This window comes from Thioclava marina, from assembly GCF_002020135.1.
Taxonomy (GTDB): domain Bacteria; phylum Pseudomonadota; class Alphaproteobacteria; order Rhodobacterales; family Rhodobacteraceae; genus Thioclava; species Thioclava marina.
In genome coordinates this window covers 733062-845767 of the sequence record NZ_MPZS01000002.1, presented here as the reverse complement: position 1 = coordinate 845767, position 112706 = coordinate 733062, and the positions used below count along the sequence as shown (strand labels likewise).

General features: G+C 64.3%; 108 protein-coding genes (2 of these 108 cut by a window edge). 52 read left to right on the top strand and 56 right to left on the bottom strand.

Annotated elements, in window-relative coordinates; all coding sequences use genetic code 11:
- Together BMG00_RS14220 and BMG00_RS14215 are read right to left on the bottom strand one after the other, a co-directional pair.
- Window positions 1–730, bottom strand: the 5' portion of a protein-coding gene (locus BMG00_RS14220; protein ID WP_425444013.1) for a TRAP transporter permease. 1346 nt of this gene lie to the left of the window's left edge; 730 of the gene's 2076 nt are visible here — the first part of the coding sequence; it begins with the start codon at window positions 728–730; its stop codon lies off the left edge, out of view.
- 79 nt (window positions 731–809) lie between these two features.
- The gene (locus BMG00_RS14215) at window positions 810–1760 is read right to left on the bottom strand and encodes a TAXI family TRAP transporter solute-binding subunit (protein ID WP_078529082.1); all 951 of its coding nucleotides are present in this window, start codon (window positions 1758–1760) and stop codon (window positions 810–812) included.
- A 298-nt stretch (window positions 1761–2058) separates the two neighbouring features.
- On the opposite strand from BMG00_RS14215, the gene BMG00_RS14210 reads away from it, so the two are divergent.
- The gene (locus BMG00_RS14210) at window positions 2059–3147 is read left to right on the top strand and encodes an AbrB family transcriptional regulator (RefSeq protein WP_078574774.1); all 1089 of its coding nucleotides are present in this window, start codon (window positions 2059–2061) and stop codon (window positions 3145–3147) included.
- 8 nt (window positions 3148–3155) lie between these two features.
- Here BMG00_RS14210 and BMG00_RS14205 read toward each other — a convergent pair whose 3' ends face one another.
- From BMG00_RS14205 to BMG00_RS14185, 5 genes are all read right to left on the bottom strand, one after another.
- On the bottom strand, window positions 3156–3791 hold the full coding sequence (locus BMG00_RS14205; RefSeq protein ID WP_245795041.1) for a hypothetical protein: 636 nt from the start codon (window positions 3789–3791) through the stop codon (window positions 3156–3158).
- Between the two features lie 51 nt (window positions 3792–3842).
- Complete coding sequence (locus BMG00_RS14200) at window positions 3843–3977, bottom strand: aa3-type cytochrome c oxidase subunit IV (RefSeq protein ID WP_078529086.1); 135 nt, start codon at window positions 3975–3977, stop codon at window positions 3843–3845.
- A gap of 62 nt (window positions 3978–4039) precedes the next feature.
- On the bottom strand, window positions 4040–4522 hold the full coding sequence (locus tag BMG00_RS14195) for a DUF6173 family protein (RefSeq protein ID WP_078529088.1): 483 nt from the start codon (window positions 4520–4522) through the stop codon (window positions 4040–4042).
- The gene (locus BMG00_RS14190) at window positions 4519–5556 is read right to left on the bottom strand and encodes an MBL fold metallo-hydrolase (RefSeq protein ID WP_078529090.1); all 1038 of its coding nucleotides are present in this window, start codon (window positions 5554–5556) and stop codon (window positions 4519–4521) included. The genes BMG00_RS14195 and BMG00_RS14190 overlap by 4 nt, the downstream gene beginning before the upstream one ends.
- Window positions 5553–7244, bottom strand: a complete 1692-nt coding sequence (locus tag BMG00_RS14185) for an acyl-CoA dehydrogenase (protein WP_078574773.1) — start codon at window positions 7242–7244, stop codon at window positions 5553–5555. Before BMG00_RS14185 ends, BMG00_RS14190 begins: the two co-directional genes overlap by 4 nt.
- A gap of 114 nt (window positions 7245–7358) precedes the next feature.
- Between BMG00_RS14185 and BMG00_RS14180 the strand changes: the two genes are divergently transcribed.
- The gene (locus tag BMG00_RS14180) at window positions 7359–8321 is read left to right on the top strand and encodes an L-threonylcarbamoyladenylate synthase (protein WP_078574772.1); all 963 of its coding nucleotides are present in this window, start codon (window positions 7359–7361) and stop codon (window positions 8319–8321) included.
- Window positions 8322–8327: 6 nt separating this feature from the next.
- Here the strand turns inward: BMG00_RS14180 and BMG00_RS14175 are convergent, their stop codons facing one another.
- From BMG00_RS14175 to BMG00_RS14165, 3 genes are all read right to left on the bottom strand, one after another.
- Window positions 8328–9434 carry an aldo/keto reductase gene (locus BMG00_RS14175; protein WP_211274140.1) on the bottom strand — a complete coding sequence of 369 codons (1107 nt, stop codon included), beginning with the start codon at window positions 9432–9434 and terminating at the stop codon, window positions 8328–8330.
- 133 nt (window positions 9435–9567) lie between these two features.
- Entirely contained in the window at window positions 9568–10497 is a 930-nt protein-coding gene (locus BMG00_RS14170) for an aldose epimerase family protein (RefSeq protein ID WP_158521741.1), read from the bottom strand.
- Between the two features lie 455 nt (window positions 10498–10952).
- Complete coding sequence (locus tag BMG00_RS14165) at window positions 10953–11849, bottom strand: hydrogen peroxide-inducible genes activator (protein WP_078574770.1); 897 nt, start codon at window positions 11847–11849, stop codon at window positions 10953–10955.
- Between the two features lie 118 nt (window positions 11850–11967).
- On the opposite strand from BMG00_RS14165, the gene BMG00_RS14160 reads away from it, so the two are divergent.
- The 8 genes from BMG00_RS14160 (at window position 11968) to BMG00_RS14125 (ending at window position 20494) form a co-directional block, all read left to right on the top strand.
- On the top strand, window positions 11968–12612 hold the full coding sequence (locus tag BMG00_RS14160) for a peroxiredoxin (protein ID WP_078529100.1): 645 nt from the start codon (window positions 11968–11970) through the stop codon (window positions 12610–12612).
- 57 nt (window positions 12613–12669) lie between these two features.
- A complete protein-coding gene (locus BMG00_RS14155) occupies window positions 12670–13107 on the top strand; it encodes a Dps family protein (protein ID WP_078574769.1) in 438 nt (145 codons plus the stop codon).
- A gap of 192 nt (window positions 13108–13299) precedes the next feature.
- The gene (gene glpD, locus BMG00_RS14150) at window positions 13300–14868 is read left to right on the top strand and encodes a glycerol-3-phosphate dehydrogenase (RefSeq protein ID WP_078574768.1); all 1569 of its coding nucleotides are present in this window, start codon (window positions 13300–13302) and stop codon (window positions 14866–14868) included.
- 21 nt (window positions 14869–14889) lie between these two features.
- Window positions 14890–16377, top strand: a complete 1488-nt coding sequence (gene glpK / locus BMG00_RS14145; RefSeq protein WP_078529106.1) for a glycerol kinase GlpK — start codon at window positions 14890–14892, stop codon at window positions 16375–16377.
- Between the two features lie 84 nt (window positions 16378–16461).
- On the top strand, window positions 16462–17877 hold the full coding sequence (gene puuE / locus BMG00_RS14140) for an allantoinase PuuE (RefSeq protein ID WP_078574767.1): 1416 nt from the start codon (window positions 16462–16464) through the stop codon (window positions 17875–17877).
- Window positions 17874–18710, top strand: a complete 837-nt coding sequence (locus BMG00_RS14135; RefSeq protein ID WP_245795050.1) for a bifunctional allantoicase/(S)-ureidoglycine aminohydrolase — start codon at window positions 17874–17876, stop codon at window positions 18708–18710. Before puuE ends, BMG00_RS14135 begins: the two co-directional genes overlap by 4 nt.
- A gap of 90 nt (window positions 18711–18800) precedes the next feature.
- A complete protein-coding gene (locus BMG00_RS14130) occupies window positions 18801–19289 on the top strand; it encodes an ureidoglycolate lyase (RefSeq protein WP_078574766.1) in 489 nt (162 codons plus the stop codon).
- 77 nt (window positions 19290–19366) lie between these two features.
- Window positions 19367–20494: a zinc-dependent alcohol dehydrogenase family protein gene (locus BMG00_RS14125; protein WP_078529114.1), complete on the top strand. Its 1128-nt coding sequence runs from the start codon at window positions 19367–19369 to the stop codon at window positions 20492–20494.
- Here the strand turns inward: BMG00_RS14125 and BMG00_RS14120 are convergent.
- Window positions 20491–21381 carry a LysR substrate-binding domain-containing protein gene (locus BMG00_RS14120; protein WP_078574765.1) on the bottom strand — a complete coding sequence of 297 codons (891 nt, stop codon included), beginning with the start codon at window positions 21379–21381 and terminating at the stop codon, window positions 20491–20493. The genes BMG00_RS14125 and BMG00_RS14120 overlap by 4 nt on opposite strands.
- A gap of 132 nt (window positions 21382–21513) precedes the next feature.
- On the opposite strand from BMG00_RS14120, the gene BMG00_RS14115 reads away from it, so the two are divergent.
- Both BMG00_RS14115 and BMG00_RS14110 read left to right on the top strand, forming a co-directional pair.
- Window positions 21514–22734 carry an acyl-CoA dehydrogenase gene (locus BMG00_RS14115; protein ID WP_078574764.1) on the top strand — a complete coding sequence of 407 codons (1221 nt, stop codon included), beginning with the start codon at window positions 21514–21516 and terminating at the stop codon, window positions 22732–22734.
- Window positions 22734–23852 (top strand): CaiB/BaiF CoA transferase family protein, encoded by a 1119-nt coding sequence (locus tag BMG00_RS14110; protein ID WP_078529119.1) that lies wholly within the window; start codon window positions 22734–22736, stop codon window positions 23850–23852. The genes BMG00_RS14115 and BMG00_RS14110 overlap by 1 nt, the downstream gene beginning before the upstream one ends.
- A 1-nt stretch (window position 23853) precedes the next feature.
- Here BMG00_RS14110 and BMG00_RS14105 read toward each other — a convergent pair whose 3' ends face one another.
- Entirely contained in the window at window positions 23854–25794 is a 1941-nt protein-coding gene (locus BMG00_RS14105; protein ID WP_158521740.1) for a lytic transglycosylase domain-containing protein, read from the bottom strand.
- Window positions 25795–25952: 158 nt separating this feature from the next.
- Here BMG00_RS14105 and dapA point away from each other — a divergent pair, with 158 nt between their 5' ends.
- Complete coding sequence (gene dapA, locus BMG00_RS14100) at window positions 25953–26825, top strand: 4-hydroxy-tetrahydrodipicolinate synthase (RefSeq protein WP_078529123.1); 873 nt, start codon at window positions 25953–25955, stop codon at window positions 26823–26825.
- 172 nt (window positions 26826–26997) lie between these two features.
- Window positions 26998–27378, top strand: coding sequence for a DUF805 domain-containing protein (locus BMG00_RS14095; RefSeq protein WP_078529125.1), 381 nt, complete (start codon window positions 26998–27000; stop codon window positions 27376–27378).
- A 73-nt stretch (window positions 27379–27451) separates the two neighbouring features.
- On the opposite strand, the gene ileS is transcribed toward BMG00_RS14095, so the two are convergent.
- Complete coding sequence (ileS, locus tag BMG00_RS14090) at window positions 27452–30454, bottom strand: isoleucine--tRNA ligase (RefSeq protein ID WP_078574762.1); 3003 nt, start codon at window positions 30452–30454, stop codon at window positions 27452–27454.
- 358 nt (window positions 30455–30812) lie between these two features.
- On the opposite strand from ileS, the gene BMG00_RS14085 reads away from it, so the two are divergent.
- The 16 genes from BMG00_RS14085 (at window position 30813) to BMG00_RS14010 (ending at window position 45973) form a co-directional block, all read left to right on the top strand.
- Complete coding sequence (locus BMG00_RS14085; protein ID WP_245795040.1) at window positions 30813–31529, top strand: hypothetical protein; 717 nt, start codon at window positions 30813–30815, stop codon at window positions 31527–31529.
- Complete coding sequence (ybgC, locus tag BMG00_RS14080; protein WP_078529129.1) at window positions 31519–31920, top strand: tol-pal system-associated acyl-CoA thioesterase; 402 nt, start codon at window positions 31519–31521, stop codon at window positions 31918–31920. Before BMG00_RS14085 ends, ybgC begins: the two co-directional genes overlap by 11 nt.
- Window positions 31921–32037: 117 nt before the next feature.
- Complete coding sequence (gene tolQ, locus BMG00_RS14075) at window positions 32038–32733, top strand: protein TolQ (protein ID WP_078529131.1); 696 nt, start codon at window positions 32038–32040, stop codon at window positions 32731–32733.
- A 1-nt stretch (window position 32734) separates the two neighbouring features.
- The gene (gene tolR, locus BMG00_RS14070) at window positions 32735–33214 is read left to right on the top strand and encodes a protein TolR (RefSeq protein WP_078529133.1); all 480 of its coding nucleotides are present in this window, start codon (window positions 32735–32737) and stop codon (window positions 33212–33214) included.
- Between the two features lie 20 nt (window positions 33215–33234).
- Window positions 33235–34449 (top strand): hypothetical protein, encoded by a 1215-nt coding sequence (locus tag BMG00_RS17660; RefSeq protein ID WP_078574761.1) that lies wholly within the window; start codon window positions 33235–33237, stop codon window positions 34447–34449.
- 100 nt (window positions 34450–34549) lie between these two features.
- A complete protein-coding gene (tolB, locus tag BMG00_RS14060; protein ID WP_078529137.1) occupies window positions 34550–35872 on the top strand; it encodes a Tol-Pal system beta propeller repeat protein TolB in 1323 nt (440 codons plus the stop codon).
- Window positions 35873–35943: 71 nt separating this feature from the next.
- Window positions 35944–36471 carry a peptidoglycan-associated lipoprotein Pal gene (gene pal, locus BMG00_RS14055; RefSeq protein WP_078574760.1) on the top strand — a complete coding sequence of 176 codons (528 nt, stop codon included), beginning with the start codon at window positions 35944–35946 and terminating at the stop codon, window positions 36469–36471.
- A 6-nt stretch (window positions 36472–36477) separates the two neighbouring features.
- Complete coding sequence (gene ybgF / locus BMG00_RS14050) at window positions 36478–37311, top strand: tol-pal system protein YbgF (RefSeq protein WP_093470100.1); 834 nt, start codon at window positions 36478–36480, stop codon at window positions 37309–37311.
- Complete coding sequence (tilS, locus tag BMG00_RS14045) at window positions 37302–38609, top strand: tRNA lysidine(34) synthetase TilS (protein WP_245795039.1); 1308 nt, start codon at window positions 37302–37304, stop codon at window positions 38607–38609. Before ybgF ends, tilS begins: the two co-directional genes overlap by 10 nt.
- Window positions 38610–38690: 81 nt before the next feature.
- On the top strand, window positions 38691–40604 hold the full coding sequence (ftsH, locus tag BMG00_RS14040; protein WP_078529141.1) for an ATP-dependent zinc metalloprotease FtsH: 1914 nt from the start codon (window positions 38691–38693) through the stop codon (window positions 40602–40604).
- A 17-nt stretch (window positions 40605–40621) separates the two neighbouring features.
- On the top strand, window positions 40622–41431 hold the full coding sequence (locus BMG00_RS14035) for a methyltransferase domain-containing protein (RefSeq protein WP_078529143.1): 810 nt from the start codon (window positions 40622–40624) through the stop codon (window positions 41429–41431).
- On the top strand, window positions 41431–42021 hold the full coding sequence (locus BMG00_RS14030) for an MOSC domain-containing protein (protein WP_078574759.1): 591 nt from the start codon (window positions 41431–41433) through the stop codon (window positions 42019–42021). Before BMG00_RS14035 ends, BMG00_RS14030 begins: the two co-directional genes overlap by 1 nt.
- A gap of 83 nt (window positions 42022–42104) precedes the next feature.
- Window positions 42105–43772, top strand: a complete 1668-nt coding sequence (locus BMG00_RS14025; RefSeq protein ID WP_078574758.1) for a formate--tetrahydrofolate ligase — start codon at window positions 42105–42107, stop codon at window positions 43770–43772.
- Window positions 43773–43839: 67 nt separating this feature from the next.
- Complete coding sequence (locus tag BMG00_RS14020) at window positions 43840–44145, top strand: chorismate mutase (protein ID WP_078574757.1); 306 nt, start codon at window positions 43840–43842, stop codon at window positions 44143–44145.
- A complete protein-coding gene (gene folD, locus BMG00_RS14015; protein WP_078529151.1) occupies window positions 44142–45044 on the top strand; it encodes a bifunctional methylenetetrahydrofolate dehydrogenase/methenyltetrahydrofolate cyclohydrolase FolD in 903 nt (300 codons plus the stop codon). Before BMG00_RS14020 ends, folD begins: the two co-directional genes overlap by 4 nt.
- 113 nt (window positions 45045–45157) lie before the next feature.
- Window positions 45158–45973 carry a LytTR family DNA-binding domain-containing protein gene (locus tag BMG00_RS14010; RefSeq protein ID WP_078574756.1) on the top strand — a complete coding sequence of 272 codons (816 nt, stop codon included), beginning with the start codon at window positions 45158–45160 and terminating at the stop codon, window positions 45971–45973.
- A 3-nt stretch (window positions 45974–45976) separates the two neighbouring features.
- Here BMG00_RS14010 and BMG00_RS14005 read toward each other — a convergent pair whose 3' ends face one another.
- The 13 genes from BMG00_RS14005 to BMG00_RS13945 form a co-directional block, all read right to left on the bottom strand.
- Window positions 45977–47287 carry an ATPase gene (locus BMG00_RS14005; protein WP_078574755.1) on the bottom strand — a complete coding sequence of 437 codons (1311 nt, stop codon included), beginning with the start codon at window positions 47285–47287 and terminating at the stop codon, window positions 45977–45979.
- Window positions 47288–47444: 157 nt separating this feature from the next.
- A complete protein-coding gene (locus BMG00_RS14000; protein WP_078529157.1) occupies window positions 47445–47945 on the bottom strand; it encodes a prepilin peptidase in 501 nt (166 codons plus the stop codon).
- Between the two features lie 4 nt (window positions 47946–47949).
- Window positions 47950–48822, bottom strand: coding sequence for a tetratricopeptide repeat protein (locus tag BMG00_RS13995; protein ID WP_078529159.1), 873 nt, complete (start codon window positions 48820–48822; stop codon window positions 47950–47952).
- Between the two features lie 26 nt (window positions 48823–48848).
- A complete protein-coding gene (locus tag BMG00_RS13990; protein WP_078529161.1) occupies window positions 48849–49418 on the bottom strand; it encodes a tetratricopeptide repeat protein in 570 nt (189 codons plus the stop codon).
- Window positions 49419–49422: 4 nt separating this feature from the next.
- On the bottom strand, window positions 49423–50427 hold the full coding sequence (locus BMG00_RS13985; RefSeq protein WP_078529163.1) for a type II secretion system F family protein: 1005 nt from the start codon (window positions 50425–50427) through the stop codon (window positions 49423–49425).
- Window positions 50428–50437: 10 nt separating this feature from the next.
- The gene (locus tag BMG00_RS13980; protein WP_078529165.1) at window positions 50438–51397 is read right to left on the bottom strand and encodes a type II secretion system F family protein; all 960 of its coding nucleotides are present in this window, start codon (window positions 51395–51397) and stop codon (window positions 50438–50440) included.
- 11 nt (window positions 51398–51408) lie between these two features.
- Window positions 51409–52854, bottom strand: coding sequence for a TadA family conjugal transfer-associated ATPase (locus BMG00_RS13975; protein ID WP_078529167.1), 1446 nt, complete (start codon window positions 52852–52854; stop codon window positions 51409–51411).
- Window positions 52855–52874: 20 nt separating this feature from the next.
- Window positions 52875–54134, bottom strand: a complete 1260-nt coding sequence (locus tag BMG00_RS13970) for a CpaE/TadZ family protein (RefSeq protein ID WP_078529169.1) — start codon at window positions 54132–54134, stop codon at window positions 52875–52877.
- Window positions 54135–54390: 256 nt separating this feature from the next.
- The gene (locus BMG00_RS13965) at window positions 54391–55059 is read right to left on the bottom strand and encodes an OmpA family protein (protein WP_078529171.1); all 669 of its coding nucleotides are present in this window, start codon (window positions 55057–55059) and stop codon (window positions 54391–54393) included.
- Between the two features lie 5 nt (window positions 55060–55064).
- Complete coding sequence (locus BMG00_RS13960) at window positions 55065–56489, bottom strand: type II and III secretion system protein family protein (protein WP_078574754.1); 1425 nt, start codon at window positions 56487–56489, stop codon at window positions 55065–55067.
- Window positions 56490–56702: 213 nt separating this feature from the next.
- Window positions 56703–57572 (bottom strand): Flp pilus assembly protein CpaB, encoded by an 870-nt coding sequence (gene cpaB / locus BMG00_RS13955; RefSeq protein WP_078574753.1) that lies wholly within the window; start codon window positions 57570–57572, stop codon window positions 56703–56705.
- A gap of 106 nt (window positions 57573–57678) precedes the next feature.
- The gene (locus BMG00_RS13950; RefSeq protein WP_169836814.1) at window positions 57679–57894 is read right to left on the bottom strand and encodes a hypothetical protein; all 216 of its coding nucleotides are present in this window, start codon (window positions 57892–57894) and stop codon (window positions 57679–57681) included.
- A gap of 240 nt (window positions 57895–58134) precedes the next feature.
- Window positions 58135–58356, bottom strand: a complete 222-nt coding sequence (locus tag BMG00_RS13945) for a hypothetical protein (protein WP_078574752.1) — start codon at window positions 58354–58356, stop codon at window positions 58135–58137.
- A 357-nt stretch (window positions 58357–58713) separates the two neighbouring features.
- Between BMG00_RS13945 and BMG00_RS13940 the strand changes: the two genes are divergently transcribed.
- Complete coding sequence (locus BMG00_RS13940) at window positions 58714–59571, top strand: lytic transglycosylase domain-containing protein (protein WP_078574751.1); 858 nt, start codon at window positions 58714–58716, stop codon at window positions 59569–59571.
- A gap of 48 nt (window positions 59572–59619) precedes the next feature.
- On the opposite strand, the gene BMG00_RS13935 is transcribed toward BMG00_RS13940, so the two are convergent.
- The 5 genes from BMG00_RS13935 to tldD all read right to left on the bottom strand — a co-directional run bounded on the left by BMG00_RS13935 (window position 59620) and on the right by tldD (window position 66662).
- Window positions 59620–60249, bottom strand: a complete 630-nt coding sequence (locus BMG00_RS13935; RefSeq protein WP_078529181.1) for a CoA transferase subunit B — start codon at window positions 60247–60249, stop codon at window positions 59620–59622.
- The gene (locus BMG00_RS13930) at window positions 60249–60986 is read right to left on the bottom strand and encodes a CoA transferase subunit A (protein WP_078574750.1); all 738 of its coding nucleotides are present in this window, start codon (window positions 60984–60986) and stop codon (window positions 60249–60251) included. The genes BMG00_RS13935 and BMG00_RS13930 overlap by 1 nt, the downstream gene beginning before the upstream one ends.
- A 266-nt stretch (window positions 60987–61252) precedes the next feature.
- A complete protein-coding gene (gene topA / locus BMG00_RS13925) occupies window positions 61253–63841 on the bottom strand; it encodes a type I DNA topoisomerase (protein ID WP_078574749.1) in 2589 nt (862 codons plus the stop codon).
- A 101-nt stretch (window positions 63842–63942) separates the two neighbouring features.
- Window positions 63943–65085 (bottom strand): DNA-processing protein DprA, encoded by a 1143-nt coding sequence (gene dprA, locus BMG00_RS13920; protein ID WP_078574748.1) that lies wholly within the window; start codon window positions 65083–65085, stop codon window positions 63943–63945.
- Between the two features lie 149 nt (window positions 65086–65234).
- Window positions 65235–66662 carry a metalloprotease TldD gene (gene tldD / locus BMG00_RS13915; protein ID WP_078574747.1) on the bottom strand — a complete coding sequence of 476 codons (1428 nt, stop codon included), beginning with the start codon at window positions 66660–66662 and terminating at the stop codon, window positions 65235–65237.
- A 163-nt stretch (window positions 66663–66825) separates the two neighbouring features.
- Here tldD and coxB point away from each other — a divergent pair, with 163 nt between their 5' ends.
- From coxB to BMG00_RS13870, 9 genes are all read left to right on the top strand, one after another.
- The gene (gene coxB, locus BMG00_RS13910) at window positions 66826–67704 is read left to right on the top strand and encodes a cytochrome c oxidase subunit II (RefSeq protein WP_078529189.1); all 879 of its coding nucleotides are present in this window, start codon (window positions 66826–66828) and stop codon (window positions 67702–67704) included.
- A gap of 32 nt (window positions 67705–67736) precedes the next feature.
- On the top strand, window positions 67737–68672 hold the full coding sequence (cyoE, locus tag BMG00_RS13905) for a heme o synthase (RefSeq protein ID WP_078529191.1): 936 nt from the start codon (window positions 67737–67739) through the stop codon (window positions 68670–68672).
- A gap of 3 nt (window positions 68673–68675) precedes the next feature.
- Window positions 68676–68870 (top strand): hypothetical protein, encoded by a 195-nt coding sequence (locus BMG00_RS13900; protein WP_078529192.1) that lies wholly within the window; start codon window positions 68676–68678, stop codon window positions 68868–68870.
- On the top strand, window positions 68867–69457 hold the full coding sequence (locus tag BMG00_RS13895; RefSeq protein ID WP_281251068.1) for a cytochrome c oxidase assembly protein: 591 nt from the start codon (window positions 68867–68869) through the stop codon (window positions 69455–69457). The genes BMG00_RS13900 and BMG00_RS13895 overlap by 4 nt, the downstream gene beginning before the upstream one ends.
- An 18-nt stretch (window positions 69458–69475) precedes the next feature.
- The gene (locus BMG00_RS13890) at window positions 69476–70279 is read left to right on the top strand and encodes a cytochrome c oxidase subunit 3 (RefSeq protein ID WP_078574746.1); all 804 of its coding nucleotides are present in this window, start codon (window positions 69476–69478) and stop codon (window positions 70277–70279) included.
- Between the two features lie 77 nt (window positions 70280–70356).
- On the top strand, window positions 70357–71034 hold the full coding sequence (locus BMG00_RS13885; RefSeq protein WP_078574745.1) for an SURF1 family protein: 678 nt from the start codon (window positions 70357–70359) through the stop codon (window positions 71032–71034).
- A gap of 10 nt (window positions 71035–71044) precedes the next feature.
- Window positions 71045–72442 (top strand): threonine synthase, encoded by a 1398-nt coding sequence (gene thrC, locus BMG00_RS13880; RefSeq protein WP_078574744.1) that lies wholly within the window; start codon window positions 71045–71047, stop codon window positions 72440–72442.
- Window positions 72439–73698, top strand: a complete 1260-nt coding sequence (locus BMG00_RS13875) for a M16 family metallopeptidase (protein WP_078574743.1) — start codon at window positions 72439–72441, stop codon at window positions 73696–73698. The genes thrC and BMG00_RS13875 overlap by 4 nt, the downstream gene beginning before the upstream one ends.
- Window positions 73698–74282: a GNAT family N-acetyltransferase gene (locus tag BMG00_RS13870; protein ID WP_078529202.1), complete on the top strand. Its 585-nt coding sequence runs from the start codon at window positions 73698–73700 to the stop codon at window positions 74280–74282. The genes BMG00_RS13875 and BMG00_RS13870 overlap by 1 nt, the downstream gene beginning before the upstream one ends.
- 256 nt (window positions 74283–74538) lie before the next feature.
- Here the strand turns inward: BMG00_RS13870 and metG are convergent, their stop codons facing one another.
- From metG to rplS, 3 genes are all read right to left on the bottom strand, one after another.
- Window positions 74539–76248, bottom strand: coding sequence for a methionine--tRNA ligase (gene metG / locus BMG00_RS13865; RefSeq protein WP_078574742.1), 1710 nt, complete (start codon window positions 76246–76248; stop codon window positions 74539–74541).
- Between the two features lie 201 nt (window positions 76249–76449).
- Window positions 76450–76671 (bottom strand): 50S ribosomal protein L31, encoded by a 222-nt coding sequence (gene rpmE, locus BMG00_RS13860; RefSeq protein ID WP_038074857.1) that lies wholly within the window; start codon window positions 76669–76671, stop codon window positions 76450–76452.
- Window positions 76672–76682: 11 nt separating this feature from the next.
- Window positions 76683–77060, bottom strand: a complete 378-nt coding sequence (gene rplS, locus BMG00_RS13855; RefSeq protein WP_038074852.1) for a 50S ribosomal protein L19 — start codon at window positions 77058–77060, stop codon at window positions 76683–76685.
- 347 nt (window positions 77061–77407) lie between these two features.
- Here rplS and BMG00_RS13850 point away from each other — a divergent pair, with 347 nt between their 5' ends.
- Window positions 77408–78115 (top strand): AbiV family abortive infection protein, encoded by a 708-nt coding sequence (locus tag BMG00_RS13850; RefSeq protein WP_158521739.1) that lies wholly within the window; start codon window positions 77408–77410, stop codon window positions 78113–78115.
- 58 nt (window positions 78116–78173) lie between these two features.
- Here the strand turns inward: BMG00_RS13850 and trmD are convergent, their stop codons facing one another.
- The 8 genes from trmD to BMG00_RS13810 form a co-directional block, all read right to left on the bottom strand.
- Window positions 78174–78983 carry a tRNA (guanosine(37)-N1)-methyltransferase TrmD gene (trmD, locus tag BMG00_RS13845; RefSeq protein WP_078574740.1) on the bottom strand — a complete coding sequence of 270 codons (810 nt, stop codon included), beginning with the start codon at window positions 78981–78983 and terminating at the stop codon, window positions 78174–78176.
- Window positions 78980–79816, bottom strand: coding sequence for a hypothetical protein (locus BMG00_RS13840; protein ID WP_078574739.1), 837 nt, complete (start codon window positions 79814–79816; stop codon window positions 78980–78982). The genes trmD and BMG00_RS13840 overlap by 4 nt, the downstream gene beginning before the upstream one ends.
- Window positions 79813–80322, bottom strand: coding sequence for a ribosome maturation factor RimM (gene rimM / locus BMG00_RS13835; protein ID WP_078574738.1), 510 nt, complete (start codon window positions 80320–80322; stop codon window positions 79813–79815). The genes BMG00_RS13840 and rimM overlap by 4 nt, the downstream gene beginning before the upstream one ends.
- Window positions 80323–80417: 95 nt before the next feature.
- Window positions 80418–80804, bottom strand: a complete 387-nt coding sequence (gene rpsP / locus BMG00_RS13830; protein ID WP_078529214.1) for a 30S ribosomal protein S16 — start codon at window positions 80802–80804, stop codon at window positions 80418–80420.
- A gap of 46 nt (window positions 80805–80850) precedes the next feature.
- On the bottom strand, window positions 80851–81147 hold the full coding sequence (locus BMG00_RS13825) for a chorismate mutase (protein ID WP_078529215.1): 297 nt from the start codon (window positions 81145–81147) through the stop codon (window positions 80851–80853).
- Window positions 81144–81686, bottom strand: coding sequence for a GNAT family N-acetyltransferase (locus tag BMG00_RS13820; protein ID WP_078574737.1), 543 nt, complete (start codon window positions 81684–81686; stop codon window positions 81144–81146). The genes BMG00_RS13825 and BMG00_RS13820 overlap by 4 nt, the downstream gene beginning before the upstream one ends.
- Before the next feature lie 4 nt (window positions 81687–81690).
- Window positions 81691–83187, bottom strand: a complete 1497-nt coding sequence (gene ffh, locus BMG00_RS13815) for a signal recognition particle protein (RefSeq protein WP_078529219.1) — start codon at window positions 83185–83187, stop codon at window positions 81691–81693.
- Window positions 83188–83382: 195 nt separating this feature from the next.
- Entirely contained in the window at window positions 83383–83955 is a 573-nt protein-coding gene (locus BMG00_RS13810) for an FMN-dependent NADH-azoreductase (RefSeq protein ID WP_078529221.1), read from the bottom strand.
- A 102-nt stretch (window positions 83956–84057) separates the two neighbouring features.
- Here BMG00_RS13810 and BMG00_RS13805 point away from each other — a divergent pair, with 102 nt between their 5' ends.
- Window positions 84058–84954 carry a LysR family transcriptional regulator gene (locus BMG00_RS13805; RefSeq protein ID WP_078529223.1) on the top strand — a complete coding sequence of 299 codons (897 nt, stop codon included), beginning with the start codon at window positions 84058–84060 and terminating at the stop codon, window positions 84952–84954.
- A gap of 10 nt (window positions 84955–84964) precedes the next feature.
- On the opposite strand, the gene BMG00_RS13800 is transcribed toward BMG00_RS13805, so the two are convergent.
- The 4 genes from BMG00_RS13800 to BMG00_RS13785 are packed head-to-tail and all read right to left on the bottom strand — an operon-like array spanning window position 84965 to window position 89888.
- Complete coding sequence (locus tag BMG00_RS13800) at window positions 84965–86224, bottom strand: OpgC family protein (protein ID WP_078574736.1); 1260 nt, start codon at window positions 86222–86224, stop codon at window positions 84965–84967.
- Window positions 86217–88028 (bottom strand): glucans biosynthesis glucosyltransferase MdoH, encoded by a 1812-nt coding sequence (gene mdoH, locus BMG00_RS13795; protein WP_078574735.1) that lies wholly within the window; start codon window positions 88026–88028, stop codon window positions 86217–86219. The genes BMG00_RS13800 and mdoH overlap by 8 nt, the downstream gene beginning before the upstream one ends.
- A gap of 1 nt (window position 88029) precedes the next feature.
- A complete protein-coding gene (locus BMG00_RS13790) occupies window positions 88030–88242 on the bottom strand; it encodes a hypothetical protein (protein ID WP_078529229.1) in 213 nt (70 codons plus the stop codon).
- The gene (locus tag BMG00_RS13785; RefSeq protein WP_078574733.1) at window positions 88239–89888 is read right to left on the bottom strand and encodes an OpgD/OpgG family glucan biosynthesis protein; all 1650 of its coding nucleotides are present in this window, start codon (window positions 89886–89888) and stop codon (window positions 88239–88241) included. Before BMG00_RS13785 ends, BMG00_RS13790 begins: the two co-directional genes overlap by 4 nt.
- A 417-nt stretch (window positions 89889–90305) precedes the next feature.
- On the opposite strand from BMG00_RS13785, the gene BMG00_RS13780 reads away from it, so the two are divergent.
- From BMG00_RS13780 to BMG00_RS13750, 7 genes are all read left to right on the top strand, one after another.
- Window positions 90306–93302 carry a monovalent cation/H+ antiporter subunit A gene (locus BMG00_RS13780; protein ID WP_078574732.1) on the top strand — a complete coding sequence of 999 codons (2997 nt, stop codon included), beginning with the start codon at window positions 90306–90308 and terminating at the stop codon, window positions 93300–93302.
- Window positions 93302–93640: a Na+/H+ antiporter subunit C gene (locus BMG00_RS13775; protein WP_078529235.1), complete on the top strand. Its 339-nt coding sequence runs from the start codon at window positions 93302–93304 to the stop codon at window positions 93638–93640. Before BMG00_RS13780 ends, BMG00_RS13775 begins: the two co-directional genes overlap by 1 nt.
- Window positions 93640–95298, top strand: a complete 1659-nt coding sequence (locus BMG00_RS13770) for a monovalent cation/H+ antiporter subunit D (RefSeq protein ID WP_078574731.1) — start codon at window positions 93640–93642, stop codon at window positions 95296–95298. Before BMG00_RS13775 ends, BMG00_RS13770 begins: the two co-directional genes overlap by 1 nt.
- Before the next feature lie 14 nt (window positions 95299–95312).
- Window positions 95313–95804 carry a Na+/H+ antiporter subunit E gene (locus tag BMG00_RS13765; RefSeq protein ID WP_078529237.1) on the top strand — a complete coding sequence of 164 codons (492 nt, stop codon included), beginning with the start codon at window positions 95313–95315 and terminating at the stop codon, window positions 95802–95804.
- Window positions 95801–96070: a K+/H+ antiporter subunit F gene (locus BMG00_RS13760; RefSeq protein ID WP_038074819.1), complete on the top strand. Its 270-nt coding sequence runs from the start codon at window positions 95801–95803 to the stop codon at window positions 96068–96070. The genes BMG00_RS13765 and BMG00_RS13760 overlap by 4 nt, the downstream gene beginning before the upstream one ends.
- A 7-nt stretch (window positions 96071–96077) precedes the next feature.
- Window positions 96078–96494 carry a Na+/H+ antiporter subunit G gene (locus tag BMG00_RS13755; RefSeq protein ID WP_078529239.1) on the top strand — a complete coding sequence of 139 codons (417 nt, stop codon included), beginning with the start codon at window positions 96078–96080 and terminating at the stop codon, window positions 96492–96494.
- Window positions 96495–96568: 74 nt separating this feature from the next.
- The gene (locus BMG00_RS13750) at window positions 96569–97312 is read left to right on the top strand and encodes a sterol desaturase family protein (protein ID WP_078574730.1); all 744 of its coding nucleotides are present in this window, start codon (window positions 96569–96571) and stop codon (window positions 97310–97312) included.
- Window positions 97313–97535: 223 nt separating this feature from the next.
- Here BMG00_RS13750 and BMG00_RS13745 read toward each other — a convergent pair whose 3' ends face one another.
- A complete protein-coding gene (locus BMG00_RS13745) occupies window positions 97536–98585 on the bottom strand; it encodes an NAD(P)/FAD-dependent oxidoreductase (RefSeq protein WP_078574729.1) in 1050 nt (349 codons plus the stop codon).
- A gap of 49 nt (window positions 98586–98634) precedes the next feature.
- On the opposite strand from BMG00_RS13745, the gene mnmC2 reads away from it, so the two are divergent.
- A complete protein-coding gene (gene mnmC2 / locus BMG00_RS13740; RefSeq protein WP_078574728.1) occupies window positions 98635–99309 on the top strand; it encodes a tRNA (5-methylaminomethyl-2-thiouridine)(34)-methyltransferase MnmC2 in 675 nt (224 codons plus the stop codon).
- Window positions 99302–100171: a DMT family transporter gene (locus tag BMG00_RS13735; protein ID WP_078574727.1), complete on the top strand. Its 870-nt coding sequence runs from the start codon at window positions 99302–99304 to the stop codon at window positions 100169–100171. The genes mnmC2 and BMG00_RS13735 overlap by 8 nt, the downstream gene beginning before the upstream one ends.
- A gap of 7 nt (window positions 100172–100178) precedes the next feature.
- Here the strand turns inward: BMG00_RS13735 and BMG00_RS13730 are convergent, their stop codons facing one another.
- The 9 genes from BMG00_RS13730 to BMG00_RS17750 all read right to left on the bottom strand — a co-directional run bounded on the left by BMG00_RS13730 (window position 100179) and on the right by BMG00_RS17750 (window position 111949).
- Window positions 100179–100763 (bottom strand): DUF1007 family protein, encoded by a 585-nt coding sequence (locus BMG00_RS13730; RefSeq protein WP_078574726.1) that lies wholly within the window; start codon window positions 100761–100763, stop codon window positions 100179–100181.
- A complete protein-coding gene (locus BMG00_RS13725; RefSeq protein WP_078574725.1) occupies window positions 100760–101563 on the bottom strand; it encodes a hypothetical protein in 804 nt (267 codons plus the stop codon). The genes BMG00_RS13730 and BMG00_RS13725 overlap by 4 nt, the downstream gene beginning before the upstream one ends.
- A complete protein-coding gene (locus BMG00_RS13720; protein WP_078529251.1) occupies window positions 101553–102200 on the bottom strand; it encodes a HupE/UreJ family protein in 648 nt (215 codons plus the stop codon). Before BMG00_RS13720 ends, BMG00_RS13725 begins: the two co-directional genes overlap by 11 nt.
- 136 nt (window positions 102201–102336) lie before the next feature.
- Window positions 102337–104244: a ferrous iron transporter B gene (gene feoB, locus BMG00_RS13715; RefSeq protein WP_078529252.1), complete on the bottom strand. Its 1908-nt coding sequence runs from the start codon at window positions 104242–104244 to the stop codon at window positions 102337–102339.
- Window positions 104241–104528: a FeoA family protein gene (locus tag BMG00_RS13710; protein WP_078529599.1), complete on the bottom strand. Its 288-nt coding sequence runs from the start codon at window positions 104526–104528 to the stop codon at window positions 104241–104243. Before BMG00_RS13710 ends, feoB begins: the two co-directional genes overlap by 4 nt.
- A 258-nt stretch (window positions 104529–104786) precedes the next feature.
- The gene (locus BMG00_RS13705; protein ID WP_078529254.1) at window positions 104787–106127 is read right to left on the bottom strand and encodes an HlyD family type I secretion periplasmic adaptor subunit; all 1341 of its coding nucleotides are present in this window, start codon (window positions 106125–106127) and stop codon (window positions 104787–104789) included.
- The gene (locus BMG00_RS13700; protein WP_245795038.1) at window positions 106124–107833 is read right to left on the bottom strand and encodes a type I secretion system permease/ATPase; all 1710 of its coding nucleotides are present in this window, start codon (window positions 107831–107833) and stop codon (window positions 106124–106126) included. Before BMG00_RS13700 ends, BMG00_RS13705 begins: the two co-directional genes overlap by 4 nt.
- A 329-nt stretch (window positions 107834–108162) precedes the next feature.
- The gene (locus tag BMG00_RS13695; RefSeq protein ID WP_078574723.1) at window positions 108163–110388 is read right to left on the bottom strand and encodes a hypothetical protein; all 2226 of its coding nucleotides are present in this window, start codon (window positions 110386–110388) and stop codon (window positions 108163–108165) included.
- Between the two features lie 175 nt (window positions 110389–110563).
- Window positions 110564–111949, bottom strand: coding sequence for a hypothetical protein (locus BMG00_RS17750; RefSeq protein WP_211274139.1), 1386 nt, complete (start codon window positions 111947–111949; stop codon window positions 110564–110566).
- A 682-nt stretch (window positions 111950–112631) separates the two neighbouring features.
- Here BMG00_RS17750 and BMG00_RS13685 point away from each other — a divergent pair.
- Window positions 112632–112706 carry the 5' portion of a helix-turn-helix transcriptional regulator gene (locus BMG00_RS13685; RefSeq protein ID WP_211274146.1) on the top strand. 630 nt of this gene lie beyond the right edge of the window, so only the first 75 of its 705 coding nucleotides appear in the window; the start codon lies at window positions 112632–112634; its stop codon lies off the right edge, out of view.

Genomic DNA, 112706 nt, shown 5'->3' with positions numbered 1-112706 from the left:
AGCCCGAGATCGTCCCCATCAGCCCCGAGGAGAGGACCGAGACCTTCGCCGCCCCGCCCATCTTGTGGCCGACCATGCCAAGCGAGACATCGGTGAACAGCTTGATCATCCCGGCCTTCTCGAGGAAGGCGCCGAACAGGATGAAGAGAAAGATATAGGTTGCCGACACATAGGTCGGGATGCCGTAGATCCCTTCCGTGCCATAGCTCATCTGCTCGATTACCTGCTCGAAGGCATAGCCGCGATGGTTGAGCGGAGAGGGCAGGTATTGGCCGAACATTGCGTAGAGGAAGAACGTCCCCGCGATGATCGGCAGAGCCGGGCCCATCAGCATCCATGCGGCGGTGAAGACGGTGATCAGCAGCAGCACGCCCATGACCAGATCGAGCGTGTTCGGATCGCCCGCGCGCAGCAGAAGCGGCGTGTATTCGATCCATTGATAGGCCGCGACGGCGACGCCGCCCGCAGCGAGAAGGTAGGCGAACGTGCGCCCGAGCGGGCCGAAGCCCTTCGCTATGGAGAGAAGCGGAAAACCGAGGGCCAGCAGGAAGCCCACATGGACCGCGCGGGCGATCTGGCTCGAGGGGCTGATCACATGGGCGGCGAAGGCGATCTGCCAGACCGAGAACGCCACGGCGAGCCAGAACAGAACGCGCCCCTCGCGGCTATGGGGGAAACCATCGGCCAGCGGGTCGTGCATGACGGCATCGACCTCTGCCTCCTTGCTCATGTCGGTCATTTTCTTCTCCCTCAAATATCAAGGGGCGACCCGTCGTTGCGCGTCGCCCCGGTCCCGTCTTTACGCGGGCTTATTGCAGAACGCCCATTTCCTTGTAGTAGCGCTCCGCGCCCGGATGCAGCGGGATCGGCAGACCCTTCACCGCATCCTCAAGCGAGATGCCACCGGCCGCCGAATGGGCCGCCTTGAGGGTGTCGAGATGTTCGAAGATCAACTTCGTCATCTGGTAGGCTTCTTCGTCAGAGACGCCCTCGCGGGTGACGAGGATATTGGTGATCGCCACCGTGGGCACATCGGCATCCTGGTTCGGATAGGTGCCCGCGGGGATCACGCCAGCCTTGTAGGGCGCGCCCAGTTTCTCGGCGATATCGGCGGGGATCGCGACGAAGGTCACGGCCTGCGTGGTCGAAAGATCCTTCAGCGCAGCATTGCCCAGACCCGAGGACTGGAAGGTCGCGTCGAGCTGGCGGTTCTTCATCAACTCGACCGATTCCGAGAACGGCAGGTATTCGACCTTGCCCATATCGTCATAGCTCATGCCCGCGGCGGCAAAGATCTTGCGGGCGTTGAGTTCCGTGCCCGACTTCGCCGCGCCGACCGACAGGCTCTTGCCCTTCAGATCGGTGATCGTGGTGGCTTCGGCATCCTTCAGCGCCGCGATCTGGATGAAGTTCGGATAGATCGCCGCGATCGCGCGCAGCTTGCCCAGCGGTGCCTTGAAGCCCGCTTCGGGGTTGCCTTCCCATGCGTCCTTCACCGAATCCCCCAGCGCGAAGGCCAGCTCACCCCGGCCCTGCTGGAGCAGGTTGAGGTTCTCGACCGACGCCTTGGTCGACTGCACCTGAACGCGCGCGCCTTCCATGTTCTGACCGTAGACTTCCGAAATCGCGACGCCGAGCGGATAGTAGACGCCCGAGGTGCCCCCGGTCAGGATGTTGATGAAGTTCTCTGCGTGAGCGACAGGTGCGCTGAAAGCGATGGCCCCGGCGACCAGCGCGCCGAGCTTGATGTTGTGAAACATCCGTTCCTCCCATGTAACTTGCCCGCTCGTGGCGGCGGGACTGTGCTCAAGGTGGCCATTTTACCGGATAGTTCAATTCAATTCACGGCCCCGAGACAAGAAAACCTGCATTCTCGTCGGGGTTCTCGGGCGCGGATGGCGCAGGAAGAGGCGTCAATTGCGAATGGGGGCGGTTGTGCGGTTGCAAAGGCTTGTGGACGGGCGGGCGCTTGCACACCCATCTGCGCGGTGCGGATGCTTGACGGCGCGGGCGCGATCTGCTCGTGACGATGCAGAAGTTCCGCCTGCGCGAGCCAGCATGCCCGATCCCAGACCCTTCGCCTTTGATCCCGCGCGCTGGCCGCAAACGCTGCGCTGGGCGGTGTTGCTTGCAGGATCGGTGTTTCTCGCCGCGCTTCTGGGTGCGGTCCATCTTTCCGCCGCCTTTCTGCTTGGTCCGATGGCGGTGGCGATCGCGCTCGCCTCGAGCGGCGGTTCCGTGAAGCTTCCGCGGGCCGCATTCGTGGCGGCGCAAGGGGTGGTCGGCGTGATGATCGCCTCGAAGCTGCCCGCCTCCATCCTGCCCGAGATTGTCCGTGACTGGCCGATCTTCCTGGTCGGAACACTCTCGACCGTGCTCGGCGCTTCGGCGCTGGGCTGGGCCATGGCGCGCTCGGGCAGTCTGCCGGGGACGACCGCGATCTGGGGTTCGTCGCCGGGAGCCGCGACCGTGATGACGCTGATGTCGGACGATTTCGGCGCCGATATGCGGCTGGTGGCGGTGATGCAATATACCCGCGTCGCCTGCTGCGCGATTGCCGCAACCGCCGTGGTGCGGCTCTTCGGCGTGGCACAGCCCGGAAGCGTTGCCGCAATGAGCGCCCAACCCGATGCAGGCGCGATGATCGAGGTCGCCAAGAGCCTCGCGCTGGGAATCGGCATGGCCTTTCTCGGGCTGAAACTGAAGATCCCCGGCGGCGGGCTCCTGCTCCCGCTGGCGGGCGGATTGATCTTCGGCGCGCTGGGCTTCGTCGAGATCACGCTTCCGCAGACGGTGCTCGCGCTCAGCTATGCGATTGTCGGCTGGGGGATCGGGATGCGCTTTTCCCGCGAGGTGCTGCGGCATACGGCGCGGCTGTTGCCGCTTATCGTCGGGTCGATCCTTGCGCTGATCGCGCTCTGCGCGGGCTTCGCGATGGCGCTGGTTCATTTCGCCGGGATCGAACCCGTCACCGCCTATCTCGCCACCAGTCCCGGAGGCGCGGATTCGGTGGCGATCATCGCGGCGGGCACGCAGGTCGATGTACCCTTCGTCATGGCGATGCAGATCGCGCGGTTCCTGCTGGTGTTGATTGCCGGGCCCGCCCTTGCGCGTGCGCTGTCGCGCAGGCAATTGCGGGCCCGCTGAGGCTCAGATCACTGGTTGAACGCCGTCTCGCCGTGGCGATAGGGCTCTTGCTGGATCAAAAGCACGCCCGAATTGTCGTCCGGGTCGTTGTCGTAGTGATCCTTCGTCACCGCGCCGGGCAGTTCTCCGAAGGCTTTCGACAGCTTGATCGGCGAGAAGGTGAAGGGGATCTTGTCGTGCAGCCACGGCATGTCGCGCAGCGCACTCGAGACCGAATCCGCGCACATCATCTTGTTGACCGAGCCGTTGCGCTCGACCCGCGCCATCAGCTGATCGGCCTCGGCCATGGTCAGAGGGATCGTCTGGGCGCGCACATACCAGCTCTCGCGGGCGTGGTAGTCGATATAGAATTTCCGCATCTTCTCGGTGATGCCGAAATGCACGTCGTTGCGCTCGGGCGCCCAGGGGTGATTCCACGTGCCGGCCGGATCGAAGATGATCCGTTCGCGCCCGTTGATCATGAGCGCCGAATGGCCACCCGCACCCGTATTGGTGCTGATCACCGTGTAAAGCGTCAGCGAGGGCGGCTCTTCGGAAACGTAGCGAAACTTGGCTACCTCGGCATCCGAGGCATAAATGTCGTCTGCACCACAGCCGGCCAGCAGAAGCGGCAGCATCAGGCAGACGAGAAGCAGGCGCATCATCTGCCCGATCTCCCGTTCTGAGCGTGTCTCTTTCCAGCTGCGCCGGTTGCGTCAGCCGTTCACAAGAGCGAGAAACACCAGAAAGCAGAGGATCACAATAACCGCAACTGTGACGAAGCGCACAAATCCTGCGAATGTTCTTTCCTGGACACGGATATCCATATTGCCCGGCTTGTAGTCGGCCATCGCGCGTACTCCCTGTTGCGCCATTCTCCCTGACGAAAACCTAGCCGAGCCTTGCGCGCCTGTCACCTGTCCTGTTTGCCTGAAGGCCCTTCTTCTTCCAAAGCACGTGCGAGACGGAAGCCGATCCTGCGCGGAGCCTCGTCCTCGGGCAGCTTCGGCTGGGCAATCAGCATCACGTTGAGCTGGTTCACGTGCTGGATGAGCTGCGTGCGCGCGCCATATTCGTCGGTGCCGTAGAAGGTAAGGATGTCGGGATCGAAAAAGCCGATCCCCTCGATCTGGAGCACCCCGGCCTCGCCGCCGGTCAGGCCGAGCACGACTTCCTCGTCTTCCTTGAGCTGCTCCTCGAAATTCTGAATATAGAGCAACACGCGCTCATAGGCCCATTGCGCAGGGCTCTTGTCTTCGGGCGGCTCGCGGGTGAGCTCGGGCGGGAGGGGTTTGACCTCGGCCGTCTCGGGTGCATCTGCCGCCGTATGCACCACTTTCGCACGCGGCAGGGCGGCTTCTTCCTGCGCTTCGGCGGTGGTGCGTATCTCGGTCATCTCAGGCTCCAGATCCATGCGCCGTCCTCACGCAGAGTGCGGCTGATCTCTCCTTTGTGCCAAAGATGATTGAGATGCGCCATCGCCTCGACCATCGCGAGGCCATAAGTCCCCTCGTCGATCTGGCGCTTGAAAAGCGGCGGGAAGCAGTCGCAAGCGGTGCGCGGTGCCGCGAGATGCTTGCGCAGGCGTTTGAGCGCGCCCTCGTGGTTCTCGATCATCTGGCGCAGTCGCAAGGGCAGCCCTGTGAAGGGCAATTTGTGGCCCGGCAGGACGAGGTGGCGATCCTCCGCGAGCTCGGCGAAGCGCGCGCAGGAAGTCAGCCAGTCGCTCAGCGGATCGGCCTCGGGTTCGGTCGCATAGACACCCAGATTGGCCGAGATCGAGGGCAGGAGCTGATCGCCACCCAGAACGAGATCGTCATCGAGACTCCACAGCGTCGCGTGTTCCGGCGCGTGCCCGTCGCCCATGCGCACGACCCAGCGCCGCCCGCCCAGCGTGATCTCGTCGCCCTCGCTGATCCGGGTGAAGCCGAGCGGCAGCGGGTGCACGCAATCGGCGAAGTTGAAAGGGCGCTCATTGGCGCGCTTCTCCAGCAGTGCAGGGTCCATCCCCGCCGCGCGATAATAGGCGAGCGTTTCCGCCACGGGCTGATCCTGCGGGTCGAGTTGCAGCATCCGCGCGAACAGCCAAGAGGTGCGGGTCGTGATCAACTCCGCACCCTGGGACTGAAGCCAGCCCGCAAGCCCGATATGGTCGGGATGGTAATGCGTCACCAGAACGCGGGTGACGGGCTTGCCCGCAAGCGGCCCGTCCATCGCGCTTTGCAGCGCCGCGCGGCATTTGCGCGTGTCGATGCCGGGATCGACCAGCGTCCAGCCATCGCCCTCCTCAAGCGCGAAGCAATTGACGTGATCGAGCGCCATCGGCAGCGGCAGGCGCAGCCAGAGTACGCCCGGTGCCACCTCGATCGCCTCGCCGGTCCCGGGCGGGTCCGCCCAGGGGTAGCGAATGCCGGCGCTCTCGCCCCTCATGCCTCGAGGTCTTCGACCGACAGCGCGTAGAGCCCCTCGGCCCCTTCCTTCGCCTCGGCAAGCGAGGCCGCGTAGATCGGCATCAGGCGGCGGATGTAAACGGCCGCGAGATGGCCGCGCGCGGAATTGCGGCCCTCGGCCATCGCCGCGCGGAGGTGGTAATAGCCCCCCAGCACACGCGCGAAGGCGTCGAGATAGGGCACGGCGCCCGCGAAGCGGTCCTGCATGCCTTGCCCGATCAACCATTCGGTATGCTCGCGCAGCGCCTCGGCCGCCTGCCAGACATCCTCGGCCAGAACGGGGAAGGCCTCGCGCGCGCCGCGCGCCTCGTCCTCGATCTCTTGCAGGAGGCGGAAGGCCGCCGCGCCGTCATCCATCATCTTGCGGCCCACGAGATCCATCGCCTGGATGCCGTTCGTGCCTTCGTAGATCGCGGTGATGCGCACATCGCGGGCGAACTGGGCCGCGCCCGTTTCCTCGATATAGCCCATGCCGCCGTGGATCTGGACGCCGGTGTTAGTCACCCGGATGCCCATATCGGTGCCATAGGCCTTCGCGATCGGGGTCAGGAGGGCGGCGCGCGCCTGCCAGCTCTCCTTGCCGGTTGCCCGACCCATGTCGATCGCCACGCCGCAGGCCAGCGCGATCGAGCGCGCCGCGAAGATCTCGGCCTTCATCTCGGTCAGCATCCGGCGCACGTCGGCATGTTCGACGATCGGGGTGAACTGCACGCGGTCCTTGGCGTATTCGAGCGCTTTCTGATAAGCGGCCTCGGCCACGCCGATCCCCTGTGCGCCCACGTTCAGCCGCGCATTGTTCATCATCGTGAACATCGCTGCCATGCCCTTGTGCTCGCCGCCGACCATCCAGCCGGTCGCGCCCTCATAGCTCATCACGCAGGTGGGCGAGCCGTGGATGCCCAGCTTGTGCTCGAGCGAGACCACCTTGAGCGAGTTCGCGACGCCCGGATTGCCGTTCTCGTCGGGAAGGAACTTCGGCACCATGAAGAGGCTGATCCCCTTCGTGCCCGGTGCCGCATCGGGCAGGCGCGCGAGCACCAGATGGCAGACATTGCTCACCACATCGGAATCGCCCCAGGTGATGAAAATTTTCTGCCCGGTGATCGCATAGGTGCCGTCGCCATTGGGTTCGGCTTTGGTGCGCAGCGCGCCCACATCCGAGCCCGCCTGCGGCTCGGTCAGGTTCATCGTGCCCGACCATTCGCCCGAGATCAGCTTGGGCAGGTAGAGCGCCTTGATCTCGTCGGAGGCGTGATGCTCGAGCGCCTCGATCTGGCCCTGCGACAGCAGCGGGTTGAGCTGGAGCGACAGGTTCGCCCCCGAGAGCATGTCGTTGAAGCCCACGTTGATCGCCTGCGGCAGGCCCATCCCGCCATATTCGGGATCGGCCGCGATGCCGACCCAGCCGCCCTCGGCCAGCGCCTGAAGGGCTTCCTTGAAGCCGGGCGCCGAGCGCACGACACCATTCTCGAGCTTCGTCGGCGTCAGGTCGCCGTCACGGTTCGTGGGCGCGATCACCTCGTCGCAGAGCTTGCCGCCCTCGGTCAGGATCGCCTCGACCATGTCGGGGGTCGCCTCGGCGAACATTTCGGTCTCGGCCACGGGGGCGAGCGGGACGACATGATCGAGAATGAAACGGATGTCGTTAACGGGGGAACGGTAGCTCATGGGTCTCCTCCGGGCGGCTTGGCAATTGCAGCCGACGCGTCTATGTCCTGTCAGGTTGATTTTACCCTACCGCAAGGGCAGCCCCCTTCAACTCCAACGCTGCGTCACGACTGTATGAGCACCGAAACCCTTCTCCTTGCCCCCGATACGACGGGCTTCGCCAGGGCCGCGGAGCTGCTGCGCGCAGGCGCGCTTGTCGCAATGCCGACAGAGACGGTTTACGGGCTTGCAGGCGATGCGCGCAACGATCGCGCCGTTGCCGAGATCTTTGCCGCGAAGGGTCGGCCGCGCTTCAATCCGTTGATCGTGCATCTCCCCTCGCTTGAGGCGGTCGAGGAGATCGCGGTCGTCTCGGACGCCGCGCGCGCGATCGCGGAGCGGTTCTGGCCGGGGCCGTTGACCCTGGTGCTGCCGTTGCGCGCGGATTCGGGCCTCTCGGAGCTGGTGACGGCCGGTCATGACACGGTGGCGATCCGTCTGCCCGCGCATCCGGTCGCGCGCGCGCTCCTGAAGGCGTTCGGCGGGCCGATTGCGGCGCCCTCGGCGAACCCGTCCGGCAAGATCAGCCCGACCACGGCGCAGCATGTGCTCGACGGGTTGTCGGGCAAGATCGCGGCGGTGCTCGATGGCGGGCCCTGCGAGGTAGGCGTCGAATCGACGATCCTCTCGCTCGATCCGCCCGCGCTGCTGCGGCCCGGCGGAATTGCGGCGGAGGAGCTGGAAGCGGTGCTGGGCGCGCCCTTGCCGATCGGCGGCGATGCGTCGAAGCCCAACGCGCCGGGGCAGCTGAAATCCCATTACGCGCCCGGGGCGGCGGTGCGATTGGAGGCAGTGCAGCCACGCCCGGACGAGATCTGGATCGGCTTTGGCGCGGATTGCGCGGGGGCCGACCTGAATCTCTCGCCCGCCGGCGACGTGACCGAGGCGGCGTCCAACCTCTTCGCGATGCTGCGCGAGGGCGATGCGATGGCGCGCAGGCGCGGGGCGGCCACGCTGGCCTTCGCGCCGATCCCCGAAACCGGGTTGGGGCGCGCCATCAACGATCGGCTGCGGCGTGCCGCGGCCCCGCGCGACTGAGCGGGTTCAAGCGTCGCGCAACGGCGTGACTCTTCCGCGGAACGGATAGGCCGGGTCGGCATAATTCCCCACCACCGCCCCCACAGGCACGATGCCCTCGATGAAAGTTTCGTCCTCGGCGGTGTAGTCGGTGCCGGGCCCGCTGAGATAGGCTTCAAGCTGCTCGGGCGACTTCGGCCCGATCAGCACGCTCGACACGATCCGGTTTTCCAGAACCCAGCGGACCGCGAGATCGGCGGTGCGGCGGCCGCTCGCGCGGGCATGGGCATCGACGCGCTCGGCGGCGGCGAGAAGGTCGGGGCGGAACTCTGTCTCGGTGATGCGCCGATCCCCGCGGGCCGCGCGCGAGCCTTCGGGAATGCCGCCGACATATTTGCCGGTCAGCACCCCACGCGCGAGCGGCGAATAGGGTACGACGCCGATGCCGAAATGCGCACAGGCGGGCAGGTAGTCGATCTCGGCCAGACGATAGAGCGCGTGATAATAGGGCTGCGCCGCGAGCGGACGCGCCACGCCCAACCGGTCGGCGATGCGGATCATCTCGGCGATTTTCCACGCGCGGAAATTGGAAAAGCCCCAGTGAAGGATCTTGCCGTCTTCGAGCGCCAGCCCCAGCGCCTCGATCACCTCTTCGAGCGGTGTCGTCTCGTCGTCGCGATGCAGATAGTAGAGGTCGATCGTCTCGGTGCCGAGCCGGTCGAGGCTGCGCTTGAGCCCCTCGGCGATCCAGCGCCCCGACAGCCCGCCGCTATCGGGCTGCCCGGCCAGCTTGTTGCCCACCTTGGTCGCAAGGAACCAATCGTCGCGTCGGGCTGCGATGGCACGCCCGACGATTTCTTCACTGCGCCCGTCGGCATACACATCGGCGGTGTCGATGAAACGGCCGCCGGCCTCGGCGAAGCGCGCGATCATGTCTTCGGCCATCGCGGGCTCGGTTTGCGCGCCGAACATCATCGTCCCGAGGCACAACTCGGAGACCTCGGGGCCAATGCCCAGAGAACGACGGTTGAGAGTGATCTGCGGCATGGGCTCCTCCGGGATTGATCTGTCGGCCATGTGGTTGGCCTTGCGCGCCATGTAGAGCGCAAGTGCCAGCAGGGCCAGCAAGCGCATCCAGATGGCCGTGTCATTCGCGCTCCGTGGCCAGAGCCGACGTCCCAGCCCGGGAGACGGCTGGACGAGCCTCTGCTCATCCGCCCCATGTAGGTTGTTTTTCCTTTTTCAGGAAAATTCAGAAAATAGGCGATTACTTTTCGCGCGTCGAAAACGCGAACCTCATCCGGTTCAAATAGGCCTCCCCGGGGCGAAGGATCGCATTCGGGAAATCCGGATGGTTCGGCGCGTCAGGCCAGGATTGCGGCTCGAGGCAAACACCGGACGGCATGCCGGATTGCGCATCGGTGTAGAGCTGCAAGCCGGGTTGATCGCTCGACACCCTCATCTCGCGCCCGGTTTCCGGAGCGTATAGCACCGCGACTTCGCGCAGGCTCTCGCTCGGCTCAAGGCAGAAGCAATGATCGTAACCGGTCCCCTCGCCGTGCAGCAAAGGGCGCTCTTCGCGAAAATCGAACTCTGTTCCCGAGACTGTTTGCGGTGTGCTTTCGGGAAGACGTGCGTCGTCGACCGGCAAATAATGCTGCGCAGAAATTTGCAGCAGGTGATCGCCGATCTGCCCTCCGTCCGCGAGGTTGTAGAACCCATGCGAAGTGATCGAGACCGGGCAGGCGCGCGTCACCGTCGCACGATAGGTGATGCTCAGTGTCGCCGGCGGGGTTAGCGCGAAATCGGCCTCGATGCTCAATTCACCCGGAAAGCCCTGATCGCCGTCGGGGCTTTCAAGCCGAAGCGTGAGCGCGCTCATCCAATGCGCGACAACTTCCCACTTGCGGCGGTCGAATCCGTCTGCGCCGCCATGCAGACAGTTGGGGGACTCGTTTGCACTCAACTCGTAGCGCTCACCGTCGAGCGTGAAACGCGCTTCGGTTATGCGATTGGCGAAGCGTCCGATCGTTGCACCACGAAAGCTGCGCTGTCGCTGATATGCGGCGGGATTGGGCAGGCCGACGAGCACATTTTTCAGCGTGCCCGCTCTATCGGGCACTTTGAGGCTGTGCAGTGTCGCGCCATAAGGAAGGATCTCCGCGCGAACACCGGTGGGCAGGCCGATGCACAGCATCGTCGCGTCATCGATGATCATTCCCGTTCCCCCGAAAGTCACAAGGACGTGATTGGTGCGGGGCCAGCATGACATGAGCGCGAAGCTACGCGCAGCTTTTTCGGCTCGCGCGGCACATTTTGCTGAAGGATTTTTTGAGGTTGTCGACAGACGATGGCCGCGAGGCTTTTAGACAAGTCTTTGGTTTTATGTTTGAAAATCCCGACATGGCATCCGGCTCGAAACGAGCTTTTCTGGTTCGACCTGATTGCGGGGCGCTTGCCGAGTCGAGAGAGAACCGGGGCGAGCGAGGGGAGAATCGGACGGATTTCCTCTGCCGCGGGCTGGATCGATTCGGCCCCCCCTTCTTCTGAACGATGCCGGTTTGCGGCGTTTCTCGATCGCGACCGGTGGGCGGAAATCCGTCCCTTCGCTGGAGGTTTCCGGGCCGGTTTCAACCCCGTGTCATTCTCTGATCACATCCCCGCGCGGGTACGGCGCAGCAGATCGCCCAGCTCGCGAAAGAGAGCCGCCTTGGCCGAGGTGCCGCGCCATCCGAGCACGACCCGGCGCGGGCAGGCATCGGGCAGGGGCGCAATGGCGATCTCCTGCCCGCCGATGACTCCTGCATCGAGCGCGAGATTGGGCAGCAGCGTGATGCCCAGCCCCTCGCTCACCATCGAGATCAGCGTGGCAAGCGAGGTCGCGGAGAAACTGTCATCCTGCTCGATGTCGCGATCGGGGAAGGCCGAGAGCGCGTGGCGTTGCAGACAGTGCCCCTTCTCGAGCAGCATCAGCCGCGCACCGTCAAGCTGATCGCCGCTGACGGGTGAGGGGCCGAAGCTGCCGGGTGGCGCGGCGAGGTGATAGCCGTCGTCGAACAGCTCCATCACCTCGATGCCGGGGATGTCGAAGGGTTTTGCAAAGAGGATCAGATCGAGTCGTCCGGTTTGCAGCCCGTCAAGCAGGCTCTCGGTCATCTCTTCGCGTAGAAGGAGCCGCAGATCGGGGAAGCGTTGGCGGATCTCGGGGAGCGCCCGCGGGATGAGATAAGGCCCGATCGTCGGGATCGCGCCGAGCCGCAGATCGCCGCCTTCGGGCGCGCGTTGTGTTGCCGCCAGATCCTCGATCTCGCGCGCGGCGAGCAGCACAGCGCGCGCCCGTTCGGCAATCTCGGCCCCGATCGGCGTCAGGAGGACTGACCGCTTGGTGCGCTCGGCCAGCTGCACGCCCAGCCGGTCTTCAAGCTCCTTCAGCCCGGCCGACAAGGTGGGCTGGGTCACGAAGCAGCTCTCGGCGGCACGGGAGAAATTCAGCTCGTCGGCGATGGCCGTCAGAAAGCGCAGCTGGCGCAGAGTGAGGAGCGGAAGCATTATCGAAAACCTCTATAACAGAGATCATTATAATCAATTTCAGCTATCACTGGCCATACTCTAAATCTCTCTCATCGAAACAGCGAACACGAAACGCGCAAGACAGATGGAGACGAACATGACCGAAGTGACCCAACCCAAAATGCCGCAGCTGAATGCCCCCGCACCGGCTTTCGACGCGCCCACGACCCACGGCCAGAAGACCCTCGAGGACTACAAGGGCAAGTGGCTGATCCTGTTCTCGCACCCGGCCGACTTCACACCGGTCTGCACCACCGAATTCATCGCCTTCGCGAAGAAGCAGGACGAATTCGAAGCGCGCAATACCGAGCTGCTGGGTCTCTCGATCGACAGCCACTACTCGCACATCGCCTGGATGCTCAACATCAAGGAGAAGTTCGGGACCGAGATCAAATTCCCGATCATCGCCGACCTCTCGATGACCGTGGCGCAGGCTTACGGCATGATCCAGCCGGGCGCGTCGGACACCTCGGCGGTGCGCGCAACCTTCATCATCGACCCCAACGGCGTGCTGCGCGCCATGGTCTACTACCCGATGGTCGCGGGCCGTTCGATCGACGAGATCTACCGTCTCCTGGTCGCGCTCCAGACTGCCGAAGAGCACAAATGCGCGATGCCGGAGAACTGGAAGCCGGGTGACGAAGTGATCGTCCCGACGCCGGCCACGCCGGAAGCCGCGCAAGCCCGCGCCGGTGAGGGCTACAACACGGTCGACTGGTACTTTTCGACCCGTCAGATCTGATCCGAACACCCCGGCGGTACGCCGCCGGGGTCTAGTCCGCCCAAGGAGGAGCTCGCCATGAGCCAGCAAGCCAATATCGACAGCATGACCAATATTCTGGGCCAGACCTTCGGCCTTTACGTCCAGACCCACGGCTATCACTGGAATGTCGAGGGGCCGCAATTCCGCCAGTTCCACGCGCTCTTTGAAGAGCAATATCAAAACCTCTGGGAAGCGCTCGACGAGATTGCCGAGCGGATCCGCTGCCTCGGGGCCTATGCGCCGGGCACGCTCTCGGAGCTGACGACGCTGGCCGGGGATGCCCCCGCGCGTGCCCAATCGGCCGAGGCGATGGTCGATGCGCTGATCTCGGCGCATGGCGCGCTGGCCGCGAAGTTGCGCGACGCGATCACCACCGCGCAGGAGGCGGGCGACGAGGTCTCGGCGGGCGTACTCACCGATCGGCTGGAATGGCACGAGAAGGAAATCTGGATGATGAAGGCCTCGCGCGCTTGACGCGCGACCTCTCCGGCTCCAGCGTCGAGACGAACGGCCGCCAAGGGTATGGCGGTCGTTTTCGTCGCGTGACTGTCATCGAAACGTTGCGCGAAATTCGCTCGAAAATGCGCGAAAATTTTCTATATTAGAGAAAGCGAACATTGACGAACGAGTCGCATCCCTTTGCTAGGGCATGCAGGAGACGGAAAGATGACGGCAAGAACGGACGCGGTGGACCTCTTCGTGATCGGCGGGGGCGTGAACGGTTGCGGGATCGCGCGCGACGCGGCGGGCCGCGGCTTGCGGGTGAGGCTGGCCGAGATGGGCGATCTGGCGCAGGCGACGTCCTCGGCCTCGACCAAGCTTTTCCACGGTGGGCTGCGTTATCTCGAATATCTCGAGATCAACCTTGTACGCGAGGCGCTCAGCGAGCGCGAGGTGCTGATCCGCGCAATGCCGCATATCTCCTGGCCGATGCGTTTCGTTTTGCCCTACAGCGCCAATATGCGCTTCGAGAGCGATACACCCGTATCCAAGATGCTTTCGACCGTGATGCCCTGGATGAAGGGCAAGCGCCCGTCCTGGATGATCCGCTCGGGCCTGTTTCTCTACGATCACCTGGGCGGGCAGCACCTGCTGCCGGGAACGAAACGGCTTGATCTGCGGGGCAGCCCCGAGGGCGCGCCGCTCAAGGACGAGTTCGTGCATGCGTTCGAATATTCGGATGGCTGGGTGCAGGATGCGCGGCTTGTGGTGCTAAACGCGCGCGATGCCGAGGCGCGCGGTGCCGATATTCGGGTGCGCACCAAGGTGATCGAGGCACGCCGCGACGGCGGCCACTGGATCGTCACAACCGAAGGCCCGAACGGGCGCGAGGAGCATCTCGCCCGCGCGGTGGTCAATGCGGGCGGCCCCTGGGTCGAGCAGATTTTGAAAGGTACGATGGCCAGCGCCAGCCGTGAGCATGTCCGCCTCGTGCGCGGCAGCCACATCGTGACCCGCAAGCTCTACGATCACGACAAATGCTATTTCTTCCAGGGCTCGGACGGGCGGATCATCTTTGCCATTCCCTACGAGCAGGACTTCACCCTGATCGGCACGACCGAGGCCGCGCATGAGGGCTCGCCGTTGACTGCCGAATGCACCGAAGAAGAACGCGATTACCTGTGCGATTTCGCCTCGCAATATTTCAAGGAAGAGGTCACGGCCGACGATGTCGTCTGGACCTATTCCGGCGTGCGCCCGCTCTATGAAGACGGGGCGAGTTCGGCCACGGCGGCGACGCGCGAATATGTGCTTTCGCTCGACGCGCCCGCAGGTCAGCCCGCGGCGCTGCATGTCTTCGGCGGCAAGATCACGACCTATCGGCGCCTGGCCGAGCATGCGCTTGCCAAGCTCCGTCCGCACCTGCCGGGAATGGGCGGACCGTGGACGAAAGACGCGCATCTGCCGGGCGGCGATTTCGCCCCCGAGGAGGTCGGCGCGAAGATCGCCAAGCTTTCGCAGGACTACCCCTTCGTGGATCGCAAATGGGCGGAGCGAATGATCCGCCATTACGGCACCGAGGCTTGGGCTATCCTTGGTGCGGCCAAGACCCGCGACTATCTGGGCCGAGATTTCGGCGCGACGCTGACCGAGGCCGAGCTGCGCTGGCTGGTGGACAAGGAATGGGCGCGTAAGGTCGAGGACGTGATCTGGCGGCGCACGAAGCTGGGCTTGCGGCTCGACGCCGATCAGGTCAACTCTGTCTCCGCGTGGCTGGAGGAGCACGCGGGCTGACACGGCAAGGGGGAGGAGCGCATGGGGTATATTCTGGCAATCGATCAGGGCACCACGTCCTCGCGCGCGATCGTGTTTGATGCCGCTCTGACGCCTCTCGCCTCCGCGCAACAGGAATTCACACAGCATTTCCCGCATTCCGGTTGGGTCGAACACGACGCGACCGAGATCTGGGAGAGCGTGCTGGCGACCTCGCGCGAGGCAATCGAGACGGCCGGGATCGCGGCGTCCGATATCGCCGGGATCGGCATCACCAATCAGCGCGAGACGACCGTCGTCTGGGACCGCGAGACGGGCCAGCCGATCCATAACGCCATCGTCTGGCAGGATCGACGCACCGCCAACTATTGTCGCGACCTGCGCGAAGACGGATTCGAAGAGGTGGTCACATCTCGCACCGGCCTTCTGGTCGATCCCTATTTCTCGGCCACCAAGCTGCGCTGGCTTCTGGAAAACGTCGAGGGCGCGCGTGAGGCCGCCGAGGCGGGCAAGCTCGCCTTCGGCACGATCGACAGCTGGCTGATCTGGAAGCTAACCGGCGGCAAGGCACATGCGACCGACGCCACCAACGCCGCACGCACGATGCTTTACGACATCGCCAAGGGGCGCTGGTCGACGACCATCGCGGAAAAGCTCGGCGTGCCGATTGGGATGCTGCCCGAGGTCAAGGACTGCGCCGCCGAGTTCGGTGTGACCGACCCCGGCCACTTCGGCGTCGAAATCCCGATCCTCGGCGTCGCGGGCGATCAGCAGGCCGCGACCGTGGGGCAGGCCTGTTTCAAGCCGGGGATGCTGAAATCGACCTATGGCACGGGCTGTTTCGCACTGCTCAACACGGGCGATCAGATGGTGCGCTCGGAAAACCGGCTTCTGACGACCATCGCCTATCAGCTCGACGGCAAGGTCACCTACGCGCTCGAAGGCTCGATCTTCATTGCGGGCGCGGTGGTGCAATGGTTGCGCGACGGGCTGAAGATCATCGAGTCGGCGGGCGACACGCAAAGCCTCGCGGAAGCCGCCGACCCCGAGCAGGAGGTGATCATCGTGCCCGCCTTTACCGGCCTCGGCGCGCCTTATTGGAACCCCGATTGCCGTGGAGCGGTCTTCGGCCTGACCCGCAATTCCGGCCCCGCCGAGTTTGCCCGTGCAGCGCTTGAATCGGTCGGTTTCCAGACCCGCGATTTGCTGGAGGCGATGCAGGCCGACTGGTCCGACGATGCGCGGCCAACCTTGCGTGTCGATGGCGGCATGACGGCGTCGGACTGGGCGATGCAGTTCCTGTCGGATATTCTCGGTGCGCCCGTGGATCGCCCGAAGGTTCTCGAGACAACGGCGCTCGGCGCGGCCTGGCTCGCGGGCTACAAGGCGGGTCTCTGCCCCGAACCCGACGAGTTCGCGACCTCCTGGGCGCTCGACCGTAACTTCACCCCGCAGATGGAGGAGGCCGCGCGTGAAGCGCGTTACGGTGCGTGGCAGAAGGCGGTACAGGCGACTATTGCCGCGGTTTGAGAGAGGCCGGATAGGTCAGTCCCCCTTTCCCTTTCCTGAATTTTGCTCTTTCCTGTCGATGTTCGACAGAATTGGAGCCTCCCGATGACCCGCTACCCCCGCGATCTGCGCGGCTATGGCCGCACCACTCCCGATCCGCGATGGCCCGGCGGTGCACGTGTCGCGATCTCGATGGTGCTCAATTTCGAAGAGGGCGGCGAGAATTGCGTCCTGCACGGGGATGCCGCCTCGGAGGCGTTCCTGTCGGATATTGCGGGCGCGGCGCAATGGCCCGGCCAGCGCCACTGGAACATGGAATCGATTTACGAATACGGCGCGCGCGCCGGGTTCTGGCGGCTGCACCGGCTCTTCACCGGGCTGAGCGTACCGCTGACCATCTATGGCGTCGCCACCGCGCTCGCCCGCGCCCCCGAACAGGTCGCGGCCATGAAGGAGGCGGGCTGGGAGATCGCGTCTCACGGCCTCAAATGGGTCGAGCACAAGGACATGGCCGAAGAGGACGAGCGCAGCCAGATCGTCGAGGCGATCCGCCTGCACACCGAGGTCGTCGGTGAGCGCCCACGCGGCTGGTACACCGGTCGTTGTTCTGCCAACACCGTGCGCCTGACCGCCGAAGAGGGCGGGTTCGACTGGATCTCGGACACCTATGATGACGATCTTCCCTACTGGCTCGAAGTCGGCGATCGCGACCAGCTGGTGATCCCCTACACGCTCGAAGCCAACGACATGCGTTTCGCCACGGCACCGGGCTATATCGAGGGCGAGCAGTTCTTCACTTATCTCAAGGACAGCTTCGACACACTCTATGCCGAGGGGTTGGAAGGCGCGCCGAAGATGTTCTCGGTCGGCTTGCATAATCGCCTGATCGGACGGCCCGGCAAGGTTGCAGGACTGAAACGCTTCCTCGATTACGCTCTTTCGCATGAAGGCGTCTGGTTCGCGACCCGTGGCGAGATCGCCGCGCATTGGGCCGCGACCCATCCCCACAGGCGGCGCGAACGTCCGAGCCAGATGAGCCGCGACCGTTTCGTCGAGGTCTTCGGATCAATCTACGAGCACTCTCCGTGGATCGCTCAGCGCGCCTTCGATCTCGAGCTCGGCCCGGCCCATGACGCGGTCGAGGGCATGGCCTCCGCGCTCGCGCGCGTCTTCCGCTCGGCCAGCGAGTCCGAACGTCTCGGCGTGCTTTCCGCGCATCCCGATCTCGCGGGCAAGCTCGCGCAGGCAAAACGCCTCACCGCCGAGAGCACCGCCGAGCAGGCGAGCGCGGGGCTCGATGCGCTGACCGATGAAGAACGGGCCACCTTCGAGGGTCTCAACACGGCCTACACCGAAAAATTCGGTTTCCCCTTCATCATCGCGGTAAAAGACAATACGAAGGCATCAATCCTCCACGCCTTCCGCCGCCGTCTGGATCAGGACCGCGACACGGAATTCGCCGAGGCCTGTCGCCAGGTCGAGCGGATCGCGTGGCATCGCCTGAACGCCATGGATCTTTGATGGAATACACATATTACGCTCCCACCGGAGGCCTGCCCGACCAGAACCAGCGTGCCCGTGAGCGCGCCCAGTTCAACACCTCCTATGCGGTGATTCCGCGCGGGGTTCTCTCCGATATCACCATCTCGCTGTTGCCCGGCTGGGAGAAGACCCGCGCCTGGGTGCTTGCCCGCCCGCTGTCGGGATTTGCCGAGACCTTCGCCGAGCTGATCGTTGAGGTCGCTCCGGGCGGCGGTTCGGAGGATCCCGAACCCGATCCGGACGGCGAGGGCGTGATCTTGCTGCTTGCAGGCCACATGCGCCTCGTGATCAATGGCATCGGCAACGAGTTGGAGCCGGGCGGATACGCCTATCTCGCGCCCGGTGCGAAATGGTCGGTCGCAAATGACCATGACACCCCCGCGACCTTCATCTGGGTCCGCAAGCGCTACGAGCGCGTGGCGGGTATCGACGCGCCCGACAGCTTCGTTACCGCCGATCATGAGAAGCCGCCGCAGGAAATGCCCAATACCTCGGGCTACTGGTCGACCTCGCGCTTCGTCGATCCCGATGATCTGCGCCACGACATGCATGTGAATATCGTCACCTTCATGCCGGGCGGCACGATCCCCTTCGCGGAAACCCACGTGATGGAACACGGCATCTACGTGCTGCAAGGCCGCGGCGTCTACCTGCTCAACCAGGACTGGATCGAGGTCGAAGAGGGCGATTTCATGTGGCTGCGCGCGTTTTGTCCGCAAGCCTGCTACGCCGCGGGCCGTCGGCCGTTCCGCTACCTGCTTTACAAGGATGTGAACCGCCATCCGAAGCTCGGATCGCCCTTCCCGGGCTGAGGCTTCTTCTTGACGAAAATATCCCGGGGGTGAGGGCGCAAGCCCGAGGGGGCGACGCCCCCTTGCCCCGCCCGAAACCGAAGGCACGCGATGCAGATCAAAGCAGACCCCCTCACGCTTCAGGCCTTCGCCCCCTTCGGCGATGTGCTCGACGCAACCGGTGCGCCCGACAAGATCATCAATGCCGGGCTCTGTGGGCGTTACCACGACCGGGCGTGCCTCGATTTCGGGCCCGAGACCGGGGGCCGCGCCGGGATCTCGATCTTTAAGGCCGAGCCCCGTTCGCTGCCCTATCTCTGCGATCTGCTCGAGCGCCATCCCGAGGGCTCTCAGGCCTTCATCCCGATGAGCGCCGATCCGTTTCTCGTCATTGTCGCCCCCGATGATGACGGCAAACCGGGGCAGCCTCGGGCCTTTCTCACCAATGGAGCGCAGGCGATCAACCTGCATCGCGGCACATGGCACGGTGTCCTGACCCCGCTGGCCGCACCCGGCCTCTTCGCCGTCATCGACCGGATCGGGGACACCGCGAACCTCGAGGAATACCCTCTCACCGATCCCTTTACCGTGATCGGCTGACTCTCTCCGACAGGAGGCATGGACACTTCCGGCGAACTTTCCCAAGCTGCGCGAAACCGCTTTGGGAGGAGCCGGAGATGAAGACGCGGATCGCACTCTTGCGCGAGATGGGCAAGGCGCGCCCCTATACCGACAGCAAGCCGCTGGAAATCGTGGAGGCCGAACTGGACGATCCCGGTCCGGGAGAGCTGCTGATCAAGATGGCTGCGGCGGGCCTGTGCCATTCCGATCTCTCGGTGATCAACGGCGACCGCCCGCGCGACATGCCCGTGGCGTTGGGCCATGAGGCGGCAGGCGTGGTCGAGGCGGTCGGCCCTTATGTCACCCGTTTCGCGCCCGGCGATCACGTCGTTCTGGTTTTCGCACCCTCCTGCGGCCATTGCGTACCCTGCGCTGAAGGCCGCCCCGCGCTGTGCGAGCCTGCCGCCGTCGCGGCCGGTAAAGGCGCGCTCATCACAGGATCGAAACGCATCTCGGTCGGGGGCAATCCTGTGAACCACCATATCGGCGTCTCGGCCTTTTCCGATTACGCCGTGGTGTCCGAGGCCTCCTGCGTGAAGATCGACAAATCCATCCCGCTTGATCAGGCCGCCCTTCTGGGTTGCGCGGTGCTGACGGGGGTTGGTGCTGTGCTGAACTCGGGTGGGCTCAAGACCGGGCAAAGCTGCGCGGTCGTGGGGCTGGGCGGTGTGGGCCTAGCGGGGCTCTTGGGCGCGATCGCGGCGGGAGCGCGCACGGTGGTTGCCGTCGATCTGGCCAAGGACAAGCGCGACCTCGCTCTGAAACTTGGCGCGACCCATGCCATCAACCCGACCGAAGAGGGTGCGGTGCAAAAACTGCGCGACCTCACCGGCGGTGGCGTCGATCTTGCGGTGGAACTGGCTGGTGCGGTCCCGGCGCTGCAATTCGCCTATGCGATCACCCGGCGGGGCGGCACAACCGTCACGGCGGGCCTGCCGAATCCGCAGGCCGAATTCAAGATCCCGGCCGTGTCGCTCACTGCGAACGAGCACGCGCTGAAGGGCTCTTACATGGGGTCTTGTGTGCCGGTCCGCGACATTCCGCGTTTCGCGCAGATGATGGTGCAGGGGCAGCTTCCGATCCCGGAACTGATGACCCATCGTCTGAAGCTCGAAGAAATCAACGAGGGCTTCGAGCGGCTCGCAGCGGGCGAGGCGATCCGGCAGGTCGTCATCTTCGACTAGGCGCCGATCTCGGCGCGCAGCCAATCGCGGAAGGCGCTCACATGCGGCGCCTCCCGCGCGCGCTCGGGCAGGATCAGCGCGTAGCTTTCGCCGGTCGCGAACCGGCGCGGCGTGGCCTGCACCAGTCGCCCCGAGACCAGCGCCCCTTGCGCGATGATCGCGGGCACCAGCCCGAGCCCCATCCCTGCGCTCGCCGCGTCGAGGATCATGTCGAAATGATCGAACCGCGCGCCGCGCAGGATGCGCCGGGCGTCCCGTCCGCTTTCACGAAACCAGTCGAGCCAGAGCGTCGGCCGCGTCGATTGCTGCAACAGCGGTAGGTCCAGAACGGCCTCGTCATCCAGCGCCTCGCGCCCCGCCATCAAATGCGGCGCGGCCACCACGATCAGTTCCTCGGCGACGAGACTTTCGATCTCCGCGCCAACCTGTTCATGCCTTGAACGCATGATCGCGAGGTCGAACGGGTCACGCTCGAAATCGACGGGCAGCAGGCGCGCGCTCAGATCGAGGCTTACCTGCGGCTGCGCCGCCTCGAAGCCCGCGAGCCGCGGGATCAGCCAGCTGCGCGCAAAGCTCGGCAGCACCGCCATCCGCAGCACCGCTTGCGCGCCGCCGAAGGCCATCGCCCCCATCGCCGCCGTGTCGATCCGGCCCAGAATATCCTCGGCTTGCGCCAAGAAAACCTGACCCGCAGGCGAAAGCACAAGCCGCTTGCGGACCCGGTCGAACAGCGCCACGCCCAGCCGTTCCTCGAGCGTCCCGAGCGAGCGCGACACCGCCGATTGCGTCAGGTTCAGCTCTGCCGCAGCCCGTGTCGTCGTGCCGAGCCGCGCGCAGGCGGCGAAGGCCTGCAACTCGTTGATCGTGGGGGTGTAGTTCTTGCGCATGGTCTGGGATTATCCGTCTGGTCTCAGTCAATAACATGCGCAAAACTCATCAATATCGCAAATTTAATCGTTTGCGCGGTGCGCCCCGATCCCTAAAGTCCCGCCAAAGAGTTTCAACGCCCGAGGATCGCCATGACCGACCGCCCGACCATCAAAGCCAAGGACGCCCCCGATCTGGGCAAGTTCATCTGGGATGATGCGCTGCGTCTGGAAAGCCAGCTCACCGAAGACGAGCGGATGCTGCGCGATGCGGCCCGCGCCTATGCGCAGGACAAGCTCCAGTCGCGCGTGATCGACGCCTATGCCGAGGAAAGCACCGACCCCGCGATCTTCCGCGAGATGGGCGAGATGGGCCTTTTGGGGGCGACGATCCCCGAGGAATATGGCGGGCTTGGTGCGGGCTATGTGTCCTACGGTCTGATCGCGCGCGAGATCGAGCGCGTCGACAGCGGTTACCGCTCGATGATGTCGGTGCAGTCCAGCCTCGTGATGTATCCGATCTACGCCTATGGCTCGGAAGAGCAGCGGCGGAAATACCTCCCCAAGCTGTCGACCGGCGAATGGATCGGCTGTTTCGGTCTCACCGAACCGGACGCGGGCTCGGACCCGGCGGGCATGAAGACCCGCGCCGAGAAGACCGCAACCGGCTATCGCCTCATCGGCTCGAAGATGTGGATCACCAACTCGCCGATCGCGGATGTCTTCGTGGTCTGGGCAAAATCCGAAGCCCATGGCGGCAAGATCCGTGGCTTCGTGCTGGAGAAGGGCATGAAGGGGCTAAGCGCGCCGAAGATCGGCAACAAGCTGTCCTTGCGCGCCTCGATCACCGGCGAGATCGTGATGGAGGGCGTCGAGGTCGGGGAAGACGCGCTGCTTCCGCATGTCGAAGGGCTCAAGGGCCCGTTCGGCTGCCTCAACCGCGCCCGCTACGGCATCGCCTGGGGAGTGCTGGGTTCGGCCGAGTTCTGCTGGCACGCAGCGCGCCAATACGGGCTCGACCGCAAGCAGTTCGACAAGCCGCTCGCGCAGACGCAGCTGTTCCAGAAGAAGCTCGCCGATATGCAGACCGAGATCACGCTGGGCCTGCAGGCGGCACTGCAAGTCGGCCGCCTGATGGACGCAGCCGATGCCGCCCCCGAGATGATCTCGCTCATCAAGCGCAACAATTGTGGCAAGGCGCTGGATATCGCGCGGATGTCCCGCGACATGCATGGCGGCAACGGCATCTCGGGCGAGTTTCAGGTGATCCGCCACATGGTCAACCTCGAGACGGTCAACACCTACGAGGGTACCCATGACGTCCACGCGCTGATCCTGGGCCGCGCGCAAACGGGCCTGCAGGCCTTCTTCTGATGGCCCCGCTCGAAGGTGTGAAGGTCGTCGAGCTGGCGCGGATTCTGGCTGGTCCCTGGGCCGGTCAGGTGCTCGCCGATCTCGGCGCAGAGGTGATCAAGGTCGAGGCCCCCGAAGGCGACGATACCCGCCGCTGGGGCCCACCCTTCATCGCCCGCGAGGGCGACGGGCCGGAGGGCCGGTCGGCCGCCTATTTCCACGCCACCAATCGCGGCAAGCGCTCGGTCATTGCCGACTTTCGCACCGAGGAAGGCCAGCAGATCGTGCGTGATCTGGTGAAAGACGCCGATGTGGTGATCGAGAATTTCAAGCTCGGAGGGCTCAAGAAATACGGCCTCGATTACGAGAGCCTCTCTGCGATCAATCCCCGCCTCGTCTATTGCTCGATCACCGGCTTCGGTCAGGACGGGCCCTATGCGCCCCGCGCGGGCTATGACTTCCTGATCCAGGGGATGGCGGGCTGGATGGACCTGACCGGCGATCCCGACGGCCAGCCGCAGAAGGTGGGCGTGGCCTTCGCCGATCTCTTCACCGGCCTCTATGCGGTGATCGGGATTCAGGCGGCGCTGGCGGCGCGGGCGCGCACCGAGCGCGGCCAGCTCGTCGATATGGCGCTGCTCGACTGTGCGGTGGGCGTGCTCGCCAATCAGGGGATGAACTTCCTTGCAACCGGGAACGCGCCGCGACGCCTCGGCAATGCCCATCCCAATATCGCGCCCTACGAGGTGGTCAGCGCCAAGGATGGCGATCTGATCCTTGCGGTCGGCAATGACGGTCAGTTCCAGCGGCTTTGCGAGGTGCTGGGCCTCGACCTTGCCACCAACCCCGATTTCGCGACGAATGAAGCTCGCGTGGCCAATCGCGAGGCCCTGCGCGCCGACCTCCTGCCCGCGCTCGCGCAATGGCCGCGTGCCGATCTGCTCGCCGCGCTGGAGCAAGCGACCGTCCCCGCTGGCCCGATCAACTCCGTCGATCAGGTCTTCGCCGATCCGCAGGTTCAGGCGCGCGGGATGCGGATCGAGGCCGAGGGCATCCCCGGCATCCGCACGCCGATCCGCTTTTCGGAGACGCCGCTTGCCGATCCGAGACCCGCGCCGAAACTGGGAGAGGCGGGCTAGCTCAGCCCGCCAACCCGCGCAGGATATCGGTGAATTTCACCTCCGGTTTGCCCAGTCGTGCGCGGTAGGGCGGGATCGCCTCGGCCACCCGCATTGCGTAATTGCGGGTCTCGGTGAAGGGGATCATCTCGACCCAGTCGACCACGTCGACAGTACCGATGCGCGGATCGCCCAACTCCTCGATCCAGCGGCGCGGGCGGCCCGGTCCGGCATTGTAGCCCGTCGCGACCAGCACCGCCGAGGGACCGAACTCATCGCGCAGTTGGGCCAGATAGGCCCCACCGAGCTTGAGGTTATAGGTCGCGTCCGTCGTCAGCCGAGCATAGTCGTAGGGCAGGCCGGTCTTCGTCGCCATCATCTTTGCCGTGCCGGGCATCAGCTGCATCAGGCCTTGTGCGCCGACATGGCTGCCGACCCCGATCGCGAACTGGCTTTCGCGCCGGGCCACGGCGAGAACCAACTCCTCGGGGACGCCCAGTTCATGGCTCGTCAGCCCCGGAATGGGCCACAGCGCCTGAGCGATGATCTCGCCTTTCAGCGCCGCGCGCTTGCCGATGATCAGGGCGAGATAGTCGTCATTCTGTTCGAGCGCATATTTGGCGAGCGCCCCGAAATTACCCGGTCCGAGGCTTTCCTCGAGATGCAATACGAACCGCGCGGCGAGATCCTTTTCATCGGCATCGTAGAGCAGTTGGGCGGCCTGAAAGACCGAATTATGCCGGAACTTGTATTCGTTCCAGTCGGGCAGCTCTGGCCCTTTCGCGAAATCTGGGGGCAGGGGTTTGCCGAGACGTTCGGCCGAGAGCAGCCCGTAATAAGCATCTTGCAGGATCGCCCCGTTTGCCCATGCGGCCTTAGCTTCATCGGTCTTGCCCAACCGCTCGAGCGCACGACCCTGCCAATAATAGGCGCGGGCCGAGGAGATCGGTCCATCCACCGCCTTTTCGAGATTGTGGAAATGGGTCTGCGCGGTCGCTGCATCACCAAGCTTGAGAGCCGCGAACCCCGCCACCCATTCGAGATCGGCATAATCCGCGCCGCCGGGCTCAAGATGGTGCGCGACCGCGAGCTTGTAGGCGCGTTCGACATTTCCGTTGCGCAGATCCCAGCGCGCCTGGGCCGCACGCAGATCGGCCCAGAGCGCGGGATCCTCGAGATCGGCTGCGCTCGCGGAACGCTCCAGGATCAGCTCGGCCGCGCCATCTTCCAGCCCCTCGCGCCAGCGCCACCATGCGCGATCGCGGGCAAGCCCCGCCGAGCGCGCGACCATGTATTCGGGCACTTTCGCGATAAGGTCGTCGACCCCGCCTTGGCGGGCCTGCAGGGCGATCCGGGCGCGCGCGACGGCCTCGGTGCCGGGCGTGACCAGAGACAGCATGCGGCGCGCATCGGCAAGACGGCCGCGATCGAGCATCACTTGCATCCGACCGCCGTGATGGGGGGCGACCAGTTCCGGGTAATCGGCGAGGAACTGTGCCTGCTCATCCGCGCTCAGAGGCAACTCGCGCCAGACCTGCTCGGCGGTCTTTGCGGCCTCCGTTTTCTGACCAAGCGCCAGATGTGCCGCGATCAGGGCCAGCGCGCCGGTGCCGGTTTGCGGTGGGCCGAGCTTGAAATAGGTGATCACCTGTTCGGGTGGGATGCCGGCGAGCGTCGCTTCTCCCTTCTCGCGCAGGTAGGGCATGCCGGGCCAGTCGCTGCGCCGCGTCGCGAAATCGCGGTAATCGGTGAAGCTGCCTTCGCCCGCCCGGAGACGCTGCCATTCGAGGACATCGAAGCCGAGCGGCCCCGCGCGGCGTGCAAGATTTTCCGCCGTATCCCAGTTGCCCGATTTCGCCGCCGCGAGCGCCTCGGCCAGCGCGCCGGTGGCCGCGCGCAGGGCGGCGGGCGTGAGGGCGAACCCGGTGGCGGCGAGCGCCGTGAGGAAGTGGCGTCGTTTCATCATCTCTGCTCGTCTTTGCGGGGTTTTCCCCTTTGCGACCGGCCTCTCACAGATGGGGATGATTCACAAGTTGGCAAGCGTCGCGCAACAGCCTATAACCCGGCCGATTTCCGCCGGGACGACTCAATGCCCGGCCCCAACAAACCAAGGAGCGTGTCATGTTCAAAGGGTCTCTTCCCGCACTCATCACGCCGTTCAAGGACGGCGCGCTGGATCTGGACACGCTCAAGAAACTCGTCGAGTGGCATATCGATCAGGGCAGCCACGGCCTCGTGCCGGTCGGCACCACGGGCGAGAGCCCGACGGTCAGCCATGACGAACACATGACCGTGATCACCGAGGTCGTGAAGGCCGCGAAGGGCCGCATCCCGGTCATCGCCGGTGCGGGGTCGAATTCGACCGCCGAGGGTGTGGAGCTGATCCAGCACGCGGCCAAGACCGGCGCCGATGCCGCGCTCGTGGTCACGCCCTATTACAACAAGCCGACCCAACGCGGCATGATCGCGCATTACACCGCGCTGCACGATGCCTGCGAACTGCCGATCGTGATCTACAACATTCCGGGCCGTTCGGTGATCGACATGATCCCCGAGACGATGGGCGAGCTGGCGAAACTGCCGCGCATCATCGGAGTGAAGGACGCGACCGGAAAGCTCGAGCGCGTTTCGATGCAGCGCATGACCTGCGGTGCCGATTTCATCCAGCTCTCGGGCGAGGACGCGACCGCGCTCGGTTTCAACGCGCATGGCGGCGTGGGCTGCATCTCGGTCACCGCGAACGTGGCGCCGAAGCTCTGCGCCGAGTTCCAGGAGGCGACGCTGGCGGGCGATTACGCCAAGGCGCTCACCTATCAGGACAAGCTGATGCCGCTGCATATGGCGATCTTCCTCGAACCGGGCGTGGCCGGGGCGAAATACGCAATGTCGAAGCTGGGCCTTTGCTCGGCCGAGGTGCGCCTGCCGCTGACCGAACTGCTGCCCGAAACGAAGGCCGCGATCGACGCCGCGATGGCGCATGCCGGTCTGATCTGAGCCAGCCGGGCCAGACGGTCCGAGACCAACCGATCCGGGGCGCGTGTCGCGACAGGCGATACGCGCCCTTTCTCATTTCGCGCCATGCGGCCATGCGGATATTCGCAGTGACGTGATTGCCTCTCCCGGCTTAGACTGGTCGCACCGCAGATCTGACAAACGAGGCAACCCGATGAGCTTCACGGACGCGATCCGCAAATGTTTCTCGAATTACGTCACCTTCTCGGGCCGCGCGGCGCGCCCGGAATTCTGGTGGTTCGTTCTCTTCACTTTCCTCGGGAATTTCGCTTTCGGCGTGCTCGATCGGATCTTCTTCGCGCCGATCGCGAATGGGCGGGAGATTTCCTTTCTTGGCGCACTGTTCTCGCTGGCGGTCTTCCTGCCCTCGCTGGCCGTCATGGTGCGGAGGCTGCACGATTACGACAAATCGGGCTGGTGGGTGCTGATCGGGCTGATCCCGCTGATCGGTACGCTGGTGCTGATCTATTTCGCGGTGCAGCGTGGTTCCGAGGGCGCGAACCGCTTTGGCCCGCCGCCGCCGCCCGCGTCCTGATCGCCCTTGGCTGACATGAAAAGGGCATCCCGCTTGGGGATGCCCTCCTTCTGGTCTCGAACGGCCTCTGGCGTCAGTCCAGCGCGGCGTCGCAGCGCTTGCAGGTGCCCGGATGGGCGTGGCTGCCGACATCGGGCAGGATCTTCCAGCAGCGCTCGCATTTCTCGCCCTCGGCTTTCTCGAAGACGACCGCGATGCCCGCGACTTCCGGCAGGCGGAAGGCCTCTTGCGGGGCCGGATCGGCGGTCAGCGCGATATCCGAGGTGATGCAGAGATCCTCGAAGGGCACCGATTTCAGCGCGCCCAGAACGTCCGCTTCCTCGACATGCACGACCGGCGCAGCCTCGAGAGAGGCGCCGATCACCTTCGCCGTGCGCTGCACTTCCAGCGCCGCCGTCACCACACGGCGGGCCCGGCGGATGCCATCCCATTTCGCGGCGAGGCTCTCGTCGGCCCAAGTGGCGGGCGTCTCGGGGATATCCTGCAGGTGCACCGACACGTCGTCACCGGGGAAGCGCGACAGCCACACGTCTTCCATCGTGAAGACGAGGATCGGCGCAAGCCAGGTCGTCAGGCGGTGGAACAGCAGGTCGAGCACGGTACGGGCCGCGCGGCGGCGGTCGCTATCCTCGGCATCGCAATAGAGCGCGTCCTTGCGGATGTCGAAATAGAAGGCCGACAGGTCCACCGTGCAGAAGTTGAAGAGCTGCTGGAACACGCCCTGGAAGTCGAACGCGTCATAGCCCTTGCGAACCTCCACATCGAGTTGCGCGAGACGATGCAGCACCCAACGCTCCAGCTCCGGCATCTCCGCCGGATCGACGCGCTCGGCTTCGGTGAAACCATCAAGGTTGCCCAGCATGAAGCGCAGCGTGTTGCGCAGACGGCGGTAGCTGTCCGCGACCCCTTTCAGGATCTCGGGGCCGATGCGCTGATCCTCGGTGAAGTCGGTCTGCGCCACCCAGAGGCGTAGGATATCCGCGCCGTATTGCTTGATGACTTCCTCGGGCACGATCGTGTTGCCGAGCGACTTGGACATCTTCATGCCCTTCTCGTCGAGCGTGAACCCGTGCGTCACCACGTTGCGATAGGGCGCGCGGCCTTTGGTGGCGCAGGCCTGCAGCAGCGAGGAATGGAACCAGCCGCGGTGCTGGTCGGTGCCCTCGAGGTAGACATCGGCGATGCCGTCCTCGGTCCCGTCCGCGCGGTCACGCAGCACGAAGGCGTGGGTCGAGCCACTATCGAACCACACGTCGAGCACGTCGAAGACCTGCTCGTAATCGTCGGGATTCACGAGGTTGCCGAGAACCTTCGCCTTGAACCCGTCCTCGTACCAGGCATCCGCGCCCTCGGTCTCGAAGGCGGCCTTGATGCGGGCATTCGCCTCGGCATTGCGCAGCAGAAAGTCTTCGTCGGTGGGCTTGGCGCCTTTCTTGACGAAGCAGGTCAGCGGCACGCCCCAGGCGCGCTGGCGGCTGAGCACCCAGTCCGGGCGGTTCTCGATCATCGAGTGCAGCCGGTTCTTGCCCTTCTCGGGGGTAAAGGTCACCAGTTCCTCGATCGAGGTCAGCGCGCGTTTGCGGATCGTGTCGCCATAGGTGCCCATGCCATCGTCGAGCGTATGGTCGATCGCGGCGAACCATTGCGGCGTGTTGCGATAGATCAGCGGTGCTTTCGAGCGCCAGCTATGCGGGTAGGAGTGCTTGATCTTGCCCTTGGCCAGAAGCGCTCCGGCCCAGGCCAGTTGCTTGATGTTGGAGACATTGGCCGGGCCGTCCTTGCCGTCGGCCTCGATGATCGCCTCGCCGCCGAACAGCGGCAGGTCCTTGCGGTAGCTGCCATCGGGCTCGACATTGTAGGTCATCGGCAGGCCGAATTTCAGACCAAGCTGATAGTCGTCATCGCCGTGCGAGGGCGCGGTGTGCACGAAGCCCGTGCCCGCCTCGTCGGTGACGTGATCGCCCGGCAGGAGCGGGACGTCGTAATCCCACTCACCATTCGCGCCCTCGACCCCGGCATAGGGGTGCGAGAGGATCACGCCCTTTAGCTCAAGCTCGTCGATATCACGCAATCGCGTGAACGCTTCTACCTTCGCTGCATCCATCACGCTTTGTGCGAGCGAGTCTGCAAGGACAATCAGTTCGTCCGTTTGAGCCGTTGATTTTTCGTTAGTGGCATCGACCCTGTAGAGGCCGTAGCTGATCGCGGGGTTGAACGCCACGGCACGGTTCTGTGGGATCGTCCAAGGGGTAGTAGTCCAGATCACGACTGAGAGCTTTTGCCACTCTTGGTTCAACTGCTCCATGTCGACGTTTTCCCAGCCCTCTTTGTTGAGAGGTTCTGCGGCGATAGCACGTTGGAAGGAATCTTCACGGAGAGACTTCACCTTGAACCGCACCCAGATCGTGTGGCTGGTGTGGTCGTGATATTCGACCTCGGCCTCGGCCAGCGCGGTCTTCTCGACCGGCGACCACATCACGGGCTTGGAACCCTGATAGAGCGTGCCGTTCATAAGGAACTTCATGAACTCGTCGGCGATCACCGCCTCGGCATGGTAGTTCATCGTGAGGTAAGGATCGGCCCAGTTGCCATAGACGCCCAGACGCTTGAACTCCTCGCGCTGGATATCGACCCAGCTTTCGGCAAAGGCGCGGCATTCGCGGCGGAAGGCCACCACGTCCACGTCGTCCTTGTCGAGACCCTTGGCGCGATACTGCTCCTCGATCTTCCACTCGATCGGCAGCCCGTGACAGTCCCAGCCCGGCACATAGCGGGCATCGCGGCCCATCATCTGCTGCGAGCGCGTGATGAAATCCTTCAGGATCTTGTTGAGCGCGTGGCCGATATGCAGGTGGCCGTTGGCGTAGGGAGGGCCGTCATGGAGCACGAAGCTCGGGCGGTTTTCCTTCGCGGCCTTCTCGCGCAGGCGATCATAGACGCCGATCTTCTCCCAGCGCGCCAGCCAGTCGGGCTCGCGCATGGGCAGGCCCGCGCGCATCGGGAAATCGGTTTTCGGCAGGAAGACGGTGCCGCGGTAATCGGGGGCGGTCGTCTCGGTGGTCTGGTCGGAACTCATGGATAAGTCGTCCTTGGGAAGGGAAAGGGCGTGCGCTCGGCACGCCTCGGGGCTTGGCGCAATATCCCGGCTACCCTGACGCGTCAGAGCGCCGGGCAAGTAATTCGCGGATATGCAGCCAGCAAGAACATGCCGCCCTTATAGGCGCGAGGTGCAAGCGCGGCAAGCGCAGATCAGGGGGCGCCGCCCCCTCGCCCTGGCGGGCTCACCCCCGGGATATTTTCGCCAAGAGGAAGAGCAATCATTTCTTCTTCTCGATCGAAATATCCCGCAGGTGAGGTGCGTGAGCGTCGAGGGGCTGACCCCTTTCGCCTCTTGCCGCGATCTCCTAGGTTGGGCAGGCAAGCGAGGAGGCGACATGTCGGAACAGGCACAGATCACGGGCGAGATGGTGGAGGGGCTCTTCCGCCGCGCCTCGGGCGAGTATCTTTTCGCGCGCTGGGGGCGGCCCGTGGTGCCGGTCGTCTTCGGGGTCGAGGCGCAGACGCTGGCGACGGTGAAGGGGGCCGTCGAGGCGGTGGTGGCGCTGGCCGGTCACAAGATGGCCGAGACCGATCCCGAGCTGGGCGCCAACCTGATGATCTTTTTCTTCCGCGACTGGCAGGAGCTGCTGGAGGTACCCAATCTCGATCACCTGATCGACGGGCTGCAGGACCTCGTGGCGCGGCTCGACGATCAGGGCGCGAACCAGTACCGGGTCTTCCGCTTCGACAAGGACGGCGCGATCCGCGCTTGTTTCGCCTTCGTACGGATGGATGCGGCGCTGGATGAGGTGCCCGCCGAGGTGATCGCGCTCAGCCAGGCGGTACAGATGATCCTTCTGTGGTCGGACACCGCCTTTAACGAGCATTCGCCGCTTGCGGTCGCGCGCGGGGTCACGGTGCTGCGGCCCGAGATCGCCGCGGTGATCGCTGCGGCCTATGATCCGGTCATGCCCGCGGTCGCGGACGATCCGTCGCATGCTCTGCGCCTTGCCGCGCGGGCCGGTCTGCGGCACGAAGAGGCCGCGCAGGTGGTGCGCGATCTGAGCCGCGAAGTCGGCGAGGCCGATCTGGAGGACAAGGATGGCGCATGAATTCCCGATCCGTGTCTATTACGAGGACACCGATCTCGCGGGTATCGTCTTTTACGCCAATTATCTGAAATTCATCGAGCGCGGGCGGTCGGAGCTGATCCGCGCGCTCGGCATCGATCAGGCCGCGCTGAAGGCCGATCACGGGCTTGTCTTCGCGGTGCGCCGGGTCGAGGCGGACTATCTGCGCTCGGCCAAATACGATGACGAACTGATCGTGACGACCGAGATCACCGCCGAGACCGGGGCGCGGATCATGATGGATCAGACGGTCGAGCGTGACGGAGAGGTGCTCTTTTCCGCCAATGTCGTGATCGTCTGCATGAACGAGGCGGGTGCGCCTCAGCGGCTTCCTGCCGATATTCGTCGCAAACTCGCGCGGAAACTGCATTGAATCGCCGGTTTTGCGGCTGGCGGTGACATTGTTGTTATGGCGTTCCTCTTGCCGCTGAGGTAGAATCGCTGCCAATCAGAGCCTCGATAACGTGGCCTCAACCGGCGAGCAGTATTCATGGACCAAACTTCGCTTGCGATGGCGCAGGAGATCGACTTCTCCCTGCTTGCGCTCTTTCTGCGCGCCTCGCTCACCGTCAAACTCGTGATGATCATTCTCGTCGTGGCCAGCTTCTGGTCCTGGGCGATCATCATCCGCAAGTTCATCGCTTATCGTGCCGCGCGTGCCGAGGCCGAGCAGTTCGACCGCGCCTTCTGGTCGGGTGAGCCGCTCGACGAGTTGTTCGACCAGATCGGACCGACGCCGGAGGGCGCCAGCCAGCAGATCTTCGCGGCCGGTATGTTGGAGTGGCGACGCTCGCACCGCCAGGATGGGGAGCTGATCGCGGGGGCGCAGGCGCGCATCGAGCGCTCGATGGATGTCGCGATCCAGAAAGTCACCGAAAACCTCAATTACGGGCTGACCTTCCTCGCGACCGTGGGCTCGATCTCGCCCTTCGTGGGCCTGTTCGGCACGGTCTGGGGGATCAAGGTGGCCTTCGAGGAGATCGCGATTTCGCAAAACACCTCGCTCGCGGTCGTGGCGCCGGGCATCTCCGAGGCGCTGGTCGCGACTGCGCTTGGCCTGCTCGCGGCAATCCCTGCGGTGATCTTCTACAACAAGCTCTCGTCGGATGCCGATCGCATCGCGGGCAATTACGAGGCCTTTGCCGACGAGTTCTCGACCATTCTCTCGCGCCAGTTGGACGGCTGACATGGGCGCGGGGGTGGTTAAACGCACTTCGGGCGGGACGCGGCGGCGTCGCGGCGGGCGCGGCGGCCATGCCGCGATGGCCGAGATCAACGTCACGCCGATGGTCGATGTGATGCTGGTTCTGCTGGTGATCTTCATGGTGGCTGCGCCGATGATGACGGTGGGTGTGCCGCTCGAGCTGCCCAAGACCGCCGCCAAGGCCGTGCCGGCCGAGCAGGAAGTGCCGCTCACGATCTCGATCCAGGCGGACGGGAAGATCTCGCTGATGAATTCGGAAGTGCCCGAAGGCGAGCTGGTCGCGCGCCTCAAGGCGATCGCGTCAGAGCGGGAAAGCGACAAAGTCTTCCTGCGCGCTGACGGCAAGATTTCCTATGCGCAGGTGGTGCAGGTGATGGGCGCGCTCAACGGGGCGGGCTTTGCAAACATCACGCTGGTCACCGATACCGGGGGGCCGCAGCTGACGGCTCCGGCGGGGAACTGAGCCCAGGGGGCGACACTCGCATGAACCGCGCGGACAAGATCGGTTACGGCGTATCGGGGGCGCTCCACGTGGGGGCGATCCTCTGGATCGTCACGGGCGGTCAATGGTTCTTTCCCAAGAAGAGCGAGCCTGTGGTGATCAGCCAGGTCGCGGTGATGTCGGAGCAGGATTTCAATGCGCTGATGGCCTCTGCGCCGAAGGATGCGCCGCAACCGTCACCTGAGCCTGTCGCGCCCACGGCCCCGGCAACGCCGTCCGAGACGCCTGCGCCGGAAGCGCCCGCGCCTGAGACACAAGCGACGCCCGAGCCGAAGCCCCAGGAGCTGCCCGATCCTGCGCCCGAGCCCGATGCGCAGCCCGATGTCGCGGCGCTTCAGGCGCCGCCCGCGCCGACCGAGGTGACCGAAGTGCCGCCCGAAATGCTGCCGCCGGTCGAGCAACCTTCCGAGACGGTGACGCCCGAGATCTCGGCCAAGCCCAAACCGAAACCCGCGCCGCGCGTGGCGCCGACGCCTGCGCCCGAGCCGCCGCCGGAAGCGAAGATCTCCGATCAGGCGCAGCCGCAGGAGACGCCTGACGAGACCGCGCCTGCCGACAAGGTCGTGGAGCAGCCCAAGGATGCGGCCGCGCCGCCCGAAGCCACGACCGAGATCGTGACCGAGGCGACCGAGACCGTGGACAAGCAGGAGAGTTCGGCCCCGATGAGTTCGCCGCGCCCCTCCGGCAAGCCCAAGCCGCCTGCGCCCAAACCCACCGAGACGGCCGCAGCCTCCAAGCCCGAAGCTTCCAAGCCTGCGGCGCCCAAACCCGACACGCCCGCGAAGCCGGTCGATACCGCTTCGGTGAACGACGCCTTGGCCGCAGCGCTCGGTGGGGCCGGGACCGGCGGCACGGGCGACGCGCCGGTCGGTCCGCCGATCACCGCGGGTGAGAAGGACGCGCTCATCGTCGACGTTAAGCGCTGCTGGAACGTGGGCGCGCTGAGTTCGGATGCGCTGCGCACGACGGTGACGCTCTCGGTCGATATGCAGCCCGATGGCCACCCGATCATTTCCTCGATCAGGCTCGTGGGCTCGTCGGGCGGATCGGGCGCTGCGGTGGATCAGGCCTTCGAGGCCGGCAAGCGCGCGATCGTGCGTTGCGGCTCGGATGGCTTCCCGCTGCCGCCCGAGAAATACGGCCGCTGGAAGACGATCGAAATCGATTTCAACCCCGAGAAGATGAGGATGAAATGATCACTCATCGGCAAAATTCCGCGCGCTGTCATGGGGTTGTTATGTGCGATCGGGCCTTTACGCGTTACAAACCGGGCAAGGCCCGGAAAGGGAGTTTGAAATGATGCGTTTCGTTCTGAGCATGCTTGTGGCGCTCTTGCTGGGGCCGGTCGCGGCACTCGCGCAGGATCAGGAGCCGCTGCATATCACGATCACCGACGGGGTGATCGAGCCGCTGCCCTTCGCGATCGCGGGTTTCATCCCCGAAACGGGTGACGCCGGTGAGCTGGCGACGCAGATCAGCCAGGTGATCTCGGGAGATCTGACGGGCACGGGCCTGTTCCGCGAAATCCCGAGCTCGGCCTATATCCAGAACATCACCAGTTTCGAGACCCCGGTGAAATACTCCGACTGGCAGGCGATCAATGCGCAGGCGCTGGTCGTGGGCTCGGTCGCGATGCAGGGCGGCAAGGTGGTGGTGAAGTTCCGCCTCTTCGACGTCTTCTCCGGCCAGCAGATGGGCGACGGGCAGCAGCTTGCTGCGTCTCCCGCCAGCTGGCGGCGCCTGGCGCACAAGGTCGCTGACGTGATCTATTCGCGCATCACCGGCGAGGGTCCCTATTTCGACAGCCGCGTCGTGTTCGTCTCGGAGAGCGGCCCGAAGGACGCCCGCCAGAAGCGCCTCGCGGTGATGGATTACGACGGGGCGAACGTGACCTACCTCACCGATGCCTCGACGATCGTGCTTGCGCCGCGCTTCTCGCGCGACGGCACCAAGGTGCTCTATACCACCTTCGAGACCGGCTTCCCGCGCATCAAGATGCTCGACGTTGCGACCGCCTCGGCGCGGCTGCTGCCCGAGGTGCCGGGCACGATGACCTTCGCGCCGCGTTTCTCGCCGGACGGGACAAAGATCGTCTATTCGCTCGAACAGAACGGCAATACCGACCTGTGGATGATGGATGTGGCTTCGGGACAGACCCAGCGCCTGACCACCTCGCCCTCGATCGAAACCTCCCCGAGCTTCTCGCCGGACGGCTCGCGGATCGTGTTCGAATCCGACCGCTCGGGCACGCAGCAACTCTATATCATGCCGGTGCAGGGCGGTGATGCGACCCGAATCAGCTTTGGCGACGGCCGCTATTCGACGCCCGTCTGGTCGCCGCGCGGGGACATGATCGCCTTCACCAAGCAGAACCAGGGCCGCTTCCATATCGGCGTGATGCGAACCGACGGTTCGGAAGAGCGTCTTCTGACCTCGTCCTTCCTCGACGAAGGCCCGACCTGGTCGCCCAATGGCCGCGTGATCATGTTCACCCGTGAGAGCCCCGGCGCCGAGGGGCAGGCCTCGCTCTATTCGGTCGATATCTCGGGTCGCAACCTCAAGAAAGTTCCCACGCCCGGGCCCGCTTCGGACCCGGCCTGGTCGCCGCTTCTGCCCTGAGGGCGGATTAACAATCGTTACGGAAACTGCTAGGCTCGCCCGCAAAGGGCAGATCAACAAAGGCGAAACCAATGAAATTTGTAGTGAAGGCCGTTCTGGCCATCTCGATCCTCGGCCTCGCGGCCTGTTCGAACCCCGACAAATACGGCTCGGGCGCGACGGGTCCGGGCGGCACGCTCGGTCCGGGCGGTGCGGGCGGCATCACCCAGGGCAGCATCAACGACCCGAACTCGCCGGCCTATTTCGCCCAGACGATCGGCGATATGGTCCATTTCCAGGTTGACCAGTCGACCCTGACGGACACCGCGCGCTCGATCCTGACGCAGCAGGCGAGCTGGCTCGTGAGCCACCCGACCTACACCGCGATCATCGAAGGCCATGCCGACGAGCAGGGCACCCGTGAATACAACCTCGCACTTGGTGCGCGTCGTGCCTCGGCCGTGCAGGAATACCTGATCAGCCAGGGTGTCACCGCCAACCGCCTGCGCACGGTGTCCTACGGCAAGGAGCGTCCCCTCGCGATCTGCTCGACCGAGGAATGCTACTCGAAGAACCGTCGCGCGGTCACCGTGATCTCGCAATCGGCGGTCGGGAGCTAAGGGCCGATGCTGCGGGCTTTGCTTCTGAGCGCGGCGGTTTTGTCTGCCGCGCCGGTGCTGGCGCAGGACGCGAACCGCGCCCAGACGCTGGCTGACATCAAGACCGAGCTGGGTCAGCTTCAGTCCGAGATCGACAGCCTCCGCCAGGAGCTGAAGGCCTCGGGCGCGGCTGGCCTGCAAAAGGCCGGCGGTGCCTCGGCGCTTCAACGGATGGATTCGATGGAGCTCTCGCTGAGCCATCTGACCGACCGCGTCGAAGGGCTCGAGAACCGCATCAACCGGGTCGTCGCCGATGGCACGAACCGTGTGGGCGATCTCGAATATCGGGTTTGCGAGATGGAGGACAACTGCGACATCTCCACCCTCGGGGCCACCAAGCCGCTGGGCGGCGGGGCTGCGGGCAGCGCGCCCTCGGTGACCGCGCCCGCGCCAGATGCCTCGACTGGCCCGGATCTCGCGATCAACGAAAAAGCCGATTACGACGCTGGCAAGAAGGCCTATGACGCGGGAGATTACGCTTCGGCGGCCGATCTATTCAATACCTTCAAGCAAACCTATCCTGGTTCGCCCCTGACCGGGGACGCGATGTATTATCGCGGTCTCGCGCTTCAGCAGCAGGGCGATACAGGGGCGGCGGCGCGCTCCTGGCTCGACGGGTTCTCCGCCGATCCGAGTGGCGCGCGAGCGGGCGACAACCTGCTTTCGCTCGGCAAAGCACTGGGACAGCTCGGTCAGACCAACGAGGCCTGCACGACGCTCGGTCAGGTCGGCGTGCGGTTCCCCGGCTCCTCGGCGGCCAGCGAGGCGCAAACCGCGCGGCAATCGCTGGGATGCCCGTAAACGACGATTTCACGACCCGCGCGGCCGCCCGGATGGAGGCGGTCGGGCGGGGCGAGATCTCTCCCGAAGACGCCTGGCTCCACCACTGGGCCGACAGTGCTTTTCACACCTTTCCCGAAAACATCCGCACCCGGATCGGCGTCGCCGTCTCGGGAGGTTCGGATTCGATGGCGACGCTGACGCTTCTGGCGCAGTTTCACGAGGTCGAGGCGGTGACCGTCGATCACGGCCTGCGTCCGGAGGCCGCGGACGAGGCGGCTTTCGTGGCCCGCTTCTGCGCGGGACGAGGCATTCCTCATCGGATCCTGCATTGGGATGGGCACGCCGCCGAAGGCAACTTGATGGATGCTGCGCGCCGGGCGCGGCTGTCGCTGATCGGGGCTTGGGCACGCGAGCGCGGGATCGGCATCGTGGCGCTTGGCCATACCCGCGACGATCAGGCCGAGACGTTCCTGATGCGGCTTTCACGCGAGGCGGGGCTGGAAGGGCTTTCGGGCATGCGGCGGAGGTTCACCGCCGAGGGCGTGCTTTGGGCGCGGCCGTTCCTGACGCAGAGCCGCGCCGAGCTGCGCAGCTACCTGAGCCGCCACGACATCGTCTGGATCGAGGACCCGAGCAACGAGAACGAGCGCTTTGACCGAGTGAAGGCGCGCAAGGCCCTCGCCGCGCTGCGCCCGCTCGGGATCACGGCGGAAAAGATCGCGGCGTCGATGCATCACCTGGAGATGGCCGAAAGCGCGCTCGGCTTCGCGCTGGGACGGCTGGTGGGCGCACATGTTCGTGAGGTCGCGGGGGATCTGTTGATTGACGCGCAAGCCTTTCTCCGTGAAATCGACCCCGAGATGCAGCGCCGGTTGATCGTCGCGGCGCTGCGCTGGGTGTCGGGCGCCGATTACGCGCCGCGCGCGACGAAGGTCGAAACCTTCCTGACCAACTGGCGGGAGAAGCGCGATCGCACGCTGCATGGCTGCCGCATCACCGTGAACGAAAGCGAAATCCGCATCACCCGCGAGGCGCGTGCCGTCCGCGATTTGCGCGTTCCTGTCGGGGAAAACTGGGATCGCTGGGACGTCGTCGGCCCTGAAGGCGAGGGACTTGAGATCGCGGTGCTGGGCGCGGAGGGTTTGCGTCAATGCCCCGACTGGCGCGAGACCGGTCTGCCGCGCGCATCACTGTTGGCAAGCCCTGCGATCTGGGCAGGCGAACGCCTTGTCGCCGCGCCGCTTGCGGGGCTCGCGGAAGGGTGGACCGCGCGGATTTCCCGCGGCGCATTCGCCGCTTGGCTATTTGGACGTTGAACCCGGGCGCGTAATGCCTATTTTCACAGGACAGAGGCGGCGACCGGTGGTCAGTTGCCCGGTACGATTGGAGGATATCCTTTGGGCAATGCGCGCAATCTGGCCTTCTGGGCGGTGCTGTTCCTGCTGATTTTGGCCCTGTTCAACCTTTTCGGTGACGGGCAATCTTCGATGAACTCGACCCAGGCGACCTACTCGGAATTCATGGACGCCGTGGACAAGGGCGAGGTGAAGACCGTCCAGCTCGACGGTGAAGAGGTGCGCTACCAGCTCGCCGACGGCACGACCTTCACCACGATCAAGCCGATCGAAGATCCGATCGCCGAAAAGCTGATCGGCAAGGGCGTTTCGGTGCGCGTCGTCAAACAACAGCAATCGGGCTTCATGTCCCTGCTGGGTGTCTGGCTTCCCTTCCTCGTGCTGATCGGGATCTGGATCTTCTTCATGAACCGGATGCAGGGCGGCGGCAAAGGCGGCGCGATGGGCTTCGGCAAGTCCAAGGCGAAGCTGCTGACCGAAAAGCATGGCCGCGTGACCTTCGACGACGTGGCCGGCATCGACGAAGCCAAGGAAGAGCTTGAAGAGATCGTCGAATTCCTGCGCAACCCGCAAAAATTCTCGCGTCTTGGCGGCAAGATCCCGAAAGGCGCGCTGCTCGTGGGCCCTCCGGGCACCGGTAAGACGCTTCTCGCGCGCGCCATCGCTGGTGAGGCGGGTGTTCCCTTCTTCACCATCTCGGGCTCCGACTTCGTCGAGATGTTCGTGGGCGTCGGCGCAAGCCGCGTGCGCGACATGTTCGAGCAGGCCAAGAAGAACGCGCCCTGCATCGTCTTCATCGACGAGATCGACGCGGTCGGCCGCGCACGCGGCGTCGGCATCGGTGGCGGCAATGACGAACGCGAACAGACCCTCAACCAGCTCCTCGTCGAGATGGACGGCTTCGAGGCGAATGAAGGCATCATCATCATCGCGGCGACCAACCGCAAAGATGTGCTTGACCCCGCGCTGCTGCGTCCGGGCCGTTTCGACCGTCAGATCCACGTGCCGAACCCCGATATCAAAGGCCGCGAGAAGATCCTCACCGTCCATGCTCGCAAGGTTCCCGTTGGGCCCGATGTCGATCTGCGCACCATCGCGCGCGGCACGCCGGGCTTCTCGGGGGCGGACCTGATGAACCTCGTCAACGAGGCGGCGCTGATGGCTGCCCGTGTGGGCCGTCGCTTCGTCTCGATGGAAGATTTCGAGAATGCCAAGGACAAGGTGATGCTGGGTGTCGAGCGCCGTTCGATGGTGCTCACGCCCGAGCAGAAGGAAATGACCGCCTATCACGAGGCCGGTCACGCCATCGTCGGCCTGTCGCTGCCCAAATGCGATCCGGTCTACAAGGCGACGATCATCCCGCGCGGTCAGGCGCTTGGTATGGTCGTGTCGCTGCCGGAGATGGACAAGCTCAATTACCACAAGGACGAGGCCAAGCAGAAGATCGCCATGACCATGGCGGGCAAGGCGGCCGAGATCCTGAAATGGGGCGAAGAGCATGTTTCGAACGGCCCGGCGGGCGACATTCAGCAGGCGTCTGCCATTGCACGTGCGATGGTGATGCGCTGGGGTATGTCCGACAAGGTCGGCAATATCGACTATGCCGAGGCGCATGAGGGCTATCAGGGCAACACCGCCGGCTTCTCGGTCTCGACCAAGACGAAAGAGCTGATCGAGGAAGAGGTGCGCGCGCTGATCGAAGAGGGCTACCAGGAAGCCCGCCGCATCCTCCACGAACGTCACGACGACTGGGAGCGTCTGGCTCAGGGCCTGCTCGAATACGAGACCCTGACCGGCGACGAAATCAAAAAGGTGCTCGCGGGGGATCCGCTTGGCGGGGATAGCGATGATGGGTCTTCGGGCAGCCTGCCCTCGGTGACCGCGCTTCCCAAGACCGCGAAGAAAAAGGACAAGGGCGATGGCGGGGCGGAAACCTCGCCCGAGCCCTCGGCCTGACGGGGAGGAAGGGGCCGATGGGCGAGGGCACGATCGCCGGAACGGGCGCGCGGGACTGGGATCCCGATGCCTATAGCCGGTTTCGCGATTTGCGGCTGCGTCCGGCGCTCGATCTGATCGCGCGTATCCCGACCTTGCCTGAACGCGGCAAGATCATCGACCTCGGCTGCGGCAATGGCGCGGTGGCCGAGGCGCTCAGCCACCACTATCCCAAGCGCAAGCTGGTCGGTGTCGACAACTCCGAGCCGATGCTGCAACGGGCCGCCGCGACCGGCGCCTATCACCGCTGCGATCTGGCCGATATCGCGCAGTGGACTCCGAACAAACCGCCCGCGATGATCTTCTCGAACGCTGCGCTGCATTGGCTGCCCGATCACGCCGAGCTTTTCCCGCGCCTTGCCGGGTCGATGCGCGAGGGCGGTGTGCTTGCGGTCCAGATGCCCGCGCAGCAAAGCGCTCCGTCGCATCGTATCCTGCGCGATCTGGCGCAGGAAATGTTCCCCGACCGCTTCGATTTCACCGGATGGGTGCCGCCTGTGGCCTCACCGGTGGAGTACGCGAAAATGCTCTCGTCCTTCGGCGCGTTCGACATCTGGAGCACGGAATATCTGCAGCAGCTTGCGCCCACCCCCGGCGCCCATCCGGTGCGCCGCTTCACCGAGTCGACGGCGATGCGTCCTTTCCTGACGCAACTGGGTGACACCGAGGCGCAAGTGCTTATCGAACGCTATGAAAGCGCGCTCGAGAAAGTCTATCCTTCGAGGGCCGATGGGAGCGTTCTTTTCCCGTTCCGGCGCTTGTTCATCGTGTTGACACTGGGGGGCTGATGGCCGCGCTCAAACCGACGCAATACCAAGGTGAAGTCGTCTGGCTTGGCCGCGTCACGACCGAAGGGGAATTGGTGTCTACCCCCGTCGAAGCATTGGAATTCACGTTCGATGGCCCTGTGGGCGAACTGCATGCGGGACGGACCCGGGCGTCGTGCTCGCGTGTGACGGATCAGCATGAGCGCGGCACCGAGATCGCCAATGTCCGGCAGATGACGATCCTCTCGGCGGAGGAACTGGCCGAAACCGCCTTCGCCATGGGTATTCCCGAGCTTGACCCCATATGGGTCGGAGCTTCGATCGTTCTGCGCGGCCTGCCGGACCTGACCCACCTCCCGCCCTCGTCGCGGCTTCAGAACGAGACCGGCCTGACGCTGGTGATCGACATGGAGAACCGCGCCTGCGTTCTGCCGGGGAAGGTGATCGAGGAAATCTACCCCGAGAAAGGCAAGCGCTACAAACCCGCGGCTCAGGGCCGTCGGGGCGTCACCGCTTGGGTCGAGCGTCCGGGCCGGCTCGTGATTGGTGACACGCTGCGCCTGCACATTCCCGATCAACGCCCCTGGGAGTTGATGGACGAGGTCCGCTGAGACGATTTAGACCAGTGGTCTGTCGCTTCCTTCCCTTTTCCTTCCCAATCAGATGGTTATCCTTGCCCTGGAGGAGGACGATCATGACCACCGATATCGAAATCGCGCGCGCAGCGTCGCTGCGCCCGATGCCCGAAATTGCCGCGAAACTCGACATCCCCGAAGAGGCGCTGATTCCCTGCGGCCGGGATAAGGCGAAACTCGACGCGGGCTTCATCGCAGAGTTGGAGGGACGCGAGAGCGGCAAGCTGATCCTCGTCACCGCGATCTCGCCGACACCCGCAGGCGAGGGCAAGACGACGACGACGGTGGGTTTGGGGGACGGGCTCGCCCGGATCGGCAAGCGCTCCGCCATCTGCATCCGCGAGGCATCGCTCGGCCCGAATTTCGGGATGAAGGGCGGGGCGGCTGGCGGTGGTTACGCGCAGGTCGTGCCGATGGAGTCGATGAACCTCCATTTCACGGGGGATTTCCACGCGATCGGGGCGGCGCATAACCTGCTCGCGGCGATGATCGACAATCATATCTATTGGGGGAACACCCTCGAGATCGACGAGCGCCGGGTAAGTTGGAAACGCGTCGTGGATATGAACGACCGAGCGCTCCGCGATATCGTCGTTTCGCTTGGCGGCGTGTCGAACGGCTTCCCGCGCCAGACCGGCTTCGACATCACCGTGGCCTCCGAGGTCATGGCCTGCCTGTGCCTGAGCCGTGATCTGGACGAGTTGCAGGAGCGTCTGGGACGGATCGTAGTCGCCTATCGCCGCGACCGCTCGCCCATCACCTGCGCGGATATCGGGGCCGACGGCGCGATGGTGGTGTTGTTGAAAGACGCGATGCAGCCGAACCTCGTACAGTCTCTGGAGGGCACGCCGGCCTTCGTGCATGGCGGGCCGTTCGCAAATATCGCGCATGGCTGCAATTCGGTAATCGCGACGCAATCGGCCCTGAAGCTGGCCGATTACGTGGTGACCGAAGCGGGATTCGGCGCCGATCTGGGGGCCGAGAAGTTCTTCAACATCAAGTGCCGCAAGGCGGGGCTGACGCCGAGTGCTGCGGTGGTCGTGGCTACGGTGCGTGCGCTGAAGATGAATGGCGGGGTGGCGAAGGCCGATCTTGGCGCCGAGAATGTCGCGGCGGTCGAGAAGGGCTGTGCCAACCTCGCGCGCCATATCGCCAACACCAAGGGGTTCGGCGTGCCCGTCGTCGTGGCGATCAACCATTTCACCGCCGATACCGAGGCCGAGATCGCGGCAGTCCGGGCCGCGGCCGAGGCGCAGGGTGTCGAGGCGGTGCTGTGCACCCATTGGGCGGATGGCGGGGCAGGGGCCGAGGCGCTCGCAGAAAAGATCGTTGAGCTGACGGAAAGCCCCTCGCATTTCGCGCCGCTCTATCCTGACGACATGGGCCTCTTTGACAAGATCGAGGTCATCGCGAAGCGGATCTATCACGCGGGCGAAGTGGTCGCGGACAAGAAGATCCTCGACCAGCTGCGCGACTGGGAGGCCGCAGGCTATCGAGAGCTGCCGATCTGCATAGCCAAGACCCAATATTCCTTCAGCTCCGATCCGACACTGATCGGGGCGCCTGAGGGCCACATCTTGCCGATCCGCGAGGTGCGGCTTTCGGCGGGCGCCGGGTTTGTGGTGGTGATCTGCGGTGAGATCATGACCATGCCCGGCCTGCCACGCCATCCGGCGGCGGAAAAGATCGGGCTTGATGCGGATGGTCGCATCACAGGGCTGTTCTGAGCGGGTGGCCTTGAGCTTGAGCGCGCAAGCTGCGATAGGGGTCGCAAGTTTCTCAGGAGCCTTGCCGATGAAAGCCCCATCTGAGCTGCACACGATGGAGGAGCTGCGCGTCGAGATAGACGCGCTCGACCGCGAACTGGTCGAGATGCTCGCGGCGCGCGCGCGACTGATCGAGCGCGCGGCAGAGCTCAAGCAGGGCAATGGCTGGCCCGCACGCATTCCCGACCGGGTCGAGGACGTCGTCGCGAAAGTGGTCGCCAAGGCGGAGGTCGCCGGTCTCGACACCGGGCTCGCCGAGCGTCTGTGGCGTGAGATGATCGAGCATTTCATCGCGCAGGAAGAGAAAGTTCTGGGCAAGGGAGATCAGGCATGAGCGCCAAGATCATCGACGGGAAAGCCTTCGCAGCCGAGGTGCGCGAGAAGGTGGCGGGCCATGTCAGCCGCCTGAAGGAAGTTCATGGCATCACCCCGGGCCTCGCCGTGGTGCTGGTGGGCGACGACCCGGCCTCCGAAGTCTATGTCCGCAACAAGGGCAAACAGACGCTGGAAGCGGGGATGAACTCCTACGAGCACAAGCTGCCCGAGGATACGCCCGAGGCCGATCTCCTGGCGCTGGTAAAGCAACTCAACGCCGATCCGGCGGTGCACGGCATTCTCGTGCAGCTGCCGCTGCCTCAACATATCGACGAGGAAAAGGTGATCAACGCGATCACCCCTGACAAGGACGTGGATGGGTTCCATATCCTCAATGTCGGCCTTCTCGGCACCGGGCAGAAGGCGATGGTGCCCTGTACGCCGCTCGGCTGCCTGATGATGCTGCGCGACCATCACGGTTCGCTCTCGGGGCTGAACGCGGTGGTCGTGGGCCGCTCGAATATCGTCGGCAAGCCCATGGCGCAACTTCTGCTGCGCGACAGCTGCACGGTAACCATCGCGCATAGCCGCACCAAGGATCTCGCCGATGTCTGCCGCCGCGCGGACATCCTCGTCGCCGCGGTGGGCCGTCCGCAGATGATCCCCGGCGACTGGGTCAAGCCCGGTGCGACCGTGATCGACGTCGGCATCAACCGCATCCCCGCCCCCGAGAAGGGCGAGGGCAAGACGCGACTCGTCGGCGATGTGGAGTTTGACAGCGCGGCGCAGGTCGCGGGCGCGATCACCCCGGTGCCCGGGGGGGTCGGTCCGATGACGATCGCATGCCTTCTGGCAAACACTGTGACCGCCTGCTGCCGTGCGAATAACCTTCCAGAGCCCGAAGGTCTGACCGCCTAATTTAAAATTAGGTAAGGTTTCCCTTACGTTAGAAGAAATCCGCGACCCTTTTCGTTGCGTCGAAGCGGTGCCTTGCGCTACCTCTTTCGTAACGGGATTTCAGGGAAGTCGGCATGTCCGAATTCTGGCGGATTTACTTGCGGGCATTGAAGATCCCGGCATTGCCGGTGATCTGGCTCGTTGCGTCCGCCTTCGGCGTCATCGCTGGACCCTTCGGCTCGCTTGAGGGGATGAGCTTCGGCGGGCGTCTTCTCTACTGGCCGCTGGTGGTAGGGATGGCGATCCTGATCGGTACCGCAATTCGCATCTTCGTGCGGCGCAGGTTCAGGTTGCGGGTTTTCTGGCTAGAGGCGCTGGTGGTCGCATCGCTTGCGGCGCTCGTGCTTGCCGGACCGATTTTCCAGATCACCGCTTGGCTCGCGAATGACCCCGAGTTGCCGGACCTCGGGGTGCTCCACATGTTGGGCTATATCTTCGGATTGTCGATGGCGAATTCGGTCCTGCGGCGGCGGATGGCGCCGTTGCAAGGGCGGTCGCGTCGCAAAGCGGTTGAACGCGTCATCCCCGCTCGGCCGCCCGAGCCCGACCCCGCTCCACGCCTCCTTGATCGGGTCGAGCCAACGCTGCGTGCGCCGCTGATCCGGCTCTCGGTCTGCGATCACTACGTGGATGTGGTGACCGAGGCCGGACAGGCGAGCCTTCTGATGCGCCTCGCCGATGCGATCGCCGAGACGGAGGGAACCCCCGGTCTGCAGGTGCATCGCTCGCATTGGGTGGCGCAGACGGGCGTGCGCGCGATCCGTCGCGCGCGGGGCAAGACGTTTCTGGTGATGGCCGACGGAGAAGAGGTGCCCGTTTCGCGCACCTATCAGGCACAGGTCGAGGCGGAGAATTTCCCCGCCTTCGACGAAAGCATCGCGGCCCAGTAAGGCTTAGTGGACGATCGCCTCGTCCTTCACGAACATGTTCATCCATGCGCGGTCCACCAGTTCGGGAGTCATCTGGTTGGGAATTCCCTCGAACTCGCAGATCGAGATCATCTGGTCGATCAGGAAGATCGGCTGATAGTTCGCATAGATATTGTCGATCGTCGGGTATTTCACCTTGAGCAGATGCAGCAGCGCCTTTTCGTCGAGCGGCATCTGGCGCTTCTTCGCGACCATCTGGAAGATCTTGAGAAAGCCCGCCTGATCGGGACCGTCGATCTTGATCTTGAAGAAGATACGACGCAGCGCCGCCTTATCGAAGATCTCGTTCGGGTGGAAGTTGGTCGAGAAGATCACCAGCGTGTCGAAGGGGACCTCGAATTTTTCCCCCGATTGCAGCGAGAGAATGTCGCGGTTTTCCTCGAGCGGAACGATCCAGCGGTTCACCAGTTTCTGCGGCGGTTCTGCCTGACGGCCAAGGTCGTCCACGATGAACACGCCGCCCGAGCTTTTCAGCTGGAGAGGTGCGGTATAGGTGCGCGCGGTCTTGTTGTATTTCAGATCGAGCATGTCGAGCGACAATTCACCGCCGGTGATCACGGTCGGGCGCTCGCAATAGACATAGCGGGTGTCGAACTGCACGCCGCGTTTGCGCAGTGCGGTCGGATCTTCCTCGGGCAGCGGCGCGGGGGTGTGAACGATCGGGTCGAAGACGGTGATGACCTGACCGGCATATTCGATCGCGCGGGGGATATAGATGTTGTCGCCGATCGCGTCGCGGATGCCGTTCGAGATCGAGGATTTCCCGTTGCCGGGCGGGCCGTACATCAGGATCGAGCGCCCCGAGGAGACCGCCGGACCAAGCTGGTCGATCAGCGTGGGCGGCAGGATGAGGTGCCCCATCGCGCCCAGAAGCTGCTGGCGGGTCAGCTGGATGTTGCGGATCGACTGCCGCTTCACCTGCTCGCGATAGACGGTCAGCGGCACCGGCATCGCGCCGTAATATTCCGACTGGCTGAGCGCATCGAGCGCGCGCGCCTTCCCGGTATCCGACAGCTGGAAGCCCATCTCGCCGCCCGAGTTCGCATGAAGCGTGCCCATTGCCTCGACAAGACCCTGCTTGCGGCAGATGTCGATCAGTTCCTGCGTCAGCGTGATCGGAATACAGATCAGTTTCGACAGCGCCGAGGCCGTGTCCGTATTGGTCCGGAACATCGTCTTGAGCAGGATATCCCGCATCATGACGAGGTTGATACCCGTATCGTCCAGCGACCGGGGAAGCGGCGGAGCGATGACGTTCGCGGCCATCATATTCATCGGGCGGTTTCCTCTTGGCTGCTCGTCCCGGACTGGAAAAAGCCGGGGCCTGAAGACGTGGTCCCAACCAATATGGCCCCGGATTGTGGCCAAAAATGGGAAAAACAGCGCAATCGGCGCGAAGCGCGCACCGACCTGAGAACAATTGTTGCGGAAATCAGGACAGAGCGACGATCAGCAGATAGGCCCAGAGCGTGCCGACCAACGCGAGGCCCATCGGGAAATCCTTGCGCTTCCAGCTGACCCAGTCAGGCGTCGCGTTCACCACCGCCGGAATCGCCCGCATGATGCGATGTGCGGTGAAGGCCGAGAGCAGGAAGGCGCACAAGAGCAGCATCGTCAGTTCGATATGGAAGGCGTCATGGGCGAAATAGGGGGCGGCTGCGGCCGCGAATTTCGCGTCTCCCGCGCCGAAATGCGCGATCTGGTTCAGGATGAAACCCACGAGGAAGACCACGACCGCATGGCTCCACCGCCAGGCGTAGACATCGAGCGGCAGCAGCAGCGGACCCGCCAGCGCGAAGATGACCAGAAGCGCCATCACCGCCTTGTTGCGGATCTTCATGAATTTCAGATCGGTAAAGACCACCCAGGCACAGACCGGGGTGATCAGCACCAAGAAAACCAGTGCCGCAAGCTGCGGGGAAAGACCGAGCATTGCGTCAGCCTTTCACCGTCGCCCCGGGCCCGGCATCAAGCGCCTTGAGGGCGCGGTCCGCCTCGGCGAAATATTGCGGGTTGGTGTCGATTGCATCCTGAAGCAGCGACTTGCCCATGGTGACGTCGCCACGCTTGATCGCCGCGAGCGCCGCCGTGTAGAGCAGCTGCGCGCGTTCCGCCTGGGTCATCTCGATCACCGGCAGCTCGTATTTGCCCTGGCTTGCGCGGGCGAGCACGAGGTTGTTCTTCGTGGTGAAGCGATGCGGATCGTAGGTCAGCGCTTCCTTGAAGAGCTTTTCTGCCCCGGCGGCATCGCCGCGCGTCAGCTTCGAGAAGCCCCAGTTGTTGTAGATGCCCGAAGGTTTGGTGGTCAGACCGGAGGCGGTCTCATAGAAGCTGTCGGCCTTGTTCCATTGTTTCTCGCTGTCGGCGACCATAGCCTCGAGGCGGTAGCGGTCGTAGGTTTCGTGCGTGGGCGGGATCGAACTGAGCGTCTTCTTCGCCCCGGCCCAGTCATTGGCGCGGATCTGGGCATCGGCCATCGAGACCCGATCATCATTCGTCGCGCCCGGCAGGGCGAGTACCTGTTCCCATGCCTTCACTGCCTGTACCGGCTTGTCGGCGCGCACCAGAGACTTCGCAAGGCCGCGGCGGATGTCGATCCGATCGGGGTTCTCGGCGGCGGTGCGCTGGAAATAGGCGACGGCTTCGTCAGGATCGCCCACGGTCAGCATGATGTCGGAAAGGTTCGACTCGTCGACCGCGTTCACGCTTTTCATCGCGCGGGCGACCTCGGCATCGCTGCTGTTGCCCATGCAGCCGGAGAGAGTCATCGCACAGCCCGCGAGGGCTGCCAGAAAGATCGGGTGGCGCATATTGCTGCGTCCTTTTTGCTCGAGCCTCAGTGCTGCGTCAGAAGCAGGTATTCACCGGCACCCTTCCTGACGAGCTTGAACTGACTGTCCTGCGGAGCAGAGTAACCCGGTTTTTCCAATTTTGCGAGCGCCAGTCGCAGGTTTTGCCGGATCGAGTCCGATTGGCCACTGTCGAGCGCGAAGGCGGTCTGGAAGACGCGCGAGGCCTCGGCATATTTACCGCGCTCCATCAGCACCACGCCGAGATTGTTCCACGCGGGAACGAAGGTTTCGTCCTGTTCGATCGCGCGGCGCAGCATCTGTTCGGCCTGGTTGAGACGGCCCAGTTTCAGATCGGCCGAACCGATCCCCGACAGCACTTCCGCCGTCGCGCCATGTTCGGCCGCGGCCCGGTAATAGGCTTCGAGGGCAAGCTCGTACTCGCCCGCTTCCATCAGACGATGGCCGACGAGAAGCCCGTCGACAGCCTTTGCATCGGGCTTGGCGCCGGGTGCGAAGAGACCGCCTTTCTCAGCCGAAAGGCCGCCTGTGGAACAAGCGGCCTGGCTCAGCAGGAGCAGAGCGGCCCAGAGATGGCCGCGTCGCGGTCGGATCATCGGGTTACATGCCCATATTCTTGAAGTTCTCAAGCATATCATGGATCGAGGGGCCGACAAGGATGATCAGGAGAGGCGGCACCGTGAACATCATCGTGCCGAGCGTCATCTTGGTCGGGATCTTGTTGGCGGCCTCTTCGGCGCGCATGATCCGCTTGTCGCGCATGTCGGCGGCATAGAGGCGCAGCGCCTCGGCGATCGAGGTGCCGAATTGCTGCGACTGGATCATCACGGTCACGAAGCTCGCGACATCGGCCACCCCCGAACGCTCGCCGAAGCGACGCAGCACGTCGGATTTGTTCAGGCCGGCCTTGATCTCATGGGCGACCATCGCGAATTCCTCGGCCAGCGAGGGGTAGGAATTGTGCAGTTCCTTGGAGACGCGGATGATCCCCTGGTCGAGCGACTGACCGGCTTCCACGCAGACGAGCAGCATGTCGAGCGCGTCGGGAAAGCCGTTCTGGATCTCGGCGGTGCGCGCCTTGACGCGCTTGTTGACCCAGTATTTCGGAGCGTAGTAACCGATCGCGCCGGGCAGCAGCACGGCCATGATCGTACCGATCGTGCCCATTTGCTGACCCTCGGGGGCGGTCGTGTTGGTGATCACCACATAGAGCGAACCAAGCGTGAGCAGCCCCAGCCCCATTGCGAACTGGATCGCGTGGAAGGTTCGCACGGCATTGGTTCCGCGATAGCCGGCGCTCTGGAGCCATTTCTTCGATTCCGACATCTCGTCGGCATTCTTGGGCTCGAGGAAGGCGGCATATTTCTCGAGCTTGTCCGAACTGCCATCGCGCAGTTTCTGGCGGTTCCCTTCGTTCTTCGCCTGACTTTGCTGGTGGTGACGCGGCGCGCCCCCGCGCAGACGCTCAAGCGGGTCGGCGCGCTTTTTCAGCAGCGCCGGAAGCGCGGCCAGCACGAACAGAAAGCCCAGACCGGCGAGCGCGATCATCGGACCCATCGGCCCAAGCGTATCGATCAGCAGGGTGTTGATGGCGGAGAGATCCATGAAAGACTCCTCAAACCTTGATGGTTGTCATGACCTTCATGAAGATCATGTTCGCGCCGAGCAGGGCGAAGACGACGATGGCGGCGGGAATGAAAGCCGTCGTTTCTTTCACGTCGTCGTAATAATGCGGCGAGATGACCTGGATGATCACGAGCACCGCAATCGGGAAGGCCGACAGGAAGATGCCCGACCAGCGCGGTTCTGCAGTGATGGCGCTCACCCGGCGGAACAGGCGGAAGCGCGACCGGATCACCTTCGAGAGGCCATCGAGCACCTCTGCGAGGTTGCCGCCCGAGGTCTGCTGGATCGAGACCGACACCGCGAGGAAGCGCATGTCCTGCATATCGAGGCGCTCGGCCATTTCCGAGATCGCCTCGGAGACGTTACGGCCATAGGCGGCCTCGTCGGCGATGATGCCGAATTCGGAGCCCAGCGGATCGGGGATCTCGCGCGCAACAGCCTGGATCGCGGACGCCAGCGGGTGACCGACGCGCAAGCTGCGCACCATCAGTTCCACCGCATCGGGCAGTTGCTCTTCCATCAGCGCCATGCGCTTCTTGGCCTTGTTGTTCACCCAGAAATAGACACCGCCGACACCCATTCCGAGCGCGAGCGCGATGCGGATATAGATGCCTGCCTCCGAGGTCAGGCTGAGCGCCACGAAGGCGACGAAGCTGGCAAACGCCATGATCGCGATCAGCGCGATGGGCGAGAAGGCGATATTGGCTTTCTGAGCCTTGGTCGCGAGCAGCGAATAAAGAGGGATGGTCCGGGCCTCGGTGTGCTGCGTCGCTTCCTTGCGGAGGCGTTCGAGCACTTCCTCGCGTCGCTCGCCCTTGTTGAGCATTTCGAGGCGGCGGTTCACGCGCTTGTTGAGCGAGATCGACTTGCCGAAGAAGAGCAAGTACATGCCCTCGACCAGCAGCAGGACTGCGATGAAGATCAGCAGGTAGATGACGGGCGTCGCCATTTGGTGTCTCCTTAGTCCTGCACGGGTTCGTAGATCGAGGCCGGCAGGTCATAGCCCCACTGGCGGAAGCGATCGGAATAATGCGAGCGCACGCCGGTCGCGGTGAAGCGACCGATGATCTTTCCGTCAGGGGCAAGGCCCAGACGCTCGTAGCGGAACACTTCCTGCATCGAGATCACGTCGCCTTCCATGCCGGTGATCTCGGTGATCGAGACCATGCGGCGCGAGCCGTCCTGCAGACGCGAGGCCTGCACGATCAGGTTCACAGCCGAGGCGATCTGCGAGCGCATCGCCTTCATCGGCATTTCGATCCCGGCCATCGAGATCATGTTCTCCAGACGTGCGATACCGTCGCGCGCGGAGTTCGCGTGAATGGTGGTCATCGAGCCGTCGTGGCCGGTGTTCATGGCCTGAAGCATGTCGATGACTTCCTCGCCGCGCGTTTCGCCGACGATGATACGGTCGGGACGCATCCGCAGCGCGTTGCGAAGACAGTCGCGCTGAGTGACCGCTCCCTTGCCTTCGACGTTCGGCGGGCGGCTTTCCATCCGGCCCACATGGGTCTGCTGAAGCTGAAGTTCCGCTGTGTCCTCGATCGTCAGGATGCGTTCGGAGTTGTCGATGAAGCTCGACAGCGCGTTGAGCGTCGTCGTCTTACCCGAGCCCGTCCCGCCCGAGACGATCACGTTGAGGCGGGTGGCGACGGCGGCCTGAAGATAGGCGGCCATTTCCTCGGTGAAGGCCCCGAACTGCACGAGATCGTCGATCCCGAGCTTGTCCTTCTTGAATTTACGAATCGAGACGAGCGAGCCATCGACCGCGATCGGCGGCACCATCGCGTTGAAACGAGAGCCATCGGCCAGACGGGCGTCGACATAGGGGTTCGATTCGTCGACGCGACGACCCACGGCCGACACGATCTTGTCGATGATGCGCAGCAGGTGGCGCTCATCCTTGAAGGTGATGTCGCTCAGTTGCAGTTTGCCGGCGCGTTCCACGAAGATCTGGTTGGGGCCGTTCACGAGAATATCGTTCACGGTCTCGTCCTTCAGAAGCGGCTCGAGAGGCCCGAGCCCCATCACTTCGTCATAGAGTTCCTGATGCAGCGCCTGCCGGTCCTGGCTGTTGAGCGCAACCGCCATCTCCGACATCGCCTCGGCGGTGATATCGGCGATCTCGGTCTTCAGCTCTTTCTCGGACGCATGTTCGAGCGCGGCGAGGTTGAGATTCTCAAGGAGGCGCTTGTGCAGCTCGACCTTGAGTTCCTGCATCCGCTCCTTGCGCTTACGCTCCTTGTCGGCGGCGGCAGCGTCAGCCGGAGCCTTTTGCGGCAAGGGCTTCCGATGCACTGCCGTCTTCGGCGCGGCGTCGATCGGCGGCGGGGCTGCGGGCGCGGCGGCTGTGCTGACCGCGCCGTTTCCGGGTTTGGCGGGCTGTTTCTTGTAGCGCGAAAACATCAGTCCGGGGTCCTTTCGGCTCAGGCCGCGACTTCGATCGACTCGCCAAGTTCGACGAGAGAGCCGGCGAGTTTCTGGATTTCCTTGCGCAGCGGAATTTTCGGCGATGACAGCGCCAGCGGCAGGCCATGGTCATTCGCCTGGGTGATGAGCTTGCCGCCATCCGACATCATCAGTTCGATCGAGATGTCGAGGCTCTCGGCGAGGCGCTTCACGCGAGCCTTTCCGTTGAGGTCGGTAAATTTCGGCGCGCGGTTGAGCACGTAGCGAAGCTTCTCGGTCGGCAGGCCCTCGGCCTTGAGCGCCCGCACCAGACGCAACACGTTCTGAGCCGAGCGCATGTCCATTTCGAGAAGCCCGAAATAGAGCTGTGCCTTGTTGAGCACGGTCTCGGTCCAGCTCACGACGGTCGAGGGCATGTCGATCACGACGAAGTCGAAATGCGACCGCGCCATGTCGATCAGGCGCTCTACGTCTTCTCCCGAGATCAGGTCGAGGGGAAGCATGTCGGCGGGGGCGGTGAGCACGTCCACCTTGTCGTTGAAGCTCAGGAGTGCCTGCTTGAAGCTTTCGCCATCCATGTGCTCGGTGTCGCTGAGCAGTTCGTAGATCAATTCGCGGCGCGGCAGATCGAGATAGGTGGCGGTGCTGCCGAATTGCAGGTCGAGATCGAGCAGGCAGACGCGCGGGGAGGGGCGCGTTTCCTTCTTCTTGCCGTCATGGGCCGTCGCGAGTTCCCAAGCGAGGTTGACCGCGAAAGTCGTGGCGCCCACGCCGCCCGAGAGCCCGTGAACTGCGAGCACGACACCGTCGCGGCCACCGGTATTGGTCATCACCGGCGCGTGGCTGCGCACCGGAAGGTCGGGAACCGCCGCCTGGCCCAGACGCTCGATCGCATCGTGCAGCGCGCCTTCGGGCAGCGGATAGGGCACGAAATCATCCGCGCCGAGACGCAGGAGCTGGTGCAGGGCGATCGGGCTGACTTCCTCGGCGATCAGGATGACGCGGATATTGCGCTCCTTCGCCTCGGTGATGATGCCCGAGATCTTGGTGAGCTCGTCCTCGTCCTCACCATCCACGGCGATCGCGATGAATTCGAGTTTCGAGGCGTCGGGTTGTCCGAGAAAGATCACAGCCTCGTCAAAGGTGAGGTCCCCCCAGCTTTCGCCGAGCTCGGTTTCCATATCCTCGATCAGCAGATCGAAATTCGAGACGTCGCGCGAAACCGTGCAGGCCTGGATTGGCGCCGGCTCTGTCGTCATCATTGCTGCTGCACTCATTAGCCTCTGTCCTTCGTTTCCTGGGCCCACGGTCGCCGGGGATCGCGCCCTCTCATGCGCCGCAGGCCAAGTATGACTCGGCGTCACACCTTTTCTGCCGGGGATCAATCTGGGCAGGAATCTGGGCGAGATTGGGGCCAGACTGTTTCAATTGTGAGGTTTTGAGCGACGATAAAGAGAAACGGCGGGCTTTGTTTATCAAGCCCGCCGTTTGTTAATGTCGATTGTCGCGAAACCGCGATCACTCGTTCGGGACTTAGCCGCCCGGAGTGCCTTCGTTCACCGTCGTCAGCGGCATCACCGAGGCGGAGCGCACATACTCGCGATAGACGACGCGGGCATATTTTCCGTCGAGCGGGATCGCTTTGCCACCGCGCACGATCCCGGACACCTCGGTCACCGTCCGGCGATTCTGCTCGTTCGGCGCTTGGGTGTAGACCAGGGGCTGCGTTTCGCCGTAGGAAACGACCGCCTCGAGGCGCGAGCGCGAGATGCCCTGGGCGACGAGGAAGTTCACCACCGTACGGGCGCGACGCAGGCCAAGGGCCTTGTTATAGGCATTGCTGCCCACAAGGTCGGTGTGGCCGTAGACGCGGAACCGTACCTCGGGGAATTGCCTGATCCAGTCGGCTTGCAGCATCAGCACGCGCTGCGCCTGAGCATCGAGCACCGAGGAGTTGAAAGCGAAATGGACCGTGTTCGGCACATCCGCCGCGAATTTGCGCGTCATGTTGATCGCGAAGCTCTCATCCCCGCTCATCAGCGCGGTGTTGTGCGCGATGGTGGCTCCGAAATTCGCGGTGCCGTCCATGTTGGAGCCCGCTTCGGAATGGAGGATCTTGGCACCTTCCGAGCAACCGGCCAACGCCAGTGCCGCAGTAAGAAGGATTGCCGAGCTGCGCAGCTTGTTCGCCTGACCCATCATCTCTCTCACTCCATCACGTAGCCATAGGAGCCCGAGAAGTCCTGCTTGGCGACCTCGGCGGCCGGGCCCCTCGTGGGCTTGGTCGGCGCGCTCAGGCCTCCGGCGGTCTTGCCATAGAGGAAGAGTTCGGACTCGGTGGGCAGTTTCAGACGATCGGTCGGCAGGGCAAGCGCCTCGCCCTTGACCGGCGACACAAGATGCGGGGTCACGATAATCACGAGCTCCGATTGCTTGCGCTGGTAATCGGCAGAGCGGAAGAGCGCACCCAGCACCGGCACATCGCCGAGCCACGGGATCTGATCGTTGAGATCGGTGAAGTCGTCCTGCAGAAGGCCCGCGATCGCGAAGCTCTCGCCGTCACGCATCTCGACGGTGGTCGAGGTCGAGCGTTTCTTGAAGGCGTTGACCGTGAAGCCGCCCTGGCTCATCGAGACGGTGGTGTCGATCGCCGAGACCGCAGCCGCGATCTCGAGGTTGATCACGTCGCCATCCACGACGCGCGGGGTGAAGGCCAGTTCCACGCCGAAGGGCTTGTACTGGATCGAGACCGAGTTGTCCTTGAGCACCGGGATCGGGTATTCGCCACCGGCGAGGAAATCCGCCTGCTGGCCGGAAAGCGCGGTCAGGTTCGGCTCGGCCAGTGTGCGCACGACGCCTTTCGATTCCAGGGCTTCCAGAAGCACTGCGAATTGAAGGTTGCCCGCGGTGAAGCCCAGGCCGATCGCGCCCTTGTCGCCTGCGATCGGAACGGTGCCGCTGTCGAACATGCCCGAAACCGCACCGGTCGCGGTGTAGTTCCCGGTTGCGGCGATGCCCGAGAGGTTGCCGCCCGTGCCGCGAACGGCGAGCGAGGAGGCGAGGCTCTTGGCGACAGAGCGCTGCATTTCCGCGAAGCGCACTTTCAGCATCACCTGCTGGGTTCCCGCGACCATCATCAGGTTCGAGACCCGGTCGGGTGCGTAGCGGTTCGCCAGATCGAGCGCGCGATCGAGCTTTTGTGCCGAGGAAACGGTGCCAGAAAGGACGATCCCGTCATTGGCGGTCCGCACGTCGATATTCTCGCCCGGAAGGATTTGCTTGAGACGTTCCTTGAACTCAGCCACGTCGGGCGTGACCTGCACGTCGACGTTCGAGATCAGCTTGCCGTCCGCTCCGAGGATCGTCAGCGTCGTGCGGCCGGGCAGTTTGCCCAGCACGTAGATCGAGCGGTCCGAAAGCGTCTGGATGTCCGCGATGCCGGGGTTGGCGATCGACAGCTCTGCAAAGGGGGTGTCGCTTTCCACCACGACGGCGCGGTTCATCGGAACATGCAGGGGGGCCTGCGCGGTGCCCGACATTATTCGAAGCGTTTCCGCGTGCCCCGGTGCGAATATTGTGGTGCTCAGTGCCATGCCAAGAAGGCAGGCCCCTACGATAGATTTCAGTCTCATTGTGACCCTGCCTCTCCGATCACGCCTCGCCACAGGTCTTTTTGCCTGCTTATGGGACAGATTGCGTCCATTGTTTTGCGGAGCATGCCCCAAGACCGGTTTTTTTGCAATAATCAATGGATTGGCGAGAGTTTTTGATGTGGAAAACCTGTCGCAAACGAGCAACGGGGCCCCGTGAGGCCCCGTGCAAATAGTTGAAAATGTGTCATTTGCTTAGTTTGTGCAGGGGATCGGCGTTTCGATGATCTCGCTGCCTCTGCGGGTCTTGATCGTGCAGACCTTGGCTTTTTCGACCTGCCGAACCTGTTCTCTCTGGATCCCGAGGAGCTGGTTGCGGTCGATCTCGATCGTGCCGACCTGGTCGGTATCATGAGCGCCCACGAGAGAGAGAGTCAGGCGTCCCGTGTTCTGCGCGAGCGTGAGGGCCGCGACCTGCTCGGGGCTGACTTCGGCGGTGACGGTGCGCGCGATCTGGGTCTCGGCGGAGCGGTCGGGATCGGCATTTTGGTCAATTGCGATGAGTTTCAGGTTCGCTTCGATCAGCTTCGTCACCGGCTCGTCATTGATCGCACCCGACCAGTAGACATCGACCATATCGCCCGGGCGCAGGAAGCCCGAGACGCCGCTGGCGACGTTGACCTGGATGGTGAAGGCACGGCGGTTGGGTTGCAGGCTCGCAAGGATGCCGGCATCGGTACCGGGCTTGGTCACGCGCGAGCTCAGCACATATTCATTGGCCGAAAGCGACCGCATGGTGGCGCGCGGGCGGGCTTCACCCTCGACGAAAACCGCCTTTTCGGCTTCCGGCGTGCCCGCTTTGGCAACGATCTGCGAGTAGGTGCCTTGCGGCAGCGCGCTCGCCTGAACCTTGATCACCGCGAGATCCTGCGCGGTGAACCGCTCTCCGTATTTGAGAGGCTTCTTGACGACGACGACATTGGCGAGGCGCGGTGCGTTCTTCTGCATCGCCACAAGATGGTCGCGCTCTGCCTGGAACTGCGCGATCTGGCCTTGCGCCATGATCACGGCCACCACGGCAAGGCCGATCCCGGCGACGAGAAACAGGGCGAACATCAGTCGCATCGTCTTTTCCTTCCGTTTTCATTCCGGACACAATGCCGGCGGGTGACATGCTCTATCGCAGGCAAAAAGGGCAATAAAATGGCGTCGTGGGGGAAATTGTTTCCGTTTAGAGGCTTTCGCCCGCAGCGAAGGTCGTCGCGACCTCTGTCGTGCCGAGATAGTCGGCGATGGTTTTGGAGAGGCCACCTGTCTGGCCCCAGATAACAGCACCGACGAGCATTCCGAACGAAACGACGGCTGCGGTCAGAACGACCCAGTCGACGGTCACCGCGCCGTCGTCATCCTTGCGCATGTTGCGCAGTGCCTGCAGGAATTTGATCATGGTCTCGCGTCCTCTCTCAATTTGATACAGACCCAATTTCTCAAAGACGTAGCCCATCAAAATGGCCAAACTTTGACAGTTTCGCGAACGGATTGCGGGCTTGGTTAAGGGAAACGTTCGGGCTAGTGGCGCCCATCACGTTCCCTGGAGAGCCCGTCGCTTCGATCGGCTGGTGTCCTGAAAAGAGCAAGGGCCGCACATTCACGTGCGGCCCCGCTTGCATTCACAACACGTGCCAGATTACGGCGTGGTGGTCGTGGTGCCGCTGTCGAAGGTGGTTTCGACTTCAGCCGTCGACAGGTAGTTGCCGATCTTGTCCACGAGGGTCTTGGTGTTGGTGCGGACCAGAGCCAGCGCAGCGGCGCCGAGGCCAACAACAGCAGCGGTCAGCACAACCCAGTCAACGGTCACAGCGCCGTCTTCTTCGTCGTGGAACTTCTTGATTTTGAAGAATTTCATCATGGTGTCTCTCCTTGGGTTCGGTTCTCTGCCCCGCGTCTCTGGTTGGCGTTGACTGCCGTTCTCCGTCTCGCGGTATGAGCATATAAGGCCCCCGGATCGTGGCGCGATTTGGGCAGGCGCGCGGCGATTTCAGGAAAATTGGCAAGGCCTGATGCTTTCCCATTAAGTCATTGAAAATAAAAAATATAAAAATCAACCGGCGACGCTCGATTTCGCTTTTTCTACCGAGAAATACGAATCAATTCCCGAATCGCGGAGGATTCCCGCACGGATTTTCTGGAAAATCGCACGAATTTCGGGGATAAAGGCGTCAAAGCGGACGACAGAACCGCAAGAGGCAGTGAGCAGGTGGCGCGGATGCGCTTGAGACGGGCAGTCATCGTGACGCTATTGTCGGCCGGATTGGCCGTGCCGGGCTGGGCGGAGATCGCCGCGCCGGAGCCATCGACTTTCAAGCCCAAGACGATCAAACCGCCCGCGCCGGGGACGAAGCGCTTCATCACCATCCAGATCGATCCCGAAGAGCAGAAGCGTGAACTTGCCGCCATGGCCAAGGAGCCCTGGCAGCCCGTTACGCGCAAACCTGCTGCGACAGGATCGGCGGGGGCGGACAAGCCGGTGCGCTCGGCGCATTACGCTTGGTATTGGAACAAGGTGTCGCCGCGTCTGGAAGATCGCGCAGGACGGCTTGACCTCGCTCTGGCAGCCCTCACCCAGGGGCCGAAGGGCACGCAGGTGGGCGCACCGCGGCTAGAGACGCTGGCGAAGATCGCGAAGGTGCATGGCACGGATATTCTCAGATCGACGATCGGCACCGAGGTTTCGCCCGCGCTGGTGCTCGCCATGATCTCGGTCGAATCCGGTGGTCGCCATGATGCCGTCAGCCATGCCGGCGCGGTCGGGCTGATGCAGCTGATCCCGGCGACGGCCGAGCGCTTCGATGTCGCCGACAGCAAGGATCCGGCACAGAACATCGCAGGCGGGGTGACCTATCTCGACTGGCTGATGAAGGAATTCAACCGCGATCCGCTGATGGTGATCGCGGCCTATAACTCGGGCGAGAACGCGGTGAAGAAGAACGACGGCGTACCGCCCTTCGCCGAGACCCGCGATTACGTGCCGAAGGTTCTGGCCGCATGGAACGTGGCGCGCGGGCTCTGTGTGACGCCACCACAGCTGATGACGGATGGCTGCGTGTTCCGCATCAAGGGATGAAAAAGGGCGGCCCGAGAGCCGCCCTTCGCAATTCTGAAACCGGGTCGATCAGTTGACGATCGTCGCCTCGGTCGCAGCGCGCAGGTCTTCCTCAGTGACGCCATCGGCCAGTTCGACGAGCTTCAGCCCGCCCTCGACCACATCGAGCACACCGAGATTGGTGATGATGCGATTGACGACGCCCGTGCCGGTCAGCGGCAGTGTGCAGGCCTTGAGAACCTTGCTCTCGCCATGCTTGTTGGTGTGATCCATCACGACGACGACGCGGCCGACACCGGCCACGAGATCCATCGCGCCGCCCATGCCCTTCACGAGCTTGCCGGGGATCATCCAGTTCGCCAGATCGCCATTCTCGGCCACTTCCATCGCGCCCAGGATCGCCATCGCGATCTTGCCGCCGCGGATCATGCCGAAGCTGGTCGCGCTGTCGAAATAGGCGGTCTGGGGCAGTTCGGTGATCGTCTGTTTGCCAGCGTTGATCAGGTCGGGGTCTTCCTCGCCCTCATAGGGGAAGGGGCCCATGCCGAGCATGCCGTTCTCCGATTGCAGCGTCACGGTGACGCCCTCGGGGATGAAGTTCGGCACGAGCGTCGGGATACCGATCCCGAGGTTCACATAGGTGCCGTCCTGAAGTTCCTTGGCGGCGCGTGCCGCCATCTGGTTGCGGTCCCAGGCCATCAGACTTCCTCCCCCGTGCCCGCAGGCGTGTTGCTGTGATCGCTGCGCAGGCGCACGGTGCGCTGTTCGATGCGCTTCTCGTGCTCGCCCTGGATCAGACGGTGGACATAGATGCCCGGCAGGTGGATGCAGTCGGGATCGAGCGACCCGGTCGGTACGATTTCCTCGACCTCCATCACGCAGACCTTGCCGCACATGGCCGCGGGCGGGTTGAAGTTGCGCGCGGTCTTGCGGAAGATCGCGTTGCCGCTCTCGTCGGCTTTCCACGCCTTGACGATCGAGACATCGGCGAAGATCCCTTCCTCGAGGATATAGGTCTCGCCGTTGAACTCTTTATGTTCCTTGCCCTCGGCGATCACGGTGCCCACGCCGGTCTTGGTGTAGAAGCCCGGGATGCCGTGACCGGCGGCGCGCATGCGCTCGGCCAGCGTGCCCTGCGGGTTGAATTCCAGCTCCAGTTCGCCCGAAAGGTACTGGCGCATGAATTCCGCGTTCTCGCCCACATAGGAGCTCATCATCTTCTTGATCTGCTTCGTGTCGAGCAGCTTGCCCAGACCGAACCCGTCCACACCACAGTTGTTGGACGCGATGGTGATGTCTTTCACTCCGCTTTCGACGAGCGCGTCGATGCAAAGCTCAGGGATGCCGCAAAGCCCGAAGCCCCCGGCCGCGATCAGCATTCCGTCGAACAGAAGCCCGTCGAGAGCCTCTTTCGCAGAACCGTAAACCTTGTTCATGAATGTCCTCCGCTCAGATGCGCGCGAGGATGGCGCGCGGGGCGAGGGGAGTCAATTGCTGCAATGCGGCGAGAGCGGATCGCGGCGGCATACTTCACGCTGGGGAGGGGGCGCTGCCCCCGTCGAAGGAGGGCGACAAATAGAGAGTGGCTCTGCCCCGTCGCCGTAGGGTGAAGAATAATGGCCGAACAGGGGGGCTCTGCCCCCGCTCGCGATGCGAGCCCCCCGGGATATTTCTTTCCAAGAGGAAGAGGGGCGCGGGCGCCCTATTCTTCGTCGGTCTTCTTGGTGGTTTTCCTGGCGGGTGCCTTCTTCGCGGCGGTTTTCTTGGCCGCAGGTTTCTTTGCGGCCGCCTTCTTCGGCGCGGCCTTCTTCTTTGCCCCGCCCTTCTTCGCCGCCTTCGCCTCGATCAGCGGAAGTGCGTCTTCCATCGTAACGGCCTCGGGTTCCATGTCCTTGGGCAGGGTCGCGTTGACCTTGCCCCATTTGACATAAGGCCCGTAACGCCCCGGCATGACCTGCACGGGGCCACCCTCGGGATGCTCGCCGAGCTCCTTGAGCGGTTTCGCGGCAACGCCGCGCCCGGCGCCCTTGGCGGCTTTCTGGGCGATCACCTCGACCGCGCGGTTCATGCCGATGGTGAAGACCTCATCGACTTCCGGCAGGTTCGCGTAGATGCGGCCGTGCTTCACATAGGGCCCGTAGCGGCCGATTCCGGCTTCGACCAACTCGCCATCGTCAGGGTGCGGGCCGATCTCGCGCGGCAAGCTCAGGAGCATCAGCGCCTTCTCGAGATCGATCTCTTCGGGTTTCCACCCCTTGGGCAGCGAGGCGCGCGGGGGTTTGGGTTGATCCTCGGTGGGCTCGCCTTTTTGCACGTAAGGCCCGAAGCGGCCCACGCGCAGGGTGATCGCCTGACCCTCGTCATAGCCCAGCACCTTGCCATCGAGCGCCTGCACCTCGTCATCGCCATCGGGGGCCGAGAGCGGTCGGGTGTAACGGCATTCAGGGTAATTGCCGCAGCCGATGAAAGCGCCACCGGAGCGCGCGGTTTTCAGATGCAGCTTGCCGTTGCCGCAAAGCGGGCAGATGCGCGGGTCCGAGCCGTCCGGGCGCGGCGGGTAAAGATGCGGCGCGAGCACTTCATCGATCTTGTCGAGCACCTCGGTGATGCGCAGTTCCGAGGTCTCTTCCAGTGCCGCCGAGAAATCGCGCCAGAAGCGCTTGAGCACTTCCTTGTAGTCGCGATCGCCCGCCGAGATGTCGTCGAGCTGGTCTTCGAGATCGGCGGTGAAATCGTATTCGACATAGCGCTTGAAGTAGTTCGACAGGAACGCCGTCACCAGCCGCCCGGTATCTTCTGGGATCAGGCGGTTCTTGTCTTTGCGCACATAGCCGCGATCCTGAATCGTCGTAACGATCGAGGCATAGGTCGAGGGCCGCCCGATGCCGAGCTCTTCCATCCGCTTGACCAGCGTCGCTTCGGTGTAGCGCGGCGGCGGCTGGGTGAAGTGCTGCTCGGGCGTGATCTGGCCCTTCTTGGCCTCTTCGCCTTCCATGATCTGGGGCAGGCGGTTGCTGTCCTCGCCCTCGTCGTCATCCCGGCCCTGGTCATAGACCTTGAGGAAGCCGTCGAAGGTCACGACCGAGCCGGTCGCGCGCAGTTCGACCTGTTCATCGGCCGAGCCCACGAGAACGGTCGTGCGCTCGAAGCGCGCCGCTTCCATCTGGCTCGCGATCGTGCGCTTCCAGATCAGGTCGTAGAGTTTCCACTGATCGTCGGGCAGTTTCAGCCGGTCGGGCGATTTCGACATATCCGTCGGGCGGATACATTCGTGCGCTTCCTGAGCGTTCTTGGCCTTGTTCTTGTACATGCGCGGGGACTTGGGCAGGTATTGCTCGCCGAATTTGTCCTTGATCGCATCGCGCGCCGACATCACCGCCTCGGGTGCCATGTCGATGCCATCGGTCCGCATATAGGTGATGTGCCCGGCCTCGTAGAGCCGCTGCGCCGCCGACATCGTGGCCCGCGCGCCGAAGCCGAACTTGCGGCTTGCTTCCTGTTGCAGCGTGGAGGTCATGAAGGGCGGGTAGGGATTGCGCGAGGCGGGTTTCGCCTCGACCGAGGTGACGGTCAGATCGCGCGAGGTCACCGCCTGCACCGCCATCTCGGCGGTGGTCGCATCCGGGATATCGTATTTTTCGAGCTTCTTGCCGCCGAGCACCGAAAGGCGGGCTTCATATTCCTGCCCGCGCGGGGTCGTCAGCACGGCCGTCACCGACCAATATTCGCGCGCCTTGAAGGCCTCGATCTCCATCTCGCGCTCGACGATGAGGCGCAGGCAGACCGACTGCACGCGGCCGGCGGATTTCGCGCCGGGCAGCTTGCGCCACAGCACCGGCGAGAGGTTGAACCCCACGAGGTAATCCAGCGCGCGGCGGGCCAGGTAGGCCTCCACCAGCGGGGCATCGACCTCGCGCGGATGCTTCATCGCTTCGAGGATCGCGGATTTGGTGATCGCGTTGAAAGTCACGCGGGAGACGTTCTTGCCCTTGAGCTTCTTCTCCAGCGCTTCCTGCAGGTGCCACGAGATCGCTTCGCCCTCGCGATCGGGGTCGGTGGCGAGGATCAGCGTGTCGTCATCCTTGAGCGCGTCGGTGATCGCCTTGATGTGCTTTTTCGAGTCGCTCGCGACTTCCCATTTCATCGCGAAATCGTGCTCGGGATCGACCGAGCCGTCTTTCGGAGGCAGGTCGCGGACGTGGCCGAAGGAGGCGAGAACCGTGTAATCGGACCCCAGATACTTGTTGATCGTCTTTGCCTTGGCAGGGGATTCGACGACGACAACGGCCATAAGGTCCTCACAATTCAACAGTCAAAGGGTCTGGGCGCGGAACATGTGGGGGTTTGGGGGGGATTGTCAATGCGTGCTGACCCTGAGGGAAACCACCGGAATCAGGCGAGGCGCGAGATCATCCCGCCGCGATGACGTTCGATCCGCCCCTCGATCTCGAGCGCGGTCAGGGCGCGCGAAAACGCCGCCGCCCCAAGCCCGAGATCGCGGATCACCTGGTCCTCGGCGGTGGGGGAGGGGCCGAGCCGGTCAAGGATTTTCGCAGCCAGCGCTGGCTCGGAAGGAGCAGAGCGCGGGAGTGGTTCGGGGGGCATGCAGCCGGAGGCAGGTTTCTCTTTTTCGGGCATCCGAACGGCATCGAGCGCGGCAAGCACATCCTCGGCCCCGCGCACCAGAACCGCGCCGTCCCGGATCAGCAGGTTGCACCCGCCCGCGCGTCCGTCCATCGGGTGACCGGGCACGGCCATCACCTCGCGTCCCTGATCGAGCGCATCGCGCGCGGTGATCAGGCTGCCTGATTTCGGTGCCGCTTCCACGACGACCACGCCCGCCGAGAGCCCCGAAATGATCCGGTTGCGCGCCGGAAAATGACGCGCCTGCGGCTGTATGCCGGGAGGCGCCTCGCTCAGCCGCAGCCCGGTTTCGGCCATCTGGCGGGCGAGATCGGTGTTTTCCGGCGGGTAGATCACGTCGATGCCGCCCGCCTGCACCCCGATCGTGCCGCTGGCCAGCGCCGCCTCATGCGCGGCGGCGTCGATCCCGCGTGCAAGTCCCGAGACCACGCAGATGCCCGCCTCGCCCAAACCCTCGGCCAGTTTGCGGGCCATGCGCAGACCCAGCGATGAGGCGTTGCGCGCGCCCACGATCGCCACCATCGGCCGGGTGAGAAGCTCGGTCCGGCCAAGCGCCCAGAGAACCGGGGGCGCGTCGTCGATGCCTGAAAGGTTCTCGGGATAATCCGCTGCGCCGAAACAGATCAGCCGCGCGCCTGCCCGCTTCCCCGCTTTCAGCTCGGCTCGTGCCTGCGCCTCGGTACAGGTTGCGTAATCGGACACGCCGGCGGCACGCGCAACCTCGGGCAAGGCCTCGAGAGCGGCCCGGGCCGACCCATGTTCGCCAATCAATCGGTGGAAAGTCGTCGGCCCCACGCGACGCGAGCGAATGAGACGGAGAACCGACAGTTCATCTTCTTCCGTGGTGGGTGGGGTGAAGGGGGTGGGGTAAGAAAACAAATCTGTTTCCATCCAGCCCTCCGCCTCAATCGCGAGACCTTTATGCGCCCATTAGTGTTAACAAGAGGTTACTAAACCTCGGGTTGCGCGCGTTTTTGGGAAAATTTTCGCGGTTTTGGAGAAAAAATCTTTCAATTGCGATTACTGGCGTGCCGTGAGGCTCAGCGCGCGGCTGAGCCCCCGACAGTCAGCCCGCCGATCATCAATGTCGGTTGACCCACGCCGACCGGCACCCACTGGCCTGCCTTGCCGCAATTGCCGATACCGGGATCGAGCGCCATGTCATTGCCGATCGCACGGATCTGGCGCATCGCCGTTGGCCCGTCGCCGATCAGGGTCGCGCACTTCACGGGTGCGCCCACGACGCCGTTCTTCACGCGATACGCCTCGGTGCAGTTGAAGACGAACTTGCCGTTGGTGATGTCGACCTGACCGCCGCCGAAACCGACGGCATAGATGCCGTCTTTCAGATCGGCGAGGATTGCCTCGGGCTCGGCATCGCCGCCCAGCATGTAGGTGTTGGTCATGCGGGGCATCGGCGCATGGGCAAAGCTCTCACGCCGCCCGTTGCCGGTGGGCGTCACCCCCATCAGGCGCGCGTTCTGGCGGTCCTGCATGTAGCCCACGAGAATCCCGTCCTCGATCAGCACGTTCTTCCCGGACGGCGTGCCCTCATCGTCGATGGTGATCGAGCCCCGCCGATCGGGGATCGTGCCGTCATCCAGCACGGTCACGCCTTTGGCGGCCACCTGTTGCCCCATCAGTCCCGCGAAGGCCGAGGATTTCTTGCGATTGAAGTCGCCCTCGAGCCCGTGGCCCACCGCCTCGTGCAGCAAGACACCCGGCCAGCCCGGGCCCAATACCACATCCATCACGCCCGCAGGTGCAGGTTCGGCGCGCAGGTTCACCAGTGCGATGCGCAGCGCCTCGCGCGCAACGGGCTTCCAATGGTCGGGATCGATCAGCCCGGCGAGGCCGAAGCGCCCGCCGCCGCCATGCCCGCCCGATTCGCGACGACCGTTCTCCTCGACGATCACCGAGATATTCACCCGCGCCATCGGACGAATATCCGAGACCAGCCCGCCCTCGGGGCGCAGGATGAAAACCTCCTGCAGACTCGCCGCCATCGACGCCGAGACTTGCACGACGCGCGGATCGAGATCGCGGGTGAACGCGTCGATTTCGCGCAGAATGTCGATCTTCGCGGCGAAGGGCGTGTCAGAGACCGGATCGGCATCACTATATAGATGTCGGTTCGTGCGCTGAGGCGGAGGCGCCATCACGCCGCCACCATCGCCCACGGCAAGCCGCGCCGTATCGACCGCGCGCTTCAGGGCCGCTTCGGAAATGTCGGTCGAATGGGCATAGCCCGCGACCTCCCCTTTTACCGCGCGCAGCCCGAATCCCTCGGACGCATCATAGGAGGCCGTCTTGACCCGACCGTCATCGAAGACCAGCGCCTCCGAGCGGCGCTGTTCGAGAAAAAGCTCGCCATCCTCCGCTCCGGCCGTCGCCTCGCGCAGCAAATGCAGGGCGCGCTCCTGATCGAGCTTCTCCTCGAAAGGGGCAAAACGGTCGGTCTGGCTCATCGGCTCTCCAATCGGCGGATATAAAAGTGACAGAATGTCGCAGCTTTTGCTTGCGGCGCCCCACAAATATGATCTTTAATCGGAAATACACAACGGGGGCACCGGTTTGGGAGAGCCGAAACCCCGCGTTGGCGGCTGGGAGAGCCGCAAGAGGGAGACAAGAATGCTTAAAGCAAGCACCAGCCGCGGTTTCGCGGCCGCTGTCACGTCGGCTTCGCTGACGATGTTTATCGCCGGGCAAGCCGCGGCTCAGGACATGATCAAGGGGCTGCCGGTGATCGGTAAGCCGCATCTGGGCGGAACGGGGTTCCAGCCGGCCTCTTCGAACCTTGCCGAAGACCAGCAATGGCTCGATCACATGCTTCTCGTGATCATCGCCGCGATCTGCGTTTTCGTCTTCGCGCTGATCATCTATTCGCTGCTGCGCTTCAACAGCCGCGCGAATCCCAATCCGCGCCGTTTCACCCACAACACCCCGCTCGAGATCACCTGGACCTTCGTTCCGATCCTGATCCTCGTGGCGATCGGTGCCTTCTCGCTTCCCGCGCTGTGGAACCAGCAGGAGATCCCCGAGGGCGACATCACCGTGAAGGTGACCGGTTATCAGTGGTACTGGGGCTATGAATATCCCGATGAGGGGATCGTCTTCGATTCGATCATGCTCACCAAGGACGAGCTGGAAGATCACGGTTACGCGCCCGACGAATACCTTCTCGCGGCCGACAACGCGATGGTCGTGCCGGCAGGCAAGACGATCGTGGTGCAGGTCACCGGCGCCGACGTGATCCACAGTTGGACCGTGCCCGCCTTTGCCGTGAAGCAGGACGCCGTGCCGGGCCGGATCGCGCAATTGTGGTTTAAGGCCGATAACGAGGGCGTGTACTTCGGCCAATGTTCGGAGCTGTGCGGCACCAACCACGCCTATATGCCCATCGTGGTCAAAGTTGTCTCACCGGAGGTTTACGCTAACTGGCTTGAGCGCGCGAAGAATGACTTCGCTTCGGTCGAGGCCGAGAAGCCGGTTCGGGTCGCGCAGAACTGAATGCCAGCGCGAGACACCCGAGGGACAATTTCATGAGCGATATCAGCTATATCCAGCAACAGGACAACGAGGCGCGCTTCAGCGATTACATCGCGCTTCTGAAGCCGAGGGTGATGTCGCTCGTGGTGTTCACGGCCTTCGTGGGGCTCGTGGTCGCGCCCAATCCCGTTCACCCTTTCGTGGGGTTCGTGGCGATCCTGTTCATCGCTCTGGGCGGGGGGGCGTCGGGTGCGCTCAACATGTGGTATGACGCCGATATCGACCGGATCATGCGCCGCACCCGCTCGCGTCCGATCCCCGCAGGAAAGGTGAGCGAGCGCGAGGCGCTTGGCTTCGGCCTGGCGCTCTCGGGTATCTCATGCGTGATGCTGGCTCTGGCCACGAATATCTTCTCGGGCCTGTTCCTTGCCTTCACCATCTTCTTCTACGTGGTGATCTATACGATGTGGCTGAAGCGCGCGACGCCGCAGAACATCGTGATCGGCGGCGCGGCGGGCGCCTTCCCGCCGATGATCGGCTGGGCGGTGGCGACGGGTGGCATCTCGATCGAATCGATCGCCATGTTCCTGCTCGTGTTCCTCTGGACGCCGCCGCATTTCTGGTCGCTCGCGCTGTTCATGAAGTCGGACTACCACGAGGCGAAAGTGCCGATGCTCACGGTCACCCATGGTCGCGAGCACACCCGCAAGAACATCCTCGTCTACACGCTGATCCTCGCGCCGCTTGCGGTTGGGACCGGCTTCACCTCGATCGGCGGGCCGCTCTATCTCGCGACCGCGATTGTGATGAACGCGCTCTTCATCAAGGGCGCGATCGAGATCCACGGCCGGACCGAGGTTCAGGCCGAGGCCGACAAATACGCCGTTGAAAAGCGGTTCTTCTATTTCTCGCTCGTCTATCTCTTCGCGCATTTCGCAGCCTTGCTGGCCGAAGAGGGGCTGAGCCATATCGGTTTGGGAGTCTGGTAAGCGATGGCAATCACCCGGGACAGTGATCTTCATACCCGCCGGTTCTCGCGCAATGCGGGGCTGGGCGTGGTGCTTCTCGGGTTCGTGGCCATCGTCTTCGGCCTGACCGTGGTCAAGGTCGAGCGCGGCTCGACGATGGAGGCTTACGACCACCAGCCGCGCACCTCGCTGCTTCCGGCGGAGGGAGCGCAGAAGTGAACGAGCCCGTCGCCCCGAACAAGTCGAACACCCGCGTGCTGCTGATGCTGCTCGCGGTGATCGTCGTGATGGGGGCGGGTGCCTGGGCGGCAGTTCCGTTCTACAACTGGTTTTGCAAGACGACGGGGTACGGCGGCACGACCAACGTGGCCGAGAAGCTTCCCGATCACGTGCTCGACCGCGAGATCACGGTTCGTTTCGACGCCAATGTCTCGCGCGGCATGCCTTGGGAGTTCAAGCCCGTGCAGACCGAGATGAAGCTCAAGATCGGTCAGAACGGGCTTGCCTTCTACGAGGCCTACAACCCGACTGACCGGCCCATCGCCGGGACGGCGAGCTACAATGTCTCGCCCGATGTGGCGGGCTACTATTTCGACAAGATCCAGTGTTTCTGCTTCACCGAACAGGTGCTGCAACCCGGGGAGAGGGTTCAGATGCCGGTGAGCTTCTTCGTCGATCCCGAGATCGTCGAGGATGCGGATGCAAAGCGGATCCACTCGATCACGTTGAGTTACACTTTCTACGAAACCGACCTTCCCGAGAAAACTGCCTCGGTCCGCCCGAAAGCGGCGGAGACGGTCAACTAAGCCATCGGAGGGAGACGCATGGCGCACGCAAAGAACCACGACTACCATATCCTTCCACCCTCGATCTGGCCGTTCCTCGGCGCGGTGGGCGGGTTCGTCATGCTCTTCGGGGCAGTCCTGTGGATGCGGGACATCACCCATTACATGTTCTTCGCGGGCCTGCTCATCGTGCTCTACACGATGTATGGCTGGTGGTCCGACGTGGTCCACGAGGGCGAGGTCGGCGATCACACGCCGGTGGTGCGGATCGGCCTGCGCTACGGCTTCATCCTCTTCATCATGTCCGAAGTGATGTTCTTCGCGGCCTGGTTCTGGAGCTTCTTCAAGCACGCCATGTATCCGATGGGCCCGATGAGCCCCCTTCAGGATGGCGTCTGGCCCCCCGAGGGCATCCAGACCTTCGATCCGTGGCACCTGCCGCTGATCAACACGGTGATCCTGCTGCTCTCGGGCGTAACGCTGACCTGGGCGCACCACGCGCTCGTGCACGAGAACGACCGCAAGCAGGTCAAGCAGGGTCTGATCCTGACCGTGCTGCTCGGTGCCTCCTTCACCGTGCTTCAGGCCTATGAATACAGCCACGCGGCCTTTGGCCTCTCTGGCAATATCTACGGCGCGAACTTCTTCATGGCGACTGGTTTCCACGGTCTGCATGTGATCATCGGCACGATCTTCCTGCTGGTCTGCCTGATCCGCATCATCAAGGGCCAGATGACCCAGAACGAGCATGTCGGCTTCGAAGCCGCCGCCTGGTACTGGCACTTCGTCGACGTGGTCTGGCTCTTCCTCTTCGCGTCGATCTATATCTGGGGCGGTGCGTAAGCGCCCCTGACCCTCGTGCGAGGAAACGCGCATGGCGGCGCGGGGGGCGACCCTCGCGCCGTTCGCTTGGAGGACCGATGAAACGCTACATCTTTCCGCTTCTGCTCGGCATCGTCGGCTGTGCGATCCTGATCTCGCTCGGGGTCTGGCAGTTGCAACGGCTGCAATGGAAAGAGGCAATGCTGGCCGAGATCTCCGCCAAGATCGGCGGTGCGCCGCAGGAACTGCCGCCAGAAGGCACTGACACCAAACCGCTGAAATACCAGCCGGTGACGGTGAGCGGGCGCACGACGGGCCAGGAGATCCTCGTGCTTTCGGGGCAGAAGGGCATCGGGGCGGGCTACCGCGTGATCGACGCTTTCGAAACCGACGCCGGACGCCGCATCCTGCTCGACCGGGGCTTCCTGCGCGAGGCTGACAAGGGCGTGTCCCGTCCGGCGGTCGACCTCACGATCACCGGTAATCTCCACTGGCCCGAAGAGACCGACAGCTACACGCCCAAGCCCGACGAAAAGACCGGGCTCTGGTTTGCCCGTGACGTGCCCGCGATGGCCGCCAGGCTCGGGACCGAGCCGGTGATGGTCGTCGCGGCCCGTGTCGAGGGCGACACTCAGGGCATCGCGCCGCAGCCGATCACGATCACCGGCATTCCCAACGATCACAAGCAATACGCAATCACCTGGTTTTTGCTCGCAATCGTCTGGGCCGGGATGACAATCTTTCTTCTCTGGCGTATCAGGCGGCAATCGGCCTGAAGGATTGACGATGCGTTATGTTTCCACGCGGGGAAAAGCCCCGGTTCTGAATTTCGGCGACGCGATGCTCACGGGGCTTGCCCGCGATGGCGGGCTTTACGTGCCCGAGACCGTGCCGCAGTTCTCCGAAGGCGAGATCGCGGCGCTTGCCGGGCTCTCGTATGAAGAGACGGCCTTCCGCGTGATGAAGCCCTTCGTCGCCGAGACCTTCTCGGACGAGGAACTGCGCGGCGCTATCACCCGCGCCTACGCAGGCTTCGGCCATGTCGCCCGCGCGCCGATGGTGCAGCTTGCGCCGAACCACTTCCTGCTGGAGCTGTTCCACGGCCCCACCCTCGCGTTCAAGGATTTCGCGATGCAGGTGATCGGCCAGCTCTTCCAGATCGAGCTGGAGAAGCGCAACCAGAAGATCACCATCGTCGGCGCCACTTCGGGCGATACCGGCTCGGCCGCGATCGAGGCCTTCCGCGGGCTCGACAATGTGGACGTGTTCATCCTCTTCCCGCATGGCCGGGTGTCCGAGGTGCAGCGCCGCCAGATGACGACCCCGGTCGAAGGCAATGTCCACGCGCTCGCGCTCGACGGTGATTTCGACGATTGCCAGGGCAAGCTGAAGGACATGTTCAACGATTTCACCTTCCGCGACGAGGTTGGCCTTGCGGGCGTGAACTCGATCAACTTCGCCCGCGTGCTGGCGCAGATCGTCTATTATTTCTCGGCCGCCGTGGCACTTGGCGCGCCGCATCGCAAGGTGTCTTTCACCGTGCCGACCGGCAATTTCGGCGACATCTTCGCGGGCTTCCTTGCGAAGGAAATGGGCCTTCCGATCGAGCGTCTGGTGATCGCGACCAACCAGAACGACATCCTGCATCGCTGCCTCTCGAAGGGCGATTATACCAAGCAGGGCGTGACGCCCTCGATCTCGCCCTCGATGGATATCGAGGTGAGCTCGAATTTCGAACGCGCACTGTTCTGGGCCTATGGCAAGGACGGGGCCGCGATCGAGAAGCTGATGGAGGAGCTGAAGACCGAGGGCTCCTTCACCGTCTCGGAAAACGCCATCGGCGCGCTGCGCGACATCTATGACAGCGGTTCGGTCGGCGAGGCGCGCACGTTGGAGGAAATCGGCGACACGCTGAAGGAGACGGGAGAGTTGCTCTGCCCGCATTCGGCCGTGGGCGTGAACGTGGGCAAGCAGGCCGTCGCCCGCGATCCGGCCACGCCGATGATCACGCTCGCCACCGCGCATCCGGCGAAATTCCCCGATGCGGTGGAAGAGGCGACGGGTATCCGCCCCGGCCTGCCGCCGCGCATGGCCGATCTGTTCACCCGCGACGAGCGTGTGACCCGTGTGCCCAACGATCTCGACGCGCTCGAAGCGCTGATCCGCGAGCGTCGCCGCAAATGATCGAATTCACGACCCTGAAGAACGGCCTGCGCATCATCACCGAGAAGATGCCGGGCCTTGCCTCGGCCTCGATCGGGATCTGGGTGACGGCCGGTGGCCGCCATGAGCGCCCCGAGCAGAACGGCATCGCGCATTTCCTCGAACATATGGCGTTCAAGGGCACGAAGACCCGCTCCGCGCTGCAGATCGCCGAGGCGGTCGAGGATGTGGGCGGCTATATCAACGCCTATACCTCGCGCGAGATGACCGCCTATTACGCCCGCGTGCTGGCCGAGGATGTGCCGCTCGCTCTCGACGTGATCTCGGATATCCTGCTGAACCCGGTCTTCGACCAGCGCGAGATCGAGGTCGAGCGTGGCGTGATCCTGCAAGAAATCGGCCAATCGCTCGACACGCCCGACGACGTGATCTTCGACTGGCTGCAAGAGGCGGCCTACCCGGATCAGCCGATGGGCCGCACCATCCTTGGCCCGGCAGAGCGCGTGCGTGCCTTCGCGCGTGAAGATCTTTCGCGCTTCGTGGCCGAACATTACGGTCCCGATCAGATGATCCTTTCGGCGGCCGGAGCAGTCGACCACGCCGAAATCGTCAAGCGCGCCGAGGATATCTTCGGTGACCTGCGCCCCGCGCTGAACCCCGCGCCGCATCCCGCCAGCTGGACGGGCAATGAACGCCGCGAGATCAAGCAGCTCGAACAGGCGCATTTCGCGCTTGGCATCGAGGGGCCGAGCTATCGCGACGCAGATCTCTACACCGCGCAGGTCTATTCGACCGCGATGGGCGGGGGCATGTCCTCGCGCCTGTTCCAGAAGATCCGCGAAGAACGCGGGCTGTGCTACACGATCTTCTCGCAGGCAGGCGCCTATGAAGACACGGGTATGTTCACCATCTATGCGGGCACATCCGGAGAAGAGATCCGCGGGCTGGCCGAACTGACCGTGGACGAACTCAAGCGCGCGGCAGAAGACATGAGCGAGGCCGAGATCGCCCGCGCCCGCGCCCAGATCAAGGCAGGCCTTCTGATGGGGTTGGAAAGCGCCTCTGCTCGGGCCGAGCGCATGGCGCGCAGCCTCAATATCTGGGGCCGTGTGCCGGGCATCGACGAGGCCTCCGCCCGAATCGACGGCGTGACCCGCGACGCGGTGCGCGATTTCGCCGAACGGCTCGCGATTGGCGGGCGCGCGGCACTGGCGCTTTACGGCCCGGTGAAGGACGCGCCCGAACTCGGGGAGTTGCGCGAGAGGCTTGCCGCCTGATGTTCGCGCGCCGTCGTCAGCTTCGGATCGATACGGAGCGGATGGTTCTGCGCCCGCCGCAGCATGGCGACTACCGACCTTGGGCAAGCCTGCGCGAGGAGAGCCGGACCTTCCTGCTCCCATGGGAGCCAAGCTGGTCGCCCGACCATCTCAGTCGGAAGGCGTTCTCCAACCGGGTCTATTGGGCGGCGCGCGCGATCGCCAGCGGCACGGCCCTTCCGGTCTTTCTGATCTCGCGCGCCGATGACAAGTTGCTCGGGGCGATCACGCTGGACAACATCCGGCGCGGACCCGCGCAATCAGGCACGCTCGGATATTGGATCGGGCAACGCTACGCGCGGCAGGGTTACATGCGCGAGGCGATCGAGGCGCTCGTGCATCACGCCTTCACCAAACTCGACCTGAGCCGGATCGAAGCGGCCTGCCTGCCCGAGAACGGCCCTTCGCGCGGTGTCCTGGAGAAATCGGGCTTCAAGTACGAAGGGGTCGCGCAGAGTTATCTTCAGATCAACGGACGCTGGCGTAATCACGTCTTGTATTCCAATCTCCGATCCGACCGGCGGGGCCGGACGGATGTGGGCTAAGGGGGCGCTGCCCCCTCGGCGCCTTGGCGCCTCACCCCCGAGATATTTCTATCAAGAAGAAGCAAATTCGCCCGGCTCGAGCCCTCGTCGGGCAGCAGGCCGGGCGCTTCTCCTCGAGCGGTCATCGGCGTCTCCGCCTGTACCGCACAGACATCCTTGCCCGATTCTGGTTAAAGAATCTGACCCTTCTTCTTGACCCAAATATCTCGGGGGTGAATGGCCGAAGGCCAGAGGGGGCAGCGCCCCCTCTTGTGGCTCAGTTCCGCGTTCCGGCAAAGCGCTCCTGCCAGGCCTCGCGCTCCTCATCCGAAATCTTGCGGAAGAGCACCTCCGGCGTGGTGAAGGCATGACCTGCAGGCAGCGCGGTGAGCGCGGCTTTCACATCCTCGGGCCAGCTGCGATCCTCGGTTTGCATCGCGCCCAGCATCACATCGGCCGCATCGGGGATGAACGGTGCCGAAAGGACCGCGTAGAGCGGGATCAGGTTCAACGCGAGCCGCGCGATGGCGGCGGCCTGATCGGGATCGGTCTTGAAGACCGACCAGGGGGCCGCGGCTTGCAGGTACTCATTGCCCGCCACCCAGATCGCGCGCAGCTCGCCCGCGGCCTTGCGGATGTCTTTTTCTTCCATATGCGCCTCGTAGGCGCGGATGCGGGTGGTCAGCTCTTCGATGAGCGCCGCCTCCTGATCGCCCCAAGCACCGCCCTCGGGGATCGACTCGCCGAATTTCGAGCGGGTGAACTTGGTGATCCGGCTGACGAAATTGCCCAGCACGTCGGCAAGGTCCTTGTTCACCGAGGTCTGGAAATTTTCCCAGGTGAATTCTGCATCCGCGCTCTCGGGCGCGTGGCTCAGCAGCCACCAGCGCCAGTAGTCGGCGGGCAGGATTTCCAGCGCCTGATCCATGAAGACGCCGCGCCCGCGCGAGGTCGAGAACTGCCCGCCATCGTAGTTCAGGTAGTTGAACGATTTGATGTAATCGACGAGCTTCCAGGGCTCGCCCGAGCCGAGGATCGTGGTCGGGAAGCCGAGCGTGTGGAAGGGGACGTTATCCTTGCCCATGAACTGGGTGTAGGTCACGTCGTCGGCGCCCTTGTCGGTGCGCCACCAGCGCTCCCAGTCGCCGCCGGTCTCGGCCGACCACTCCTGCGTCGCGCCGATATATTCGATGGGGGCGTCGAACCAGACGTAGAAGACCTTGCCTTCCATGCCCTCCCACGGCGCGCCTTCGAACTGGGCGGGGACGCCCCAGCTGAGATCGCGGGTGATGCCGCGATCCTGCAACCCGTCGCCGTCATGTAGCCATTTCTTCGCGATCGAGGTCGTCAGCACCGGCCAGTCGGTCTTGCTATCGATCCAGGCGTCGAGCTGGTCCTTCATCGCGGACTGGCGCAGGAACAGGTGCTTGGTCTCGCGCATCTCTAGGTCGGTCGAGCCGGAAATCACCGAATGGGGGTTGATCAGATCCACCGGGTCAAGCTGCTTGGTACAGTTGTCGCACTGATCGCCGCGCGCGCTCTCGAAGCCGCAATTGGGGCAGGTGCCCTCGATATAGCGATCGGGCAGGAAGCGGCCATCGGCCTTGGAATACATCTGTTTCTCGGAGACTTCGCGGATCAGACCGGCCTCGGCCAGTTTCACCGCGAAATGCTGCGTCAGGCGATGGTTCTGTGGGCTCGAGGAGCGGCCGAAGTGATCGAAGCTGAGGCGGAAGCCTTCCGCGATCTTCGCCTGAACGTCATGCATCTCGGCGCAGTAGTCGGCGACCGGCTTGCCGGCCTTGGCGGCGGCCAGTTCGGCGGGCGTGCCGTGCTCGTCGGTGGCGCAGATGAACATCACCTCGTTGCCGCGCGCGCGCTGGTAGCGGGCGAAGAGATCGGCCGGCAGCTGCGAGCCCACGAGATTGCCGAGGTGCTTGATGCCGTTGATATAGGGAATGGCCGAGGTGATGAGATGGCGCGCCATGAAGACCCTCTTGCGTGTAAGCGGTTTGGGCGCGGGTTTACTAGGGAATCGAGGGGAGGGCTAGGGGGCGCGACCAGTATATGCTGGCGAGCGCCCGCGCGGCATTGAGGCGCCGGGGATCAGCGCACCGCACGGCAAAGCGCGCAATGAAAAAGGGCGCCCCGAAGGCGCCCTTTTCTGTAACGGTCATGCTGCTCAGGCTCAGAAGCCGAGACCCGCATATTTGTTCTTGAACTTCGACACACGGCCACCGGTGTCCATCAGGCGCGACGAGCCGCCGGTCCAGGCCGGGTGCGAGGTCGGGTCGATGTCGAGCGTCATCGTGTCGCCTTCCTTGCCCCAGGTCGAACGGGTCTGGTACTCGGTGCCGTCGGTCATCTTGACGGTGATCATGTGGTAGTCGGGATGGATTTCCGCTTTCATAGTCCCGCTCCTTACGCGTCGGCTTTGGGTTTGTAGGTGGTGTCTTCGGCGATACGGGCCGATTTGCCGCGACGCGAACGCAGGTAGTACAGCTTCGCGCGACGCACGCGGCCACGGCGGACCACTTCGATCGAGTCGATGTTGGTCGAGTAGAGCGGGAACACACGCTCCACGCCTTCGCCGAAGGAGATCTTGCGCACGGTGAACGACGCCGCCAGCGTGTCGCCGCCCTTGCGGGCGATGCAGACGCCCTCATAGGCCTGCACGCGCGAACGGGTGCCTTCGGTGACTTTGTAGCCAACGCGGATGGTGTCGCCGGCTTTGAAATCCGGGATGGTCTTGCCGAGGCTGGCGATCTGCTCCGCCTCGATCTGTGCGATCAGGTTCATCGCTTTTCCTTTCGATGCTCACGGTTTTTTCCGTGAAGGTTTCGCCGCCTCAGAGCTCCGCGTCTTCGCCGGGTCCGGTCGCCTTTTCAGGGTCGCGCCCGCGGGAGGGTTCAGGTCGTCTTTCGCTTTTGCGCCCTTTGCCGGGCCTGATGGCGGGCCGAAGAAGGCATCGCCGGGCAACAGCAAAAGGGTCCGAGGGCCGATTCCGGTCCGGACCCGCGCGTATTAAGGGGAAATGGGGTGTGGATCAAGGGGGAAGTGGGGGAGGTCGCGGGTTTGCCTGTGGGGCGAGACGGGCGTCCCGACCTCATATATGGTCTCCGTATTTTCTAAACTCAGGAGTATCCATGGGTTCGCAGCAGCTGCCGAAACTGACACCAACGCTTCTGCGCCTTTACAGCGAAGGCGCTCTTCACAACGCAGATGAACTGCTCAATGAAGCCACGATCTTACGTGACCACGACCACATGGCGCGGGCATACTTCTTGGGTGTGGCCTGTGTTGAGGAGGTGGGCAAGGCTCTCCTCGCTTTCGATGCACAGAACCGGAACCTGACCGATCCTGCGGTCTGCGCGAGACTGAAGAAGTCGATGGAAAACCATGGGGCGAAGATAAACTACGCACTTAGTACATGGGCCCTGAGCAGCCCGGATACGCGTGGTGCGCTGCAAGTGGCGCTTGATCTAATCTTTCACGTTAAGCAAGGGCGCGAACCGTCGATGTACAGTGAGTTGCGTACCGACCCGGATCGTGTGCAGACGCCGCGCGAGGTTGTCCGCGATGGTGCCGCTCGGGACTGTGTCAGGCTCGCCGAGAACTGCCTCGCGTATGCACGCCGCCACATGATCGATAAAACACCAGCCAAGTTCACGACAGCTCAGGATCGCCTTTTCACAATGAAGTCCGCCAAGTTTCGAGAGATGCTGAAAAAGGAAGACTTTTGGTGGTATTACATCTCGCGATTAGAAGCAGGCCAGCAAGACATCGCGGAAGCGGTGCTCGGATATGAGCGGGATCACATCGAGACTGGTACGCTGTTCCGTACTGTGCCGTAAACGATTGTTGTAGTTCGTGCTGCAAGCTCTGAACCCGGCAAAGGGCTCTGAGCCGCCCTCACCCCCCACGCCTCTCCCACAGATCCGGCCGCCGCTCCTGCGTCAGCTTCTCGCTCATCTCGCGGCGCCAGTCTTCGATCTTCTTGTGGTTGCCTGAGGTCAGCACTTCGGGGATCAAACGGCCCTCCCATTCGGCGGGGCGGGTGTATTGGGGGTGCTCCAGAAGGCCGCTGGAATGGCTTTCCTCCACGGCGCTCTCGGCATTGCCCAACACGCCCGGGATCAGCCGCACGGTGGCGTCGATCAGCACCTGAGCGGCCACTTCGCCCCCCGTCAGGACGAAATCGCCGATCGAGACTTCCTCGACGCCGAAATGTTCCAGCACGCGCTCGTCCACGCCCTCGAACCGCCCGCAAAGAAGCGTCATGCCCTCGGCCTCGGCGAAGCGGCGCGCCATCGTCTGATCGAAGGGCTTGCCGCGCGGGGAGAGATAGATGACCGGCCAGCGAGCGCGGTCCTCGGGTGTGCCGATTGCGGCCTCGCTCAGTGCCGCGCCCACCACGTCGGCGCGCAGCACCATGCCCGCGCCGCCGCCTGCGGGGGTGTCGTCGACATTGCGGTGCTTGCCGATACCGAAGGGGCGCAGGTCGATGGTTTCCAGCGCCCAGAGCCCCAGATCGCGCGCGCGGCCCAGAAGGCTCAGCCCCAGCGTGCCGGGGAAGGCATCGGGAAAGAGGGTGACGATCTTCGCCGTCCACGCGCCCTTCACCCGCGCGGGTTCCTCCATCAGAGTGCGCGGCTTGCGCGAGGCGGAAATGCTCAGCCGACCGTGGGATTTCGTCGCGAGGGTGGGTTTGTCGTCACTCATCTTGAAACCTGCTCTTCCTCGTCATCGTCCAGCTCTTGAGCAGAGCCGAAATGCGCGCCGATCAGCGCGTCCTTCGCCGCATGCAGCGCATCGGGATCCAGATCGCTTCGGTTCAGCTCGATCAGCTGCTCGGCGAGCGCAAGCCCCGGTCCTTGATTGGCGCGGGGCGGCGGGGTGAATTCGGCCAGCTTCGCAGGCGGCAGACGCAGAAAATCGACAAACGGCTGGGCCACTCCGAAAGGGGCGCCCGCGAGCGCGTCGATATCTTCGCTTACGATATGCAGATCCGGAAGTGCGGCGCGGATCCGGGCGAGCTGATCGTGCAAGCTGACCTTCGAGAGCCGGGCGCGGAAGGTCTCCAGATCGTCGGTAATCCGCACGTTGCGCCGCTTGCGTGCCTGATGCCCCCAGACACTGCGTATCCAGTCATCGTGCGCGCGGGTCGAGAAATAGACAGTCAATTCGCAGGGCCAGGCGATCGCCTCGAAAGCGGAGGTCAATGCGCGCACAACCGGCACCGCGATCGGGTAGGGCTCGTCGAGCGTGCCCAGCGGCATCTGTCCCAACAGGTTCTCGCTGCTCAGGATGAGATTGCGGTTGGGCGTGAGGTTCAGATCTCTGATGAAGGCGCGCATGCTTGCGTGCAGATCGGCCAGCGCCGCCTCGTCGCGCTCGAAGCGATACCAGAACACCTTGTTGGCGATGGGGCGGAGCCGGTAGGGCAGGGCGAGGGCACAGGTCGGCCAGATCCGTTCGCGGTTCTCGTGCAGGAAAGCCTGCGCGCTGCTCGTGGCGCATTTGTGAAAGCCAAGATGCAGCAGGATCCGCGTCATTGCATCTCCTCGGGCGGGTCGGCGACGATGCGGCCTGCGGAGAGGTCGACAGTTGGCACGGCGGCCTTGGTGAAGGGAAGCAGCAGTGCCTGCTTGCGGCCCGGGGTGAAGATCTCGAGGATGTCACCCGCGCCGTGATTGTGCACCGCGCGCACCGTACCGAGCCTTGCGCCTCCGGTATCGACCACTTCGAGGCCGATCAGATCGGCGTGATAGAATTCGTCATCGGGCAGCGAGGGCAGGTTCTCCCGCGCGGTCCAGAGCGTCACGCCGCGCAGCGCATCGGCCTGTTCCTTGGTCGCGACGCCCGAAAGGCGCACGCCCAGCCCGTTCTTGAGCGGGCGGGTCAGCGTAACATCGAAACTGCGGCTGCCATCCTCGGTGTAAAGCGGCGCGTAATCCACGATATCCTCGGGCTCGGCGCAGAAGCTTTTCAGGCGCACCTCGCCCTGCACACCGAACGCTCCGGCGATGGCGCCGACACAGACACGGTCGGGAAGGGTCATGCGATACTCCTGATCCTGAGAAAGGCGGTCCTGAAAGGGGCAGGGGCCGGACGCAAAAAGCGCCCGGCCCGCCAGCCATCCACCGTACTGGCGGATTATTCTTCCGCGGCAGCCTCAGCCGGAGCGGCAGCCGCTTCGGCGGCCTCGGCAGCTTTCGCGGCCTTCTCTTCGGCGCGTTCCTGAGCTTTCTTGCCCGGGACGGCTTTCTTCATGTTGGCGCGTTCCTGCTTGTCCATCTCGCCAGCGGCTTCGAGGAAGCGGGCGATACGGTCGGTCGGCTGGGCGCCCTGGCTCAGCCAGTACTTCACGCGCTCCATGTTCATCTTCACGCGCTCTTCGCTGTCTTTCGGCAGCAGCGGGTTGTAGGTGCCCAGCTTCTCGATGAAGCGGCCGTCACGCGGCATGCGCGAGTCGGAGGCGACGATCGAGTAGAACGGACGCTTCTTGGAGCCCCCACGGGCGAGGCGGATCTTCATAGCCATGACAGTTATCTCCTTTGGATGGCTGGTGAGCGGGCCGTCTGGCCCGTCATTTCTGGAATTTCTCGTGGTGACGGATCACTTCCGAAATCACGAAGTTCAGGAATTTCTTGGCGAATTCCGGGTCGAGGCCGGAATCGAGCGCCAGTTTCTCGAGCCGCGCGATCTGTTGTTCTTCGCGCGCGGGATCGGAGGGCGGGAGCGCGTGCTCGGCCTTGAGCTTGCCCACGGCCTTGGTCTGGGCAAAGCGTTCGGCCAGCGTCCAGATCAGGACCGCATCGAGCCGGTCGATGCTGTCGCGATGTTCCTTCAGAAGCTCTGCGGCACGGATGGTTGCGTCGCTCATGCCATGGCCTCCTGCGGTTGGGGGTGGCGCCAGACCACGATCGGCGGCTCGCCCGGATGGGCGGCACCCGGGTCGGGGCGGGCGCCCAGACGCTCGGCCAATGCGGCCGAGCGGGTGTTGTTCGGGTCGATATAGCTGACGGCGGTGGACCAGTTCAGGTCCCGGAACGCATGGGCGATCACCGCGCGCGCGGCCTCGGCGACATAGCCTTTGCCCTCGGCGTCCTGCGACCAGACCGACCAGGCGATTTCCGCCTCGGGCCAGCTCTCGGGCATCCAGGGACCGAGCGCGCCGAAGCCCTGATCCGAGCCACGCTCGGTCATGATGAACATGCCCCAGCCGCGCAGAACCCAATGGCCGGTGATCGCGGCGAAGCTGCGCCACGCATCCTCGGGGGTGGGGTTCTTCACCGGACGGAACCAGTGGCCGCGTTCGGAGAGATAGAAGTCGCGCCATGCCTCCCAGTCCCGCGCCTGCGGGGCGCGGAGCACGAGACGCTCGGTCTCGAGGGTCGGGGTGGGGGAGAGCGCGACGGTCATCGGATCACTTCTTCTTGCCGAAGCCCGACAGGCCCGGCGGCAGCGCGCCGCCCAGACCGCCAAGGCCGCCGGGGGGCAGCTTGCCGCCCATCGCCTTCGCCGCGGCCTCGACCTCGGCAGGGTCCATATTGGCCAGATCCGGCATGCCGCCCTTGCCGCCCATCATCTTCATCGCCTGCTTGAGCATGCCGCCCTTGCCCATCTTGGCCATCTTCTTCATCGAGTCGGCCATCTGACGGTGCATCTTCAGCAGCTTGTTGAGCTCGGAAACCTCAAGGCCCGCACCCGCAGCGATACGCTTCTTGCGGCTCGCCTGCAGAAGCTGCGGGTTGGCGCGTTCCTGCTTGGTCATCGAGTTGATCAGCGCGATCTGGTGCTGGATCGTCTTGTCGTTGAGGCCCGCCTCTTCGGCCTGCTTGGCGTATTTCGCCATGCCCGGCATCATGCCCATGACGCCCTGCATCCCGCCCATCTTGAGCATCTGCTCGAGCTGGCCACGCATGTCGTTCATGTTGAACAGGCCCTTCTGGAAGCGCTTGGCCATGCGCTCCGCCTGTTCCTTCTCCAGCGTTTCCTGCGCGCGCTCCACCAGGGCGACGATATCGCCCATGCCGAGGATGCGGCCCGCGATACGCTCGGCCTCGAAGGTCTCGAGCGCATCCATCTTCTCGCCCAGACCGACGAAGCGGATCGGCTTGCCGGTGACCGCGCGCATCGAGAGCGCCGCACCGCCACGGCCGTCGCCATCCATCCGGGTCAGCACCACGCCCGAGACGCCGACCTTCTCGTCGAACTCGGTTGCGACGTTGACGGCGTCCTGACCGGTCAGGCCATCGACCACGAGCAGGGTTTCACGCGGCTGCGCCACGTCGCGCACCGCCTGCACCTCGTCCATCAGCACTTCGTCGATATGCAGACGGCCCGCGGTGTCGAGCATGTAGACGTCATAACCGCCGAAGGTTGCCTGTTGCTTGGCGCGCTTGGCGATCTGCACCGCGTTTTCGCCCTTCACGATCGGCAGCGTGTCGACGCCGATCTGCGTGCCGAGGATCGCGAGCTGCTCCATCGCCGCCGGGCGGTTGGTGTCGAGCGAGGCCATCAGCACCCGCTTGCCTTCGCGGTCCTTGAGGCGCTTGGCCAGTTTCGCAGTGGTGGTGGTCTTGCCCGAGCCCTGAAGGCCGACCATCAGGATCGGCGCGGGCGGGTTGTCGATCTTGAGCGCATCGGCCGGACCGTCGCCCGAGAGCATCGCGATCAGCTCGTCATGGACGATCTTCACGACCTGCTGGCCCGGCGTGACCGATTTGGTCACGGAAGCGCCTGTCGCCTTGCCTTCGACCGCCTTGATGAACTGGCGCGCCACGGGCAGCGAAACGTCGGCCTCGAGAAGCGCCACGCGCACTTCGCGCAATGCGGTTTTCACGTCCTCGGCAGAGAGCGCGCCTTGTTTGGTCAGCCGGTCGAACACGCCGCCAAGGCGTTCGGAAAGACTTTCGAACATGGGCCACCCTCCTAGGTTTGGGGCCGGGACAAACGACAAACGCACCAGTGGGCGCAACGCGCTGACTGGTGGCGATCCCGACCGCATGCCGGGACCGGAGGGATTCGTCCTCCGGGGAAATCTCGCGTGAATTAAGACAAAGGCCCCGCGGAGTCAACCACGGGGCCAGTCGGGAGGAAGAGGAAGGGGCGCGGATCAGGCTGCGAGATGAATGATCTGCTCTTCAGCCTTGGCGATCGCCGCCGCCTCGTCGATGTTCACACCCTCGGCCGCGACCACGGTCACGTCGGTGATGCCGATGAAACCGAGCACCTGCTTGATATAGGGGGTCGCGAAATCGAAGGCCGAGCCGACCGGGACGCCGCCCGACGAGTAGGCGATGATCACCCGCTTGGGGCCGGCGAGGCCTTCGGGGCCTGCTTCGGAGTAGCGGAAGGTTTCGCCGACGCGGCAGATCTGGTCGATCCATGCTTTCAGCGGGCCAGTGACGCCGAAGTTGTAGACGCCGCAACCGATCACGACGGTATCGGCCGCTTTCAGTTCCGCGATCAGCTCGTCGGAGAGCGTGAGCAGGGCTTTCTGCTCGTCGCTGCGCTGGTCGGCCGGGGTGTAGACCGCGCCGATCCACGCGCCGTCGATGGCGGGGATCTTGGTCGCGTCGCGGCTGGTGACATCGCCGCCGAGGGTGTCGACGATCTTGTCGGTGAGACGTTTGCTGATCGACGCATCGCCTTTGATCGAGCTGTCGATGCGGAGAATCTTGGTCATGGGGGAGGGCTCCGTTCACAATGTTGACGGCCTATAGGATGGCTATTGCATTTAGGAACTCAACGGGCATGATCGAGCATGTAATGTTCATGGGTGCACAAAATGAGTTTTGACAGTTGGGACGAAATTCGCACGGCCTTTCAGGTCGCTCGGATCGGGACCGTTTCGGGGGCTGCGGAGGTTCTGGGCGTTCACCATGCGACTGTGATCCGCCATGTCGACGCGCTGGAGGAGAAGCTTGGAACGAAGCTGTTCCAGCGTCATCCGCGCGGCTACACGCCGACCGAGGCGGGGCAGCAACTGCTCTCGGTGGGGCAGGCGACCGAAGACCAGTTCAGCCAGCTCGCCGCCCGGATTGCAGGCGCGGGCGAAGAGGTGACGGGGGAGCTGATCGTGACCTCGCTGACGGCTGTCTCGGTGCTGGTGCTGCCCGCAATGGAGAAACTGCTTGGCGAATATCCCGGGCTCCGGCTGCGCTACCTGACCGATCAGCGTGTGTTCCGGCTGGAATATGGTGAGGCCCATGTCGCGATCCGCGCCGGCAATCGTCCGACCGAACCCGATAACGTGGTGCAATCGCTGGGCCGGATGCAGAATGCACTTTATGCCAGTCACGCATATGTCGAGCGCTACGGCATCCCGCGCTCGAAGGAAGAGCTTGCGCAACATCGCTTCGTCTCGATCGACAACCGCGACAGTCGCGCGCCCTTCTATCGTTGGCTGCGCGAGAACGTCCCGGATGAGCAGGTGGTTTTCCGGGCCAACGAGCATGAAAGCCAGGTCGATGCGATCAAGGCGGGGCTTGGCCTGGGCTTCCTGACAGTGCCGATGGGGCGGGGGGATCCGACGCTTGAAGAGGTGATGAAACCTTATGAGAGCTGGGATACCGAGCTCTGGGTGGTGACCCATGTCGATCTGCACCGCACGCCGAAAGTGCAGGCCGCCGTGAAAGCGATCAAGGAACAGGCGCGGCTCTCCGAGGGGCTGGTCGCAGCCTGATCGGCTGGCGTCAGCGCGCCGCCGACCGGCTCGGGCGCGGAGGCACCGGCACGGGGCTGTTGCCTGCCGCAAGCACGACGGGCGGGCCGAAGGCCAGCTGTGGCCCCGATGTCTCGCGATGACGTTTGCGCTTTGCGATCGCTTTCGGCCCCAGCCGGTCGCGGGCGAAGGCAAAGCCCAATTGCAGCGCCAGCCCCGTCCCGATGATCAGCGTGTCCTGCCCAAGCCCGCCGGGGTGGATCTGCTTGATCGCCTGTGCGGCAATGGCGAGGATCGTCCCGAGCGCGAAGATCGGCAGCGAATGTCGGCCCAGCAACCGGATCGGCGCCACTGCCTGCGATGCGGCGATGCGCGGCACGATGCCCGGAAGCGACAGGATATAGGCGAGTGCCAGAAGGTGCGTCAGCCGGGGCAGCGAGACGAAGGTCTTGTCGAAACCCGCGATGAAGAAGGGCACACCCCATTGGCGCAATTGCCAGGTACCGTGACCAAAGGTTTCGAGCATCCACTCGGTATGGACCCAGGCGAAGGTCAGCACCAGCCAACCTGCCGCGAGCGCCACGATCCAGCCTTTCACCGGCACCAGCCGCTTGCCCTCGCGGATCGCGAGGCCGGTCAGGATGCCGAGACTGAACACCAGCTGCCAGGCGAGCGGGTTGAAGAACCATCCGCCTTGCATCGGGTAGTTCGGCAGATTCAGCCGGAACAGCCCCGTCAGCGCCCAAAGCCCGACCGAGGTCGCCAAGAGCGCCCATTTGCTGCGCTGCCCGATCCGGATCAGCGCGGGCGCCATCAGCAGCAGCGCCATATACATCGGCAGGATGTTCACATAGCCGAGCTGGTGCCCGAGGGTCGCGATCCCGATAAGGAAGCCGAACGGATCGGTGCCATAGGTCTTGAAGGCGTTCTTCGCGAGCATCGCCTCGTTGCCCCAGAACTGCACGGCTGCCGAGACGATGGCGATCGCCCAGACCGCCGTGAGGATATGAACGAGGTAGAGAAGCCATGCGCGGCCCCAGAGCCGTGAGGTGCCCTCCCAGCTCAACCCCTTCGCCAGCGCGGGGCCGTAAGCCAGCGCCGCCGCAAGGCCCGACATGAAGACGAAGCCTTCCGCCGCATCCGAGAAACCGAGGTTTCGCGAGGTGAAGTTCTCATAGAGATTGCCGGGGATATGATCGATGAAGATCATGATCAGCGCGAGGCCGCGGAACAGGTCGATCCGCAGGTCGCGCCCGGCCTTTACCGGCAAGGGGGAGGAACGCTCATGCATGGGCGGGGCTCCGAGGGGCCGCGCTCACCGGAGCGGGCTGTGCGGGATCGGGGGCCGGGAAAGCATTTTCCCAGCGGGTGAAAATCGCATCGTGCAGGCGAACGACGCGCGGGGTCGACACCTCGCTCGGCACCAGCATCAACCGCGAGCGCGAGGGCTGCGAAGACCAGGAAATCAACCAGGGAGCCGCGATCATCGGCAGCCCGACCGGCAGCAGCCACAGCAGCAGCCCCGGCGCGAGCAGATCGGTCAGGACCAGCCCGCCAAGGCCGATTGCGACGATCCACCACGAGGCGGCGAACCCCTCGGAAAGGCTCATCCGACCGTCGCCGCGATTGTTCGTCGGCCACCCGCCGTCACGCCCCATAAGCACCTGAAACACAGAGCGCGTCGCGAAGGCCAGCAGCACCGGCGCGGTGAGCGAGGAAAACAGAAGCTCGGCCAGAGTCGAGGCAAATCCCATCGCGGCGCCTCCGAAACCGCTTGCAGTCCCCACAAGCGCCGCGCGCGCCGCGATCAGGAGCTTCGGCACCAGCAGAAGCCCGAAGATGCCGATGGCGAGGCCGATTGCCTTGGAGGCCTCGGAGGGCGGGAAATAGGGGAAAGGCCAGTAAGGTTCGGGGAAGTAATCCGGCGGCGGAACGAACAGGGGCGCCGCAATCGAGGCCACGAGAAACCCGAGCCAGAATAGCGGCGCGATATAGGCCATGATCCCTTGCGCAAAGACAAAGCGAGACCAGCCGCGCAGGCCCGGTGCGCCGATGATGCGCGAATGTTGCAGGTTGCCCTGACACCAGCGGCGGTCACGCTTGGCATGATCGACGATATTCTCGGGGCCTTCCTCGTAGGAGCCTTCCAGATCGTCATCGAGCCGTACCAGCCAGCCGCTGCGCGCCAGAAGGGCCGCCTCGACATAATCGTGGCTCATCACATGGCCGCCGAAGGGCGGTTTGCCCTTCAGTGCGGGCAGGCCGCAGCTTTCGGCGAAGGCACGGGTGCGCACGATGGCGTTATGACCCCAGAAGGGACCGGTCTTGCCTTGCAGCATCGCGAGACCACGCGCGAAGACAGGGGAGAAGAAACTGGCCGAAAACTGCATCGCGCGGGCGAAGCGCGAGCGGCCCCGGATCACCTTGGGCAGCGTCTGGAGAAGGCCCAGACGCGGCTCAGCCTCGATCCGGCGGATCATCTGCAGGATCGTCTCGCCTTCCATCAGGCTGTCGGCGTCGAGGATCAGCGCGTAGTCATACGCCGCGCCCGAACGGGTGATGAAATCCTCGATATTGCCCGCCTTCTTGCCGATATTGTTGATCCGGCGGCGGTAGAAGAACCGTCCGAGCCCGTCGCGCTCGTCAACGAGATGGGCGAAGACGCGCGCTTCACGGGCGGCGATCTCTTCCTTGCGGGTGTCCGACAGGATCGCGAAGTGGACCTCGGCAGGGTCCTGGGCCGTGGCCAGCGAGGCATCCATCGCGGCCACACGCGAAAAGGTCGCAACCGGGTCTTCGTTATAGACGGGGACCAGAACGACGGTGCGTCCGCGGATCGGGGCCGCCGGATCATAGGCGGGCGCCTCGGCGCGCGAGCTCAAACCGATCAGCGCCTGCACCGCGCCCCATGCAAGCCAGAGCGTCGAAATCAGGATCAGCACCGCGCGCACGATATCGAGCGTCTGCAACCCGTCGGCCTGACCGAATTGCAAGAACAGCACGAAGGCCCCGATACCGGCCAGCGCCGAAAGCCCCAGCGCGATACTGCGCAGGGCGATCAAGGTGGCGCCGCGAGGACGCGACAGCGCGGTCATGTCAGGTGCCTTCCCCAACAGGGCGGCGCGTGAACAGCCGCGCGAGGCGGGTGCTCAGGCTCAAATCAGGCTCGATCTGTTGCGGCGGCATCGCCATCGGGGCGGCGGGCAGCGCGCAAGGGCCCGCGATCAGCGCCTCGGGGGAGACGACGCGCACGGGACGGGCTTGCTCGGTCATCGCGGGGACGGCGGGCAGGTCGAGATGGGACATCATGATTTATTCCACTGGTATAGCCAGGTTTCGGACAGGTTCCGTCCAAAACCCGAAAGGTGCGCGGAAAGTTCCACCGGAGCATCGCTATCGGCAGAAACATCCAGCACAAGCCGCCACACGCCGTCCTGCTCGACCTTCGACAGCGTCTCGGTAACGATCTTTCCCTTGTTCGCATGGGTGACCGCTTTGATCTTGTCCGCCGCCGATCCCGGCAGGCGCGAAATCTCTCCACCCTTGAAATCAATGACGAATTTCCGGGTGCCCTTGGTGTTCTCGACGCCCGAGACGCCGCCTTCTCCCGCCCGCGTCTCTTCGACATGGGCGCGGGTGTCGGCCGGATCGGGGGGCAGATCGCCCCATTCGAGACGATAGGCGAATTCCAGCGCATCGCCTGCTTTCGCGGGCGCTTCGGGCACCCAGAAGGCAACGATATTGTCGTTCACTTCGAGTTTCGACGGGATCTCGACGAGGCGGACCATCCCCTTGCCCCAGTCGCCCAGAGGCGTGACGCGCACCGAGGGGCGGCGTTCGTAATGGGCCGAGGCATCCTGATAATGGTCGAAGTCGCGATCGCGCTGATAGAGCCCGAAGCTTTTCGGAGCGGTCTCGGAGAAATAGGACGAGGCAAGCGCACCGGGGTTCTGAAGCGGGCGCCAGATCCTGTCGCCGTCGGCCTGCTCGATCGCCAACCCGTCGCTGTCATGTACCTTCGGGCGGTAATCGTCGAAATCCGAGCGGTTGCGCGGCCCGTAAAGGAACATCGAGGTCAGCGGCGCGACGCCGAGTTGCTGAATATCGGCGCGAATGAAGAGGCGCGCGGTCACATCCATCACCGTGGCCTCGCCGGGGGTGATGACGAAGCGATAGGCGCCGGTCAGCGATTGCGAGTTCATCGCGGCAAAGACGGTGATCGTGTCCGAGCCCGGTTGCGGGGTCTCGATCCAGAACCGCGTGAAGCGCGGGAACTCTTCGGCGACCGACAGGCCGGTATTCACCGCCAGCCCGCGTGCGGAAAGCCCATAGGCCGAGCGACGCCCGAGCGCACGGAAATAGGAAGCGCCCTGGAAGGCGATCAGCTCGTCCATGATGTCGGGACGGTTGATCGGGCTGTGCAGGCGGAAGCCCGCGACACCCGGAAGGGCCACGTGTTCGGGAACGATCTCGCGCGCCTCGCGCTCGTAGATGAAATCGTCGGTGTTGAATTCCATCGGGCGCGACTGGTCGGCCTCGACGGTGAAGAGCTGCACCGGCTGCTTGAAAAGCCAGCCCAGATGGAAGGCCTGAAGCTCGAACCGCGTATCCTCGATATCGGCGAAACGCGATTTCGCGGGGTCGAAACGGATCAGGCGGTAGCTGTCATAGTTCAGCTTGCTCAGGAACTCCGCCGAGCTGGTCGCAGGCGCAACCGGGTCGCTTTTCGCGGCCTGCTGCATCTCGGCGGCAAGCGCGTCGAAGGAGAAGGGCGTTTGCTGCGGTGCGGCAGAAGGTGCCGGGGCGGGGGTGGCATCGCCCGCAGGTTGAGCATCCTGCGCCATAAGCGGGCTCGGTACGAGACCGGCCGCGGCAAGGCAGCCCATTGCGGAGCCAACGCGCAGAAGCTGTCGGCGAGAAAGACGGGACACTGGCAAGGTGCGGGAATGAGGCATTGGTTTCCCTGCGATAACAGTCGCTTCGTGCCCATAGATAGGCACGGATCGGGATTTGCATAGCCACAGGGTTGCGAAACTTGCAAGAGCTCTTGCGGTCTCGGGCCTGCCGGACGGGCCAAGCTATGCGAAATTTGCATAACCCTGCCCATCCATGCGTCGAAAAGCGCGGTTTCCCGCCGATGGTGCGCTTTTCCGATCACAGCTCGCTGCAACTGCGAAAAGCCGTCGGGGGGCGGGTGACCGGGTATTATGGGCGCTAACGGTCGAAACCGGCTCGATTCTGGCCCTGATTCCGCCCGGCGGCGCTTGACAGGCGAGACCCTCATGCGCAGGTAGAGGGTAGCTTGCGCGGGGGGGAGCAATGCGCGCGCATCTTTCGCCCCAAGGCCCGCCAAAGAACGGACCGGAGAGAAAATGTCGCCTGCCCTGATCGCCGCCTTGCCCTTCCTTGGCGCTGCCCTGCCGTCGATCCTGATCCGCACCGGACGCAATAATGCCGCCGCGGTCGCCGCGCTCTTTACCGGGCTCGCGCTGCTGGGGCTCTTGCTGAACCTGCCGACGGTGCTGGCCGGTGGCGTGGTCGAGACGAAGATCGACTGGCTGCCCTGGCTGGGCCTGAACGTGAATTTCTGGATCGACGGTCTGGGGATGCTGTTCGCGACGCTGATCCTCGGGATCGGCCTGCTGATCATCCTTTATGCGCGCTACTACCTGTCGAACCGCGACCCGGTGGGGCAGTTCTACACCTATCTGCTGCTGTTCCAGGGCGCGATGGTGGGCATTGTTCTGTCCGACAACATCCTGCTTTTGCTGATCTTCTGGGAGCTGACTTCGCTCTCGTCCTTCCTGCTCATCGGCTATTGGAAACACCTGCCCGAGGGCCGCCAGGGCGCGCGTATGGCGCTGACCGTGACCGGCATGGGAGGGCTGTCGATGATCGCGGGGATGCTGATACTCGGCCATATCGCGGGCAGCTACGATATCTCGGAGATCCTCAAGCACAAGGACGCGATCCAGGCGAGCCCCTACTACATCCCGGCGCTGCTGCTGATCCTCGGGGGCGCATTCACGAAATCCGCGCAATTCCCGTTCCATTTCTGGCTGCCGCACGCGATGGCGGCACCCACGCCCGTCTCGGCTTACCTGCACTCGGCGACGATGGTGAAGGCGGGGCTCTTCCTGATGGCGCGGATGTGGCCAGTGCTCTCGGGCACGCCGGAATGGTTCTATATCGTGGCTTCGGTCGGGCTGTTCACGATGTTCATCGCGGCGCTGATCGCGATCTTCAAGCATGACATGAAGGCGTTGCTCGCGTTTTCGACCGTCTCGCATCTGGGGCTGATCACCTTCATGCTGGGCCTCGGCACCGAGGCGGGCGCGCTGGCCGCGGTGTTCCACATCATCAACCACGCGACCTTCAAGGCGGCGCTGTTCATGAGCGCGGGCATCGTCGATCACGAGGCGGGCACGCGCGATCTCACCCGGATTTCGGGGCTGCGCAAGCTGATGCCGATCACCTTCACCATTGCGACGATTGCGGCGCTGTCGATGGCGGGGATCCCGCTCTTCAACGGGTTCCTCTCGAAAGAAATGATGCTGGAGGCGGGTGCCCATACGAGCTGGCTCAAGAACGACTGGCTGATCCCGGCGATGGCGACGGTCGCGGCGCTGTTCTCGGCCACCTACGCCTTCCGCTTCATCACCCACGCTTTCTTCGGCCCGGTCTCGGAGGATCTGCCGAAGAAACCGCATGACCCGAATTTCGGCATGTGGTTGAGCCCCGGTTTCCTTGTGGTCCTCGTGGTCGCGATCGGTCTGTTCCCGATGGCGGTTGCCGGGCCCTACGTCCAGATGGCGACCAATGCGGTCGTGGGCGGCGGCTATCACATGCACACGCTCAAGATCTGGCACGGCGTGACCCCGGCGCTGATCATGTCGGCCATTGCGGTGATCGGCGGTATCATCTTCCTCGGCGCCCATGCTCCGCTGCAAAAGATCTGGGACAGGACCCCGCGCCCTGAGGCGAAGGCGATCTTCGACTGGATCATCGACAAGGCGCACGCTCTGGCGGTCTTCATCACGCAGGGTCTGCATACCGGCTCGATGGCGCGCTACCTGATGCTGTTCACCGTGGCCTCGGTCGCGGCGGGGCTTTACGCCTTCTCGACCGGCACGATCGGGGCGCCGACGCGCGACCTCACCCCGGTCAATGGCGCAGCGATCGCGGCCTGGATCCTGCTGCTGACGGCGACCCTGTCGATCGTGGCCTTCCATCACAACCGCATCCTCGCATTGGTGATGATCGGGATCGTCGGGCTCATCGTCTCGATCTCTTTCATCTTCCTTTCGGCGCCGGACCTCGCGCTGACGCAGATCTCGGTCGAGGTGGTCACGGCTGTCCTGATGCTCTTGGCGCTCAACTTCCTGCCCAAGGTCACGAAGACGGAATCGAGCCGGATGAAGCTCGGCTTCGACGCGGGGCTCGCCATTGTCGCGGGCGTGGCGGTGACCGGGCTGATCTATGCGCTGATGACGCGCGATTTCGCCTTCCCGACGATGTCGGGCTACATGCTCGACAACAGCTATAACCTCGCGGGCGGCGACAACGTGGTGAACGTGATCCTCGTCGACTTCCGTGGCTACGATACTTACGGCGAGGTCACGGTGCTTGGCATCGCGGCCCTCGTGATCTTCGCGCTGACCGAGGCGCTGCTGCAAGGCGCGTCCTCGCGCAAGCTAATCGCCTGGCGGCCCGATGTGGCGCGCGGTGGCGACAAGCACCCGCTGATGCTGCTGATCGTGACCCGCGTGATGATGCCGATCGCACTGGTGGTCGGGCTCTATATCTTCCTGCGCGGGCATAACCAGCCGGGCGGCGGTTTCATCGCCGGTCTGGTCGTGGCGATCGCACTGGTGACGCAATACATGGCCTCGGGCTTCGCCTGGACCCAGGCGCGCCAGAAGGTCTATTACCACGTGCTGATCGCGGCGGGCGTGCTGGTTGCAGGCGTGACCGGGGCGGGGGCGTTCTTCAACGACATGCCCTTCCTCACCTCCGATTTCGGCTATGTGAAACTGCCGGGCCTCGAGAAGTTCGAACTGGCAACCGCCGCGGGCTTCGACCTCGGCGTGTTCCTTGGCGTCGTCGGCTCGGTCATGCTGGCGCTGGGCGGTCTGAGCCGCCTCGCGCGGCGCGCGGCTATGGGCGAGCAGGGGGGCGAGGACGGCGCGCATATCGTGGCCGAGAAACCCGAGGCACGGGTGCTTGCGCCACTCGCGGCCGGGCCATACCCGCCCGAGGCCAAGGTGCCCCGCCGCTGGTGGAAGACCGCCCGCGCCGCACAAGAGGCGACCCAGGCCGAACGTGACACCATCCACGAGAACAAGAAAGACCACGGAGGCGATCACTGATGGAACTGCTTGTCGCTTCCGCCATCGGCGTGCTGACCGCCGCCGGTATCTACATGATCCTGCGTTTGCGCAGCTTCCCCGTGGTCGTGGGCATGTCGCTCTTGTCCTACGCGGTCAACGTCTTCCTGTTCGCCACGGGCCGTCTGGTGATCAACCAGCCGCCGATCCTGCGCGACGGCGTGACTTCCTATACCGACCCGATCCCGCAGGCGCTGGTGCTGACCGCGATCGTGATCTCCTTCGGGATGACCGCCGTGGTGGTGATGCTCGCGCTGGGCGCCTTCATTGAGGCGGGCAATGACCGGATCGACCTCGAGACCGAGGAGGACGGCCAATGATGGACCACTGGATCATCGCGCCGGTCGTCATCCCGGCAATGCTCGCGCCGCTGATCGTGCTGTGGATGCGCTACGATCTGGTCACGCAGCGCGTGGCCTCGATCCTTGGCATGTCGGCGCTCCTGGTGCTGGCGATCGTGCTGATGGTGTCGGCCTCGACCCATCCGCCCGAAGTCTACCGCCTCGGCGATTGGGAGCCGCCCTACGGGATTGTTCTCGTTCTCGACCGGCTCTCGGCGCTGATGCTGCTGCTGACCTCGATCCTCGGCCTCGTGATCGTGCTCTATGCGATCGGCTCTGGCTGGGACAAGCGCGGCTGGCACTTCCACTCGCTGATGCAGTTCCAGATGATGGGGATCAACGGCGCCTTCCTCACCGGCGACGCCTTCAACCTCTTCGTCTTCTTCGAAGTGCTGCTGATCGCCTCCTATGGTCTGATGATCCACGGAGGCGGGCGCGCGCGGCTGAAGTCCGGCGTGCAATATGTGGTCTACAACCTCGCGGGCTCGACGCTGTTCCTGTTCGCGCTCGGCACGATCTACTCGGTGGCGGGCACGCTCAACATGGCCGATCTGGCGGTGAAAGTGGCGCAGATGCCGGCCGATGAGACTGCGCTGATCAAGGTGGGCGCGGCGCTCCTGATGCTGGTCTTCGCGGTGAAAGCCGCACTGGTGCCGTTCCAGTTCTGGCTGCCCGCGACCTATACCAACGCGCCCGGTCCGGTGGCGGCGCTGTTCGCGATCATGACCAAGGTCGGCGTCTATGCGATCGTCCGGGTCTACACGCTGATCTTCCCGATCTCCGGCACGACCGGGACGCTCGCCCATGACATCCTGCTGCCCGCCGCGATGGTGACGCTGGTGATCGGTATGGTCGGTATTCTCGGCGCGCGGTCGCTGGGGCGGGTGGTCGCCTATTCGGTGATCGGCTCGGTCGGCACGATGATGCTGGCCTTCTCGCAATTCACCCAAGGCGCGACCTCGGCGGGGCTCTACTACATGGTCCATTCCACGCTGGTCGCCGCCGCGCTGTTCCTGATCGCCGATCTGGTGCGCGAGCGCCGGGGCCGCTGGGGGCTGTCGCTGAGCGATGCGCCGAAGATCGCCCAGCACGGGCTGATCGCGGCGCTGTTCTTCGCGGGCGCGATCGCGATGGCGGGGATGCCGCCGCTGTCGGGCTTCCTCGGCAAGTTGATGATCCTCGACGCCACGCGCGGACAATGGGGGCTTTGGGCGGCTGTGCTGATCACCTCGCTCATCGCCATCGTCGGCTTCGGGCGCGCGGGCAGCCAGGTGTTCTGGCGCTCCTATGCGGTCGAGGCCGAAGAGGACGAACGCCCGCAACCCTCGAAAGATGCAAGCTCTCCGGCGCTGGCCTTCACCGCCACCGGCATCCTGCTGGCGGGTTCGGTCGCGCTGACGGTTCTGGCCGGCCCTGCAAGCAACTGGCTGCAAGGTACCGCCGCCCAGCTCTTCACGCCCGCGCAATATACCGATGCGGTTCTGGCAGGCGCCGAGGCGCGCGCGCAGGAGGCCGCCCGGATCGGCGCCCAGGATCACGGCCATATGGAGGTGATCGAGGAAATGCGCTCCGAAGACGGTCACGCAACCGACACCCAGACCGAGACCGGGCATGACGCCCCGGCCGCGGCGCATTGAGGGGAGGGACCAAGATGATCCGCAAGATCCTGCCGCACCCCTATCTGACGCTGACGCTGACGATCGTCTGGCTGCTCCTGGCGAATGCCTACACGATCAACTCGCTGGTCTTCGCGATCCTCGTGGGGCTCGCGATCCCGTGGCTGACCGCGCCTTACTGGCCCGCGCGGCCGCGCATCGGCAATCCGGTGAAGATCCTCGAATATATCCTCGTGGTGTTCTGGGACATCATCGTCGCCAATATCACCGTGGCGAAGATCGTGCTCTTCATGCCCAATTCCAAGCTGCACCCGGCCTGGGTCTCGGTGCCGCTCGACATCGTCGAACCCGAGGCGATCACGGTGCTCGCCGGTACGATCACCATGACGCCCGGCACGCTCACGGCGGAGCTGGCCGCCGACGGCCATTCGCTGCTGGTCCACTGCCTGCACGCGCCGGACGCCGATGCTGTGCGCGATGAGATCAAGACCCGCTACGAGGCCCGCCTGAAGGAGATTTTCGAATGATCACCTATGCCCTGATCTTCGCCATCGCCTGCTATTCGCTGGCGCTTCTGTTCAATCTCTACCGGGTCGTGAAAGCGCCCGGGGTGACTGATCGGGTTCTGGCGCTCGACACGATGGCGGTGAACGCGATCGCGATGATCGTGCTCTTCGGGATCTGGGAGGGCACCGCGCTCTTCTTCGAGGCCTCGATCCTCTACGCGATGACCGGTTTCGTGGCGACGGTGGCCTTCGCGAAATTCATCCTGCGCGGCGACATTATCGAGTGAGGGTGTGATGGAGATGTTCTGGGATATCGTGATTTCCGCGCTGCTCGTGATCGGCGGCGTCTTCGGTCTCGTCGGCAGCTTCGGCCTGGTGAAACTGCCCGACCCGATGACGCGCCTGCACGCGCCCACCAAGGCCGCGACGCTGGGCGTGGGCTCGATCCTGATCGCCTCGATGGTCTGGTTCGCGGTCAAGCAGGGCCACCTGACGCTGCACGAGCTGATGGTGACGGTGTTCATCTTCCTCACCGCGCCGATCACCGCGCATTTCATCTCGAAGGCGAATATCTTCCGCGACTGGCCAGCCGAGAAACTGCCCAAACCCGCGGGCGAGGGCGACTGGGCGGTGCACACCGCCGATGCCGACACCTCGGAGGGCGAACTGGCGGTCGAGCGCGAGACCGAGGCCGCGGACAAGGCCGACTGACGTCGCGAAACGCTTTGAGCATGGCCCGCGCCGTGTCACGCTGACCCCGGAGGAGATTTCGGGGAGGTTTCGTGATGCGGCTGCGGCTGATGCTGTCCCATCTGTCGATCTGGGTGATGATCGTGGTCGTCGCGGCGGCGGCGTGGTGGATCGCGCAAGGGCCCGCCTGGCTCTGGGCCGTGGCGCTCCTGGGCATCCCGGCGCAGATGCTCAATGAATACGGGCTGCACCGCTACATCTTCCACATGGCGCCCCCGAAACGGCAATGGGCCTTCAACTGGCTCTACCGGGTGCATTACGGCCATCATGAATTCCCGACCTGCTGGCCGCTTCTCTTCGCGCCGCTCTCGGTGATCGTGCCGGTGCTGGTCGGCAATACCGCGCTTCTCTGGGGGATCCTGTCGCTGCTCGAGATGCCTCACGCGTTCGACATCGCCGTCGCAATCGTCCCGCTTGGCGGCGCAGCGACCTTCCTCGCCTATGAGTGGTTCCACACCACCGCCCATGTCACGGTGAAGAAAACCGCGATCGAGCGCCATGTCTCGACCTTGCACAACCAGCACCATTTCCGCGACTTCTCGAAATGGTTCCACGTCACCGCAGGCGGCGAGGTGATCGACCGTCTCATGGGCACCGCGATCTCGCGCGATGAGCTGAAAACCCAAAGCCGAGTCGAGTTCATCCGCACCCTCGGCCTGCGCCCCGACGATCCACGACTGATTGCCGCACGCGAGAAATTCGCGCCGCGCTTCGGGATCACGGATCGGGAGGTCGCGCGGGCAGGCCTCGTCGGAGGGGGCGCTGCCCCCGCACGCTGACGCGCGCCCCCCGGGATATTTCGACCAAGAGGAAGAAAAAACGCCCGGCTCGAACCGTCTTCGGGTGGCTGGCCGGGCGCTTCCCCTTGGGCGGCCATCGGCGTCCCCGCCTGTTCCGCGACTCCAGATTCACGCGATTCTGGTTAAAGAGCGTTTAACTTCCTCTTGGTCGAAATATCCCGGGGGTGAATGGCCGCAGGCCAGAGGGGGCAGCGCCCCCCTTTCACAGGTTATCCGTCACGCGAAACCCCTCGGGGATCGCGTCATGCTCGTCGAGCACCAAATCCGTCATCACCTGCGCCGCTTTCGGCGCCATCCCGAAGCCGATCTTGAACCCGCCATTGGCGATGAAATGGCCGGGACGATCCGGCCAGCCGCCCAGCATCGGCGCGCGGGATTTGGCGCGCGGGCGCACGCCGGCCCAGCGGTCGATCACCGGGGCCTCGGCGAGCGGCGGGCACAACGCGCGGGCTTTCTCGATCAGCGTGTCGAGTTGGGCGTCGGTCGTGTCGGGGGCGTCGAAGTCCCGCTCCGAGGTTGAGCCGATCGCGACGGTGCCGTCGGCATGGGGGATGATGTGCAGGCTCTCGGCATAGAGTTGAGGGGCCGCGCCCGCGGCATATTGGAAAAGGGCCGATTGCCCTTTCACGCCGGTGCCGACGGTCTTGCCGAAAGCGACGTTCAGTTCTGCCAAACCCGGCGCGCCGGTCGCGTGGATCACGGCGCCGATCTCCTCGGCCTCACCGATGATGATCTCGGCGCCCATCGTCTCTAGGGCCGCGACGAGTGCCGCCCCGGCCGCGCGGGGATTGGCGCGGGCCGAGAGTGTGTCGTGGATCACGAGGCCGGTGGGGGAGGGCGGCACGAAGGGGGCGAATTCGGCGGCCTCGGTGAGGCGCCAGGTGGCGAAGCCTTTCCAGAGTTCGGCGGCGCCTGCGGCACGTTCATTCGCCCGCGCGACCTGAACGTCATCGGCCAGCGGCTGGATCCGACCGAGTCGCGCATAGCCCGGATCTTTTCCGCCGATGCGCTGCACCTCGGCCCAGAACGCTTCCGCCATCATCAGGCTTTCGAGCTGGAACTGTTTCTTCGGGTTCCAGTTCTCGGGGACATGCGGGGCGAGCGCGCCGACATGGCCGCCCGAACTGCCAGCGCCGATGCGGGTCCGCTCGATCAGCCGGACCTTTGCGCCGCGCTTCGAGGCTTCAAACGCGATGGCGAGGCCGAAGATGCCGCCGCCGCGCACCGTTAAGTCGGGTCTGCCGCTTGTCATTTCGCGCTTCCTGCTTCAAGGCTGGGTCGGTGAGCTTGGACTATCCCCGATGAACGCCCCTGACCAGAGCAAAGCCGATCTCGATTGGCGCGACGGCCTCGTGCCGGTCTCGCGCCGTTTCGACGATCTCTATTTCAGCCTCGCCGGAGGCTTGGCCGAGACGCGCCACGTCTTTCTCGCGGGCAATGATCTGCCCGCGCGGCTGCGTCCGGGATTTCGGGTGGCCGAACTGGGATTTGGCACGGGGCTGAACCTGCTGGCTTTGCGGCTGGCTTGTCCGGAGGAGTGCCCGATCCGCTTCACCTCCTTCGAGGCCTATCCGATGGAGGCCGAGGAAATCGCCCGCGCGCTGGAGGCCTTTCCCGAGGTTGCTCCGGTGGCGGGGCCTTATCTCGACGCTTGGGCCGCCGGGCAGCGCCGGTTTCAACTTGGTCCCGTCGCCGTCGAAATCCTCGAAGGCGACGCGCGCGAGCAGCTGCCCGCATGGGAGGCGAAGGTCGATGCGTGGTTCCTCGACGGGTTTTCCCCCGCTAAGAACCCCGAGCTTTGGGGTGAGGAGCTGATGGCTCAGGTCGGTGCCCATACCGCGCCGGATGGCACATTCGCGACCTATACGGCGGCGGGCTTCGTGCGCCGGGCGCTGGAAGAGGCCGGGTTCGAGGTCAGCCGTTCGCCCGGTTTCGGGCGCAAGAGGCACATGTCGCGCGGGGTGAAACATGGTTGAGCAGTCGAACCGCAAGGGCATCCTTCTGATGGTAGCGGTGACCTTCATCTTCGCAATGCAGGACGGGATCTCGCGCCATCTGGCAGAGACTTACAACGTCTACATGGCGCTGATGGTGCGGTTCTGGTTCTTCGCGGGCTTCGTGCTGTTAATCGCCGCGCGCAGCCCCGGCGGGATCAAACGGGCGACGCGCTCGGGCCTGCCTTGGGTTCAGCTGATCCGGTCCATCGTCCTGATCACCGAGGTGATCGTGATGGTGCAGGCCTTCGTTTATCTGGGCCTCGTGCATTCCCACGCGGTCTTTGCCTGCTATCCTCTGCTGGTCGCGGCGCTGTCGGGGCCCGTTCTGGGTGAGAAGGTGGGCTGGCGGCGGGTGGTCGCGATCGCGGTCGGCTTCATCGGCGTGCTGATCATCCTTCAACCGGGTTTTGGAGTGTTCTCTCCCTACGCGCTGATCCCGCTGGCGGCGGCGCTCCTGTTTGCGCTCTATTCGCTGATGACGCGCTATGTCGGGCGGGTCGATCCGGCTTCGGTCTCGTTCTTCTATACGGGCGTCGTGGGGGCGGTCGTGGTGACTGCGGTCGGCATCTGGCACTGGGAGAACATGATCCTCTCCGACTGGGGCTGGATGGGGATCTTGTGCTTTACAGCCGCGACCGGGCATTTCCTGCTGATCAAGGCCTATGAGGTGGCCGAGGCCTCGGCGATCCAGCCTTTCGCCTATCTGCAACTGGTCTTCGCCTCGGCGCTGGGGGTGCTCGTTTTTCACGAGGCGCTCGAGATGAATGTGGTGATCGGTGCGGCGGTGGTGGTAAGCGCGGGCCTCTTCACGCTCTGGCGCGCGCGGGTGGCGGCGAACTGAAGCTGGTTCAGCCGTTGCAGGCCATCGTCAGCGCGATCGGGATCGCATCGGGCCCGCCATGGATATCGGGCTTGTTCACCGCGACCGCAGGCACGCAGGTCTCGCCATCGTTCAAGCCACGGATCACCACCGGGTTCTCCTTCACCGGCACGAGACCGGTGAGATTTTCCGGGTCATACATCTCGATTCTCAGGGCGTTGGGGTCTTCCGGCGCGGCGAGCGCCAGCGCGAAAGCCATCGTCACCGAGCCGTCCTTCACCGTCGCCTGAAAGCCGTAGATCTGCGGATCGGGCAGTTGCTCGGTCCCTTTCCAGATCCGGGTGTAGAAATAGGACCCCTCCGAGTTCTGCCGTGCAGCTTCCTGCAAAGCGCCGAGTTCATCGCCCGAGAACTGTCCGTCGCCATCGGCGTCGAAGCTCTGGATCAGCCAGTCGGAGACGGTGGGGTCGAAGGTCCAGCTCTCGCCGATATGGGTGATCTGGCCCTTGTCCATGCCGACGAGCATGCGGATCAGGATCTCGTCCTCGGGGTGAGCGTTCGAGGTGAGCGGCGTGGCCGCGAGAAGGGCGGCGAACAGGACTGGGCGGATCATGGCTGGAAATCCGGTTTTTTCTGGCCGGGCGGGGCGGCCGGGGGCGGGGCGCCGAAACTGGGGAATTCATCGGCCCCGGGCACGGCGTTTTGCGCAGCGGGGGCGTTCTCGGATGCGGCATTGGCCGGGGGTGCGGTCTTGGGTTTGAGCTTGTTGCCCATCAGCGCGACGCCCCCGTAGAGAAGGCCGATCGCCACGAGCCAGCTACCGATGATCCGGCCCGCGATCTCGAACCAGCTCGCCTGCCAGCTGCGCAGGATCAGTACGACCGCGCCCATCAGCCAGATCGCAAGCCCCATGCCCGCAAGGAAGATCCACGGCCTGCCGCCAAAGCTCGGGTCCGACAGCTTCACCGAGAGCGCGTAGAAAATCCCGAGGATCAGTCCCGCCGGCACGATCAGCACCGGGCGCGGCCCACGCCCGAGCGCCAGTGTCGCGCCCACCGTGATCGCGGTGATCGGCAGGGTCAGGAAGTGATGCGTAATCGCGCCGGGGATCTGCTGGAGCGCGGCCATCAGCTCGATCCGGAAGGCGAGCCCCAGCCCCATGCCCATCACCCACAAAAGCGCCGCGATCTGCGCGCGCCGCACCGGCACCAGCGCAAGCGCGATGCCGAAGCCGAAGATCGGGAAGAGCCGCTCGACCGCGAGCGCGTCGCGGATCAGCCAGGCGCCTGTCTCGCCGCGTTGGGCGGGCGGGATCAGCGCCAGCACGATCAGCGCCGTCAGCCCCGCCAGCACCCACAGATGACGCAGCCAGCCGTGCGTGGTGGTCTCGCGATGTGAAAGCTCACTTGCCAAAGAGGTACAGCCCGCCTTGCAGGAAACCGAGTTGCGATTGCAGATAGCCCAGAGCGAGCGCAAGGAAACCCAGTCCCACCACGGCGATGAGCACGCCCAGCAGCTTCGAGAACTGCCCGTGCCGGATCGGCTCCAGCACCAGCCCGACGCCCACGCCGATCACGTGGATCATGCCGGTCGCGAGCACGAAGCCGATGGCGAAATCGGCCGGGTCGGCGGCCATCGGCAGCTCGGCGCCATGCGCGTAGCCGTGATAGAGCGCGAAGACCGCGATGATCGCCAGCGATACCCATTCGGCGGGTTTCCAGGCCGCCGCGATCGCGAGGCCGAGCACGATGATCGAGAGTGCGATGCCGATCTCGATCCCGGGCAGAGGCAGGCCGAGAATGCCGATGACGCCGCCCACGACCATGATCATCGGAAAGGTCACGGGCAGCGACCAGACGCGCCGCCCACCCATCTGCGCGCCCCACAGGCCAACCGAGAACATCGCGAGGAAATGGTCATAGCCCGAGAGCGGATGCTCGAACCCGGCGGTGAACCCGCCCGAGCCGGTCTGAGTGATATGGGCCGCAGCCATTTGCGGAGCGAGAAGGGCGAGGAGGCCCGCGAGGGCTGCGAGGCGGCGGCTGATCATCCGGGGCTCTCTTTGTCGTGACTGTCTTCGGGCATCATCGCGAAGCGGACGCGAATCTCAAGGTGGGGGGAAGCTCACCACATCTCACCTCTGCGCCAGATTTGTTGCAGTCCAAAGCGCAAATCGTCGCAGTCGATCAGCCCGCGCCGAGCGCCACCGCGATCCGGTAGGTCAGGAAGGCCGCGATATAGGCCAGCGCGAACATGTAGCCCACCGCGACCCACATCCATTTCGCCGACCCCGCCTCGCGCCGGATCACTGCCAGCGTCGAGATGCATTGCGGCGCGAAGATGAACCAGGCGAGGACGGCCAGCGCGGTCGCAAGGCTCCACTGGTCGGCCAGCAGATGCACCAGCCCGCTCTCGCCGCCGACCGCATAGACGGTGGCCAGACCCGCGACCATCACCTCGCGCGCGGCCATGCCGGGAACGAGCGCCACCGCGATCTGCCAGTTGAAGCCCAGCGGCGCCAGAACGGGGGCGATGAATTTGCCGATCATCGCGGCGAAGGAATAGTTGATTGCCGGTTCCGTGGCGCCTTCGGGCGGTAGCGGGAAGGTCGAGAGCACCCAGATCACCACCGTCGCCCAGAAGATCACCGTGCCTGCGCGGCGCAGGAAGATCCGCGCACGCTGGTAAAGGCCAAGCGCGATATTGCGCAGGATCGGCATCTTGTAATCGGGCAGATCCAGCATCAGCGGCGCGTGGCGCTCTTCGCGGGCGAATACGTAGCGCGCCACGAAAGCCACCGCGAGCACCGAGAATACGCCCGCCGCATAAAGCCCGAACATCACCAGCCCCTGCAGGCTCAGACCGCCCAGCACCGTGCGGTTCGGGATGAAGGCCGCGATGATCAGCGTGTAGACGGGAATGCGCGCCGAGCAGGTCATCAAGGGCGCCACGAGGATCGTCGTCAGCCGGTCGTGCTTGTTGTCGATCACGCGCGCCGCCATGATGCCGGGGATTGCGCAGGCAAAGCTGGACAGCAGCGGAATGAAGGCCCGCCCGTTCAGCCCCGCACGCCCCATGATCCGATCCATCAGGAAGGCTGCGCGTGCCATGTAGCCGAAATCTTCCAGCAGCAGGATGAAGAGGAAGGTGAACAGGATTTGCGGCAGGAAGATGATCACCGAGCCGATGCCGGCGATGATCCCGTCGGCAAGGAAGCTCTGCACCAGCCCCTCGGGAACCACGGCGGTCACGATCCCGCCCAGCCAGGTAAAGCCCGCGTCGATCGCGTCCATGAAGGGCGCGGCCCAGGAAAACACGGCCTGGAACATCACGAAGAGGATCGCGAGCAGGATCACCGGCCCGGCAAAGGGATTGAGCACCACCCGGTCGATCTTGGCCGAGACCGTATCGGGCTCGGGCGGGCGGATCACATGCGCGTTCACCAGCCGCTCGGCCTCGCGCATCGCGACGCGCATGTCATGCGTGCTGGGAACCTCCCAGCTGCTGGGTTGCGGCTCGGCCAGTCCGGCCTTGAGCAGCGGGTCGACGGTCTGCCACAGCAGGTCGAGCCCGCCCTTGCGCACCGCCGTCGCGGGGATGACGGGAATGCCGAGTTCCGCACTCAGCGCCTCATGGTCGATCTGGAGCCCGCGATGGCGCGCAATGTCGATCATGTTGAGGATCATCACGATCGGAAGGCCGACCTTCTTGAGTTCGGAGACCAGACGCAAGGCGCCGCGCAGGTTGGTCGCATCGCCCACCGCGAGGATCATGTCGGGAACGCGCTCGCCCTTGCGCTGACCCAGAAGCACATCGCGCGTGACTTCTTCGTCCGGGGAACGGGCGCGCAGGCTATGTGTGCCGGGCAGGTCGATGACCGAGAACTTGCGCCCCTCGGGCGTGGTCGCGATGCCCACCTTGCGCTCGACGGTCACGCCGGAATAGTTCCCGACCTTCGCGGTTGCGCCGGTCATCGCGTTGAACAGCGCCGTCTTGCCGCAGTTGGGCGCACCGACCAGCGCAACCTCGATGGGCTGAGCGTCTGGATCGGGCTGGCTGGCTTGGGGCGGGTTTATGGCGGGGGCCGAGCTCATTCCGCGAGGATGGCCATCGCTTCACTACGGCGCAGGGCGACCGTGGTGTCATTGACGCGAACCGCGATCGGGTCGCGCCCGAACGGGCCTTCATGCAGCACGTGCACCGAAGCGCCCTCGATGAAGCCAAGCTCGAGAAGGCGCAGTTCCAGCTCGTCCGCGTCGTAACCGTTCTCGCCGGCGAGCGGGCAGACCGAGACCAGAGTTCCCTTGAACCCGCGTCGGCACTGGCCAAGCGGGTAGGCGCATTTGCAGGTTTCGATCTTTTCAGCGCTTGCCTTCATGATCATCAACTCCGGTGGCGGGAACGACTCTGTTCACCCGATCTCTACACACCGCAGATAGCCATGAATTTGATCTCTGACAAATGAACTCTGGTATTTTTACGCCTTTGTGATCGATTATTTTTGTCAGGAATTTAGAGGCGGTTTAAATTTCGCCCTATCCATATGAAATATAATGTTTATGTGGGGTCACGAGTTTTTTCGCCGGAATGCGGGTTTCCGGCGAAAAAATTCGAGAACTTCGCGTGACGCCCAGTCTCAATGCTCCCGGAAGGCCCGATTCATCGAGTCGACCACCGGTTTCGCTATGTATTGCGCGAAGCTGCGCGAGGCCGTCTGGATCATCACCTCGACCGGCATCCCGGGCATCGGTGCGAAGCCCGGAACGCGCCGCAGCTCGGAGGCGGGAAGGCGGATCCGGGCGAGATAGACCTCGCGCGGCTGATCGCCCGAGCGCTCCACGATGGCATCGGCCGAGATGTAATAGACCTCGCCGGTCAGGATCGGCGTGGTGCGCTGGTTGAGCGCCGAAAGCCGCACCGAGGCCGCCTGACCCACCTTCACTGCGTCGATATCGGTGCGTGCGATCATCGTCTCGATGATCAGCGGCGCTTCCGAGGGCAGGATCTCGGCAATCACCTTGCCTGCCTCGACCACGCCGCCGACGCCCGAATAGTTCAGCCGCACCACCGTGCCCGAAACGGGGCTGTCGATCACCACGCGCTTGAGGACGGAGTTCGCCTTGCGCTCCTGTTCACGCACGGAATCGAGTTCGGCCTGCACGCTTTCCAGCTCATCGAGCGCGGCCTGACGATGGGTCTCGATCGTCTGGGTCTTCTGCGCCTCGTATTTCGCGCGCATCTCCTCGCTCTCGGCGACCTCTGCGTGAAGCCGCCCGATCTGTCCCTCGGCATCCGCGAGCGCACGGCGCAGCGCATTGAGTTCGGTGCGCCGGATCAGCCCGCTTTCGAAAAGCTGGGCCTTGCTCTCGTGATCCTCGCTCAGCAGCGCATGTTGCGCCTTCGTCGCGGTCAGCTGGGCGCGGTAACCATCGGCGCGGCTCTCCATCGCCGAGATGTTGCGTGAAAGCAGGTCGAGCTCGCTTTGCACCCGCGCTTTCGTCACGTCGAAGGACAGCTGTTGCGAGTCCATCATCGCGGCGATTTCGGGATCGCGGCGCGCCTCGCTCAGCCAGTCGGGAAAGACCAGCGCGCGCCAGCCGTCATACTCGGCCAGGATCCGCGCCTCCATCGCCTCAAGCCGCGCACGGCGCAGGAACAGAGCGCGCTCATTGGCCAGCGCCGAGGTCTCGTCCAGACGCATCAGCGGCTGACCCGCGGTGACGAAATCGCCCTCGGAGACGTGGATTTCCTTGATGATCCCGCCCTCGAGGTGCTGGATCATCTTGTTGCGGCCCGTCGCCACGAAGGAACCCGGCGCCATTACGGCGGCGGCCAGCGGCGCGGTGAAGGCCCAGACGCCGAACCCTCCGAAGGCCAGCGCGAAGATCGCGAGCCCCGTCAGCACCAGCCCGCGGATCGAGCGCGGCACTTCGGCAAACCACTCGGGCGCGCCGTCATTGGTCAACTGCATGCTCATGCCGGGGCTCCTTGCAAGGGCGCGGCACCGGGCCGCTGTTGTACCTGTCCCGCCTGCGAGCGCTTGCGCCGCTCCAGTTCGGCGAGCATCTGGTCGCGCCAGCCGAACATCGCGATATTGCCGTCGGCGAGCAGCATGATCTTGTCCACGGCACTCAGCAGAGACGGTTTTTGCGTGACCACGACCACCGTGATCCCGCTCGCTTTCGCATGCCCCAGCGCGCGCACCAGCGCGGCGTCTCCCGCCGTGTCGAGGTTGGAATTCGGCTCGTCGAGCACCACGAATTTCGGATCGCCAAAGAAGGCGCGCGCCAGGCCGATCCGCTGTTTCTGTCCGCCAGACAGCGGCGAGCCATCGGCGGCGACCACAGTCTCGTAGCCCTGCGGCAGCCCCGCGATCATCTCATGCACATCGGCCAGGGCGGCCGCGCGGTGAATTGCGGCATCGCTCGCATCCTCGCGCATCCGGGCGATGTTCTGCTTGATCGTGCCGGGAAACAGCTGCACGTCCTGCGGCAGGTAGCCGATGCACTCGCCGAACTGGCGCGGATCCCAGTTGCGAATATCCATCAGGTCGAGCCGCACCGCGCCGGAGGTCGGCAGGATCGAGCCCACCAGCATCTTGCCCAGCGTCGTCTTGCCCGCCCCGGAATTGCCGATGATCGCGAGCTGATCACCGGGGGCCAGCGAGAAGGTCAGCGCATTGAGCACCACATGTTTCGTACCTTGGGGCACATAAAGGAGACGCTCGACGTCCAGCCGCCCTTCCACTTTCGGCAGGCGCAGCTTGTCGTTGCGGCTTTTCGCGCCGGCAAGCAGGTGGCCCACCCGGTCATAGGCTCCACGCGCGAGCAGAAACGAATTCCAGCCCTCGATCGCCCCTTCGATCGGTGCCAGAGCGCGGCCCGCGACGATCGAGGCCGCGATCACCATGCCGCCCGTCAGCTGCCCGTCGAGTGCGAGATAGGCGCCCCAGCCGAGCATCCCGATCTGGGTGAAGAGCCGAAACATCCGCGAGGCCGAGGCGGTGACGACGTTGCGATCCTGCGCCTCGGTCTGCGCGCGCAGCGAGGCTGCGGTGTCGCGCCCCCAGATCGCCACCGCCTCGGGGATCATCGCCATCGCGTTGATGATCTGGCTGTTGCGCGACATCGACTCGAGGTGAAGGTTCGCCTTGGTCTGCGCGATATTGGCGCGCCGGAACCCGTCCGAGGTGATGCGCTGGTTGATCCAGGCAAAGACCATCAGCAGCAGTGCCGTGACCACCACGATGGTGCCCAGATGCGGATGGATCAGGAAGACCGCGAGCACGAAGATCGGTGCGAACGGCACGTCGAGAAAGGACAGCAGCGTCCCGGAGACCAGAAAGCTGCGCAGCGCTCCCAGATCGCCCAGCACCTGATATTCGCGCCCGTTGGAATGCAGCGAGGCCTGCGCCGCCGCCGACAGGACCGGCGCGCCCAGCCGCGCGGCCACATCCACCGCCGAGCGCATCAGCACGAGGCGTCGCACCGCATCGAGAAGCGTCTGCACAACGATTGCCCCGCCGATCACGATCGTCAGCATCACCAGCGTATCGGTGGAGCGCGAGGTGAAGACCCGGTCCGAGATCTGGAACAGGTAGATCGGCACCGCGAGCACAAGGATATTCGTCGCGCAGGTCATCAGCACCACGAAGGCGAGGTTCGCCCGCAGCCTGCGTTTCATCTCGCCCAGCGTGCGGGTGTAATCGGCCGGTCCCAGCCGTTTGTGGAAGTGTGGAGTGGAGGGCGGTGCGGGTGGGGAGCCAGAGGCTTTTTGCGCGGGGACACGTGCCTCCTGGAAAGTGTCCGCACCACCCTCCGTCCGGGCCGAGGTAACGGATTGCGCCGCCCCCTCCCGGGTCTCGGTTGCAATCTCGCCCTGCGCGCTGGCGGGCTCCGCTTGCCTATCCTCTAACTGCGCCACACGCTCTGCGCGCGCGCTTTCCTTCGGGGTTGCCCCCGCCCTCTCGTCCTGCATCCGTCATTCCCCCGTTTCGGATGCGCCCAGCCTGATCAGGCCAGAACGCCGTGCAATGCATCCAGCGACGTACCCGCCCCATTGGCTACGCCATGGGCCCCCGGACCCGTCTGGAAATCCTCGTCGTCGTAATTCGGTTGCGCCTCGATCATGCCGTCGGCGAGAAAGACCACCGCCTCGGAGGCCAGCGCCCCGTTGCCGTTGCCATGGCCGAGCCCGTTTTCGGGCCCGTTGCCGATCCCCAGACCGGGCGGCCCCTCGTCCAGCATCCCCGCCTGCCAGATCACCGCGTCGGAATAGACCCCGTCGCCCGCCATGATCGTGCTGTCGACACCGGCCACCGTCAGCCCCGCGACATTGCCGAGGATATTGTCGCCGGTCTCGACCCCGATCCCCTCCGGCCCGCCGCCGCCCACCGACACGAGATCGGCATCGTCGATCAGGTTGATCTGGGTGAGCGTGTCGCGAATGATCAGGTCGCCCTCGATCCAGAGCACCCGCAACGCGTCCAGCCCGGCCAGAAGCGGATCGTCGAACAGTTCCTTGACCGCGTCGAAGGCCGCCCCGCTCGGGGTCGCCCCGCTCTCGCCCTCGGCGAGACCGGCGAGCTTGTCGAGCGTGGCCTGAAAGCGCGCGCTCATCTCCATCTGCGCATCGATCCCGATCTTGGTCAGCGAAGCTTCGTTCCACAGCAGGTTGTCATGGCTTTGCACCAGAGCGCCGCCGCCCGCCGTGTCCCCCATCGACGGATCGCTGAGGGTCAGATCGTCGTCGAGCAGCACGTTGATCTGTTCGATCTGCGCGATCTCGATCAGATCGCCGCCGATCAGAATCACGTCGAATTTCATGCCATACTCGATCAGCGTCTCGAGGTTGACGGCAGAGTTGCCGCCCATCGTGATCTCGGTCTGATAGGGGCCGAACTCGTAGCTCACCAGATCGCCATCCGAGATCGCGTTGACCTGCGTTATGTGATTGTCGACCGTCACATCGCCCTCGATGTGCACGAGCCCCACCATCTTCGCTCCGCCCGCAATATCGAGATCGAGAAACTGCGCGGGATTGGCCTCCTGCGTGAAGCTCGCCGCATTCACCATCTGCGAGGCAGGATCGGAGGAAAGGGCGCCTGTGGCTGTGAAGGACGCCGACGAGGAGTTCGCTAAATCCATATCGCGCATCACGTTGACCTGCGAGATCAGGCTGAGCGACAGCGCGCTGCCCGCGACCGCGATCACCGGGGCGTCGAGCCATTCATGCGCCGCCTGATACTGGTTCAGGGCCAGATTGTCGCCGGTCTCAAGGCTCTGTGTGAATTCGAGCTGCGCAGGCTCCGCATTCTGGCCCGAGACCGTGCCTGCGGCCTCGTCCTCGACATCCACGATACCGGGGATGTCGCCCGCGTTTTCGGTTTCGTCTTCCGTCTCGCCTTCGGCATCGCGCGCCTCGAGCCGTTCCTTGAGCGTCTCAGGGATGGACTCGGCCAGTACGCCGTTGATCACCGGGCTGCCGTCGAAACCGGGTCCGAGAAGGGGTGGGGCCGGATCTGTCTCCGGCGCCTCTGCGTCTTCGCCGGATGCGGGCTCCGGCACCGGCTGGATAGGGCTCGCGCGAAACAGCGCCACGTCGACCCCGTCCCCGAACGCCTGCGGATCAAGCGCATCCATCGCCTCGATCAGCATCCCGGCATGAGCCGCCGCACTCGTTCCAAGCTCGGGGGTCGCCACACTCAGCGCATCACCCGCCTCGGCCAGAAGCGTCAGCTTTGCCGCGCTCGCCTCGGGCCCGTAGGCGCCCAGCAGTTCGACCGGCATCTCGAAGGGCCGGTTCACCAACACGTCCTGATCGACCAGCGTGTTGATCTGCACCGTGATCTGGACCACCGAACCGGGCGGATCGAGCAGCATGTAGAAATTCGGCGGCAGAGTCATCACCGGCAGGTCGATCTCGGGCGTTTGCTCATAGTCCGGCGGTGGCAAGAGCCCCAGATCGGGCAGGATCCGCTCGGGCATCTGCGCCACCGGCAGCCAGGGCGCTTCGGCCGGCAGGGGCGGGGGAGCATCGAAGGCCAGCCCCGGCCCGTAGTCTTCCAGCGAATAATCCGAGGACACCTGGATTTCGACATTCAGCAAATTGCCCTCGTCGGGCTCGCTCAGTCGCGCCGCGCGGAAGGCGTCGTAATCCTGTCGGGCTGCGAGCTTCTCGGTGGTCTGGTTAAAGGCCCCGATGAAATGCGCGATGATTTCCGTCTGGCGATCGAGCATAGCCACCCCCCTGGTTGCCCGGATCCCGGTACTGCGCCCGGGTTATCTCTCGCTCCGCCGATGATGCGACCGCGTGCGGTCTGGCGCCTGCCGGGTCGGGATGCGGAGCGAGACCGGACCCGGGGGCAAAAAAGGTGACGGCGCGCCCCGCGAGAGGCGCGCCGCCAGTGTCAGGTCACGACGTCATGTCGTCGTCGCCGATATAGGTCGAGGACATCGACCCGCCGACGATGGTCGTATCCACGGCATTGCCGAGGATGTTGGCGCCCATCACGATCGACTGGTTGAAGGCGGTGGTGTCGATCGCCGCGCTCGCATCGGCATAGGACTGGCCGGTGACGATGCCGTCATCGCCATTGCCCGAGCCCCACTGGCCGAGGTTGCCGCCCGCGCCGCCAATGGCGCTCACGGAGCCGCCCGCGCCGCCGGTCGAGGCGCCGCCCGTGGACCAGGCGCCGCCGCCCGAGGCGCTCGACCCGGTCGAGGACCAGGCCGACCCGTCGCCGCCATCGCCGCCGACGCCCTTGCCCATGCCGAGCCCGAGGCCGAGCCCTTGCGAGCTTGCGACCGCGCCACCGTCATGCGCCATGGAGCTTCCGCCGCCATCATCCATCGAGGGCGGGCCCATCGGCTTCATCGAGTAGCCCCAGCCACCGCCGCCGCCACCGCCTTCGGTTTCGGCTTCAGCGTCACCGTCTTCGGCACCCGCGCCCGACAGGCCGAGCCCGAGACCGACGCCCAGACCAAGACCCGCGGCCCCGTCGCCGCCTTCGCCCTCGGTCTCGCTCGCCGCGATCGAGATGCCGCCACCGGCCAGCGAGATGCCGCCGCCCGAGAAGGCGCCGCCGCCTGCGGCATCGACATCATCAGCCCCTTCGCCGCCATCGGCGCCGCTTGCCGAGATGCCCTCTTCAGCCGAGGCAGTGCCGCCTGTGATCGAGCCCATCTGCTGGAACCCGGCACCAGCGTTGCTCACCGTGGGGTTGTTGAGGGTGTCGTTGTCGACGAGGTTGTTCGACAGCGCATTGACCATCCCGACATCGTTGCCCTCGCCACCGAGCGCATCGTTGAGGATGTCGTCGAGCTTCAGGTCGTTGCCCGGGTCATATTCGTAGGAATAATTCATATTCCCGTTGGCCATGACCATGTCGCCGACCGAGGAGTTGTGCAGATCGAAATCGGCGAAGTCATTGTCCTCACCGAAAATCCCGTCATCGGGGAAGTCGATTGAGATGTTCACCTCATTGTCCGCGCTCGAGCCCGAATACGAGCCGTTCTTCACGTCGGTGTCGTTGTGGGCCATGTTCTTGTTGTCGCTGCCTTCGGAATAGGCACCGGCCCCGGCCATGGCGCCAGCGCCCGCGATCGCACCGGCATCAGCGTCGGCCGAAGACGAGCTTTCGCTGTCGTTCTTCACCTGCTGCTGTTGCTGCTGCTGTTGCTGCTGGCTTTGGGTCTCGATCGGATCGGGCGCCGTCGGCGGCGTGCCGTGATCATCGTCGTGATGATCGTGGTCGTCGTGATGATCCATTCCCATGGTGGTTTGACGTCTGCTGGTCATGATTACTCTCCCAGTTGTCTGGTTCGAGCCCGTCACTCTGTTTCAAACGGGTAGGTCGAACCGTTGCGTTTGGGGGGCGAGCCCCCGGTTTGCACCCGCTCCCAAACCGCGCGGCACAGCGAACCCGGGCTCCGAATCTCACTGATTCGAAACTGGATTACCCGTGTCGGGCTTCGTCGAGAGAAGGCGCGTCACAGCCCCCAGCTGCGACACCAACATCCTGCGCCCGACCGCCAGTCGGACCTAGCTAGCAAATGGGTCTAATCACCTCACCCAACCTGTAGGCACTTGAAGCGGCGCGGTTTTTTCCACAGCGGCGGACCGTTCGGCGATGGCGCTCCACGCCGCGCGCCTATGCTGCACCTGCAGCATTTTGCACCGGGCCCGTTCCAGATCTGGTGGTGTGAAATGTCGTGACCGCTATCCCTGCCCATGCAGCATTGCGGCGAATCGCGACTCTCCCTTCGATTCGCGCCGATTTCACGCTTTCCATGGGTCTCTGCGGGATTCCTTACCGTAGCGTAATCCGAATGGATGACGCCCGGGAAAACGATCCATGTTAGGGTCTATATCGGCAGGTCAAATGTGGGGACTGCCGTAAATAACGAGGGAATTCCTGGTCGGAATGGGGGCCGCCATGAATGCATTATCCAAAACCGATGCCGAGGGGGCGCGCGTGAGCATGTCCTGTCGACGTGACGACGCCGCGATCTGTTTTCTCGGCGCATCGCAAATCTTTTCCGATACCGTTCTGCGT

Bases quoted from the DNA above. Each gene is read 5' to 3' on its own strand.
- BMG00_RS14215 (WP_078529082.1), bottom strand. From the start codon at position 1,760: ATGTTTCACAACATCAAGCTCGGCGCGCTGGTCGCCGGGGCCATCGCT.
- BMG00_RS14210 (WP_078574774.1), top strand. From the start codon at position 2,059: ATGCCCGATCCCAGACCCTTCGCCTTTGATCCCGCGCGCTGGCCGCAA.
- BMG00_RS14205 (WP_245795041.1), bottom strand. From the start codon at position 3,791: ATGATGCGCCTGCTTCTCGTCTGCCTGATGCTGCCGCTTCTGCTGGCC.
- BMG00_RS14200 (WP_078529086.1), bottom strand. From the start codon at position 3,977: ATGGCCGACTACAAGCCGGGCAATATGGATATCCGTGTCCAGGAAAGA.
- BMG00_RS14195 (WP_078529088.1), bottom strand. From the start codon at position 4,522: ATGACCGAGATACGCACCACCGCCGAAGCGCAGGAAGAAGCCGCCCTG.
- BMG00_RS14190 (WP_078529090.1), bottom strand. From the start codon at position 5,556: ATGAGGGGCGAGAGCGCCGGCATTCGCTACCCCTGGGCGGACCCGCCC.
- BMG00_RS14185 (WP_078574773.1), bottom strand. From the start codon at position 7,244: ATGAGCTACCGTTCCCCCGTTAACGACATCCGTTTCATTCTCGATCAT.
- BMG00_RS14180 (WP_078574772.1), top strand. From the start codon at position 7,359: ATGAGCACCGAAACCCTTCTCCTTGCCCCCGATACGACGGGCTTCGCC.
- BMG00_RS14175 (WP_211274140.1), bottom strand. From the start codon at position 9,434: ATGCGCTTGCTGGCCCTGCTGGCACTTGCGCTCTACATGGCGCGCAAG.
- BMG00_RS14170 (WP_158521741.1), bottom strand. From the start codon at position 10,497: ATGCTGTGCATCGGCCTGCCCACCGGTGTTCGCGCGGAGATCCTTCCT.
- BMG00_RS14165 (WP_078574770.1), bottom strand. From the start codon at position 11,849: ATGCTTCCGCTCCTCACTCTGCGCCAGCTGCGCTTTCTGACGGCCATC.
- BMG00_RS14160 (WP_078529100.1), top strand. From the start codon at position 11,968: ATGACCGAAGTGACCCAACCCAAAATGCCGCAGCTGAATGCCCCCGCA.
- BMG00_RS14155 (WP_078574769.1), top strand. From the start codon at position 12,670: ATGAGCCAGCAAGCCAATATCGACAGCATGACCAATATTCTGGGCCAG.
- glpD (WP_078574768.1), top strand. From the start codon at position 13,300: ATGACGGCAAGAACGGACGCGGTGGACCTCTTCGTGATCGGCGGGGGC.
- glpK (WP_078529106.1), top strand. From the start codon at position 14,890: ATGGGGTATATTCTGGCAATCGATCAGGGCACCACGTCCTCGCGCGCG.
- puuE (WP_078574767.1), top strand. From the start codon at position 16,462: ATGACCCGCTACCCCCGCGATCTGCGCGGCTATGGCCGCACCACTCCC.
- BMG00_RS14130 (WP_078574766.1), top strand. From the start codon at position 18,801: ATGCAGATCAAAGCAGACCCCCTCACGCTTCAGGCCTTCGCCCCCTTC.
- BMG00_RS14125 (WP_078529114.1), top strand. From the start codon at position 19,367: ATGAAGACGCGGATCGCACTCTTGCGCGAGATGGGCAAGGCGCGCCCC.
- BMG00_RS14120 (WP_078574765.1), bottom strand. From the start codon at position 21,381: ATGCGCAAGAACTACACCCCCACGATCAACGAGTTGCAGGCCTTCGCC.
- BMG00_RS14115 (WP_078574764.1), top strand. From the start codon at position 21,514: ATGACCGACCGCCCGACCATCAAAGCCAAGGACGCCCCCGATCTGGGC.
- BMG00_RS14110 (WP_078529119.1), top strand. From the start codon at position 22,734: ATGGCCCCGCTCGAAGGTGTGAAGGTCGTCGAGCTGGCGCGGATTCTG.
- BMG00_RS14105 (WP_158521740.1), bottom strand. From the start codon at position 25,794: ATGAAACGACGCCACTTCCTCACGGCGCTCGCCGCCACCGGGTTCGCC.
- dapA (WP_078529123.1), top strand. From the start codon at position 25,953: ATGTTCAAAGGGTCTCTTCCCGCACTCATCACGCCGTTCAAGGACGGC.
- BMG00_RS14095 (WP_078529125.1), top strand. From the start codon at position 26,998: ATGAGCTTCACGGACGCGATCCGCAAATGTTTCTCGAATTACGTCACC.
- ileS (WP_078574762.1), bottom strand. From the start codon at position 30,454: ATGAGTTCCGACCAGACCACCGAGACGACCGCCCCCGATTACCGCGGC.
- BMG00_RS14085 (WP_245795040.1), top strand. From the start codon at position 30,813: ATGTCGGAACAGGCACAGATCACGGGCGAGATGGTGGAGGGGCTCTTC.
- ybgC (WP_078529129.1), top strand. From the start codon at position 31,519: ATGGCGCATGAATTCCCGATCCGTGTCTATTACGAGGACACCGATCTC.
- tolQ (WP_078529131.1), top strand. From the start codon at position 32,038: ATGGACCAAACTTCGCTTGCGATGGCGCAGGAGATCGACTTCTCCCTG.
- tolR (WP_078529133.1), top strand. From the start codon at position 32,735: ATGGGCGCGGGGGTGGTTAAACGCACTTCGGGCGGGACGCGGCGGCGT.
- BMG00_RS17660 (WP_078574761.1), top strand. From the start codon at position 33,235: ATGAACCGCGCGGACAAGATCGGTTACGGCGTATCGGGGGCGCTCCAC.
- tolB (WP_078529137.1), top strand. From the start codon at position 34,550: ATGATGCGTTTCGTTCTGAGCATGCTTGTGGCGCTCTTGCTGGGGCCG.
- pal (WP_078574760.1), top strand. From the start codon at position 35,944: ATGAAATTTGTAGTGAAGGCCGTTCTGGCCATCTCGATCCTCGGCCTC.
- ybgF (WP_093470100.1), top strand. From the start codon at position 36,478: ATGCTGCGGGCTTTGCTTCTGAGCGCGGCGGTTTTGTCTGCCGCGCCG.
- tilS (WP_245795039.1), top strand. From the start codon at position 37,302: ATGCCCGTAAACGACGATTTCACGACCCGCGCGGCCGCCCGGATGGAG.
- BMG00_RS14035 (WP_078529143.1), top strand. From the start codon at position 40,622: ATGGGCGAGGGCACGATCGCCGGAACGGGCGCGCGGGACTGGGATCCC.
- BMG00_RS14030 (WP_078574759.1), top strand. From the start codon at position 41,431: ATGGCCGCGCTCAAACCGACGCAATACCAAGGTGAAGTCGTCTGGCTT.
- BMG00_RS14025 (WP_078574758.1), top strand. From the start codon at position 42,105: ATGACCACCGATATCGAAATCGCGCGCGCAGCGTCGCTGCGCCCGATG.
- BMG00_RS14020 (WP_078574757.1), top strand. From the start codon at position 43,840: ATGAAAGCCCCATCTGAGCTGCACACGATGGAGGAGCTGCGCGTCGAG.
- folD (WP_078529151.1), top strand. From the start codon at position 44,142: ATGAGCGCCAAGATCATCGACGGGAAAGCCTTCGCAGCCGAGGTGCGC.
- BMG00_RS14010 (WP_078574756.1), top strand. From the start codon at position 45,158: ATGTCCGAATTCTGGCGGATTTACTTGCGGGCATTGAAGATCCCGGCA.
- BMG00_RS14005 (WP_078574755.1), bottom strand. From the start codon at position 47,287: ATGAATATGATGGCCGCGAACGTCATCGCTCCGCCGCTTCCCCGGTCG.
- BMG00_RS14000 (WP_078529157.1), bottom strand. From the start codon at position 47,945: ATGCTCGGTCTTTCCCCGCAGCTTGCGGCACTGGTTTTCTTGGTGCTG.
- BMG00_RS13995 (WP_078529159.1), bottom strand. From the start codon at position 48,822: ATGCGCCACCCGATCTTTCTGGCAGCCCTCGCGGGCTGTGCGATGACT.
- BMG00_RS13990 (WP_078529161.1), bottom strand. From the start codon at position 49,418: ATGATCCGACCGCGACGCGGCCATCTCTGGGCCGCTCTGCTCCTGCTG.
- BMG00_RS13985 (WP_078529163.1), bottom strand. From the start codon at position 50,427: ATGGATCTCTCCGCCATCAACACCCTGCTGATCGATACGCTTGGGCCG.
- BMG00_RS13980 (WP_078529165.1), bottom strand. From the start codon at position 51,397: ATGGCGACGCCCGTCATCTACCTGCTGATCTTCATCGCAGTCCTGCTG.
- BMG00_RS13975 (WP_078529167.1), bottom strand. From the start codon at position 52,854: ATGTTTTCGCGCTACAAGAAACAGCCCGCCAAACCCGGAAACGGCGCG.
- BMG00_RS13970 (WP_078529169.1), bottom strand. From the start codon at position 54,134: ATGAGTGCAGCAGCAATGATGACGACAGAGCCGGCGCCAATCCAGGCC.
- BMG00_RS13965 (WP_078529171.1), bottom strand. From the start codon at position 55,059: ATGATGGGTCAGGCGAACAAGCTGCGCAGCTCGGCAATCCTTCTTACT.
- BMG00_RS13960 (WP_078574754.1), bottom strand. From the start codon at position 56,489: ATGAGACTGAAATCTATCGTAGGGGCCTGCCTTCTTGGCATGGCACTG.
- cpaB (WP_078574753.1), bottom strand. From the start codon at position 57,572: ATGCGACTGATGTTCGCCCTGTTTCTCGTCGCCGGGATCGGCCTTGCC.
- BMG00_RS13950 (WP_169836814.1), bottom strand. From the start codon at position 57,894: ATGATCAAATTCCTGCAGGCACTGCGCAACATGCGCAAGGATGACGAC.
- BMG00_RS13945 (WP_078574752.1), bottom strand. From the start codon at position 58,356: ATGATGAAATTCTTCAAAATCAAGAAGTTCCACGACGAAGAAGACGGC.
- BMG00_RS13940 (WP_078574751.1), top strand. From the start codon at position 58,714: ATGCGCTTGAGACGGGCAGTCATCGTGACGCTATTGTCGGCCGGATTG.
- BMG00_RS13935 (WP_078529181.1), bottom strand. From the start codon at position 60,249: ATGGCCTGGGACCGCAACCAGATGGCGGCACGCGCCGCCAAGGAACTT.
- BMG00_RS13930 (WP_078574750.1), bottom strand. From the start codon at position 60,986: ATGAACAAGGTTTACGGTTCTGCGAAAGAGGCTCTCGACGGGCTTCTG.
- topA (WP_078574749.1), bottom strand. From the start codon at position 63,841: ATGGCCGTTGTCGTCGTCGAATCCCCTGCCAAGGCAAAGACGATCAAC.
- dprA (WP_078574748.1), bottom strand. From the start codon at position 65,085: ATGGAAACAGATTTGTTTTCTTACCCCACCCCCTTCACCCCACCCACC.
- tldD (WP_078574747.1), bottom strand. From the start codon at position 66,662: ATGAGCCAGACCGACCGTTTTGCCCCTTTCGAGGAGAAGCTCGATCAG.
- coxB (WP_078529189.1), top strand. From the start codon at position 66,826: ATGCTTAAAGCAAGCACCAGCCGCGGTTTCGCGGCCGCTGTCACGTCG.
- cyoE (WP_078529191.1), top strand. From the start codon at position 67,737: ATGAGCGATATCAGCTATATCCAGCAACAGGACAACGAGGCGCGCTTC.
- BMG00_RS13900 (WP_078529192.1), top strand. From the start codon at position 68,676: ATGGCAATCACCCGGGACAGTGATCTTCATACCCGCCGGTTCTCGCGC.
- BMG00_RS13890 (WP_078574746.1), top strand. From the start codon at position 69,476: ATGGCGCACGCAAAGAACCACGACTACCATATCCTTCCACCCTCGATC.
- BMG00_RS13885 (WP_078574745.1), top strand. From the start codon at position 70,357: ATGAAACGCTACATCTTTCCGCTTCTGCTCGGCATCGTCGGCTGTGCG.
- thrC (WP_078574744.1), top strand. From the start codon at position 71,045: ATGCGTTATGTTTCCACGCGGGGAAAAGCCCCGGTTCTGAATTTCGGC.
- BMG00_RS13875 (WP_078574743.1), top strand. From the start codon at position 72,439: ATGATCGAATTCACGACCCTGAAGAACGGCCTGCGCATCATCACCGAG.
- BMG00_RS13870 (WP_078529202.1), top strand. From the start codon at position 73,698: ATGTTCGCGCGCCGTCGTCAGCTTCGGATCGATACGGAGCGGATGGTT.
- metG (WP_078574742.1), bottom strand. From the start codon at position 76,248: ATGGCGCGCCATCTCATCACCTCGGCCATTCCCTATATCAACGGCATC.
- rpmE (WP_038074857.1), bottom strand. From the start codon at position 76,671: ATGAAAGCGGAAATCCATCCCGACTACCACATGATCACCGTCAAGATG.
- rplS (WP_038074852.1), bottom strand. From the start codon at position 77,060: ATGAACCTGATCGCACAGATCGAGGCGGAGCAGATCGCCAGCCTCGGC.
- BMG00_RS13850 (WP_158521739.1), top strand. From the start codon at position 77,408: ATGGGTTCGCAGCAGCTGCCGAAACTGACACCAACGCTTCTGCGCCTT.
- trmD (WP_078574740.1), bottom strand. From the start codon at position 78,983: ATGAGTGACGACAAACCCACCCTCGCGACGAAATCCCACGGTCGGCTG.
- BMG00_RS13840 (WP_078574739.1), bottom strand. From the start codon at position 79,816: ATGACGCGGATCCTGCTGCATCTTGGCTTTCACAAATGCGCCACGAGC.
- rimM (WP_078574738.1), bottom strand. From the start codon at position 80,322: ATGACCCTTCCCGACCGTGTCTGTGTCGGCGCCATCGCCGGAGCGTTC.
- rpsP (WP_078529214.1), bottom strand. From the start codon at position 80,804: ATGGCTATGAAGATCCGCCTCGCCCGTGGGGGCTCCAAGAAGCGTCCG.
- BMG00_RS13825 (WP_078529215.1), bottom strand. From the start codon at position 81,147: ATGAGCGACGCAACCATCCGTGCCGCAGAGCTTCTGAAGGAACATCGC.
- BMG00_RS13820 (WP_078574737.1), bottom strand. From the start codon at position 81,686: ATGACCGTCGCGCTCTCCCCCACCCCGACCCTCGAGACCGAGCGTCTC.
- ffh (WP_078529219.1), bottom strand. From the start codon at position 83,187: ATGTTCGAAAGTCTTTCCGAACGCCTTGGCGGCGTGTTCGACCGGCTG.
- BMG00_RS13810 (WP_078529221.1), bottom strand. From the start codon at position 83,955: ATGACCAAGATTCTCCGCATCGACAGCTCGATCAAAGGCGATGCGTCG.
- BMG00_RS13805 (WP_078529223.1), top strand. From the start codon at position 84,058: ATGAGTTTTGACAGTTGGGACGAAATTCGCACGGCCTTTCAGGTCGCT.
- BMG00_RS13800 (WP_078574736.1), bottom strand. From the start codon at position 86,224: ATGCATGAGCGTTCCTCCCCCTTGCCGGTAAAGGCCGGGCGCGACCTG.
- mdoH (WP_078574735.1), bottom strand. From the start codon at position 88,028: ATGACCGCGCTGTCGCGTCCTCGCGGCGCCACCTTGATCGCCCTGCGC.
- BMG00_RS13790 (WP_078529229.1), bottom strand. From the start codon at position 88,242: ATGATGTCCCATCTCGACCTGCCCGCCGTCCCCGCGATGACCGAGCAA.
- BMG00_RS13785 (WP_078574733.1), bottom strand. From the start codon at position 89,888: ATGCCTCATTCCCGCACCTTGCCAGTGTCCCGTCTTTCTCGCCGACAG.
- BMG00_RS13780 (WP_078574732.1), top strand. From the start codon at position 90,306: ATGTCGCCTGCCCTGATCGCCGCCTTGCCCTTCCTTGGCGCTGCCCTG.
- BMG00_RS13775 (WP_078529235.1), top strand. From the start codon at position 93,302: ATGGAACTGCTTGTCGCTTCCGCCATCGGCGTGCTGACCGCCGCCGGT.
- BMG00_RS13770 (WP_078574731.1), top strand. From the start codon at position 93,640: ATGGACCACTGGATCATCGCGCCGGTCGTCATCCCGGCAATGCTCGCG.
- BMG00_RS13765 (WP_078529237.1), top strand. From the start codon at position 95,313: ATGATCCGCAAGATCCTGCCGCACCCCTATCTGACGCTGACGCTGACG.
- BMG00_RS13760 (WP_038074819.1), top strand. From the start codon at position 95,801: ATGATCACCTATGCCCTGATCTTCGCCATCGCCTGCTATTCGCTGGCG.
- BMG00_RS13755 (WP_078529239.1), top strand. From the start codon at position 96,078: ATGGAGATGTTCTGGGATATCGTGATTTCCGCGCTGCTCGTGATCGGC.
- BMG00_RS13750 (WP_078574730.1), top strand. From the start codon at position 96,569: ATGCGGCTGCGGCTGATGCTGTCCCATCTGTCGATCTGGGTGATGATC.
- BMG00_RS13745 (WP_078574729.1), bottom strand. From the start codon at position 98,585: ATGACAAGCGGCAGACCCGACTTAACGGTGCGCGGCGGCGGCATCTTC.
- mnmC2 (WP_078574728.1), top strand. From the start codon at position 98,635: ATGAACGCCCCTGACCAGAGCAAAGCCGATCTCGATTGGCGCGACGGC.
- BMG00_RS13735 (WP_078574727.1), top strand. From the start codon at position 99,302: ATGGTTGAGCAGTCGAACCGCAAGGGCATCCTTCTGATGGTAGCGGTG.
- BMG00_RS13730 (WP_078574726.1), bottom strand. From the start codon at position 100,763: ATGATCCGCCCAGTCCTGTTCGCCGCCCTTCTCGCGGCCACGCCGCTC.
- BMG00_RS13720 (WP_078529251.1), bottom strand. From the start codon at position 102,200: ATGATCAGCCGCCGCCTCGCAGCCCTCGCGGGCCTCCTCGCCCTTCTC.
- feoB (WP_078529252.1), bottom strand. From the start codon at position 104,244: ATGAGCTCGGCCCCCGCCATAAACCCGCCCCAAGCCAGCCAGCCCGAT.
- BMG00_RS13710 (WP_078529599.1), bottom strand. From the start codon at position 104,528: ATGAAGGCAAGCGCTGAAAAGATCGAAACCTGCAAATGCGCCTACCCG.
- BMG00_RS13705 (WP_078529254.1), bottom strand. From the start codon at position 106,127: ATGAGCATGCAGTTGACCAATGACGGCGCGCCCGAGTGGTTTGCCGAA.
- BMG00_RS13700 (WP_245795038.1), bottom strand. From the start codon at position 107,833: ATGAAACGCAGGCTGCGGGCGAACCTCGCCTTCGTGGTGCTGATGACC.
- BMG00_RS13695 (WP_078574723.1), bottom strand. From the start codon at position 110,388: ATGCTCGATCGCCAGACGGAAATCATCGCGCATTTCATCGGGGCCTTT.
- BMG00_RS17750 (WP_211274139.1), bottom strand. From the start codon at position 111,949: ATGACCAGCAGACGTCAAACCACCATGGGAATGGATCATCACGACGAC.